This is a genomic window from Microbacterium sp. EB106-03-03-XG65, from assembly GCF_058791955.1.
On record NZ_JBYTEB010000001.1, the window covers coordinates 2,633,596 to 2,729,546 of the forward strand.

At 67.2% G+C, this 95,951-nt stretch carries 88 protein-coding genes and 2 tRNA genes (1 of these 90 running past the window's edge); 20 read left to right on the plus strand and 70 right to left on the minus strand.

From position 1 onward, the window contains the following. Positions 1-905, minus strand: partial view of an ABC transporter substrate-binding protein gene (locus tag AC3WS6_RS12455; protein ID WP_492501307.1) — the 5' portion only. It extends 706 nt beyond the left edge of the window; 905 of the gene's 1,611 nt are visible here — the first part of the coding sequence; it begins with the start codon at positions 903-905; its stop codon lies off the left edge, out of view. A 213-nt stretch (positions 906-1,118) separates the two neighbouring features. Here AC3WS6_RS12455 and AC3WS6_RS12460 point away from each other — a divergent pair, with 213 nt between their 5' ends. From AC3WS6_RS12460 to AC3WS6_RS12475, 4 genes are all read left to right on the plus strand, one after another. Continuing rightward, positions 1,119-1,568: a hypothetical protein gene (locus AC3WS6_RS12460; RefSeq protein ID WP_492501308.1), complete on the plus strand. Its 450-nt coding sequence runs from the start codon at positions 1,119-1,121 to the stop codon at positions 1,566-1,568. A 67-nt stretch (positions 1,569-1,635) separates the two neighbouring features. Continuing rightward, entirely contained in the window at positions 1,636-4,230 is a 2,595-nt protein-coding gene (gene valS / locus AC3WS6_RS12465) for a valine--tRNA ligase (RefSeq protein ID WP_492501309.1), read from the plus strand. Then, positions 4,230-4,445: a hypothetical protein gene (locus AC3WS6_RS12470; protein WP_492501310.1), complete on the plus strand. Its 216-nt coding sequence runs from the start codon at positions 4,230-4,232 to the stop codon at positions 4,443-4,445. Before valS ends, AC3WS6_RS12470 begins: the two co-directional genes overlap by 1 nt. Positions 4,446-4,539: 94 nt before the next feature. Beyond that, positions 4,540-6,591: a M3 family metallopeptidase gene (locus tag AC3WS6_RS12475; protein WP_492501311.1), complete on the plus strand. Its 2,052-nt coding sequence runs from the start codon at positions 4,540-4,542 to the stop codon at positions 6,589-6,591. A 17-nt stretch (positions 6,592-6,608) separates the two neighbouring features. On the opposite strand, the gene clpX is transcribed toward AC3WS6_RS12475, so the two are convergent. The 10 genes from clpX to AC3WS6_RS12525 form a co-directional block, all read right to left on the minus strand. After that, positions 6,609-7,877 (minus strand): ATP-dependent Clp protease ATP-binding subunit ClpX, encoded by a 1,269-nt coding sequence (clpX, locus tag AC3WS6_RS12480; protein WP_492501312.1) that lies wholly within the window; start codon positions 7,875-7,877, stop codon positions 6,609-6,611. Positions 7,878-8,034: 157 nt separating this feature from the next. Continuing rightward, positions 8,035-8,886 carry an aldehyde dehydrogenase family protein gene (locus tag AC3WS6_RS12485; RefSeq protein ID WP_492501313.1) on the minus strand — a complete coding sequence of 284 codons (852 nt, stop codon included), beginning with the start codon at positions 8,884-8,886 and terminating at the stop codon, positions 8,035-8,037. Continuing rightward, the gene (locus AC3WS6_RS12490; RefSeq protein ID WP_492501314.1) at positions 8,883-10,325 is read right to left on the minus strand and encodes an aldehyde dehydrogenase family protein; all 1,443 of its coding nucleotides are present in this window, start codon (positions 10,323-10,325) and stop codon (positions 8,883-8,885) included. The genes AC3WS6_RS12485 and AC3WS6_RS12490 overlap by 4 nt, the downstream gene beginning before the upstream one ends. Before the next feature lie 10 nt (positions 10,326-10,335). Further along, positions 10,336-11,337, minus strand: a complete 1,002-nt coding sequence (gene deoC, locus AC3WS6_RS12495; RefSeq protein WP_492501315.1) for a deoxyribose-phosphate aldolase — start codon at positions 11,335-11,337, stop codon at positions 10,336-10,338. Beyond that, a complete protein-coding gene (locus AC3WS6_RS12500) occupies positions 11,334-12,269 on the minus strand; it encodes a sugar-binding transcriptional regulator (RefSeq protein WP_492501316.1) in 936 nt (311 codons plus the stop codon). The genes deoC and AC3WS6_RS12500 overlap by 4 nt, the downstream gene beginning before the upstream one ends. A 150-nt stretch (positions 12,270-12,419) precedes the next feature. Beyond that, entirely contained in the window at positions 12,420-13,061 is a 642-nt protein-coding gene (locus AC3WS6_RS12505; protein ID WP_492501317.1) for an ATP-dependent Clp protease proteolytic subunit, read from the minus strand. A gap of 20 nt (positions 13,062-13,081) precedes the next feature. Then, on the minus strand, positions 13,082-13,678 hold the full coding sequence (locus tag AC3WS6_RS12510; protein WP_053096644.1) for an ATP-dependent Clp protease proteolytic subunit: 597 nt from the start codon (positions 13,676-13,678) through the stop codon (positions 13,082-13,084). An 81-nt stretch (positions 13,679-13,759) separates the two neighbouring features. Then, on the minus strand, positions 13,760-14,269 hold the full coding sequence (locus AC3WS6_RS12515; protein WP_328823964.1) for a tetratricopeptide repeat protein: 510 nt from the start codon (positions 14,267-14,269) through the stop codon (positions 13,760-13,762). A gap of 70 nt (positions 14,270-14,339) precedes the next feature. Further along, complete coding sequence (tig, locus tag AC3WS6_RS12520) at positions 14,340-15,794, minus strand: trigger factor (protein ID WP_492501318.1); 1,455 nt, start codon at positions 15,792-15,794, stop codon at positions 14,340-14,342. Between the two features lie 62 nt (positions 15,795-15,856). Further along, a tRNA-Pro gene (locus AC3WS6_RS12525) sits at positions 15,857-15,930 on the minus strand. Positions 15,931-16,040: 110 nt separating this feature from the next. Between AC3WS6_RS12525 and AC3WS6_RS12530 the strand changes: the two genes are divergently transcribed. Further along, positions 16,041-16,114, plus strand: a tRNA-Gly gene (locus tag AC3WS6_RS12530). Between the two features lie 141 nt (positions 16,115-16,255). After that, positions 16,256-17,461, plus strand: a complete 1,206-nt coding sequence (locus tag AC3WS6_RS12535; protein WP_492501319.1) for a hypothetical protein — start codon at positions 16,256-16,258, stop codon at positions 17,459-17,461. A gap of 68 nt (positions 17,462-17,529) precedes the next feature. Here the strand turns inward: AC3WS6_RS12535 and AC3WS6_RS12540 are convergent, their stop codons facing one another. The 11 genes from AC3WS6_RS12540 to AC3WS6_RS12590 form a co-directional block, all read right to left on the minus strand. After that, a complete protein-coding gene (locus tag AC3WS6_RS12540) occupies positions 17,530-17,883 on the minus strand; it encodes an RNA polymerase-binding protein RbpA (protein WP_194763385.1) in 354 nt (117 codons plus the stop codon). Then, positions 17,883-18,131, minus strand: coding sequence for a preprotein translocase subunit SecG (gene secG / locus AC3WS6_RS12545; protein WP_053096652.1), 249 nt, complete (start codon positions 18,129-18,131; stop codon positions 17,883-17,885). Before secG ends, AC3WS6_RS12540 begins: the two co-directional genes overlap by 1 nt. A gap of 83 nt (positions 18,132-18,214) precedes the next feature. After that, positions 18,215-19,006, minus strand: coding sequence for a triose-phosphate isomerase (gene tpiA, locus AC3WS6_RS12550; RefSeq protein ID WP_492501320.1), 792 nt, complete (start codon positions 19,004-19,006; stop codon positions 18,215-18,217). Beyond that, on the minus strand, positions 18,997-20,211 hold the full coding sequence (locus AC3WS6_RS12555) for a phosphoglycerate kinase (RefSeq protein WP_492501321.1): 1,215 nt from the start codon (positions 20,209-20,211) through the stop codon (positions 18,997-18,999). Before AC3WS6_RS12555 ends, tpiA begins: the two co-directional genes overlap by 10 nt. A 10-nt stretch (positions 20,212-20,221) precedes the next feature. Next, entirely contained in the window at positions 20,222-21,232 is a 1,011-nt protein-coding gene (gene gap / locus AC3WS6_RS12560; RefSeq protein WP_201470075.1) for a type I glyceraldehyde-3-phosphate dehydrogenase, read from the minus strand. A gap of 115 nt (positions 21,233-21,347) precedes the next feature. Next, positions 21,348-21,974, minus strand: a complete 627-nt coding sequence (locus AC3WS6_RS12565; protein ID WP_042540783.1) for a superoxide dismutase — start codon at positions 21,972-21,974, stop codon at positions 21,348-21,350. A 185-nt stretch (positions 21,975-22,159) separates the two neighbouring features. Further along, on the minus strand, positions 22,160-23,137 hold the full coding sequence (gene whiA / locus AC3WS6_RS12570) for a DNA-binding protein WhiA (RefSeq protein ID WP_492501322.1): 978 nt from the start codon (positions 23,135-23,137) through the stop codon (positions 22,160-22,162). Between the two features lie 68 nt (positions 23,138-23,205). Continuing rightward, a complete protein-coding gene (rapZ, locus tag AC3WS6_RS12575) occupies positions 23,206-24,078 on the minus strand; it encodes an RNase adapter RapZ (protein ID WP_492501323.1) in 873 nt (290 codons plus the stop codon). Positions 24,079-24,123: 45 nt separating this feature from the next. Continuing rightward, positions 24,124-26,025 (minus strand): excinuclease ABC subunit UvrC, encoded by a 1,902-nt coding sequence (uvrC, locus tag AC3WS6_RS12580; RefSeq protein WP_492501324.1) that lies wholly within the window; start codon positions 26,023-26,025, stop codon positions 24,124-24,126. Further along, entirely contained in the window at positions 26,025-28,913 is a 2,889-nt protein-coding gene (gene uvrA, locus AC3WS6_RS12585) for an excinuclease ABC subunit UvrA (protein ID WP_492501325.1), read from the minus strand. The genes uvrC and uvrA overlap by 1 nt, the downstream gene beginning before the upstream one ends. A 77-nt stretch (positions 28,914-28,990) precedes the next feature. Continuing rightward, positions 28,991-29,434, minus strand: a complete 444-nt coding sequence (locus AC3WS6_RS12590) for a MarR family winged helix-turn-helix transcriptional regulator (protein WP_492501326.1) — start codon at positions 29,432-29,434, stop codon at positions 28,991-28,993. A gap of 45 nt (positions 29,435-29,479) precedes the next feature. On the opposite strand from AC3WS6_RS12590, the gene AC3WS6_RS12595 reads away from it, so the two are divergent. Then, positions 29,480-29,722 (plus strand): hypothetical protein, encoded by a 243-nt coding sequence (locus tag AC3WS6_RS12595; protein WP_201470081.1) that lies wholly within the window; start codon positions 29,480-29,482, stop codon positions 29,720-29,722. 11 nt (positions 29,723-29,733) lie between these two features. Here AC3WS6_RS12595 and AC3WS6_RS12600 read toward each other — a convergent pair whose 3' ends face one another. From AC3WS6_RS12600 to rpsA, 12 genes are all read right to left on the minus strand, one after another. Next, entirely contained in the window at positions 29,734-30,114 is a 381-nt protein-coding gene (locus AC3WS6_RS12600; protein WP_492501327.1) for a TfoX/Sxy family protein, read from the minus strand. After that, the gene (uvrB, locus tag AC3WS6_RS12605) at positions 30,086-32,158 is read right to left on the minus strand and encodes an excinuclease ABC subunit UvrB (protein WP_492501328.1); all 2,073 of its coding nucleotides are present in this window, start codon (positions 32,156-32,158) and stop codon (positions 30,086-30,088) included. Before uvrB ends, AC3WS6_RS12600 begins: the two co-directional genes overlap by 29 nt. Before the next feature lie 66 nt (positions 32,159-32,224). Continuing rightward, positions 32,225-33,016 carry a GNAT family N-acetyltransferase gene (locus AC3WS6_RS12610; protein WP_492501329.1) on the minus strand — a complete coding sequence of 264 codons (792 nt, stop codon included), beginning with the start codon at positions 33,014-33,016 and terminating at the stop codon, positions 32,225-32,227. Between the two features lie 46 nt (positions 33,017-33,062). Next, positions 33,063-34,277 (minus strand): MFS transporter, encoded by a 1,215-nt coding sequence (locus AC3WS6_RS12615; protein WP_492501330.1) that lies wholly within the window; start codon positions 34,275-34,277, stop codon positions 33,063-33,065. Continuing rightward, positions 34,274-34,873: a dephospho-CoA kinase gene (coaE, locus tag AC3WS6_RS12620; RefSeq protein WP_492501331.1), complete on the minus strand. Its 600-nt coding sequence runs from the start codon at positions 34,871-34,873 to the stop codon at positions 34,274-34,276. Before coaE ends, AC3WS6_RS12615 begins: the two co-directional genes overlap by 4 nt. A 31-nt stretch (positions 34,874-34,904) precedes the next feature. After that, positions 34,905-35,489, minus strand: coding sequence for a CoA-binding protein (locus tag AC3WS6_RS12625; RefSeq protein ID WP_492501332.1), 585 nt, complete (start codon positions 35,487-35,489; stop codon positions 34,905-34,907). Beyond that, positions 35,486-36,790: an O-acetylhomoserine aminocarboxypropyltransferase/cysteine synthase family protein gene (locus AC3WS6_RS12630; RefSeq protein WP_492501498.1), complete on the minus strand. Its 1,305-nt coding sequence runs from the start codon at positions 36,788-36,790 to the stop codon at positions 35,486-35,488. The genes AC3WS6_RS12625 and AC3WS6_RS12630 overlap by 4 nt, the downstream gene beginning before the upstream one ends. After that, positions 36,790-38,799: an acetate--CoA ligase gene (acs, locus tag AC3WS6_RS12635; RefSeq protein WP_492501333.1), complete on the minus strand. Its 2,010-nt coding sequence runs from the start codon at positions 38,797-38,799 to the stop codon at positions 36,790-36,792. Before acs ends, AC3WS6_RS12630 begins: the two co-directional genes overlap by 1 nt. After that, positions 38,790-39,650, minus strand: coding sequence for an ABC transporter permease (locus AC3WS6_RS12640; RefSeq protein ID WP_492501334.1), 861 nt, complete (start codon positions 39,648-39,650; stop codon positions 38,790-38,792). The genes acs and AC3WS6_RS12640 overlap by 10 nt, the downstream gene beginning before the upstream one ends. Then, entirely contained in the window at positions 39,647-40,693 is a 1,047-nt protein-coding gene (locus tag AC3WS6_RS12645; RefSeq protein ID WP_492501335.1) for an aliphatic sulfonate ABC transporter substrate-binding protein, read from the minus strand. The genes AC3WS6_RS12640 and AC3WS6_RS12645 overlap by 4 nt, the downstream gene beginning before the upstream one ends. Next, positions 40,690-41,544 (minus strand): ABC transporter ATP-binding protein, encoded by an 855-nt coding sequence (locus tag AC3WS6_RS12650; protein WP_492501336.1) that lies wholly within the window; start codon positions 41,542-41,544, stop codon positions 40,690-40,692. The genes AC3WS6_RS12645 and AC3WS6_RS12650 overlap by 4 nt, the downstream gene beginning before the upstream one ends. Positions 41,545-41,692: 148 nt before the next feature. After that, entirely contained in the window at positions 41,693-43,147 is a 1,455-nt protein-coding gene (gene rpsA, locus AC3WS6_RS12655; protein ID WP_053096692.1) for a 30S ribosomal protein S1, read from the minus strand. 202 nt (positions 43,148-43,349) lie between these two features. Here rpsA and AC3WS6_RS12660 point away from each other — a divergent pair, with 202 nt between their 5' ends. Further along, entirely contained in the window at positions 43,350-44,285 is a 936-nt protein-coding gene (locus AC3WS6_RS12660; RefSeq protein WP_492501337.1) for a 5'-3' exonuclease, read from the plus strand. Position 44,286: 1 nt separating this feature from the next. On the opposite strand, the gene AC3WS6_RS12665 is transcribed toward AC3WS6_RS12660, so the two are convergent. Together AC3WS6_RS12665 and trpD are read right to left on the minus strand one after the other, a co-directional pair. Then, positions 44,287-45,273 carry a PHP domain-containing protein gene (locus AC3WS6_RS12665; protein ID WP_492501338.1) on the minus strand — a complete coding sequence of 329 codons (987 nt, stop codon included), beginning with the start codon at positions 45,271-45,273 and terminating at the stop codon, positions 44,287-44,289. An 8-nt stretch (positions 45,274-45,281) separates the two neighbouring features. Further along, positions 45,282-46,346 (minus strand): anthranilate phosphoribosyltransferase, encoded by a 1,065-nt coding sequence (gene trpD, locus AC3WS6_RS12670; RefSeq protein WP_492501339.1) that lies wholly within the window; start codon positions 46,344-46,346, stop codon positions 45,282-45,284. A 192-nt stretch (positions 46,347-46,538) separates the two neighbouring features. On the opposite strand from trpD, the gene ctaE reads away from it, so the two are divergent. The 7 genes from ctaE to AC3WS6_RS12705 all read left to right on the plus strand — a co-directional run bounded on the left by ctaE (position 46,539) and on the right by AC3WS6_RS12705 (position 52,453). Beyond that, positions 46,539-47,192, plus strand: coding sequence for an aa3-type cytochrome oxidase subunit III (gene ctaE / locus AC3WS6_RS12675; protein ID WP_492501340.1), 654 nt, complete (start codon positions 46,539-46,541; stop codon positions 47,190-47,192). 20 nt (positions 47,193-47,212) lie between these two features. Then, the gene (qcrC, locus tag AC3WS6_RS12680) at positions 47,213-48,016 is read left to right on the plus strand and encodes a cytochrome bc1 complex diheme cytochrome c subunit (RefSeq protein WP_492501341.1); all 804 of its coding nucleotides are present in this window, start codon (positions 47,213-47,215) and stop codon (positions 48,014-48,016) included. 36 nt (positions 48,017-48,052) lie between these two features. Further along, positions 48,053-49,129: a cytochrome bc1 complex Rieske iron-sulfur subunit gene (qcrA, locus tag AC3WS6_RS12685; protein WP_492501342.1), complete on the plus strand. Its 1,077-nt coding sequence runs from the start codon at positions 48,053-48,055 to the stop codon at positions 49,127-49,129. Beyond that, on the plus strand, positions 49,126-50,940 hold the full coding sequence (gene qcrB, locus AC3WS6_RS12690; protein ID WP_492501343.1) for a cytochrome bc1 complex cytochrome b subunit: 1,815 nt from the start codon (positions 49,126-49,128) through the stop codon (positions 50,938-50,940). The genes qcrA and qcrB overlap by 4 nt, the downstream gene beginning before the upstream one ends. Positions 50,941-51,033: 93 nt before the next feature. After that, the gene (locus AC3WS6_RS12695; RefSeq protein ID WP_492501344.1) at positions 51,034-51,447 is read left to right on the plus strand and encodes a RidA family protein; all 414 of its coding nucleotides are present in this window, start codon (positions 51,034-51,036) and stop codon (positions 51,445-51,447) included. Beyond that, entirely contained in the window at positions 51,444-51,947 is a 504-nt protein-coding gene (locus tag AC3WS6_RS12700; protein ID WP_492501345.1) for a GNAT family N-acetyltransferase, read from the plus strand. The genes AC3WS6_RS12695 and AC3WS6_RS12700 overlap by 4 nt, the downstream gene beginning before the upstream one ends. An 86-nt stretch (positions 51,948-52,033) precedes the next feature. Further along, positions 52,034-52,453 carry a rhodanese-like domain-containing protein gene (locus tag AC3WS6_RS12705; RefSeq protein ID WP_492501346.1) on the plus strand — a complete coding sequence of 140 codons (420 nt, stop codon included), beginning with the start codon at positions 52,034-52,036 and terminating at the stop codon, positions 52,451-52,453. A gap of 80 nt (positions 52,454-52,533) precedes the next feature. Here AC3WS6_RS12705 and AC3WS6_RS12710 read toward each other — a convergent pair whose 3' ends face one another. The 5 genes from AC3WS6_RS12710 to AC3WS6_RS12730 form a co-directional block, all read right to left on the minus strand. Further along, positions 52,534-52,968, minus strand: a complete 435-nt coding sequence (locus AC3WS6_RS12710; protein WP_492501347.1) for a cytochrome c oxidase subunit 4 — start codon at positions 52,966-52,968, stop codon at positions 52,534-52,536. Between the two features lie 3 nt (positions 52,969-52,971). Continuing rightward, a complete protein-coding gene (ctaD, locus tag AC3WS6_RS12715; RefSeq protein WP_492501348.1) occupies positions 52,972-54,705 on the minus strand; it encodes an aa3-type cytochrome oxidase subunit I in 1,734 nt (577 codons plus the stop codon). Between the two features lie 3 nt (positions 54,706-54,708). Continuing rightward, entirely contained in the window at positions 54,709-55,611 is a 903-nt protein-coding gene (ctaC, locus tag AC3WS6_RS12720) for an aa3-type cytochrome oxidase subunit II (protein WP_492501349.1), read from the minus strand. Between the two features lie 96 nt (positions 55,612-55,707). After that, positions 55,708-56,073, minus strand: coding sequence for an iron-sulfur cluster insertion protein ErpA (erpA, locus tag AC3WS6_RS12725; protein ID WP_194763425.1), 366 nt, complete (start codon positions 56,071-56,073; stop codon positions 55,708-55,710). 71 nt (positions 56,074-56,144) lie between these two features. Continuing rightward, positions 56,145-57,566 carry a dipeptidase gene (locus tag AC3WS6_RS12730; protein ID WP_492501350.1) on the minus strand — a complete coding sequence of 474 codons (1,422 nt, stop codon included), beginning with the start codon at positions 57,564-57,566 and terminating at the stop codon, positions 56,145-56,147. A gap of 47 nt (positions 57,567-57,613) precedes the next feature. Here AC3WS6_RS12730 and AC3WS6_RS12735 point away from each other — a divergent pair, with 47 nt between their 5' ends. After that, entirely contained in the window at positions 57,614-58,201 is a 588-nt protein-coding gene (locus AC3WS6_RS12735; RefSeq protein WP_492501351.1) for a DUF3043 domain-containing protein, read from the plus strand. A gap of 76 nt (positions 58,202-58,277) precedes the next feature. Here AC3WS6_RS12735 and AC3WS6_RS12740 read toward each other — a convergent pair whose 3' ends face one another. The 24 genes from AC3WS6_RS12740 to AC3WS6_RS12855 all read right to left on the minus strand — a co-directional run bounded on the left by AC3WS6_RS12740 (position 58,278) and on the right by AC3WS6_RS12855 (position 84,717). Beyond that, on the minus strand, positions 58,278-59,300 hold the full coding sequence (locus tag AC3WS6_RS12740) for a quinone-dependent dihydroorotate dehydrogenase (protein ID WP_492501352.1): 1,023 nt from the start codon (positions 59,298-59,300) through the stop codon (positions 58,278-58,280). A gap of 10 nt (positions 59,301-59,310) precedes the next feature. Further along, positions 59,311-59,781: a transcriptional regulator NrdR gene (gene nrdR, locus AC3WS6_RS12745; RefSeq protein WP_201470108.1), complete on the minus strand. Its 471-nt coding sequence runs from the start codon at positions 59,779-59,781 to the stop codon at positions 59,311-59,313. 10 nt (positions 59,782-59,791) lie between these two features. Then, entirely contained in the window at positions 59,792-61,096 is a 1,305-nt protein-coding gene (gene hisD / locus AC3WS6_RS12750) for a histidinol dehydrogenase (protein WP_492501353.1), read from the minus strand. A 2-nt stretch (positions 61,097-61,098) separates the two neighbouring features. Then, positions 61,099-62,514 carry a hypothetical protein gene (locus AC3WS6_RS12755; RefSeq protein ID WP_492501354.1) on the minus strand — a complete coding sequence of 472 codons (1,416 nt, stop codon included), beginning with the start codon at positions 62,512-62,514 and terminating at the stop codon, positions 61,099-61,101. A gap of 113 nt (positions 62,515-62,627) precedes the next feature. Continuing rightward, positions 62,628-66,146, minus strand: coding sequence for a DNA polymerase III subunit alpha (dnaE, locus tag AC3WS6_RS12760; protein ID WP_492501355.1), 3,519 nt, complete (start codon positions 66,144-66,146; stop codon positions 62,628-62,630). A gap of 74 nt (positions 66,147-66,220) precedes the next feature. Further along, entirely contained in the window at positions 66,221-67,141 is a 921-nt protein-coding gene (locus tag AC3WS6_RS12765; protein ID WP_492501356.1) for an RluA family pseudouridine synthase, read from the minus strand. 2 nt (positions 67,142-67,143) lie between these two features. Beyond that, positions 67,144-67,782: a signal peptidase II gene (gene lspA / locus AC3WS6_RS12770; protein WP_492501357.1), complete on the minus strand. Its 639-nt coding sequence runs from the start codon at positions 67,780-67,782 to the stop codon at positions 67,144-67,146. Between the two features lie 10 nt (positions 67,783-67,792). Continuing rightward, complete coding sequence (locus AC3WS6_RS12775) at positions 67,793-68,386, minus strand: DivIVA domain-containing protein (protein ID WP_492501358.1); 594 nt, start codon at positions 68,384-68,386, stop codon at positions 67,793-67,795. A 154-nt stretch (positions 68,387-68,540) separates the two neighbouring features. After that, a complete protein-coding gene (locus AC3WS6_RS12780; RefSeq protein ID WP_492501359.1) occupies positions 68,541-68,837 on the minus strand; it encodes a YggT family protein in 297 nt (98 codons plus the stop codon). Between the two features lie 3 nt (positions 68,838-68,840). Then, complete coding sequence (locus AC3WS6_RS12785; RefSeq protein WP_312171322.1) at positions 68,841-69,317, minus strand: cell division protein SepF; 477 nt, start codon at positions 69,315-69,317, stop codon at positions 68,841-68,843. 43 nt (positions 69,318-69,360) lie between these two features. Beyond that, complete coding sequence (locus tag AC3WS6_RS12790; protein WP_492501360.1) at positions 69,361-70,044, minus strand: YggS family pyridoxal phosphate-dependent enzyme; 684 nt, start codon at positions 70,042-70,044, stop codon at positions 69,361-69,363. Beyond that, positions 70,041-71,186, minus strand: coding sequence for a cell division protein FtsZ (gene ftsZ, locus AC3WS6_RS12795; protein ID WP_492501361.1), 1,146 nt, complete (start codon positions 71,184-71,186; stop codon positions 70,041-70,043). The genes AC3WS6_RS12790 and ftsZ overlap by 4 nt, the downstream gene beginning before the upstream one ends. A 181-nt stretch (positions 71,187-71,367) precedes the next feature. Further along, a complete protein-coding gene (locus AC3WS6_RS12800; protein WP_492501362.1) occupies positions 71,368-72,306 on the minus strand; it encodes a cell division protein FtsQ/DivIB in 939 nt (312 codons plus the stop codon). Between the two features lie 3 nt (positions 72,307-72,309). After that, positions 72,310-73,707: a UDP-N-acetylmuramate--L-alanine ligase gene (gene murC, locus AC3WS6_RS12805; RefSeq protein WP_492501363.1), complete on the minus strand. Its 1,398-nt coding sequence runs from the start codon at positions 73,705-73,707 to the stop codon at positions 72,310-72,312. A 61-nt stretch (positions 73,708-73,768) separates the two neighbouring features. Further along, entirely contained in the window at positions 73,769-74,845 is a 1,077-nt protein-coding gene (locus AC3WS6_RS12810; RefSeq protein ID WP_492501364.1) for a UDP-N-acetylglucosamine--N-acetylmuramyl-(pentapeptide) pyrophosphoryl-undecaprenol N-acetylglucosamine transferase, read from the minus strand. Further along, a complete protein-coding gene (gene ftsW / locus AC3WS6_RS12815; protein WP_492501365.1) occupies positions 74,842-76,077 on the minus strand; it encodes a putative lipid II flippase FtsW in 1,236 nt (411 codons plus the stop codon). Before ftsW ends, AC3WS6_RS12810 begins: the two co-directional genes overlap by 4 nt. Further along, positions 76,046-77,602, minus strand: coding sequence for a UDP-N-acetylmuramoyl-L-alanine--D-glutamate ligase (murD, locus tag AC3WS6_RS12820; protein WP_492501366.1), 1,557 nt, complete (start codon positions 77,600-77,602; stop codon positions 76,046-76,048). Before murD ends, ftsW begins: the two co-directional genes overlap by 32 nt. Then, entirely contained in the window at positions 77,592-78,704 is a 1,113-nt protein-coding gene (gene mraY, locus AC3WS6_RS12825; RefSeq protein WP_492501367.1) for a phospho-N-acetylmuramoyl-pentapeptide-transferase, read from the minus strand. The genes murD and mraY overlap by 11 nt, the downstream gene beginning before the upstream one ends. Continuing rightward, positions 78,701-80,113 carry a UDP-N-acetylmuramoyl-tripeptide--D-alanyl-D-alanine ligase gene (locus tag AC3WS6_RS12830; RefSeq protein ID WP_492501368.1) on the minus strand — a complete coding sequence of 471 codons (1,413 nt, stop codon included), beginning with the start codon at positions 80,111-80,113 and terminating at the stop codon, positions 78,701-78,703. The genes mraY and AC3WS6_RS12830 overlap by 4 nt, the downstream gene beginning before the upstream one ends. A 26-nt stretch (positions 80,114-80,139) precedes the next feature. Beyond that, entirely contained in the window at positions 80,140-81,927 is a 1,788-nt protein-coding gene (locus AC3WS6_RS12835) for a peptidoglycan D,D-transpeptidase FtsI family protein (RefSeq protein WP_492501369.1), read from the minus strand. Positions 81,928-81,964: 37 nt separating this feature from the next. Then, a complete protein-coding gene (ftsL, locus tag AC3WS6_RS12840) occupies positions 81,965-82,570 on the minus strand; it encodes a cell division protein FtsL (RefSeq protein WP_492501370.1) in 606 nt (201 codons plus the stop codon). Continuing rightward, positions 82,567-83,505 carry a 16S rRNA (cytosine(1402)-N(4))-methyltransferase RsmH gene (rsmH, locus tag AC3WS6_RS12845; RefSeq protein ID WP_492501371.1) on the minus strand — a complete coding sequence of 313 codons (939 nt, stop codon included), beginning with the start codon at positions 83,503-83,505 and terminating at the stop codon, positions 82,567-82,569. The genes ftsL and rsmH overlap by 4 nt, the downstream gene beginning before the upstream one ends. A gap of 117 nt (positions 83,506-83,622) precedes the next feature. After that, a complete protein-coding gene (gene mraZ, locus AC3WS6_RS12850) occupies positions 83,623-84,054 on the minus strand; it encodes a division/cell wall cluster transcriptional repressor MraZ (protein ID WP_201470129.1) in 432 nt (143 codons plus the stop codon). Positions 84,055-84,345: 291 nt separating this feature from the next. Beyond that, on the minus strand, positions 84,346-84,717 hold the full coding sequence (locus AC3WS6_RS12855) for an SCO2097 family morphological protein (RefSeq protein ID WP_492501372.1): 372 nt from the start codon (positions 84,715-84,717) through the stop codon (positions 84,346-84,348). Between the two features lie 85 nt (positions 84,718-84,802). Between AC3WS6_RS12855 and AC3WS6_RS12860 the strand changes: the two genes are divergently transcribed. Further along, positions 84,803-85,903, plus strand: a complete 1,101-nt coding sequence (locus AC3WS6_RS12860) for a polyprenyl synthetase family protein (protein ID WP_492501373.1) — start codon at positions 84,803-84,805, stop codon at positions 85,901-85,903. A 69-nt stretch (positions 85,904-85,972) separates the two neighbouring features. Here the strand turns inward: AC3WS6_RS12860 and AC3WS6_RS12865 are convergent, their stop codons facing one another. Beyond that, a complete protein-coding gene (locus AC3WS6_RS12865; RefSeq protein WP_492501499.1) occupies positions 85,973-86,278 on the minus strand; it encodes an Rv2175c family DNA-binding protein in 306 nt (101 codons plus the stop codon). A 224-nt stretch (positions 86,279-86,502) separates the two neighbouring features. Here AC3WS6_RS12865 and AC3WS6_RS12870 point away from each other — a divergent pair, with 224 nt between their 5' ends. Together AC3WS6_RS12870 and pknB are read left to right on the plus strand one after the other, a co-directional pair. Continuing rightward, the gene (locus AC3WS6_RS12870) at positions 86,503-87,708 is read left to right on the plus strand and encodes a LysM peptidoglycan-binding domain-containing protein (protein ID WP_492501374.1); all 1,206 of its coding nucleotides are present in this window, start codon (positions 86,503-86,505) and stop codon (positions 87,706-87,708) included. Between the two features lie 79 nt (positions 87,709-87,787). Continuing rightward, on the plus strand, positions 87,788-89,734 hold the full coding sequence (pknB, locus tag AC3WS6_RS12875; RefSeq protein WP_492501375.1) for a Stk1 family PASTA domain-containing Ser/Thr kinase: 1,947 nt from the start codon (positions 87,788-87,790) through the stop codon (positions 89,732-89,734). 192 nt (positions 89,735-89,926) lie between these two features. Here pknB and AC3WS6_RS12880 read toward each other — a convergent pair whose 3' ends face one another. Next, positions 89,927-91,267 carry a class II 3-deoxy-7-phosphoheptulonate synthase gene (locus AC3WS6_RS12880; RefSeq protein ID WP_492501376.1) on the minus strand — a complete coding sequence of 447 codons (1,341 nt, stop codon included), beginning with the start codon at positions 91,265-91,267 and terminating at the stop codon, positions 89,927-89,929. A 37-nt stretch (positions 91,268-91,304) separates the two neighbouring features. After that, positions 91,305-92,003 carry a lysophospholipid acyltransferase family protein gene (locus AC3WS6_RS12885; protein WP_492501377.1) on the minus strand — a complete coding sequence of 233 codons (699 nt, stop codon included), beginning with the start codon at positions 92,001-92,003 and terminating at the stop codon, positions 91,305-91,307. 151 nt (positions 92,004-92,154) lie between these two features. Here AC3WS6_RS12885 and AC3WS6_RS12890 point away from each other — a divergent pair, with 151 nt between their 5' ends. After that, entirely contained in the window at positions 92,155-93,987 is a 1,833-nt protein-coding gene (locus tag AC3WS6_RS12890; protein ID WP_492501378.1) for an AMP-dependent synthetase/ligase, read from the plus strand. Positions 93,988-94,033: 46 nt separating this feature from the next. Here the strand turns inward: AC3WS6_RS12890 and def are convergent, their stop codons facing one another. Together def and AC3WS6_RS12900 are read right to left on the minus strand one after the other, a co-directional pair. After that, complete coding sequence (def, locus tag AC3WS6_RS12895; RefSeq protein WP_492501379.1) at positions 94,034-94,525, minus strand: peptide deformylase; 492 nt, start codon at positions 94,523-94,525, stop codon at positions 94,034-94,036. Continuing rightward, the coding region (locus AC3WS6_RS12900; protein ID WP_492501380.1) for a MinD/ParA family ATP-binding protein at positions 94,525-95,951 on the minus strand (1,427 nt) is incomplete at its 5' end. The genes AC3WS6_RS12900 and def, both read right to left, overlap by 1 nt.

Here is a 95,951-nt window from a genome sequence, read left to right on the forward strand (position 1 = left end):
GCGAACACACCGTACTTCTCGTTGAGGTAGAGCGAGTAGGGCAGCCCCGGATACTCGATCGAGTCGACCGTGATGCCGTCGCCGAGGTCACCGGCGAGGTTCGGCGGGATGTTGCTCGCGAGATCGGCTTCACCGCTCTGCATGACCCCCGTGCGCACCGAGGCTTCCGGCTGGATCTCGACGCGCAGCGTCTCGACGTCCGGCGCCTTCTCACCGTGCGGCCCCCACGCGTAGTCGTCATTGCGCGTGTAGACGATCTCCTGATCGGGGGTGTACTCCGTCAGCTCGTAGGGCCCCGTGCCCACCGTGATGCCGGGACCGCCCGCCTTGAGCTCACCAGCCGACGCTGCCAGGACCGCCGGTGAGTAGAACCCGAGCTGAGGGGTGCTGGCCGCCTGCAGGAACGGCGCGTACGGCTGGCTGAAGCGCACCGTGACGGTGTGCTCGTCCACGACATCCGTTCCCTCGTAGAAGTCCGCCCCGAGCATCGACGCCGCCTGAGCGGACTCGGTCTCGGGATCGACGATGCGGTCGAAGTTCACCTTGACGGCCTCGGCATCGAAAGGCTCGCCGTCCGTGAAGGTGACGTCGTCTCGGAGCTCGAACGTGTACTCGGTGCTGTCCGGAGAGACGCTCCACTTCTTCGCCAGCCAGGGGGTGAACGAGCCGTCGTCCTCTTGGAAGACGAGCGAGTCGAGCACGGCGCGCTGAACCATGCCGGAGACGTCGAGCTGGCTCACCTGCGGGTCCATGTGCCCGGCCGAGAGGTTCGCGCCCTCGATCGACCATACGAGCTCTCCGCCGTCCGATTCTGACGCCGGGTCGGCGCAGGAACTGAGCAGCAGCGCGGAGGCGGCCGCGACGACCCCGATCGACAGGGCGCGGCGACGAACGAAGACAGGCATGGTGATCCTCAGAGGGTACGGAGACGGGGCGCGGGCACGCCAGTTCTTGGACTCGATCCAATTGTACGGGCTCTGCGCGTTCAGGGCGCCGAGCGGGGCGCGCCCGGGAACCGCCCGCTCCTATACTTCGAGGACACCTGAGCGGGGAAGCCCGCACGTGCACGGCGACGCGGAGGGCCGACTGTGATGAGGCGATGGTTCACACGATCGACGATGCGTGGCGCGGCCGTCACCGCGGCCGCTGTCGCGCTCGCCGCATCGCTCACCGGGTGCGGAGTGTTCGCGAAGGAGCTCTCGCAGGGGGACTTCGCCGAAACCATCCCGGCCGCGCTCGCGGCATCCGACATCGGCGTCACCGACTCGTTCGCGGCGAAGGGGCTGTCCGGCTTCACGTTCAGCCTCGTCGTCGGCGTCGATCTCGCCGATCAGGAGCTGTCGCCGGACGACCTCGCAGGGATCCTCCGGATCGTCCTCCAGAACAACGATGTCCGGAGCGACCAGATCCAGCTCTCCGTCACGGCATCCGATGGAGAGTTCGTGGACATCCCCGCTGTCGTGCAGCAGATCGACCCCGACCTCACGACGCAGGCCGCGACCTACGGAGACCTCGCGGTCACGAACGAGCAGGCCATCGCGATCGTCGAGGCGGTCTGGGGCGAATAGACTGTGGGCACAACCCACACTCAGGCACGCTCACACAGTGCCGCACACATCGCTCGAGGAGACCTCCATGTCCACGATTCCTGACAAGCCCGTACTCGAAGGTCTCGAAGCGAAGTGGGGTGAGGCCTGGTCCGAGCAGGGGACGTATCTGTTCGACCGCATCCGCGCCGCAGAGTCCGGCCGCGACGGCGTCTACTCGATCGACACTCCCCCGCCGACCGCATCCGGCAGCCTGCACATCGGTCACGTGTTCTCGTACACGCACACCGACGTCAAGGCGCGGTTCGAGCGCATGCGCGGCAAGGACGTGTTCTACCCGATGGGCTGGGACGACAACGGTCTGCCCACCGAGCGCCGCGTGCAGAACTACTACGGCGTGCGGTGCGACCCGACGCTGCCCTACCAGAGCGACTTCACCCCGCCGTTCGAAGGCGGCGACAACAAGTCCAGCCGCGCCGCCGACCAGGTGCCGATCAGTCGTCGAAACTTCATCGAGCTCTGCGAACGCCTGACGATCGAGGACGAGAAGCAGTTCGAAGCCCTGTTCCGCCAGCTCGGCCTCTCGGTCGACTGGACGCAGACCTACCGCACCATCTCCGACGACACGATCCGTCAGAGCCAGCTCGCGTTCCTGCGCAACCTCGAGCGCGGAGAGGCCTACCAGTCGCTCGCGCCGACGCTGTGGGACATCGACTTCCGATCGGCGATCGCGCAGGCCGAGCTCGAGGATCGCGACCAGCAGGCCGCGTACCACACCATCGACTTCCCGTTCGTCGACGGCTCCGGTTCGATCACGATCGAGACCACCCGTCCCGAGCTGCTTCCCGCGTGCATCGCGATCGTGACCCACCCCGAAGGCCCGCACAAGCACCTGATCGGCACGAAGGTGCGTACGCCGTTCTTCGGCGCCGAGATCGAGATCCACGGTCACCACCTCGCACAGCCCGACAAGGGCACCGGCGCGGCGATGGTCTGCACCTTCGGCGATGTGACCGACATCATCTGGTGGCGCGAGCTGCGCACGGCGGTGGGCGACCACCTCCCCAACATGACGACGATCGGTCTCGACGGCCGCTTCCTCCCCACCGCGCCGTCGATCGTCGCAGACGCCGAGGCGATCGAGTGGTACGCGGCAGAGCTCGCGGGCAAGACGGTGTTCTCCGCCCGCAAGGCCATCGTCGAGAAGCTGCAGGAGACCGGCGACATGACGGCGGTCGGCAAGCCGTTCAACCACGCGGTGAAGTTCTTCGAGAAGGGCGACCGTCCTCTCGAGATCGTCTCGACCCGCCAGTGGTACATCCGCAACGGCGCACGCGACGCGAAGCTGCGCGACGAGCTGCTCGAGCGCGGAACGCAGCTGGCGTGGCACCCCGACTTCATGCGCGTGCGCTACGAGAACTGGGTCAATGGCTTGACCGGAGACTGGCTCGTGTCGCGTCAGCGGTTCTTCGGCGTGCCGATCCCGCTGTGGTACGGACTCGACGAGAACGGCGAGCGCGACTACGACCGGGTGATCGCTCCGGATCACGCGAGTCTCCCCATCGACCCGACGACCGACGTACCCGAGGGGTACACCGAGGATCAGCGTGGGGTGGCGGGTGGTTTCGAGGCCGAGGCCGACATCCTCGACACCTGGGCCACCTCGTCGCTCACTCCGCAGCTCGCCGGTGGTTGGCAGCGCGACGAGGAGCTGTGGCAGCTCACGGCTCCGTTCGATCTGCGTCCGCAGGGTCAGGACATCATCCGCACGTGGCTCTTCTCGACCATGCTGCGCTCCACTCTCGAAGACGGTCGCGCGCCGTGGCGCAACGCCGCGATCTCGGGCTTCATCGTCGATCCTGACCGCAAGAAGATGTCGAAGTCGAAGGGCAACGTCGTCACCCCGGCGGACATCCTCGAGACCCACGGGTCGGACGCGGTGCGCTACTGGGCAGCGTCCAGCCGCCTGGGTATGGATGCCGCCTTCGACCCGCAGAACCCGACGCAGGTCAAGATCGGCCGCCGCCTGGCGATCAAGGTGCTGAACGCTGCGAAGTTCGTGCTGTCGTTCCCCGTGCCCGAGGGCGCGCAGGTGACGCACGCGCTCGATGCCTCGATGCTGACCGGGCTCGACACCGTGATCGCCGAGGCGACAAAGGCGTTCGAGAACTACGACCAGGCCAAGGCGCTCGAGGTCACCGAGGCGTTCTTCTGGACCTTCTGCGACGACTATCTCGAGCTGGTCAAGGAGCGCGCTTACAACCAGAACGACGTGGGCCAGGCCTCCGCGGCACTCGCATTGCGCCTGGCGTTGTCGACGCTGCTGCGTCTTCTCGCGCCGATCCTCTCGTTCGCGACCGAAGAGGTGTGGTCCTGGTTCGAAGAGGGCTCGGTCCACACCGCGGCGTGGCCGGAGCCTCTCGGCATCGACGGCGACACGGCCGTGCTGTCGGCCGCGAGTGAGGCGCTGATCGGCATCCGCCGCGCGAAGACCGAGGCGAAGGCATCGCAGAAGACTCCCGTCGCTCGTGCGGCGATCGCGGCGCCCGAGGCGAAGCTCGACGCACTGCGGGCCGCAGCCGAGGATCTGAAGGCCGTAGGGCGCATCGCGGAGCTCGAGTTCAGCGAAGCCGACGACTTCGCGGTCACCGCGATCGAACTCGCGCCGATCGAGGGCGCGTGATGCAGCTCGGCACCCGATGGGCCACCGGAACACAGCCCCCGGCCTCCGTCCCCGAGTCCCTGCGACCGGTGATCGCCGAGGTGGAATCCCGGGGCCTTGCCGGGCACTGGACGCTGACATGGCTCGAGGGCCGAGCGATCGCCGAGCTCGACTCCGGATGGGAGGTCGTGCAGACCTCGACCGGTGACGTGATCGCCCGCCCGTTCGAAGACTGATCCGGCTCAGCCCCCGCCCCCTCCGAGACCCTCCGTCGCCTCCGGGCACGGAGGGTCTCGGTCATCGTGCACGCGCGGTGGTTAGGCTCGACCCATGACCGACGCCTCGAATCCGCTGCTCCAGCCGTCAGACCTGCCCTACGGGCTCCCCGACTACCGCGCGATCAGGCCGGAACATTATCTCCCCGCATTCGAGGCGGCCTTCGACGAGCACCTCCGCGAGGTCGCCCGCATCACGATGGTGCGCTCCATGCCCACGTTCGAGAACACCATCGAGGCTCTCGAGCGCTCGGGAGAACTGCTCGATCGAGTGGCGCACGCGTTCTACACCGTGAGCTCCGCTGACGCGACACCCGAGATCCAGGCCGTCGATGAGCAGCTCGCGCCCCTGATGGCGGCTCACAACGACGCGATCACCCTCGACAGTGCACTGTACTGGCGAGTGCAGCAGGTGCATGATCGTCTCGACGATCTCGACCTCGACGACGAGCAGCGATACCTCGTCGAACGGCACCATCGGGAGATGACGCACGCGGGCGCGGCCCTCGACGATGAGGCGAAGAGCAGACTGACCGCTCTGAATCAGCAGCTGTCGACGCTGAGCAACACCTTCGAGCGCAACCTCTTGAACGACACCAATGACCTCGCAGTGGTGTTCGACTCAGCCGACGAGCTTGCGGGTCTGAGCACGGGAGAGCGCTCCGCCGCGGCGCGTGCGGCTGCCGACCGGGGCCTCGACGGCCGCCTCGTCATCTCTCTTCCGCTGTTCACCGGGCACCCATACCTCGCACAGCTCCGCGACCGCGAGTCGCGCCGCCGCATCATGGCGGCCTCCCGTGCTCGCGCGTCCCGCGGCAACGCGAACGACAATCGCCCCGTGCTCGCAGAGATCGTGCGCCTCCGCGCCGAACGCGCAGCTCTGCTCGGCTACGACTCCCATGCCGCCTACGTCACTGCAGACGAGACGGCGGGCACCCCGGATGCGGTCGAGCGGATGCTCCGCGAGCTGGCGTCGCCGTCTGCCCGCAATGCCGTGGCCGAGCGCGAAGCCCTGCAGAAGATCGTCGACGACACCGAAGCTGCAGCTTTTCCGATCGACGCGCACGACTGGGCGTTCTACACCGAGAAGGTGCGGACCGCGCGGTATGCGATCGACACGAGCGCGCTGCGCCCCTGGTTCGAGGCAGAGAGGGTTCTGCAGGACGGCGTGTTCTTCGCGGCCACGAAACTGTACGGCGTCACCTTCGCGGAACGGAAGGATCTCGTCGCCTACCACGAGGGTGCGCGCGTGTTCGAGGTGCACAACGCCGACGGCACCGCACTGGGGCTCTATGTTCTGGATCTCTACACGCGCGACTCGAAGCGCGGAGGCGCGTGGATGAACCCGATCGTGAGCCAGTCGCGGCTGCGCGGAACCTCGCCCGTCGTCGTCAACAACCTCAACGTCGCCCAGCCCGGAGACGGCGAGCCGACGCTGCTCACTCTCGACGAGGTCACCACGCTCTTTCACGAGTTCGGTCATGCCCTGCATGGGCTGTTCGCCGTCGTCACCTACCCCCACTTCGCCGGAACGAACGTGTTCCGCGACTTCGTGGAGTTCCCGAGTCAGGTCAACGAGATGTGGATCCTGTGGCCCGAGGTCCTCGACAACTATGCGCGACACCATGAGACGGGAGAGCCGCTCGACCCGGCGATCGTCGATCGACTGCGCGCGACGGAGGCGTTCAACCAGGGTCACGACACGAGCGAATATCTCGCCGCGGCCTGGCTCGACCAGGCGTGGCACGCGATTGCTGCAGACGCGGAGATCGGCGACGTGGCGGAGTTCGAGGCGGCTGCCCTCGCCGACATCGGATTGGACGATCCAGTCGTACCGACCCGCTACTCGTCGACGTACTTCGCACACGTGTTCTCAGGCGGGTACAGCGCCGGCTACTACTCCTACATCTGGAGCGAGGTCCTCGACGCCGACACGGTCGAATGGTTCCGCGAGAACGGAGGCCTCAGCCGCGAGAACGGAGACCGTTTCCGTGCTCTCCTCCTGGGCGTCGGAGGGTCGAAAGACCCGCTCGAGGCGTACAGAGACTTCCGCGGCCGGGATGCCGATATCGCTCCGCTGCTGAAGCGACGCGGCCTCGAGGGCTGAGCCGGACGGGGTGGAGCTCAGGCGCTCTTGCGCTTGCGCTCCATCACGATCGTCGGAGGGGCACCTTCGTCGACGGCCGCCTGAGTGACGATGACCTTTGCCACGTCTTCTGCGGAGGGGATCTCGAACATGATCGGTCCGAGAACGTCTTCGAGGATGGCGCGCAGCCCTCGAGCGCCCGTCTTCCGTTCGACCGCGAGGTCGGCGATGGAGCGCAGGGCGTTCTCTTCGAACTCCAGCTGCACGCCATCGAGTTCGAACATGCGCTGGTACTGCTTCACGAGGGCGTTGCGCGGGCCGGTGAGGATGTCGATGAGGGCATCCTGATCGAGCGGCGAGACCGACGTCACCACGGGCAGACGCCCGATGAACTCGGGGATGAGGCCGAATTTGTGGAGGTCCTCGGGCAGGACCTCGCTGAACAGGTCGAGATCCTTGCCCTTGTCGTGCAGCGGAGCGCCGAAGCCGATGCCGTGCTTGCCGACGCGCGCCGACACGATGTCTTCCAGTCCCGCGAATGCACCGGCGACGATGAACAGCACGTTCGAGGTGTCGATCTGCAGGAACTCCTGGTGCGGGTGCTTGCGTCCGCCCTGCGGCGGTACCGATGCGACCGTGCCCTCGATGATCTTGAGCAGCGCCTGCTGCACGCCCTCGCCCGAGACGTCACGGGTGATCGACGGGTTCTCGGCCTTGCGGGCGATCTTGTCGACCTCGTCGATGTAGATGATGCCCTGCTCAGCGCGCTTGACGTCGTAATCCGCGGCCTGGATGAGCTTGAGGAGGATGTTCTCGACGTCTTCGCCGACGTACCCGGCCTCGGTGAGAGCCGTGGCGTCTGCGACCGCGAAGGGCACGTTGAGGCGCTTCGCGAGCGTCTGAGCCAGGTAGGTCTTGCCGCAGCCGGTCGGTCCGATGAGCAGGATGTTGCTCTTCGCGATCTCGACGCTCTCGGCCTTCTGCTCGGCCGTCTGCAGCGTGCCGTGTGCACGGATGCGCTTGTAGTGGTTGTAGACGGCGACGGCCAACGCCTTCTTTGCCGGCTCCTGCCCGACGACGTACTCCTCGAGGAACGAGAAGATCTCGCGGGGCTTGGGCAGCTCGAAGTCGGCGCTCCCCTCGGCGGAGGACTCGGCCATCCGCTCCTCGATGATCTCGTTGCACAGCTCGACGCATTCGTCGCAGATGTACACACCGGGGCCAGCGATGAGCTGCTGCACCTGCTTCTGGCTCTTTCCGCAGAACGAGCACTTGAACAGGTCAGCGCTTTCACCGATACGGGCCATGCGCGTCCTCCTAGGGGGGATCCAGAGATCGTCTACTGAGCCTAACCGGTGCATCCGACACCGGGACGCATTGGCGCGTCGCAGACATCTCGAGTCCGTATCGACTCGCGCAGAGGGCCCGCCCCGAACGACGCGGGCGGGCCCTCAGAGCGGCGAATCAGACCATGCTCTTGGTGTGCCAGACCGTCTTCAACTCTGTGAACGCGGTGATGCGCTCCGGCGATGCCGTGACCTCGCCGGGCGCGAGCACGCGCTTCAGCGTCTCGGCCGCAGAGATCTGCAGGTCGACCCATTCGAGGTCGCCGGCTCCGGCGAGGTCGAGCGCGTTGACGTCCTGGTGCGAAGCGAGCCACGGGGCCATCTCGGCCGGCGATCCCGTGAGCACGTTGACGACGCCGCCAGGCACGTCGCTCGTCGCCAGCACTTCGGCGAGACTGATCGCCGACAGCGGGAACCTCTCACTCGCGATCACGACCACCGCGTTGCCGGCCACCAACGCCGGTGCCACGACCGACACGAGTCCGACGAGCGCGGAATCCTGAGGCGCGACGATCGCGACGACTCCGGTGGGCTCCGGAACGGAGATGTTGAAGTACGGCCCTGACACCGGGTTGGCGTTTCCTGCGACCTGCGCGTACTTGTCGCACCAGCCCGCGTACCAGACCCAGAGATCGATGGCCTCGTCCACCTGCGAGGCGGCGGCCCCCGCCGACACGCCCTCCTGTGCGGCGATCTCGTCGATGAACTGCGCACGGCGGCCCTCGAGCACCTCTGCCACACGGTAGAGCACCTGCCCGCGGTTGTACGCAGTGGCTCCTGACCAGCCCTTCACTGCGGCGCGGGCGGCGACGACCGCGTCCCGCGCATCCTTGCGAGATGCCTGGGCCGCATTCGCGAGGAACGATCCCTTCGCCGAGAGCACCTCGTACGTGCGGCCGGATTCGCTGCGCGGGAAGGCGCCGCCGATCGCCAGCTTGTACGTCTTCGGCACACTGAGTCGCTTGCTCATGCGGAGGCCCCCTTGAGGTACGCAGTGAGTCCCTGACGTCCGCCTTCGCGGCCGTATCCGGACTCCTTGTAGCCGCCGAACGGGCTCGACGGGTCGAATCGATTGAAGGTGTTGGCCCAGATCACGCCGGCTCGGAGCCGATCGGCGACAGCGAGAATGCGCGATCCCTTATCTGACCAGATGCCGGCGGAGAGGCCGTACGGTGTGTTGTTCGCCTTCGCAACCGCCTCGGCGGGCGTTCGGAACGTGAGCACCGACAGGACAGGACCGAAGACCTCATCGCGAGCGATGCGATGAGATGCCTCGACGCCCGTGAAGATCGTCGGGGCGAACCAGAAACCCTTGTCAGGGATCGCGCAGTCCGCAGTCCAGCGCTCTGCTCCCTCGGCCTCGCCGATGTCGCTGAGCTCGCGGATCCGGGCCAGCTGCGCCGCCGAGTTGATCGCGCCGATGTCGGTGTTCTTGTCGAGCGGATCCCCGAGACGCAGGGTCGACAGGCGGCTCTTCAGACGATCGATGACCTCGTCATGGATCGACTCCTGCACGAGCAGCCGGCTGCCTGCGCAGCACACGTGTCCCTGGTTGAAGAAGATGCCGTTGACGATCCCCTCGATGGCCTGGTCGATGGGAGCGTCGTCGAACACGATGTTCGCCGCCTTGCCGCCCAGTTCGAGTGTGAGCTTCTTGTCGGTGCCGGCCACGGCACGGGCGATGTCGCGCCCCACGCCGGTCGAGCCCGTGAAGGCCACCTTGTCGACGTCGGGATGGCGCACGAGCGTGGCGCCGGTGGCACCGGCCCCCGTGACGATGTTGACGACTCCGGGCGGCAGATCGGCCTGCTGCAGGATCTCGGCGAAGATCAGCGCCGTCAGAGGCGTGGTCTCGGCGGGCTTGAGAACGACGGTGTTGCCTGCCGCGAGCGCAGGAGCGAGCTTCCACGCGAGCATGAGCAGCGGGAAGTTCCACGGGATGATCTGCCCCGCGACACCGAGCGCGCGCGGGTCTGCGCCGAGTCCCGCGTAGTCGAGCTTGTCGGCCCATCCCGCGTAATAGAAGAACCAGGAGGCGACCAGGGGCACGTCGACATCGCGACTCTCCTTGATCGGTTTGCCGTTGTCGAGGCTCTCGGCGACGGCGAGCTCGCGAGCCCGCTCCTGCACGAGGCGCGCGATGCGGAAGAGGTACTTGCCCCGATCGCGACCGCTCATCTTCGACCAGGTCTTCTCGTAGGCCCGACGTGCGGCGGCGACCGCGCGGTCGATGTCGCCGTCATCGGCCGTCGCGATCTCAGCGATGCGGGTCTCATCGGCCGGGGAGATCGTGGTGAAGCCGGGGCCGGAGCCGTCGACGAATTCGCCGTCGATGAAGAGGCCGTAGCTGTCCTTGAGGTTGAGAACGGCCTTCGACTCCGGTGCCGGAGCGTATTCCAGGAATGACATATGCGGGCTCCTAGTCGATCGTGACGTAGTCAGGGCCGGAGTAGTGGCCGGTGGTGAGCTTCTGGCGCTGCAGCAGCACATCGTTGAGCAGGCTCGAGGCGCCGAAGCGGAAGAGGTGTGGCTGGAGCCATTCCTCGCCCACGGTCTCGGCGACCGTGACGAGGTACTTCACGGCGTCCTTCGAAGAACGGATGCCGCCGGCGGGCTTCACGCCGATGCGCTCCCCCGTGCCGCGGTACCAGTCGCGAACCGTCTCGAGCATGAGCAGCGTGGTGGGCAGCGTCGCCGCCGGCTGCACCTTTCCGGTGGACGTCTTGATGAAGTCGCCTCCGGCGAGGATGCCGAGCCACGATGCACGCTTGATGTTGTCGTAGGTGTTCAGTTCGCCGGTCTCGAGAATCACCTTGAGAGAGGCAGACGACCCATCCGCACGGCGGCACGCCTCCTTCACCTGTGCGATCTGGTCGTACACGAGTCCATAGCGGCCCGAGAGGAAGGCTCCTCGATCGATGACCATGTCGATCTCATCTGCGCCCGCGGCGACCGCTTCGGCGGTGTCGGCCAGCTTGATGGCCAGAGATGACCGCCCGCTCGGGAACGCGGTGGCGACCGCTGCGACCGAGATGAGTCCGTCGTCCGGGTCGCCGTGCAGAGCGCCGAGGGCGTCGACGGCGTCGCCGACCATGTCGCCGTACACGCAGACGGCAGCGACCTTCGGGGTCGACGGGTCCGCGGCGTCCGGGTTCTTGGCCTTGGCGACGAGCGAGCGCACCTTGCCGGGTGTGTCGGAACCCTCGAGCGTGGTGAGGTCGATCAGTCTGATGATCGTGTCGAGTGCCCAGGCCTTCGACGTGGTCTTGATCGAACGCGTGCCGAGGCCGGCAGCGCGCTGCTCGAGACCCGTGGCATCGACGCCGGGGAGTCCGTGCAGGAACCGGCGGAGAGTGGCGTCATCCGGCTCACCGCCGAGAACGTCCACCGCCGATCTGCGGCTGAGTTCTTGAGTCGTCATCGTTCCTCCAACAATGCTCGTGCTGTGTTCTCATCTGTCACCAACACGCTGCACAGGCCGCTGGTCACGACCGTGCGCGCGATGTCATGCTTCGCGTCGCCGGCTGTCACGAAGACAGCTCGACTCGCACCTCGAAGGCGTCCGAGGTCCACCCCGACGGTCCGCGCATCGAGCTGCGGGTCGACGATGTTGCCGTCGGCATCGATATAGCGTCCGAGGACATCGCCCACGGCACCGCGGCGGGCGAGTTCCTCGACGTCCGACGCCGACAGATAGCCGTTCTCGACGTGCGCGGAGCTGGCATCGCACGGCCCCGCCGTGAAGAGGAAGGCCTGCGCTTCGGCTGCCTCTTCGAGCACAGCCGCGACGGTGCGGTCCGACTCGATCGCCTGCTTGGTCTCGACACGTTCGAGGATCGCGGGACTCGGAAGCAGCGATACCTGACCCGAGGCACGCTGAGCGATCGTGACCGCGAGTCCCGCGGCGCCGCCGGACCGCCGGTTCAGGCTCACTCCCCCGTTCAGCTGCACCACCGTGACCCCGGTGGCCCACCCGTCGGGCAGCGCCTCGGCCACAGCCCGCAACGTTCGCCCCCAGCTCACTCCGAGCGTTCGAGGCACGGGGCGCATCGCGGTGAGGTAGTCGGCTGCCGCCTGGGCGACGCGCTCGAGCGTGCCGTCGTCGCCGTCGGGCGCGGGCACGACGACCGCGGCGGCGAGGCCGTGCAGATCGACGAGCTGGCGCTCGAGTCCGAGCCGACGTGCACGGGGATGGATGATCTCGATCCGCACGATTCCACGCTCACGCGCCTGGATCAGCAGTCGACCGACCTTCCACCGGGAGAGCCCCAGAAGCGCTCCGATCTCGTCCTGCGTCTTCTCCTCGTCGTAGTACAACTCGGCGACGCGGACCATCGTCAGCTCTTCGTCCACAGCATCCTCCTCTGTCCCCAGGATACGCGCCTCCCGGCTTTCGCGCACGCATCCGCTCATATGAGCAGCGCAGCGAGACCATCCGCACATCTGCCGGAAACGCAGAAAGGACGCCGACCCGAGGGTCGACGTCCTTTCTGAACCGAGCGCCTAGGCGCGCTTGCGCGAGGTCAGCACCTGGTCGACGATGCCGTACTCCAGCGCCTCGGCAGCCGAGAGGATCTTGTCGCGATCGATGTCGCGGTTCACCTGCTCGACGGGCTTGCCGGTGTGGCGCGCCATCGTCTCTTCGAGCCACGTGCGCATGCGGAGGATCTCCGCCGCCTGGATCTCGATGTCGGATGCCTGGCCGTGACCGGCCTCGCCCATGGCCGGCTGGTGCATGAGCACACGGGCGTTGGGCAGGGCCAGGCGCTTGCCCGGGTGGCCGCCGGCGAGCAGGACAGATGCAGCCGAAGCCGCCTGGCCGAGCACCACGGTCTGGATCTGCGGGGCGACGTACTGCATCGTGTCGTAGATCGCCGTCATCGCGGTGAACGAGCCACCGGGCGAGTTGATGTACATCGTGATGTCGCGCTCGGAGTCCTGGCTCTCGAGAACGAGGAGCTGCGCCATCACGTCGTCAGCCGACGCGTCGTCGACCTGGACGCCGAGGAAGATCACGCGATCTTCGAACAGCTTGTTGTAGGGGTCCTGGCGCTTGAAGCCGTATGCCGTGCGCTCCTCGAACTGAGGCAGCACGTAGCGGCTGGAGGGAAGGTCGCCGGCAGAGCGGAAGGTGGGTGCGTACATGAGAGTCCTTTCGCTTTCCGTTACTTGATGTCCTGGTCGGTTCCGCCGCCACCGATGACGTCGGTGGCCGAGTCGCGGATGTGATCGACGAAGCCGTACTCGAGCGCCTCGTCGGCGGTGAACCAGCGGTCGCGGTCGCCGTCTTCGTTGATCTGCTCGACCGACTTGCCGGTCTGAGCGGCCGTGATCTCGGCGAGGCGGTTCTTCATCGACGTGATCAGCTGCGCCTGCGTCTGGATGTCGCTCGACGTTCCGCCGAAGCCACCGTGCGGCTGGTGCAGCAGCACCCGGGCGTTGGGCGTGATGTAGCGCTTGCCCTTGGTGCCCGCGGTCAGCAGCAGCTGACCCATCGACGCGGCCATGCCGATCCCGACCGTGACGATGTCGTTCGGAACGAACTGCATCGTGTCATAGATCGCCATGCCCGCGGTGATCGATCCACCGGGCGAGTTGATGTAGAGGTAGATGTCCTTCTCGGAGTCCTCTGCGGCGAGAAGGAGGATCTTCGCGCAGATCTCGTTCGCATTGTCGTCGCGCACCTCCGATCCCAGCCAGATGATGCGGTCCTTCAACAGTCGGTCGAAGACGCTCGTAGCGAGGAGGGGTTCTGCAGCCATGTCAGCTCCTGATTCCGTGTTTCAGTGATTCGAATCTACCGGCGACAACGCAGCGCTCAGGCCGTGTTCGCCGTCGGCATATCAGCCGTCGAGTTCGGCGATCTCGTGGGCGTAGGCAGTCATCGAGCGGTGGTACCGGGGCAGGTGCGGCACGAGTGCGAGCAGCGCGACCGAGAGGCCCTGCGCCGGGCGCCCCGCGCTCGCGAGGATCAGCGCGTGCACCGTCGCGACGGCGTCCCGGTAGGGGCCGTCGCCCGACACCTCCTCCTCCGCGCGGATCACGGCGAGGGCATCGTCGTACTCTCCGAGGTTGCGCAGCGAGCTCGCCAGCTGGATGACGCACTGGGGACGATGCTCGTCGTCGAGACCCAGTGCGAGAGCGCGTCTGTACAGCTCCACCGCCTCGGCGGGCCGCCCCGCGGAGTCCCGCGCACCGGCGCGTTCGAACTCGGCGCGCGCATCGTCACTCCCCCGCTCGGCGGCGAGAGCGTCGATCCTCGCGATCGTGTCGTCCCCGACCTCTTCACCGGTCGCGTCGTCCCACACCTCGTCGACGCGCTCTTCCCAGGTCTTCATGGTCTCCTCGGTCATCTGCTCACTCCATTCACGAGAAAGGGGCGGATGCCGCAGCATCCGCCCCTCTCATCGAGATCGTGTTCGATCACTCAGCCTTGTCGGCTGCCTTCTTGGCCGGAGCCTTCTTGGCAGCCGGCTTCTTCGCGGCGGGCTTCTCAGCCGCCTCGGCGTCGTCGGCCTTCTTCGCAGCGGCCTTCTTCGCAGCCGGCTTCTTCGCGGGCTTCTCGTCAGCAGCAGCCTCGGACTCAGCCTCGACCTCGTCATCCGTCACGACGAAGTCCGACAGATCGACGGTCTTGCCGTTCGTGTCGACGACCTTGACCTTGCCGAGCGCGATCGCGAGAGCCTTGTTACGGGCGACCTCGCCGACGAGCGCCGGCAGCTGGTTCGAGGACTGCAGCGCCTCGACGAACTCCTGCGGCGCCATGCCGTACTGCGACGCCGACTGGATGAGGTACTGCGAGAGCTCCTCCTGCGAGACCTGCACGTCAGCCTGCTCCGCGATCGTGTCGAGCAGAACCTGCGTGCGGAACTGCTTCTCGCTCGCTTCGGTCACCTCTGCGCGGTGCACGTCGTCTTCGAGACGGTTCTCGCCCTCGAGGTGGTTGTGCACCTCGTCTTCGATGAGCTGCGGCGGGACCGGGATCTCGATCTGCTCGAGCAGCGTCTCGACGAGCTTGTCGCGCGCGGCCGACCCCTGCGTGAAGACGCCCTGCTGGGCGACGCGCTCGGCGAGGCTCGCGCGAAGCTCGGCGATCGTGTCGAACTCGCTGGCGATCTGCGCGAAGTCATCGTCGGCCTCGGGGAGCTCGCGCTCCTTGACTGCCTTGACGCTGACCGAGACCTCGGCCTCGGAGCCGGCGTGGTCGCCGCCCACGAGAGCGGAACGGAACGTCGTGTCCTCCCCTGCGGTGAGCGACTCGATCGCGTCGTCGATGCCCTCGAGCAGCTCGCCCGAGCCGACCTCGTACGAAACGCCCTCGGCACGGTCGATCTCGGCGCCGTCGATCGTGGCGACGAGGTCGAGCTCGACGAAGTCGCCCTTGGCCGCGGGACGGTCGACGGGAACGAGCGTGCCGAACCGGGCACGGAGCTTCTCGATCTCCTCATCGAGTGCGGCCTCGTCGGCCTCGACGGCGTCGACCGTCAGGGTGATGCCGTCGTATGCCGGGACCTCGATCTCGGGACGGACGTCCACCTCGATGTCGACGAGCAGATCGCCCGAGAAGTCCTTCTCGTTCGGCCACTGCGTGATCTCTGCGGCCGGACGGCCGACGATGCGCAGCTTGTGCTCGGCAGATGCCTCGCGGAAGAACTTGTCGAGGCCCTCGTTGACCGCGTGCTCGATGACGGCGCCGCGTCCGATGCGCTGATCGATGATCGGGGCCGGGACCTTGCCCTTGCGGAAGCCGGGGATCTGGACGTCCTGAGCGATGTGCTCGTAGGCGTGCGAGATGCTGGGCTTGAGGTCGTCAGGGGTGACCGTGATGCTGAGCTTGACCCGGGTCGGGGTGAGCTTCTCGACGGTGCTGTTCGCCATGCTGGTGTGTTCTCCTTGTGGTTTCCGCGCTGAATCGCGGCTGTCAGGCCGTTCGAGCCGTGTCGGGGCGACAGGAGTTGAACCTGCGACCTCCCGCTCCCAAAGCGGGCGCTCTACCAAACTGAGCTACGCCCCGGGGAATCTGCACGCAGATTCAGCCCCACCGAGTCTAACGGACATGAGCACCTCCGAGAGTCCGCTATGATCGTTGAGTCGGCACAGTTCCTCACGGAACGTCGCCGCAGTGGGGCTGTAGCTTAGTGGTAAAGCCTCTGTCTTCCAAACAGATGATGCGAGTTCGATTCTCGTCAGCCCCTCCACAGGAAAGGCCCCCGCGATGCGGGGGCCTTTCGTTTTCCCGAGGATTTGGCCGATCGGTGACTAGTGTGGTGACGACGTAGCGTCGACTGAACAGCCGCGCAGTATTCCACGTACGCAGGCGCCCGCGGAGGTCCCCTCGCATGACCACTTCTGGAGACGTGACGAGTTCCGCTCGCGGTGAGCACGCGCTCCCTGCGCACTTCTCCAGCACGCGGATCGGCGCAGAGACTGCCCGCAGACCGCGGACGCCGCTCTTACTGGGTGCGGTTGCCACGCTCGTCGCAGTGGTGGCCGTCGGAGCGCTGCAGCTCACGGCGAGTCTCGGCTACGACGAGGCACGTGGGGAGTTCGACACCGCCCTGGCCGAGACCTCCCGCACGAGTGACTCCGTGCGACAGGAGCTCGCTGCGCTCGCTTCGACGGCCGCGATCGCGGCTCAGCTCGCACAGGCCGACACCGGCGTTCTGGCGGACCCCGCCACCAGGGAAGCCGTGTCGCTTGCAGTGACGGATGCCGAGGACACCGCCGGCCCGGCACAGGATCTCGTCGATCAGCGGCTCCCGATCGCCGGATCGAAGCCCGCTGCGTTCTGGGAGCTGTTCGCAGTGCGCAGCCAGCTCATCGATCACACCCGCGGTCTCGAGGGCCTCGCCGATGCGCTCGACGATGCGGCGCCGTCGGTGGGAGCCGCCCAGACCGGTGTGAGCGACGCGGGACTCTCGCTTCTCGCCTCCGCGGCCGAGGCCGTGCCCGCTTTCGAGGCCGCGCATCTGTCCGCGAAGAACGACGCCGTGATCGCGCTGCGAGATGCGGCTGCAGCAGCATCCGCCGCGACCCTTCTCGACGACTCCACGCCCGCCGCGCTGACCACCTTGCAGGATGCTGCTGCCCAGGTGGTGGCGACCGAACAGGTCGAGCTCGCCGAGAAGGCAGGTCCGCTGCAGGGGGCGAGGCTCGAGATCGAGGCCTTCGCGCGCTCCCTGGCTCCCGGCGTGCTGCTCGAGTTCGACTGGAATCAGATCGTCAACAACGCCGGGTACAACGGCAGCATGGGGGGCCTCACGCGCTGGTGGTGGGACGATCCCGACCGAGCGTCGATAGAGCTGTCGAATTCTGTGGCCGAGCAGTGGCCGGACGAACGCAGCAAGGCCCTGGTCGCGCACGAGGTCGGCCATGCGATCAGTGTGAAGTGCGAAGACATGTACGACTCGTCGACTCAGGACAGCATCGAGAAGTGGGCGACCGCATGGGCGATCAGCATGGGCTTCACCGACGACGCCAACGGGGTCTGGGCCTATGGATACCCGCCGCAGTCCTACATCGACGCCGCATACGGGTGCCGCTGAGTCGACGCCTGACACAGAAGAGGCCGCTGCGATCCAATCGCAGCGGCCTCTTCTCCGTCACATCGAGGTCACTGCCCTCGACGCTCGCGCAGCTGGGTCAGAGCGTCTTCGAGGAGCTGTACGGCTTCCTCGTCGGTACGACGTTCTTTCACATAGGCGAGGTGGGTCTTGTACGGCTCGGTCTTCGCGAGCGCAGGAGGATTCTCCTTGTCGCGACCGGCCGGGAGTCCCGACTGCGGGTGGTCGATCGTCTCGGGGATCTCCTCCTCGGGGAGCCCCGCGGCGAAGTAGCGGACCGTCTCGTTGCCGAGGCCGTCCCAGTACGAGACCGCGATGCGGTCTGCGTGGTAGCCGTGGTCCTGCTCGCCCATGGGGCCGGAACCCACTCGGGTTCCTCGGATCGCGTTGCCGCCGGTAGCCATCAGATCACCTCGAACTTCGTGATGAGACCGAGCGCCACGATCGACACGAACCACGCGAGAGCGAGGATCACCGTGAAGCGATTGAGATTGCGCTCAGCGAGGCCCGACGAGCCGACAGCCGACGTCATTCCCCCACCGAACATGTCGGACAGGCCGCCGCCGCGACCCTTGTGGAGGAGGATGAGGAGAGTCAGCAGGACGCTGGTTATACCCAGCACCACCTGCAGGACGAACTCGAGAATTTCCACGAGGAAGAGCCTTTCGCTGGGGCAGGATTGCCCCGGTAACGGTCAAGTATACGGTGCGGCGGGGCCTCAGCCCCGCCGCACACTCATACGCCGACGTGCTTCTCGAAGCGGATGATCGCGGCGAACTCGTCGACCACGAGGCTTGCGCCTCCGACGAGTGCACCATCGACATCAGGCTCACGCATGAAGCTGGCGATGTTGGCCGCCTTGACCGATCCGCCGTACAGGATCCGGGTGCGCGCCGCAGCGTCGTCACCGAGGACCTTGGCGATCACCGCGCGCAACGCGGCGCAGACATCCTGCGCCTGCTGGGGCGTCGCCGCCTGGCCCGAGCCGATGGCCCAGACCGGCTCGTACGCCACCACGATGTCGGCATCCTTTGACAGCCCCTGCAGGGCAGTCTCGAGCTGGCCCGAGGGCACCGCGCTGGCGCCGAACTTCTCGAGGTCCTCGGCCGTCTCACCGACGCAGATGACCGGCGAGAGGCCGTGCTTCAGAGCCGCCTTCGTCTTGGCCGCCACGACCTCGTCCGATTCCGCGTGGTACTCGCGACGCTCGGAGTGACCGATGATCACGTACTTCGCGTCGAGCTTCGCGAGGAATGCGCCCGAGATCTCACCGGTGTAGGCACCCGAATCGTGAGCCGAGAGGTCCTGCGCGCCGAGGGCGAACGGGATCTTGTCGGCGTCGATCAGCGTCTGCACGCTGCGGATGTCGGTGAAGGGCGGGAAGACCGCGACCTCGACCGAGCCGTCCTCGTGCTTGGCGTCCTTGAGCGTCCAGTGCAGCTTCTGCACGAAGGCGACCGCCTGCAGGTGGTCGAGATTCATCTTCCAGTTTCCCGCGATCAGCGGGGTACGGGTGTTCACACCCATCCGAGCACCTCCAGGCCGGGTAGTTTCTTGCCCTCGAGGAACTCGAGGCTGGCGCCGCCACCGGTCGAGATATGACCGAACTGATCGTCGGTGAAGCCGAGCTGGCGCACCGCAGCAGCCGAGTCACCGCCGCCGACGACGCTGAGTCCGTCGACCTCGGTGAGCGCCTGAGCGACGGCCTTGGTTCCGCCGGCGAAGGCGGGGAACTCGAACACGCCCATCGGACCATTCCAGAACACCGTCTTCGATCCGCGGATGACGTCCGCGAACCGAGCAGCCGTCTCCGGGCCGATGTCCAGACCGATGCCGGAGGAGCCGAATGCAGTGCTCTCGATGGCATCGGCGGCGGTGACCTCGTGCTCCGCATCAGCGGAGAACGAGGATGCGACGACGACATCGGTCGGGAGCACGAGCTCCACACCGCGCTTCTCGGCCTCGGCGATGTAGCCGCGAACCGTCTCGAGCTGGTCTTCTTCGAGGAGGCTGGATGCCACCGCGTGGCCCTGCGCCTTCAGGAACGTGAACAGCATGCCGCCGCCGACGAGGATGCGATCCACGCGCGGCAGCAGATGCGAGATGACCCCGAGCTTGTCGCTGACCTTCGAACCGCCGAGCACGACCGCGTAGGGGCGCTCGGGGTTCTCGGTGAGACGGTCGAGCACGTCGAGCTCGGCTGCGATGAGCAGACCGGCAGCCGACGGCAGCAGCTCGGCGAGGTCGTAGACACTCGCCTGCTTGCGGTGCACGACACCGAAGCCGTCGGAGACGAGGACGTCTCCGAGCTCTGCGAGCTGAGCCGCGAAGGCGCCGCGCTCGGCGTCGTCCTTCGAGGTCTCCCCCGGGTTGAACCGCAGGTTCTCGATGACGACGATGCCGCCGTCCTCCAGCGAGGCCACGGCTTCCTGCGCCGACTCGCCCACGGTGTCGCGAGCGAACGCGACCGGCGTGCCGAGCAGCTCGGACAGACGCTGGGCGACCGGCGCGAGGCTGTACTGCGGGTCGGGCGCACCGTCAGGGCGGCCGAGGTGCGAGCACACGACCACGCGGGCGCCCGCGTTGATCAGTGCGTTGAGGGTCGGCAACGAGGCGCGGACACGGCCATCGTCCGTGATGATCCCATCCCGCAAGGGGACGTTGAGATCACAACGGACGATGACGCGCTTGCCCTCGAGCGAACCCAGTGATTCCAGGGTGCGCAGAGTCATGGGAGGTGTCTCAGAGACGCTCTGCCACGTACTCGGTCAGGTCGACGAGGCGGTTGGAGTAACCCCACTCGTTGTCGTACCAGCTGGAGACCTTGACCAGGTTGCCGCTGACGTTGGTCAGCGTGGCGTCGAAGATCGACGAGTGCGGGTTGTGCACGATGTCGCTCGAGACGATCTGGTCTTCGTTGTACTGCAGGAAGCCGGCGAGGCGACCGTCGGCAGCAGCCTTCTTGTAGGCCTCGTTGACCTCGTCGACCGTGAGGTTCTCGCGGTCGGTGATCAGCGTGAGGTCGACGATCGAGCCGGTGGGAACCGGGACGCGGTACGACGAGCCGCTCAGCTTGCCCTGGAGCTCGGGCAGAACCTCGCCGATCGCCTTGGCTGCGCCGGTCGACGCCGGGGTGATGTTGATCGCGGCAGCGCGTGCACGACGGAGGTCGCTGTGCGGGCCGTCCTGCAGGTTCTGGTCCGCCGTGTAGGCGTGTGCAGTCATCATGAAGCCGCGGTCGATGCCGAACGCGTCGTTGAAGACCTGCGCCAGCGGGGCCAGGCAGTTGGTCGTGCAGGAGGCGTTGGAGATGATGTGATCCGTCTCCGGGTTGTACGTGTCCTCGTTCACGCCCATGACGAACGTGCCGTCGACGCCCGTGCCCGGAGCCGAGATGAGGACCTTCTTGGCCCCTGCCTCGATGTGCTTCTTGGCAAGCTCTGCCTTGGTGAAGAACCCGGTCGACTCGATGACGATGTCGACACCCAGCTCGCCCCACGGCAGGCCGGCGGGGTCGCGCTCCGCGAACGCCTTGATGGCCTTGCCGTTGACCGTGATGCTCTCGTCGTCGTAGCTGATGTCAGCGTCGAGAACGCCGCCCACCGAGTCGTACTTCAGAAGGTGGGCAAGGGTCTTGTTGTCGGTGAGGTCGTTGACAGCGACGATCTCGATGTCAGCTCCCTGCGCGAGAGCCGCGCGGAAGTAGTTGCGTCCGATACGGCCGAAGCCGTTGATACCGATCTTGACAGACACTCAGGTCTCCCTGTTTCTCGTGCGCTGTGCGCAGCAATCGTGCGTGCGCGGTGCGCGGGGGTTTTTGGCTGAGATGGCGTCCCGACGAGACCCTGCCCGTCGGGACGCGACCCGATTACGACAGTACCAGCAGGCCGTTCGTCTTCTCGCGGGCGACCTCGAAGCGCTGGGCGACGTTCTCCCAGTTGGCGATGTTCCATGCGGCCTTCACATAGTCGGCCTTGACGTTGAGGTAGTCGAGGTAGAAGGCGTGCTCCCACATGTCGAGCTGGAACAGCGGGACGGTGCCCTGCGCCGTGTTCGACTGCTGGTCGAAGAGCTGCTGGATGATCAGGCGCTGGCCGATCGAGTCCCAGCTGAGGACAGACCATCCGGAGCCCTGGATTCCGAGGGCGTTCGCGGTGAAGTGCGCCTGGAACTTCTCGAACGAGCCGAAGAACTCGTCGATGGCTGCCTTGAGCTCGCCCTCGGGCTGTCCGCCGCCGGTCGGCGAGAGGTTCGTCCAGAAGATGGAGTGGTTGACGTGACCGCCGAGGTTGAACGCGAGGTCCTTCTCGAGCTTGTTCACGTTCGCCAGGTTGCCGCTGTCGCGCGCCTCGGCGAGCTGCTCGAGGGCGGTGTTGGCGCCGGCGACGTAGGTCGCGTGGTGCTTGTCATGGTGCAGCTCCATGATCTTGCCGCTGATGTGCGGCTCGAGGGCTGCGAAGTCGTAGGGAAGGTCGGGGAGCGTATAGGTCGCCATGTCGCTTTCATCCAATCCGCGCCGCGCCGCGGCGCCTGCCGATCCTCCGCGCCACCGAAGTGCGGTGCGGAGCGGACGTAACTCATCCTAGTGACGACAACGCATCGTCACCCCTGATCCTTCCCCCAGATGACGAAGCGAGGCGACCCCTTGACAGGGGCCGCCTCGCTCCGTTCTCCGATGTGTCAGACGTCGAGCCCGGCCGGGACCGCGGCCTCGGTCCCGGGGATCCCGTCCTGCTGCGCGCGCTTGTCGGCCATCGCCAGGAGGCGGCGGATGCGACCAGCGACCGCGTCTTTCGTCATGGGCGGATCCGCATGGTGTCCGAGCTCGTCGAGGCTTGCATCTCGGTGTGCGAGGCGCAGCTCACCGGCCACCTTGAGGTGGTCGGGTACGTCATCCGCAAGGATCTCGAGGGCGCGCTCGACGCGCGCGCACGCGGCGACAGCGGCCTGCGCGGACCGACGGAGGTTCGCGTCATCGAAGTTCACGAGACGGTTGACGCCGGCGCGCACCTCGCGGCGCTGCCGCATCTCCTCCCAGGCGACCGCGGTCTTCTGCGCGCCCATCTCGCTCAGCACCGTGCGGATCGCCTCACCTTCGCGCACGACGACTCGCGGCATGCCACGCACCTCGCGAGCCTTGGCCGCGACGCCCAGACGATGTGCGGCGCCGACGAGCGCCATCGCCGCCTCGGATGTCGGGCAGGAGACCTCGAGCATCGCGGAGCGACCCGGCTCACTGAGGGTGCCGGCGGCGAGGAACGCCCCCCGCCACAGACCCGCGATCTCGGCTCGGGATCCCGTTGTGAGACGGTTGGGGAGGCCGCGCACGGGCCGTCGGCGCTGATCGAGCAGCCCTGTCTGACGAGCGAGAGTCTCGCCTGCTGCGATCACCCTGACCGCCCATCGCGCACCGTCGTTCGCACTGCTCGACTGCACCTGAGCGATCTCCGGACGGACGCCGTAGATCTCGGCCAGGTCGCGGGCAACCCGCTGGGCGAGCACTTCGGCATCCACCTCGGCCTCGACGGCGACCCGGCCGGCGATCGAGTGCAGCCCACCGGCGAACCGGAGGATCGATGTGACCTCCGCGACGCGCACCGTGGGGGGTGCATTGCGGATGCTGACAAGCTCAGCCTTGACGTCGGTGGTTAGTGCCACGACACTCCTTCACGCTCACGCGCCGGATCGCGACGCAAACCTCCAGCTTACTCGGACGGACGCCGGTCTCACTCCCGGCCGAGGTCCCGGTGCCGCACGTTGACGGCCACACCGGGCACGGCGGCCAGGCGGCGCGCCAGCTCCTCGGCCATCGCGACGGAACGGTGTTTGCCGCCCGTGCATCCGATCGCGACAGTGGAATGGCTCTTGTTCTCGCGCTGGTATCCCTCGAGCACCGGCGTCAGCGCCGCCGCGTACGCGTCGAGGAACTCGGCGGCACCCTGACGGGACAGCACGTACTCGCGCACCCGCTCGTCCTTCCCGGTGAGTCCGCGCAGCTCTTCGTTCCAGAACGGGTTCGGGAGGAACCGCATGTCTGCGACGAGGTCGACATCGGTGGGCAGACCGTACTTGAAACCGAAGCTCATCAGGGTCACCCGGTGTCGGGCCGCGCCCTCCTCGGCGAACAGCTCGGACACCTGAGTGGCGAGCTGGTGGATGTTGAGTGACGAGGTGTCGATCACGAGATCGGCGGCCTCGCGAATGGGGGCGAGCTTCGACCGCTCGACGCGGATGCCGTCGAGCAGCGTACCGTCGTCCTGCAGGGGGTGCGGCCGGCGAACCGCTTCGAAGCGTCGGACGAGCACGTCATCGGACGCGTCGAGGAAGAGGACGCGGATGGCGCCGCGAGAGCGCAGTGCGCGAGTCACACCGGGAAAGTCGTCGAACAGGTTGCGTCCGCGAACATCGACCACCGCAGCGATCTTCGGCAGCGACGTGCCGCCCATGTCGGTGAGGTCGAGCAGCGGGCGAAGAATCTGCGGAGGCAGATTGTCGACGACGTACCAGCCGAGATCCTCGAGTGCGTTGGCGACCGTCGTGCGTCCTGCGCCCGACATGCCCGTGACGATGAGGAACTCGCCTTTGTCCCCGTCAGCCATGGTTGCTCCTTCTCCCCCGCCGACCTCAAGCCTAGCGACTGCGCGCTATCGCGTGGACAGGTGCCCGTGGATGTTCCGTGCGAGCACGGGACCGATGCCGGGCACCTGCTCGATCTCGCCGGGATCGGCGGCCTTGAGGGCAGTGACCGAACCGAAGTGCTTGAGCAGCACCTTGATTCGCGAGGCTCCCAGCCCGGGGACCTCGGCGAGGACCGTCGTGATGCCTCCCTTGCGACGCTTGCGCTGGTGTGTGATGGCGAACCTGTGCGCCTCGTCGCGAAGCCGCTGCAGCAGGTACAGCGATTCGCTCGTGCGAGGGAGGATCACCGGGAAGTCTTCGCCTGGCAGCCAGATCTCCTCCAACCGCTTCGCGATGCCGCAGACGGCGATCTCGGTGTGACCCGCATCGCGGAGTGCGCGAGCGGCGGCCTCGACCTGGGGTTGGCCACCGTCGACCAGCAGCAGCTGCGGCGGGTACGCGAATCGCGGCTTGCGCTTGACCTCGCCGACGACCTCCTCGGAGAGGGCTCCTTCTGCGAGCTGCTCCTCGGGCGTCGTCTCTTCGGGGCGGTCGAGGTAGGCGAGCCGTCGACGCAGCACCTGATACATCGAATCGGTGTCGTCGGTGGTCTCGGGGATGTTGAAGGAGCGGTACTGGTCTTTTCGCGGGAGTCCGTCTTCGAACACCACCATCGAGGCCACGACATTGGTGCCACCGAGGTGCGAGATGTCGAAGCACTCGATCCGCAGCGGCGCTTCGCTCATCCCCAGCGCATCCTGAAGGTCGGTCAGCGCCTGAGTTCGCGCGACGTAGTCGCTCGTGCGACGTGTCTTGTAGCGGATCAGGGCCTGTTGTGCGTTGAGTGTCGCGGTGCGCATGAGGTCGGCGCGCTGGCCGCGCTGCGCGACGGCGATCTCGACCTTCTTGCCCCTCCGCTCCCTCAGCCAGAGCTCGAGCTCGGCGGCGTCGTCGGGAAGCGACGGCACGAGGATGCGTCTCGGCACATCCTGCGCGTCGCCGTAGGCACGCTGGAGCACCTGGTCGACGAGGTCGGCGGTCGAGATGTCGATCTCCTTCTCGATCGTCATCGCACGGACACCGCGCACGCGTCCGCCGCGGATCACGAAGTGCTGCACGGCGGCGGCGAGTTCGTCCTCCGCGATGCCGAACAGATCCGCGTCTTCGTCGGGCGCCAGCACCAGCGCGCTCTTTCCCAGCACGGCTTCGATCGCGCCGAGCTTGTCGCGATACTTCGCGGCGGCCTCGTAGTCCATCGCCGCAGAGGCCGCGAGCATGCGCTTGGTCAACTCACGTGTGAAGCGTTCGTCTCCGCCCGCCATGAATGCGACGAAGTCGTCGGCCATCGCCCGGTGCTCTTCGATCGACACCGTCATCGAGCAGGGACCGCCGCACTTGCCGATCTGACCGGGGAAGCATGGCCTGCCGGTCGCCATCGCACGCTTGTAGCTGGAGTCGCTGCACGTGCGGATGGGGAACGCCTTGACCATCAGGTCGATCGTCTCGTGCACGGCCCAGACCTTGGGGTATGGGCCGAAGTACCGTGCACCGGGGATCTTGCGGTTTCGCGTGACGATCACCCGTGGCGCTTCGTCGCCGAGCGTGACCGCCATGAAGGGGTACGACTTGTCGTCCTTATAGCGGACGTTGAACGGCGGATCGAATTCCTTGATCCACATGTACTCGAGCTGCAGGGAGTCGACGTCGGTCGGCACGACCGTCCACTCCACCGACGACGCGGTCGTGACCATGCGCCGGGTGCGCTCGTGCAGGGTGCGCAGTGGAGCGAAGTAGTTCGACAGCCGCTGCCGAAGGTTCTTGGCCTTGCCCACGTAGAGCACGCGCCCGTCGGCGTCCCTGAATCTGTACACACCGGGATTGGTCGGTATCTCACCTGCCCTCGGCTTATACGGGAGAACGTCGGCCATCAGCTGGCCTTCCGCGCAGAGCGCCCCTCATCCAGGATCTCGGCGAGGAACTGACCGGTGTGGCTCTCCTCGACTCGGGCGATCTGCTCAGGAGTTCCGATGGCGAGGATCTCACCACCACCCGAGCCGCCCTCGGGGCCGAGGTCGATCACCCAGTCTGCCGACTTGATCACGTCGAGGTTGTGCTCGATGACGATGACCGTGTTGCCCTTGTCGACGAGTCCGTTCAGCACCTCGAGGAGCTTGCGCACATCTTCGAAGTGCAGACCGGTGGTCGGTTCGTCGAGCACGTAGATGCTCCGGCCGTTGCTGCGGCGCTGGAGCTCGGTGGCGAGCTTGACCCGCTGGGCCTCGCCGCCCGACAGGGTCGTCGCAGACTGGCCCAGGCGGACGTATCCGAGGCCGACGTCGACCAGTGTCTTCATGTAGCGGTGGATGGCCTGGATCGGCTCGAAGAACTCCGCGGCCTCGGCGATCGGCATCTCGAGCACTTCGGCGATGTTCTTGCCCTTGTAGTGCACCGCGAGGGTATCGCGGTTGTAGCGCTTGCCGTGACAGACCTCACAGTCGACGTACACGTCCGGCAGGAAGTTCATCTCGATCTTGATCGTGCCGTCACCCGAGCATGCGTCGCAGCGCCCGCCCTTGACGTTGAAGCTGAACCGACCCGGCTGGTAGCCGCGCACCTTCGCCTCGGGAGTCTCGCTGAACAGCGAGCGGATCCTGTCGAAGACGCCGGTGTATGTCGCCGGGTTGGACCGCGGGGTGCGGCCGATCGGAGCCTGGTCGACGTGCACCACCTTGTCGAGGTTGTCGAGACCAGAGACGCGAGTGTGCTTTCCGGGCACCGTGCGTGCACCGTTGAGACGGGAGGCGAGCACCTGATACAGGATGTCGTTGACGAGAGAGGACTTGCCCGAGCCGCTGACCCCTGTCACGGCCGTCAGCACACCGAGCGGGAAGTCGACGCTCACATTCTTGAGGTTGTTCTCGCGGGCCCCGACGACGCTGATCTTGCGCTTCTTGTCGAGCTTGCGGCGCTTCGCGGGAGTCGGGATCTCGCGGGCGCCGGAGAGGTACTCGCCCGTCATGGAATCGGGCTCGTTCAGCAGGGCCGAATAAGGCCCCGAGTGCACGACCTCGCCCCCGTTGACGCCGGCTCCGGGTCCGATGTCGACGACCCAGTCAGCCGCCTCGATCGTCTCTTCGTCGTGCTCGACGACGATGAGCGTGTTGCCGAGGTCACGCAGCTTCAACAGCGTGTCGATGAGACGCCTGTTGTCGCGCTGGTGGAGTCCGATCGAGGGCTCGTCAAGCACGTAGAGCACGCCGGTGAGGCCTGAACCGATCTGCGTGGCGAGGCGGATTCGCTGCGCTTCGCCGCCGGAGAGCGAACCGGCCGAGCGGCTGAGGTTGAGGTAGGAGAGGCCGACCTGCAGCAGGAAGTCAAGCCGCAGACGGATCTCGCGCAACACCTGGGCCGCGATCTTCGCCTCGCGATCGGTGAGAGTGAGCGTCTCCATGAACGAGCGCGCGTCGGCGAGGCTCAGGTGCGACACCTCGGCGATCGAATGCCCGTGCACCTGCACCGCGAGCACCTCGGGCTTGAGCCGGTTGCCATCGCACACCGGGCACGGCACCTCGCGGAGGTACTCGCCCCAGCGCGCACGCTGCGTGTCGGACTCGGCCTGCGCGTACTGCCGCTCGATGTACGGGACGACGCCCTCGAAGCCGGAGGCGTAGCGCATCTCACGCCCGTACCGGTTCTTGAACTTCACGGTGACCTTGTAGTTGTCGCCGCGGAGGATCGCGTCCTGCACGTCGACCCTGAGGTCCTGCCACGGGGTGTCGAGCGAGAACTTCAGATCGGCGGCCAGTCCCTCGAGCAGACGCTCGTAGTACTGGAAGAGTCCCTTGCCCTGGGTCGTCCAGGGGATGATCGCTCCCTCTCGGATCGAGAGCTCTTCGTCGCCGAGCATCAGATCGACGTCGACCGACATGCGTGTGCCGAGTCCCGAGCATGCAGGGCAGGCACCGAACGGCGCGTTGAACGAGAACGTGCGCGGCTCGATCTCGGTGAGCGAGAGTGCGTGACCGTTCGGGCAGGCGAGCTTCTCGGAGAACGACTGCCAGGCGTCGTCGCCTTCTTCATCGACGAAGTTCACCTGCACGACGCCACCGGCCAGCCCCAGCGCGGTCTCGACCGAATCGGTGACGCGACCGAGGATGTCGTCAGCCGCCACGAGACGGTCGACGACGACCGCGATGTCGTGCTTGTAGCTCTTCTTGAGCGTGGGCGGCTCGGCGAGCTGGATCAGGTCACCGTCGACGATCGCCCGCGAGTACCCCTTGGCCCCGAGCTCGCGGAAGAGGTCGACGAACTCGCCCTTCTTCTGCGACACGATGGGCGCGACGATCTGGTAGCGGGTGCGCTCCGGCAGCTCCATGAGCTGGTCGGCGATCTGCTGCACGGTCTGACGCTGGATGCGCTCACCGCACTCGGGGCAGTGCGGGATGCCGATGCGAGCCCAGAGCAGGCGCATGTAGTCGTAGATCTCGGTGATCGTGCCGACCGTCGACCGCGGGTTGCGGTTGGTCGACTTCTGGTCGATCGACACGGCAGGGCTCAGCCCCTCGATGAAGTCGACGTCCGGCCGGTCGACCTGGCCGAGGAACTGGCGCGCATAGGCGCTCAGCGACTCGACGTAGCGACGCTGCCCTTCAGCGAAGATCGTGTCGAACGCGAGGCTGGACTTTCCCGATCCGGACAGGCCGGTGAACACGACGAGCGAGTCGCGGGGGATGTCGATGTCGACGTTCTTGAGATTGTGGACGCGGGCACCGCGAACACTGAGTTTTCCTGGGGTTGCAACCGGGACGATAGGCACTGATCAAGTCTACGAGGGGCCACGGACATTGGCTCCGTGAGGGCTCCCAGGGAAGGGATCCCGTGCCGTCGCAGGACTCACTCCGCGACTGAGCGCCGCCCGGAGAACGCCGACAGTCCGTCTCGAAGCGCCGCGATCTGCTGGAGGTCCATCCCCACCGTCTCCATGACCTGACGCGGAACCGCGAGTGCGCGTTCGCGGAGTGCCCGCCCGGCGTCCGTGAGTGTGATGTCCAGGCGCCTTTCGTCCTCGACGCTCCGCTGCCTGGCGACCAACCCCTCGGCTTCGAGGCGTTTCACCAACGGCGATGCCGTGGCCGGATCGAGCGCGAGATCGGCCGCGAGGTCGTTCAGCGGCCTGGGTGCCCTCTCCCACAGCGCCAGCATCACCAGGTACTGCGGATGGGTGAGCCCCAGCGGCTCCAGAATCGGCCGATAGATCGCCACGACGTTTCGGGCGGCGGTCACCAGCGCGAAGCAGAGTTGATTGTCGAGTTTGAGCAGATCATCGGAAACCGTCACGGAGTCGACTATACAACTGCCCTAATGATTAGTACACTAATGAACATGGCACATTCCGGTGACCGTCCCCCTCTTCGCACCCGCATCCGAGAGGCCGGCGGCCTCTACTCCTGGATCAACACGAATCTGATCCGCTTCGCCGGGCCCGCGTCGGTCGGCCCCTACGAGAAGACGCCCGCGCCGAGTCCCGCCGAGCGCGCGGAGCGTGCATGCCCGCTCTGCGGAGCGCCGATGAGCGAGCACGAGATCGACCGATCGGGACCGAAGACCCTCGTCCACTGCCCCTGAGGCTCGAACGGTCAGCTCTCGCGGGCTGCATCCTCGCGCGCGGCATCGAGCCAGAAGGCCAGGTCGTCATCGTCGGCGAGAGAGCTCGGTGAGACGTCGAGCCATCCGGTGCCCATCGTGCGTGGCCCCATCACGGCGGTCTCGACTCCGGGTCGGGCGAGGAGCATCGCACCGTGCTCCTCGTCGACCCGAACGAGGAGCACGCCACCACTGCGCGCTCCGACGAGGATGTGGCCGTCGAGGAGGAAGGCGCGGGTGCCGAACATCCGCTTCTCCTCGACGTCACCGTCGAGTGTCAGCAGCGCGCGCACGCGGTCGGCGAGCTTTTCTCCTGACGCGTCCATCGTCGTCGCCGCCTGGGACTCAGGCGTGCCCAGCCTTCTCCATGGCACGCAGCTCCTTCTTCATGTCCTGCACTTCGTCGCGCAACCGCCCGGCGAGCTCGAACTTGAGTTCGGCTGCCGCGGCGAGCATCTGGTCGGAGAGATCCTGAATCACAGCTTCGAGCTGCTGGGCGCCCTCTGCCGCGATTCCGGTGCGGCGGAGGTTCGGTGTCGGGGACTTGCCCTTGCCGGTCGCCCGACCGCGTCCGGACATCATCTCGGCCGTGTCGGCACCCTCTCGCGCGAGCACCTCGGTGATGTCGGCGATCCGCTTGCGCAGCGGCTGCGGGTCGATGCCGTTCTCGAGGTTGTACGCCACCTGCTTCTCACGGCGACGGTCGGTCTCCTCGATGGCCTTGGCCATCGAATCGGTGATCTTGTCGGCATACATGTGCACCTCGCCGGACACGTTTCGCGCCGCGCGACCGATGGTCTGGATCAGCGAGGTGCCGGAGCGGAGGAAGCCCTCCTTGTCGGCGTCGAGGATCGCGACCAGCGACACCTCGGGCAGGTCGAGCCCCTCACGCAGGAGGTTGATGCCGACGAGCACGTCGTACACGCCCGAGCGCAGCTCGCTGAGGAGTTCGACGCGGCGGAGCGTGTCGACGTCGGAGTGGAGGTAGCGCACTCGCACACCGTGCTCGCCGAGGAAGTCTGTCAGCTCCTCGGACATCTTCTTCGTGAGGGTGGTGACGAGCACGCGCTCGTCGCGCTCCACGCGCTTTCTGATCTCTTCGAGCAGATCGTCGATCTGCCCCTTGGAGGGCTTCACGATGATGTGCGGGTCGACGAGACCTGTGGGACGGATGATCTGTTCGACCACGCCGTCTGCGATTCCCATCTCGTACTTGCCCGGCGTGGCGGACAGGTAGACGGTCTGCCCGATCCGGTTCTTGAACTCGTCCCACCGCAGCGGCCGGTTGTCCATCGCGCTCGGCAGGCGGAATCCGTGATCGACCAGGGTTCGCTTGCGTGACGCGTCGCCCTCGTACATCGCACCGATCTGCGGCACGGTGACATGGGATTCGTCGATCACGAGCAGGAAGTCGTCAGGGAAGAAGTCGAGCAGCGTGTGCGGCGGCTCACCGGGCTGACGGCCGTCCATATGCCGTGAGTAGTTCTCGATCCCGGAGCAGAAGCCGAGCTGCTGAAGCATCTCGAGGTCGAAGGTGGTGCGCATCCGCAGGCGTTGCGCCTCGAGCAGCTTGCCCTGCCTCTCGAACTCCTTCAATCGCTCTTCGAGCTCGTGCTCGATCGTGCCGATCGAGCGCTGGATCACATCCGTTCCCGCCACGTAGTGCGAGGCCGGGAAGATCGGCACGGCATCGAGCTTCTCGATGACCTCTCCGGTGAGCGGGTGCAGGGAGTAGAGCGCCTCGATCTCGTCGCCGAACAGCTCGATGCGGATCGCATGCTCTTCGTACACCGGAATGATCTCGATCGTGTCGCCGCGCACCCGGAAGTTGCCTCGCGAGAAGTCGACGTCGTTGCGGTTGTACTGCATCGCGATGAACTGTCTGATGAGAGCATCCCGGTCGTACCGCTCCCCCACCTGCAGCGCCACCATGGCGCGAAGGTACTCCTCCGGAGCACCGAGGCCGTAGATGCAGGACACGGTGGAGACGACGATCACGTCTCGGCGGCTGAGCAGCGAGTTCGTGGTCGAGTGACGAAGACGCTCGACCTCGGCGTTGATCGACGAGTCCTTCTCGATGAAGGTGTCGGTCTGCGGGACGTACGCCTCAGGCTGGTAGTAGTCGTAGTACGACACGAAGTATTCGACCGCATTGTTGGGCATGAGCTCGCGGAACTCGTTCGCGAGCTGCGCGGCCAAGGTCTTGTTGTGCGCAAGGACGAGGGTGGGGCGCTGCACCTGCTCGACGAGCCAGGCGGTCGTCGCAGACTTTCCGGTACCCGTCGCCCCGAGCAGCACGACGTCGGTCTCGCCGGCATTGATGCGCGACGCGAGCTCGGCGATGGCCTTCGGCTGGTCGCCGGCCGGCGCGTACTCGCTGATGACCTCGAACGGACGGACACTGCGGGTGGGTTGCATACGTCCAGCGTATGCCGGGCCACCGACACCGGGGCGCGCGTCCGTCAGCAGCGAACGGAGAGCTGCTCAGTCCGTCTCCCGTGTCCAGACGTAAGGAGTGGTGGTCGACACCTTCTTCAGTCCTGCACGTTCGAGGATGGGTCGGGAGAACTCCGTCGAGTCGGACTGGAGATAGCGCTTGCCTCGGGCGAGCGCCGACCGCGCACGCTGGGCGGTGAGTGCACGGTAGATCCCGCGCCCGCGCCACGATGGCAGCGTCGCACCACCCCACAATCCCGCGAAGTCGGTCCCGGCCACCGGCTCGAGACGTCCGGCGCTGATCACTTCGCCACCCGCCACGGCGATCCACAGCTCGACGGTGTCATCCGAGCGGACGCGCTGCAGCGTCATCTCGGCTCGCGCACGCCAATGCGGGTCCTCGAAGACGGCGCCCTGCATCTCCTCCATCGCCAGCACCTCCGCCTCGGTGCGGGCACGGCGCAGCTCCACGCCGTCGGGAACCGCGACCGCGTCGGCGAGAAGCGCGGCGTCGCCGATCATGATCGACTCGGCGTCCTCGGGAACGAACCCTCGGTCGACGAGCGCATCGTGCAGCCCAGGCGCATGGTCATGGCCACGGGTCTTCCACTCCACGCTCTCGATGCCCGCGATGCCACGGAAATGCTCCAGGGCGGCGTCGACGAGCTCGGCCAGCCGTTCGGCATCCGCTCCTCCCAGGGTCGCGTACGACACGAACCCGCGGCCGCCGGGGAAGACCGCGAGACGGATGGGCCCCATCGATGAGACGGCCAGCGCGTGAGCGGTCTCCGCATCGGTTCGAAGCTGTGCGTCATAGGCGGCGAGGAGATTCGGGCGCATACGCCCATCCTCCCAGTGACGCAGGTCCTGAGCGGTCGATCGTCGCTCAGGCGAAGGCATCGCCGGGCGATCCGCGCAGCTTCACGACGGCCGAGGCCGCCGCGAGGCCGCACATGGCGAGGACCGCGACGATGAACCACACCCAGTCCGCCTGGCCGAACACGATGCCGAGCGCCCAGCCGAACAGGCTCGATCCCGCGTAGTAGCCGAAGTAGTAGAGCGAGGAGGCCTGCGCTCTGCTGTCGGGGCCCGCAGCCACCGGTGCCCACCCGGATGCCACCGCGTGCGCCCCGAAGAAGCCTCCGGTGAACAGAAGCAGCCCGAGCAGCACGATGGGAGTGGAGTGAGCCAGCATCGCGGCAGCACCCGCTGCCATCACGGCGATCGCGGCCAGCAGCACCGGGTATCGCCCGAGACGCGAGGCCAGCGAGCCTGCCCAGGGCGAGGAGACGGTGCCGGCGAGGTAAGCGAGGAAGAGCAGCGTCACCACCCAGGTCGGCAGCGCGAAGGGCGGCTCGGCGACGTGGAATCCGAGGTAGTTGTAGACGGCCACGAACGCCCCCATGAGCAGGAAGCCCTGGGCGTACAGTGCGAGCTGACGCCCCGAGCGCAGCGGCGCCAGCAGACGCGTGAGCATTCCCGGCCCTGCGTCGGCGCGGAATCGCCCGGGAACGAATCCCTGCGCCTTCGGCGTCAGCCAGAGGAACAGCACGGCCGCCAGCGCGCACACCCCCGCGACCGTCCACATGCCCGCCCGCCATCCCGCCTGCTCGCCGACGATGCCGGACACGATCCGGCCGAGCAGCCCACCCACCGTCGTTCCCGCGATGTAGCTCCCCGCTGCGGCAGCCGCATTTCGCGGGCTGACCTCTTCGCTCAGATACGCGAGCGCGACGGCGGGCACGGCCCCGAGCGCGACTCCTTCGAGCAGGCGCAGCGTCAGCAGCATCTCCATCCCTGTGCTGAGCGGTGCCAGGAGTCCCAGCACGGTCGCCGTGAGCACCCCGATGGCCATCGCCTGCACCCGCCCGATGCGGTCGGCCACCATCGACCAGGGGATGACGGCAGCGGCCAGTCCGAGCGTCGCCGCCGACACGCTGAGCGCGGCGCTCGCGGGCGATATCCCGAGAGCTGTCGACAGTTGCGGCAGAACGGCCTGGGGCGAGTAGAGCTGCGCGAAGGTCGCGATACCCGCGAAGAACAGACCGACGATCAGGCGTCGGTATGCGGGTGATCCAGGGGCGTGACCCGAGAAGGTCACGACGTGCTGATCCGCTCCCAGAGTTCATCCGTCTGCGCGAGGGTCTGCTCCAGCGGTCCGGACGTGTCGATGACCACGTCCGCGATGGCCAGGCGGCGCTCATCGGAGACCTGCGCGTCGATGCGTTCCTGCGCCGCCTGCTCCGCCATCCCGCGGATCTCCACGAGCCGGCGCCGGCGCTCCTGCACAGGCGCGTGTGCGACGACGATCAGGTCCCACGGGTCGTCGACACGTGCTTCGACCAGGAGCGGCACGTCGTACACGACGACCGTCTCGGGGTCGGCTGACATGGCCTCGTCGAACCGGCGCTGCGACTCGGCACGGACCGCAGGGTGCACGATCGCGTTCAGCTGCGCCAGCTGCTCGGCATCTCCGAAGACCTTCGCGCCCAGGGCGGCACGGTCGAGGGAGCCGTCCCCCGTGATGACCTCCGCGCCGAACGTCTTGGCGATGGCTGCGAGCACCGGGGTCCCTGGAGCCTGCACATCGCGGACGATCTGATCGGCGTCGACGACGACTGCTCCCCTCTCGGCCAGCCGTCGTGCGATGGTCGACTTCCCGGAGGCGATGCCGCCGGTGAGCGCGATGAGAGCCATGCGGCCAGTCTAGGCTTCGACCCGGCCGGGCTCAGCGCCCGAGCAGCTGCCGACGCGAGCTGATCACGCCCGTGTCGAACCCTGCCAGGTGCAGTCCGCCGTGGAACCGAGCGTGCTCGATCTTGATGCAGCGATCCATCACCACGGAGAGTCCCGCGTCCTCGGCGAGGGCGGCGGCCTCCTCGTTCCATGATCCCAGCTGCAGCCACAGCGTCTGCGCGCCGATGTCGATCGCCTCCTGCGCGACGCCGGGAAGATCCTCGTGCCGCCGGAACACGTCGACGATGTCCGGCACGACGGGCAGGTCGGCGAGCGACGCGTAGACGGGCTGCCCGAGGATGGACGATTCACGCGGGTTGACGAGGTACACGTCGTACGCGGTGCTCGAGAGCAGATAGGTCGCGACGAAGTACGACGCGCGGGCGGGGTTGTTCGATGCGCCGACGATCGCGACGGACTTCGCGCGTCGGAGGATGCTGAAGCGCTGCTGCTGGCTCGGGCCCTCCCACGTGCGATCCGGATGCAGCGGTGCCGCTCCGGGAAGCGCGCACGCTGCCGCATCCTGAGGCGCGGGGAGAGCGCAGGCGTCCGTTCCCGCGATGTTCGCGTCGGTCATCGGTTCGCTCCCGTCGCCGTGCTGAGTGCCTGGTCGAGGTCCCAGATGATGTCGTCCGCGTCCTCGAGGCCCACCGAGATGCGGATGAGGTCCGGGCGGACACCCGCCGCTACGAGCTGCGTCTCTGTGAGCTGTCGATGAGTGGTGGATGCGGGGTGGATGACGAGCGTGCGCGCGTCACCGATGTTCGCGAGGTGCGAGGCCAGCTGGAGGTTCTCGATCAGCGTCTCCCCCGCCGCGCGGCCGTCGTCGGCCTTGACCCCGAAGGCGAACACCGACCCGGGTCCGAGCGGCAGGTACTTCGCGGCGCGCTCATGATGCGGATGTCCCTCCAGCCCTGCCCAGGTCACGTATTCCACGCGCGGGTCAGAGGCCAGCCAGTCCGCCACGATGCGCGCGTTCGCGAGATGTGCGTCGATGCGCTGCGGAAGCGTCTCGATCCCCTGCAGGAGGTTGAACGCGGACTGCGGACTCAGCGCGGGCCCGATGTCGCGCAGCTGCTCCGTGCGGAGCTTGGTGAGGAACCCGTACTCGCCGAAGTTGTCCCACCACTTGATCCCGCCGTACGACTCGACCGGCTCCGTCATCTGGGGGAACCTCCCGTTGCCCCAGTCGAAAGTGCCCTTCTCGATCACGACGCCTCCGAGCGTCGTCCCGTGACCGCCGAGGAACTTGGTCACCGAGTGGATCACGATGTCGGCGCCGTGCTCGAGCGGACGCGCGAGGTACGGAGTGGCGAGTGTCGCGTCGACGACGAGCGGCACGCCTGCGGCATGAGCGACCTCGGAGAGGCCTTCGATATCGGCGATCTCGCCCGAAGGATTTCCGATCATCTCGACGTAGACGACCTTGGTCTCCGGACGGATCGCCGCCGCGTAGTCGGCCGGATCGGTCGAGGCGACGAACGTGGTCTCGACGCCGAATCGACGCAAAGTCACGTCCAGCTGGGTCACGGTACCGCCGTACAGCTGCGCCGAGGCGACGACGTGGTCGCCGGCTCCGACGAGCGCGGCGAACGTGATGAACTCGGCGCTCATGCCCGAGGCGGTCGCGACGGCGCCGATCCCGCCCTCGAGCGAGGCCAGACGTTCCTCGAGCGCAGCCACGGTGGGGTTGCCGATACGCGAGTAGATGTTGCCGTACTTCTGCAGCGCGAACAGGTTGCCGGCATCCGTCGCATCCTCGAACACGAACGACGTCGTCTGGTAGATCGGCACGGCGCGGGCGCCCGTCGCGGCATCCGGAGTGCCTCCGGCATGGAGCGCCCTCGTCCGAAATCCGAAGCGGTGTTCTTCCGTCATCATGTCCTCAGTTCAGCGTTCTCGAGCACGGCGGCGATGTCGTCGACGGCCCACGGGTTCTGCAGAGATGTCGTGTCCCCGAGTGCGGCGGGTGCGCGTCCTGCTCGTCGGTCCTGCTCGGCTTCCCAGAGCTGAGCGAGCAGTCGCCGCATGATCTTGCCGGAGCGGGTCTTCGGCAGATCGGGGACCACGACGATGTGTTTCGGCTTGGCCACGGGTCCGATCGCCGTGGCGACCTGGCCCCGCAGCTCCGAGGTCGAGACGTCTGAGCGTCCGGAGGCTGTGACGAAGGCGACGACGGCCTGACCGGTGACTGGGTCGGCGACACCTGCCGTGCCTGCCTCCCCCACTGTGTCGTGCGCCACGAGCGCCGATTCGATCTCGATCGTCGAGAGCCTGTGGCCCGACACGTTCACCACGTCGTCGAGGCGTCCGAGGATCCAGATGTAGCCGTCGGCATCGCGCGTCGCGCCGTCGCCGGCGACGTAGTAGCCGCCGTGTTCGCCGTGCCCGGCGTACGCCGACCAGTACGCGTCGCGGTACCGCTGCGGGTTCCCCCACACGGTGCGCGCCATCCCCGGCCACGGACGCCGCACCACGAGGGTTCCCGATCTTCCGGGCGCGACCTCATCGCCGTTCGCATCGACCACGGTCGCGTCGATCCCGGGCAGCGGTACCGACGCAGATCCGGGCTTGAGCGTCGTCACGCCGGGCAGAGGCGCGATCATCGCCGCGCCTGTCTCGGACTGCCACCAGGTGTCGACCACCGGAAGTTCGTCCCGCCCGAAGTTGCGGCGGAACCAGATCCAGGCCTCGGGGTTGATCGCCTCTCCGACGGTGCCGAGCAGGCGCAGTGTCGACAGATCGTGATCGCGGGGCAGGTCTGCGCCGAACCACGTCATGAAGGTACGGATGAGAGTCGGCGCGGTGTAGTACACCGTCACGCCGTAGCGCTCGATGATCTCGAGGTGCCGCTCGCGGTTCGGCGTATCCGGGGTCCCCTCGTAGATGACCTGGGTCAGGCCGTTCGACAGCGGACCGTAGATCTCGTACGTGTGAGCCGTCACCCACGCGAGGTCGGCCGTGCACCAGTGCACGTCGTCGGGTTTCGCGTCGAAATGCGCCCAGTGCGCCCAGCTCGCATGCGTGAGGTACCCGCCGGAGGTGTGGACGAGTCCCTTCGGCTTCCCCGTGGTGCCGGACGTGTAGATGATGAAGAGCGGATGCTCGGCATCGAACGCCTGGGGCTCATGCCGGGAGGAGGCGGTGTCGACGACGTCGTGCCACCAGACATCTCGTCCCTCGGTCCAGGGAACATCCTGCCCGGTGCGCCGGAGCACGAGGACGTGCTCGAGGTCAGGAAGGTCCGCTCCCGCGATGTCAGCCGTGGACTTCACCTCGGTGGCAGTGCCGCGGCGGAACTGGCCGTCGCTCGTCACGAGCAGCTTCGCCCCGGTGTCGGCGAGCCGGAAGCGCACCGCCTCGGCGGAGAACCCGCCGAACACCAGTGAGTGCACGGCTCCGATCCGTGCGCAGGCGAGGGTGATCACGACCGTCTCGATCAGCACCGGGAGGTAGACGACGACCCGGTCGCCGGGTCGGATGCCGAGGGCGACGAGCGCGTTGGCGGCGCGTGACACCCTCTCCTGGAGGTCGGAGTACGTCACGGCGATGCGGTCGCCCGGCTCGCCCTCGAAGTGCAGAGCGACCTTGTCACCGCGGCCGGCCTCGACGTGACGGTCGACGCAGTTGTACGCGACGTTGAGCCGTCCCCCGACGAACCATCGTGCGGCAGGCACTGCATCGCCCACGGGCGGATCCCATTCGTGAGCCGTGTGCCAGGTCTCGGCCCAGTCGAGCCGCTCGGCCGCCTGCTCCCAGAAGAGGGTCGGATCCGATGCCGCGCGCGCGTATGCTTCGGCGGTCACGTTCGCCGTCGCGGCGAAGCCCGCGGGCGCCGGGTACGTGCGGGTCTCGTGCAGACGTGCTTCCGTCACGGTCACACCCACCGTCGGAGCAGGTACTTCTCGACCAGCACGAGGAGAGCGTTGGTGATCGTGCCGAGAAGAGCCAGCAGGACGATCGAGAGGATGATCCTGTCGACGCGTCCGCTGTTCTGCGAGTCCGTGAGCAGGAAGCCCAGTCCCATCGATGACGCGATGAGCTCGGCGGCGACCAGGAACAGCCAGGCCTGCGCCAGCGCGAGTCTCAGGCCTGCGACCACCGACGGCACGACGGCGGGCAGTTGGACCGTGCGGAACAGCGACCAACCTCGGAGGCTGAACGAGCGCCCTGCTTCGACGAGCTGGGGGTCGACGTGTCGGAGCGCCGAGGCGACGGTCGTGTAGACCGGGAAGAACGCACCGATGGCGATCAGTGTCACCTTGGACTCCTCGCCGATCTGCATCCAGAGGATCAGGAGCGGCACCCAGGCCAGAGACGGCACGGCACGGACAGCCGAGAGCGTGGGGCTGAGCAGTACATCGCCGATCTTCGAGAGCCCGACGATCCCCGCGATCGCGAGTCCGATCACGGATCCGATCGCGAAGCCGAGCAGCACGCGCTGCACCGAGATCGCGATGTGTGTCCAGAGGAGCCCCCGCTCGGCCAGTTCCACGCCGGCGGCGACGACGGATTGCGGAGACGGCAGCAGGTAGGGCGCCACGATCCCCGTGGTCGTCACCACCTGCCAGGCGATGACGATGAGAGCCGGCAGCACGAACCCGCCGACGACGCGAACCGCCGGACGATCCCACGCGTGCCGTGCGCCCACCGCCGAATGCCGACGGACGCCACGAGCCGCGTCGAGCGCCTCCTGTGCGTCCGCCGGCACCACCACGCGCTGGTCGGGAAGGATCACTCGCCCCCGACCGCCTTCTTCGCGAAGGTGTCGTTCACGATCGAGTCGAGCGCCTTGTCGACCGAGTCCTCGCCGCCCTGCACGTCACCGGAGTCGACGAGCACGGGAGCGATCTTCTCGAGCACCGCGACCTGGTCGTCTCCGGGGATGCCGCTCACATCGAGGTTCGAGCGCTCGGTGATGACGGTCTTCGCGACCTCGTTGTCGATGCCTGCGACCTCGGCCAGAAGCGCAACGGTCTCGTCGGGGTTCTCGAGCGCCCACTCGCGAGCCTGCTCGTAGGCGTCGACGACCGCCTGTGCGAGGTCCGCATGGTTCTCGACGAAGTCCTCGGTGGCGTTCAAGAACCCATAGGTGTTGAAGTCGACGTTGCGGTAGATCAGCTGGTCGCCCGACTCCACCTCGGCCGCGGCCATGATCGGGTCGAGGCCCGCCCACGCGTCGACCGAGCCCCCGTCGAGCGCTGCGCGCCCGTCCGCGTGCTGGAGGTTCTGCACCTCGACGTCGTCGACCGAGAGACCGGCCTCCTCGAGAGACTGCAGCAGGAAGAAGTACGGGTCAGTGCCCTTCGTCGCGGCGACCGACTTGCCCGCGAGATCCTCGACCGAGGTGATGTCGCTGTCAGGGCCGACGACGATCGCCGACCACTCGGGCTGGGAGAAGATGTCGATGACCTGAATCGGAGAGCCGTTCGCGCGAGCGAGGAGCGCGGCGGAACCCGCAGTGGATCCGACGTCGATCGACCCGGAGCGCAGCAACTCGTTCGCCTTGTTGGATCCGGCGGACTGCACCCACTCGACCGCGACGTCGTCGCCCAGGATCTCCTCGAGGATCCCCTGATCGCGGATCACCAGGCTCAGCGGGTTGTAGGTCGCGAAGTCGATCGACAGCGTGTCGGAAGACCACTCGCCGGCGGCGGCGGCATCGTCCTTCGGCGCGTCTGAGGGGGTGGCGTTCTCGCCGGCGACGCAGCCGGATGCGACGAGCATCATCGTCCCGGCGATCGCGATCGCGGGGATGATTCGGCGGGTGATGGTGCTCATCGGGTCTCCTCGGTGGCGGTGCTGTGGTGGGTGTCGACGCCGAGTCCTTCGAGGAGCTCGGCACGGAGGTCGGCGAGACCGCGATCGGCGCGGTCTCGGGGGCGGATGCCGGGAACGGTGATCGTGCGGGCCACAGAGGGCGTGTTCGTGTCGACGTCGCCGCCGAGCGTACGCAGCAGCAGCACGCGATCGGCCAGGTAGAGGGCCTCTTCGACGTCGTGTGTGACGAGGAGGACGGTCGTGGGCTCGGCGGCGTGGATCTTCAGGAGCAGATCATGCATCCGCAGGCGTGTCAGTGCGTCGAGGGCGCCGAAGGGCTCATCCAGGAGCAGGACGCCGGGGTTGCGGGCGAGCGCGCGAGCGAGAGACGCGCGCTGCGCCATCCCGCCGGACACCTCACGAGGACGCTGGTCTGCGGCCTGAGGAAGTCCGACCAGCTCGAGAAGCTCGCGCACGCGTTCACGCCCTGCGCGCCGCGCGGTGCCCCGCGGAAGCCCGAGCTCGACGTTCTGTGCGATCGTGCGCCACGGAAGGAGCCGCGGCTCCTGGAACGCGATCGCGGTGCGCTCGTCGACGTCGGCGACGTCGGAGGCATCGAGCAGGATGCTGCCGCCCGTCGGTGCATCCAGTCCGCCGACCAGGCGCAGGAGCGTGGACTTTCCGCACCCGGAGGGTCCGACGATGGCGACGATCTCGCCGGCGGCGACGTCGAGGTCGACCCCGCGGAGCACATCGCGCCGCCCGCGAGCGACCGGGAAGCTCCGCTCCACCGCGTCGAGGCGCACGGGGTGCGCGGTGCCGGCGATCGCCGGGCCGCGCGCCGTGGAGGGCTCGGAGAGCAGAGAGGTCATATCCCCATGCTGTCCAACCCGCCGACATGTGACGAATGCGGACGTAATGTTCGGTCACGGAGACCTGTGGCGCTCCGCGATGGACGGCGGACACGCAGAACGGGCCGCCATCCCGAAGGATGACGGCCCGTTCCAGAAAGCGTGACGCTTACGCGTTGCCGCCCGAGAGCTTCTCGCGGAGTGCCGCGAGTGCCTCGTCGTCAGCGAGCGTGCCCGCGCCTGCGGCCTCGCTCGAGAAGACCTGGCCACCGAAGTCGTCGCCAGCGGCCGCCTCGGCCTCGGCTGCCTTGGCAACCTGAGCCTTGTGGGCCTCCCAGCGAGCCTGGGCTGCAGCGTACTCCTGCTCCCATGCCTCGCGCTGGGTGTCGAAGCCTTCCTTCCACGCACCGGTCTCGGGGTCGAAGCCCTCCGGGTACTTGTACTCGCCGGCCTCGTCGTACTCGGCGAGCATGCCGTAGAGCGCCGGGTCGAACTCGGTGCCGTTGACGTCGACGGCCTCGTTCGCCTGCTTCAGCGAGAGCGAGATGCGGCGACGCTCGAGGTCGATGTCGATGACCTTGACGAAGACCTCTTCGCCGACCGACACGACCTGCTCGGCCAGCTCGACGTGCTTGCTGGAGAGCTCGGAGATGTGGACGAGGCCCTCGATGCCGTCTGCGACGCGGACGAACGCACCGAACGGAACGAGCTTCGTGACCTTACCCGGCGTGACCTGCCCGATCGCGTGGGTGCGGGCGAAGACCTGCCACGGGTCCTCCTGCGTCGCCTTCAGCGACAGGGAGACGCGCTCGCGGTCGAGGTCGACCTCGAGGATCTCGACGGTGACCTCCTGGCCCACCTCGACGACCTCGGAGGCGTGCTCGATGTGCTTCCAGGACAGCTCGGAGACGTGCACGAGGCCGTCCACGCCGCCCAGGTCGACGAACGCACCGAAGTTGACGATCGACGACACGACACCCTTGCGGACCTGACCCTTGTGCAGGTTGTTCAGGAACGTGGTGCGCGACTCCGACTGCGTCTGCTCGAGCAGCGCACGGCGGCTGAGCACGACGTTGTTGCGGTTCTTGTCGAGCTCGAGGATCTTGGCCTCGATCTCCTGGCCGAGGTACGGCGTGAGGTCGCGGACGCGGCGCAGCTCGATGAGCGAAGCCGGCAGGAAGCCACGGAGGCCGATGTCGACGATGAGTCCACCCTTGACGACCTCGATGACCGTACCGGTGACGACTCCGTCGTTCTCCTTGATCTTCTCGACGTCTCCCCAGGCACGCTCGTACTGAGCACGCTTCTTGGAGAGGATCAGACGGCCTTCCTTGTCCTCCTTCTGGAGAACCAGGGCCTCGACCTCGTCGCCGACCTTGACGACCTCGTTGGGGTCGACGTCGTGCTTGATCGAGAGCTCGCGCGAGGGGATGACACCCTCGGTCTTGTATCCGACATCGAGCAGGACCTCGTCGCGGTCGATCTTGACGATCGTGCCTTCGATGATGTCGCCGTCGTTGAAGAACTTCAGGGTCTTCTCGACCGCGGCCAGGAAGTCCTCAGCAGATCCGATGTCGTTGATGGCGACCTGCTTGGTGGCCGGGGCGGTCGTTGCGGTAGTCATGTAGTGGGTTGTCCTTGTGAATGGAGACTCGGGCTGAGGGCTCCGGCCGCGCACGACCGATCACGAGCTCTACAGCGATTGATTTTGGTTTCGTCGCCCGGGCATGCATAGGCACGCCACGAGTGACAGTTCAGGCTATCAGATATCGCGCCCGTCGACAGATCGAATATCGCACGGAGCCGCGCGCTGTCAGACTGTCGCCATGACTCGCGCCGACAAGCTCCTCCTGCTCGACACCGCCAGCCTGTACTTCCGCGCCTTCTACGGAGTGCCGGACAAGGTGACGGCACCCGACGGGTCGCCCATCAACGCGGCGCGCGGCCTCCTCGACATCATCGCGAAGCTCGTCACGCTGTACGAGCCGACGCATGTGGTCGCGTGCTGGGACGACGACTGGCGCCCGCAGTGGCGGGTCGACCTGATCCCGAGCTACAAGTCGCATCGGGTGGTCGAGGTCGTCTCCGCGGGGCCGGATGTCGAAGAGGTGCCCGATCCGCTCGAGGCGCAGATCCCGTTGATCCGCCAGACCCTCGACGCGCTGCGCATCCCGATCATCGGCGTCGCCGAGCACGAGGCCGACGACGTGATCGGAACCCTGGCGACGCACGCGGCGATGCCGGTCGACATCGTCACGGGCGACCGCGACCTCTTCCAGCTCGTCGACGACGCGAGGAATGTGCGGGTCGTCTACACGGCGCGCGGAATGAGCAACCTCGAGATCGTCACCGATGCGGTCGTCGTCGCCAAGTACGGGGTGCTGCCGAGCCAGTATGCCGATTTCGCGACGATGCGCGGTGATGCCTCGGACGGATTGCCCGGCGTGGCCGGCGTCGGAGAGAAGACCGCGGCCACCCTTCTCCAGGCACACGGGGACCTGGTCGGCATCCGCGAGGCGGCGGAAGCGGGCGAGGGCATGAGCGCGGGCGTCCGAGCCAAGGTGCTCGCCGCGTCGCCGTACCTCGACGTCGCGCCGACGGTCGTGGCTGTGGCGACCGATCTCGACATCACTGCGCCGACCGAGGCGCTGCGCCCGTTGGACCCGACCGAGGTGGATGCCGCGATCGCACTCGCGGAGAGGTGGAACCTCGGCGGCTCGATGACCCGGGCCATCGCCGCGATCGCAACGATCGACGACTGACTCAGCTCGCCCAGGCGAGCAGCCGGTCGAGCCCCCAGGTGGTGACGATCCTCGAGGTCGGAACACCCGCGCGCTCGGCCCGCTCCGCTCCGTGATCCAGCAGCGAGAGCTGGCCGGGTGCATGCGCGTCGGAGTCGATGGAGAACAGACATCCCGCCTGCAAGGCGATCGCGATCAGCTCGTCCGGAGGGTCCTGGCGTTCAGGACGGGAGTTGATCTCGACCGCGACGCCGTTCTCCGCGCACGCCGCGAAGACCCTCGCGGCATCGAATTGCGACTCCGGCCGAGTTCCTCGCTCCCCCTGCACGAGTCGGCCCGTGCAGTGACCGAGCACATTGACCCGCGGATTCGATACCGCGACGAGCATCCGCGCGGTCATCGCACGCGACTCCATGCGCAGCTTCGAGTGGACCGAGGCGACCACGATGTCGAGCTCGTCGAGCAGCGCGTCCTCCTGGTCGAGGGCGCCGTCTTCGAGGATGTCGACCTCGATGCCGGCCAGGAGGGTGAACCCCTCGCCCGACTCGGCGCGCACGAGGGGCATCTGCTCGCGCAGCCGCTCCGCCGACAGACCGCGCGCGACCCGCAGGCGGGGCGAGTGGTCCGTGATCGCCTGATACTCATGGCCGAGTGTGCGAGCGGCAGCGGCCATCACGGAGATGGGCGTCGTTCCATCAGACCATTCCGTGTGGGCATGCAGATCACCGCGCAGCTTCGCCCTGAGCACTGAGGTCCGCTCCGGCTCCACGTCGCCTCGCAGCTCGACCAGGTAGTCGGGGACCTCACCGTTCTGAGCCTGACGGATGACTCCGAAGGTCGACTCCCCGATCCCCTTCGCCGCACGCAGCCTCGTCGGGTCGGCACGCACATCCTCCGGCAGCTGCTGCAGCGTCGCCGCTGCCTGTCGAAAGGCCTTCGCCCGATAGCGCGAGGCACGCTCGCGCTCCAGCAGCGAGGCGATCTCGAGGAGGGCGGCGACGGGATCCATCACATCTCCTATACGGCTGCCAGTTCGCGGCTCACACCGATCCACTCGTCGAGCTTCGCGAGGGCCCGACCGTCGTCCACCGCCGCGGCGGCCCGCTCGTATCCCTCGCGCAGTCGCTCGAGGATCGGACGCTGCACCTGGGTCGCGTCCTGCGACAGCTCGAAGGCGACGATCCCCGCGGCGGCGTTCAGGAGCACGATGTCGCGCACGGCCCCGCTCTCGCCGGCGAGCGTCCGCCTGAGAACAGCGGCGTTGTGGTCGGGCGTCCCGCCGATGAGGTCCGCCAGGTCCGCGACCGGGATGCCGAGGTCGCGGGGGTCGAGATCATGCTCATGGATGTCACCGCGCGTGACCTCCCAGATCCGACTGTGCCCCGTGGTCGTGAGTTCGTCGAGACCGTCATCACCGCGGAAGACCAGCGCAGTGGCCCCGCGGGTGCGGAACACACCTGTGATCAGGGGCACACGCTCGAGCTGCGCGACGCCGACGGCGTTGGCCTCAGCACGGGCGGGGTTGCACAGCGGGCCGAGCATGTTGAAGACCGTCGGCACCCCGAGCTCCGCCCGCACAGCGCCGGCATGCTTGAAACCGGGGTGGAAGGCTCCTGCCCAGGCGAACGTGATGCCGGTCCGGTCGAGGATCGATGCGACGGATGCCGGGTCGAGAGTGAGCTCGAGACCCAGCGCGCTCAGCACATCGGACGAGCCCGACGACGAGCTCGCCGCTCGGTTCCCGTGCTTGACCACCGGCACTCCGGTCGCGCCGATGATCACCGCAGCGGTCGTGGAGACGTTGACCGTTCCGACCCGATCCCCTCCGGTGCCGACGATGTCGAGCACGTCCGGCGATACGGGAAGCGGGACGGCCGCTTCGAGGATCGCGTCACGGAAGCCGACGATCTCGTCGATGGTCTCGCCCTTCGCGCGGAGGGCGACCAGGAATCCCGCGAGCTGCGCTTCGGTGACCTCGCCTCGCATGATGCGACGCATCGCCCACGTCGACTCCCAGACGCTGAGGTCGCGACGCTCCAGAAGAGTGGTGAGCACGTCGGACCAGGTCAGGGAATCAGCCATGTGTGCGATCCTATCGGCGCAGGGAAAACGTGCAGACTCTTCCGCTCAGTTGGCCACGCCCGCCGCATCGCCCATTTCCCGCGGATTCACCGAGGATTCGCAGCGTTTTCTTAGGGTTACCTAAGTCAAAACGGGGGCACTCGGGGACCGTCGGTGCGAGAATCACGCCCCAGGATCGGCCATAATGGAAGGGTGACGACCTCAGCGACGTATGCCCCGGCGGCAAGAACGATCAAGCGCCCCAACCCGGTAGCTGTCGGCACCATTGTGTGGCTCGGCAGCGAGGTGATGTTCTTCGCGGGACTCTTCGCGATCTACTTCACGCTCCGAAGCACTTCTCCCGAGCTCTGGGCCGACCGCACCGAACTGCTGAACGTCCCGTTCGCGTTCGTGAACACGGCGATCCTCGTGCTCTCCTCGTTCACCTGCCAGATGGGCGTGTTCGCGGCTGAGGACCTGCAGCCGTACCGCATCGCCAAGGGACAGAAGAACGGTGCCGGGCGTCGTCGCCTGTTCGGCTGGGGAATGGTCGAGTGGTTCTTCCTCACCTTCGCCCTCGGCTCGATCTTCGTCGCGGGCCAGGTCTGGGAGTACGCGACGCTCGTCGCTGAAGGCATGCCGATCAGCGCAGACTCCTACGCATCGGCGTTCTACATCACCACCGGCTTCCACGCCCTGCACGTGACCGGCGGTCTCATCGCGTTCCTGCTCGTCATCGGACGCGCGTACGCCGTCAAGAATTTCCGGCACAAGGAGGCGACCTCCTCGATCGTGGTGTCCTACTACTGGCACTTCGTCGACGTCGTCTGGATCGTGCTGTTCGTCGTTATCTACTTCCTGAAATAAGAGCGGAGCTGATCCCCGAGATGGCACGAGAGAAGAAGCGCCGTTCCCACGGTCGTCGCAGCCCCCTGGCTGCGGTGGCCCTCATCGGAGCAGGACTCATGATCACCGGCGCCGTGTACGCCGGTGCGTCGGCCGCGTTCGCCGCGACCGACACCCCGACAGCTGCGGAGAGCACGCTCACGGTCGAAGACGGCGAGAAGCTGTTCCAGGCCAACTGCGCGACCTGCCACGGTCTCGATCTGCAGGGCACGGCGAACGGACCCAGCCTTTACGGCGTGGGCGAGCTCGCCACCGAGTTCCAGCTCTCGACGGGGCGCATGCCTCTGCAGATGCAGGGACCGCAGGCGCCGCAGAAGGAGCCGCAGTTCACCGAGGAGCAGATCCTCGCGATCTCCTCGTTCGTGCAGCAGTCTGCCCCCGGCCCGACCTTCCCCGACGCGCACATCCTCGACGGAGAAGGCGACGTGGCGAACGGCGCCGAGCTGTTCCGCGTCAACTGCGCGATGTGCCACAACGTCGCGGCGGCGGGCGGCGCGCTCACCGAGGGCAAGTACGCACCTGCCCTGACCGAGACCAGCGCACTGCACATGTATGCAGCAATGGTCACCGGCCCCCAGAACATGCCGGTCTTCGGCGACATGAACCTGTCGGATGAAGACAAGCGCGACATCATCTCGGCCCTGCTCTACCAGCAGCAGTCCGTGCAGATCGGCGGATTCTCGCTCGGTTCGCTCGGACCTGTGTCCGAGGGCCTGTTCGTCTGGATCTTCGGAATCGGCGCGCTCGTCGCCATCACCGTGTGGATCACGGCGAAGTCCAACTGACGCTTAATCATCGAAGAGGAACGTACGAGGAGCACCATGGCACACGACGACGACTCGCAGGCTCTTGACAGGGCCTACCAGCCCTCTCCGGGGCTGGGTGTCGCAGTCAGCGATCCCGTGCAGAACCCAGGGCTGCCGCCGCACCGCGCGCGGATGACCGACAAGGACCCGCGCGCCGAGAAGGCTGCGGAGCGCACGGTCTACACCCTGTTCTACCTCTCGCTGGCAGGAAGCATCTGGGCGGTCGCCGCCTACATGCTGTTCCCCATCGAGAGCGGCGCGCTCATCGACATCCGTCAGAACAACCTCTTCATCGGTCTGGGTATCTCGCTCGCACTGCTGGCGATCGGAATCGGCGCGATCCACTGGTCCAAGGCGCTGATGAGCGACAAGGAGCACATCGAGCACCGTCACCCCACTCGGGGCAAGGAATCGACGCGCGAGGCCGTGATCGAGGCATTCGCCACGGCCAACGAGGAGTCGGGCTTCGGGCGGCGCACGATGATCCGCAACTCGCTGTTCGCAGCGATCGTGGCATCGATCATCCCCGGTGTGACGCTGTTCCGCGGACTCGCTCCGCACAGCACCCCGGACGACCCGACGGCGGGTGAGCCGGTGACGCTCCTCAAGCACACCATGTGGGAGAAGGGCGCGCGCCTGGTGCGCGACCCCGACGGCACGCCGATCCGGGCTGCAGATGTCACCCTCGGATCCGCGTTCCACGTGATCCCCGAGGACCTCGCCGACCTGAGCCACCACGACGGTTACCTCGAGGAGAAGGCCAAGGCGATCGTGCTGATGATGCGCCTGCGTCCCGAGCAGCTGATCGAGGCCGAAGACCGCAAGGACTGGTCGTACGACGGAATCGTCGCGTACTCCAAGGTCTGCACGCACGTCGGATGCCCCGTGGCACTGTACGAGCAGCAGACGCACCACCTCCTCTGCCCCTGCCACCAGTCGCAGTTCGACGTCACGGATCACGCCAAGGTCATCTTCGGACCGGCCGCGCGTCCGCTGCCGCAGCTGCCCATCACCGTCGACGACGAGGGCTACCTCGTCGCACGCAGTGACTTCACCGAGCCCGTCGGCCCGAGCTTCTGGGAGCGCCATTGAGCACCGCAACGCTGTCCAAAGAGGACAAGGACACCAAGGCGCCTCTCGGCGGCCGCTTCGTCGGCGCCGCGTCGAACTACATCGATGAGCGCACCAGCATCTCCGGTTTCGTCAAGGAGCTCGGTCGCAAGATCTTCCCCGACCACTGGTCGTTCATGCTGGGCGAGATCGCGCTGTGGAGCTTCGTCGTCGTGTTCCTGTCCGGAACCTTCCTGACGTTCTTCTTCCAGGCCTCGATGGTCGAGACGCACTACACGGGCGCCTACGCCCCGATGCGCGGCATCGAGATGTCGGCGGCACTCGAGTCGTCGCTGCACATCTCGTTCGACCTGCGTGGTGGCCTGCTGGTTCGCCAGATCCACCACTGGGCCGCTCTGGTCTTCGTGGCGGGCATCGGCGTGCACATGCTCCGCGTCTTCTTCACCGGAGCATTCCGCAAGCCGCGCGAGCTCAACTGGGTGATCGGATTCGTGCTGTTCGTGCTCGCGATGGCCGAAGGATTCACCGGCTACTCGCTCCCCGACGACCTGCTCTCGGGCAACGGTCTCCGCATCATCGACGGCATGATCAAGGGCATCCCGCTGATCGGCACCTGGACCTCGTTCCTCCTCTTCGGCGGCGAGTTCCCGGGCACCGACATCGTCGGCCGTCTCTACACGCTGCACATCCTGCTGCTGCCACTGCTCGTCATCGGCCTGATCGTCGTGCACCTCATGCTGATGATCGTCAACAAGCACACGCAGTTCGCCGGCCCGGGCCGCACGAACGACAACGTCGTGGGCTACCCGATGATGCCGGTCTACATGTCGAAGATGGGCGGCTATCTGTTCATCGTGTTCGGCACGATCGTCCTCATCGCGACGTTCTTCCAGATCAACCCGATCTGGAACTACGGCCCGTACGACCCCTCCCCCGTCTCCGCGGGAACGCAGCCTGACTGGTACATCGGATTCGCGGACGGCGCTCTGCGTCTCGCTCCGTCCAACCTCGACGTGGTCTTCCTCGATCGCACCTGGTCGTTCGGGATCCTGCTGCCGCTGGTCGTGCTCGGTCTGTTCATCGTGCTGGTCGCGATCTACCCCTTCATCGAGGCCTGGGTCACGGGCGACAAGCGCGAGCACCACATCGCACAGCGCCCGCGCAACGCGGCGACCCGCACCGCAATCGGCGTCGCCGGAGTCATCTTCTACGCCGTGCTGTGGGCAGCTGCATCGTCCGACCTCATCGCGACGCACTTCATGCTGACCATGGAGGGCGTGATCCACACGCTGCAGGCGCTGCTGTTCGTCGGACCGGTTCTCGGGTACTTCGTGACGAAGCGCATCGCCATCGCGCTGCAGAAGAAGGACCGCGAGATCGTGCTGCACGGGTTCGAGTCCGGCCGGATCGTGCGACTTCCCGGTGGTGAATTCATCGAGGTCCACCAGCCCGTCGACAAGTACGACCGCTGGAAGCTCATCGACGTCGACGGATACGAGCCGCTCGTCGTTCGCCCGAACGCGAAGGGTCGCATCTCGTGGACCGAGAACCTCCGGTCCTCCATCTCGCGCTGGTTCTTCGAGGACCGTCTCGCTCCGCTCACGCAGGCAGAGGTCGAGGCAGCAGATGCCCACCAGCACCACGTCACGGCTCAGAACGATGAGACCGAAGCTGCGGAGATCCAGGGCGCTCACGAGCGCGCTGGTGCACCGGACGCTCCCCTCACCGTCAGCGAGACCCATGTCGACGAGACGGCGAACACCCCCAGCACGGTCATCTCGACCGAGCCGGTGAAGAAGCCCGGCAAGAAGAAGTCGGAGGAGGGCGAGTAACACCGCCGCTCCTCCTGAGAGGGCCCTGTCCGATTCGGACAGGGCCCTCGTCGTACCCGGGAGGCTCTCACGTCGACGTGAAAGGATCGTGCCATGAGCTCCGCAGTCCAACTCATCCGTTCGACCGACCTCGCTGCTGCGCCCTACGCACATGCGGCAACAGCACCATCCGGATCCCGGCTGATCTTCCTCGCCGGCGCGTGCCCTCTCAATGACGACGGCACGACGACAGCACCCGGTGACTATGCGGCACAGGCTGCGCGCTGCATCGAGACGCTGCGGTCCGCGCTGCACGCCAGCGACGCGACGCTCACCGATGTCATCAGCACACGGGTTCTCGTGGCCTCGTCGTCACAGCAGGATCTCGTGGCAGCCTGGGATGTCGTCCACGCCGCCTTCGGCGCCCATGACGTACCGAGCACGCTGATGGGAGTCACGGCGCTCGGATACGATCGCCAGCTCGTCGAGATCGAAGCGATCGCCGCTGTCGCGGAGGCGACACGATGAACGGCATCATCCGCCCGGCCGTCGCCGAGGATGCGGTGGTTCTGCACCACATCGAGGCGCACGCGGATGCCCTTCTGATCGACAGCCTGGGGGCGCCTGAGTGGCCGCCGGCCGGCGATGGAGCGGAGCGGCTGGAAGCGCCCGGCTTCGTCCTGGTGGTCGAGGGCCCGGAAGGCTCCTCCCCCGTCGGGTTCGTCCATGTGCTCGATGTCGACGGCCACGCCCATCTCGAGCAGCTCTCCGTCCTTCCCTCCTCCGGCCGACAGGGGCATGGGCGCCGCCTCGTCGGCGCTGCACTGGACGAGGCACGGGAACGCGGCTACACGCGAATGACGCTGCGGACCTATGCGGAGATCCCGTGGAACGCGCGGTTCTACGCCTCGTGCGGATTCCTCGAGAGCCTCCCCGAGACGCCGTTCCAGCGAGGGCTCGTCGAGACAGAAGCAGGGCTGGGTCTGGACCGCTACGGGCGCCGCCTGCAGATGACTGTGGAGCTCTGACACGTCGCTCCGACTCTGGCGGAATCCGGTGCGCCCTCGTCCGGATGACGAGGGCGCACCGACGACCGTCTCCCTATTCTGGGATCATGATCGATCGCACTGAGTACTACGCCGCCAAACTCGCCTATGAGACCGACGCCAGCGATGTGTACGCGGCGTTGAAAGCCGGCGAAGAGATCGTCGTCATCGATGTCCGCTCCGACGAAGCCTGGGCCCAGGGAAGGGTCTCGGGAGCCGTCCACATGCACTACAGCGAGATCGCGGACCGTGCCCCCATCGAGGTCCCTGCCGATGCCGCGGTCGTCGTGTACTGCTGGAGCCCCGGGTGCAACGCCGGCGCGAAGGGTGCCCGGGAGTTCGCCACGCTCGGCTACGAGGTGCGGGAGATGATCGGAGGGTTCGAATATTGGGTGCGCGAGGGGTATCCGGTCGAGGACGCGGACGGCGTGCACCACCGCCCCGTCGACCCGCTCACCGGCGTGGCACGCGTGCGCAGCACACCGTAGAGGCGGTCCTGTCGCCGCACTCCTGCAGGACGAGACGACGAAGGCCCCCGGGAACGTCCCGGGGGCATTCATCGTGAACCTCAGCGTGCGAAGTTGCCGCGGTAATACTCGTATACCCACCCGACGATCGCGATGACGAAGATCGCGAGACCGATCGGGAGCAGGAAGTGGCCGACGGCCAGCCCCACTACGAAGACAGCCGCCGAACCGGCGAGGACCATCGGCCACCACGACCACGGGCTGAACTCTCCCAGCTCGGGATCGCCGTCGTCGATGTCACTGGTGAGGATGTCCTCAGGCAGCTCGCCGTTCTGGGCCTTATGGGTGCGGTCGAGGTAGAACGCGATCATCGCACCCATGAACGCTGCGAAGAACAGCGCCACGGTGCCGACCCACTCGATACGCTCGGCGAAGAAGTCCGACGGCGTCGCGAGGATGTGCCAACCGGTGTACACGACACCGACCAGGGCGAAGAAGGCGGTCAGGACCCACCAGAGAATGACGTTGTCGCGCATGGCTCAGTGGCCCTCTCGCTCGCCGGGTGCGGTGGTGGTGAACTCAGCCGCCTCGGGGTGGTTCAGGTCGAAAGCAGGACGCTCGCTGCGGATCCGCGGAATCGACGTGAAGTTGTGGCGCGGCGGCGGGCAGGACGTCGCCCACTCGAGCGACGAACCGTAGCCCCACGGGTCGTTGACCGTGACCTTCGGCGCCTTGCGCGACGTGATCCACACGTTCAGGAAGAACGGCAGCATCGAGGCACCGAGGATGATCGCGCCGATCGTCGAGACCTGGTTGCCCCACGTCCAGCCGTCAGCCGCGGAGTAGTCCGCGTAACGACGCACCATGCCGTCGACACCCAGCCAGTGCTGGATGAGGAACGTCATGTGGAAGCCGATGAACAGCATCCAGAAGTGCACGTAGCCGAGACGCTCGTTGAGCATGCGGCCGGTCCACTTGGGCCACCAGAAGTAGAAGCCCGCGAACATCGCGAACACGACGGTTCCGAAGACGACGTAATGGAAGTGCGCCACGACGAAGTACGAGTCCGACAGGGCGAAGTCGAGCGGCGGTGCCGCGAGGATGACTCCGGTCAGTCCACCGAAGACGAACGACACGAGGAAGCCGAGGGCGAACACCATCGGGGTCTCGAAGGTCACAGACCCTCGCCACAGGGTGCCGATCCAGTTGAAGATCTTCACGCCCGTCGGCACCGCGATCAGCATGGTCATCAGCGCGAAGAACGGCAGCAGCACGGATCCGGTCACATACATGTGGTGAGCCCACACGGCGACGGAGAGCGCGGCGATGGCGATGGTCGCGTAGACCAGGGTCTTGTATCCGAAGATCGGCTTGCGGCTGAAGACCGGGAAGATCTCGGAGACGATGCCGAAGAACGGCAGCGCGATGATGTAGACCTCAGGGTGCCCGAAGAACCAGAACAGGTGCTGCCAGAGCAGCACTCCGCCGTTGGCCGGGTCGTAGATGTGCGCCCCGAGGACACGGTCTGCCCCGGCGGCGAAGATCGCAGCCGCGAGCACCGGGAACGCCATGAGGATCAGGAGGCTCGTGATGAGCGTGTTCCAGGTGAAGATCGGCATGCGCCACATCGTCATACCGGGTGCGCGCATCGTGATGATGGTCGTGATGAAGTTCACCGCACCGAGGATGGTTCCGAATCCCGAGATGCCGAGGCCCAGCATCCAGAGGTTTCCTCCGGCACCAGGCGAGAACGACGCGCTGGCCAGCGGCTGATATGCGAACCAGCCGAACGAGGCCGCACCCTGCGGGGTGAGGAATCCCGCGACGGCGATGGTCGAGCCGAAGAGGAAGAGCCAGAAGGCGAAGGCGTTCAGACGCGGGAAGGCGACATCGGGCGCGCCGATCTGCAGGGGAAGGATCGCGTTGGCGAAACCGGCGAACAGCGGCGTCGCGAACATCAGCAGCATGATCGTGCCGTGCATCGTGAACAGCTGGTTGTACTGCTCCTTCGTGGGGATGATCTGCATCCCGGGAGCGAAGAGCTCCGCACGGATGACCAGAGCCATCACTCCGCCGAGGAGGAAGAACAGCACCGAGGCGATCAGGTACATGTACCCGATCGTCTTGTGGTCGGTGGAAGTGATCCACTTGACGACGATGTTGCCCTTCTGCTCCACACGCGACGAGCTCATGAGAGCCGCCTGGCGTGCGGGAAGTGCGGACGGACGGGAGCGGGGCGCCTCGTCGGTGCGGGGTGCTTCAGTCGTCGACATGGCTTACTCCTCTCCTTCTTCGGAGTCGTTCTGCGCGGTGGTGCCCGGGTAGTTGCCCAGACGGTCGTACGCGTCGGTGATGTCGCCGGTGTTCCCGGCCTGCTCGAGCGACTCGAGATAGGCGTCGTACTCGTCCTGTTCGACGACCTTCACGTTGAAGAGCATCATCGAGTGGTACTCACCGCAGAGCTCGGCGCACTTTCCGGCATACTCGCCGACCCGGGTGGGGATGAACGACCAGGAGTTGTCCTTCCCGATGTACATGTCCTTCTTGTAGAGGAAGTCGATGATCCAGAAGGAGTGGATGACGTCTCGCGACTGCAGGTCGATCGTGACCTTCTGGTCGACGGGCAGCACCAGCGTGGGCAGCTGATCCTGGTCGATGTTGCCATCGGCATCAGGCTGCGCCTGGATGCCCATCGTCCACACGGCGTCGGAGTTGTCGTCCTCTTCGCCGTCGTACTGGAAGTCCCATGCCCACTGCTTCGCGATGGCCGTGATCTCGACGTCGGGGTCGTCCCACTTCGCCTCGATCGCGCTCTGGTCACGCGCCGTGAAGAAGAACATTCCGAGCACGAGGATCAGCGGCACGATCGTGTAGAAGATCTCGATCGGCATGTTGTAGCGCATCTGCACCGGCAGGCCGGTCTGGCCCTTGCGGCGTCGGTACGCGATCGCGGCCCATGCCATCAGGCCCCAGGTGATGACGCCCACCGCGAGGAGGACGATCCAGGAGTTCACCCAGAGCGACGCGACGCGGTCGGTCTGGTTTGTGGCGGCGGTACCGTCCTCTACGAAACCCGGGAGGTAGCCGTGGAGCTCAGTGGGAGTACATCCCGCCAGGGCCACGGCTGCCGCTACTCCCACAGGGAGTGCGGCCCAACGAAGGCGGCGTTTCGAGGGCACGATGCACCTTTCAGATTGCGGACAGGGCACACCCAAGTCTAGGGCAACCTCACACCTGATTCATGCCAACCACGCAGGTTGGCGGGGTCGATCGGATCAGTGGAAGCTGTCTCCGCAGGCGCAGCTGCCCGCGGCATTGGGGTTGTCGATCGTGAAGCCCTGCTCCGAGATCGTGTCCTTGAAGTCGATGGACGCGCCGTCGAGGTACGGCACGCTCATGTTGTCGATGATGACCTCGACACCGTCGAAGTCGACGGTCTCGTCACCCTCGAGGAAACGCTCGTCGAAGTAGAGCTGGTAGATCAGGCCGGAGCATCCGCCGGGCTGGACGGCGACACGCAGACGGAGGTCGTCGCGGCCCTCCTGCTCGAGGAGATTCTTGACCTTCACGGCTGCGGCGTCGGTCAGCTTCACGCCGTGCGCCTGAGTGGTCTCTGCGGAAGTCAGTGTGGTGTCGCTCATGTCGCTCCTTGTGACGGGCCGCGCTTGCACGGCTGGTATCTCGATTTTACCCTCAGGCTTGCCGATACGGCTCAGATCGTGATGTCGTTCATGCGCGACAGCAGCAGAGCCTCGGTGGCGACGGCATGACGGAACGTGTCGAGGTGCAGTGACTCGTTGGGGCTGTGGGCTCGCGAATGCGGGTCCTCGACTCCCGTCACCAGGATCTGCGCCTCGGGGAACTCCCGCACGAGGTCGGCGATGAACGGGATCGATCCGCCCACCCCGAGGTCGACCGGCGCCACCCCGTAGCCGTCCCGCATCGCGTCGCGCGTGAGTCCCACGGCCCAGCCGCTGGTGTCGACGAGGAACCCGTTGCCGAGGTCGACGTCGGAGAACGTGAGCTCTGCGCCGAACGGTGCGTTCGCGCGCAAGTGCGCTTCGAGTGCCGCGTAGGCCTCTTCGCCGGTCTGTCCGGGCGCGACACGCGCGCTGACGACGACCGTGACCTCGGGCAGCAGCGTGTTCGAGGCTGCCGCGACACTCGTCGCATCGATCCCGATGACGGTCACCGACGGCTTGTTCCAGATCCGACTGAGGATGCTGCCGCCACCGATCGGCGAGGTGCCGGCCAGAAGGCCCGCCTCATCGCGCAGCGTCTCTTCGCTGTACTCGGGAGTCGGCGCGTCGCGCTCCGTCATCCCGTCGACCGCGACCGAACCGTCGTCGTTCCAGAGCGTGGCGAGCATCCTGACGGCGGCCATCATCGCGTCGGGCACCGCTCCCCCGAACATGCCCGAGTGCGACGCGTGATCCAGGGTGCGCACGCGCACGGTGAAACGCGCGTTGCCGCGCAGCGAGACCGTCAGCCCCGGGGTGACCGAATCCCAGTTGCCCGAGTCGGCGACCACGATCGCATCCGCCCTCAACGCTTCTTTGTTGTCGGCGAGGAACTGCGCGAACGACCGCGAGCCATACTCCTCCTCACCCTCGATGAACATCGCGATGCCGAGTTCGAGGTCGTCGCCGAGCACTTCGGCCACGGACCGGATCGAGGCGATATGCGCCATGATGCCCGCCTTGTCGTCGGCTGCGCCGCGGCCGTACAGACGCCCGTCGCGGACGGTCGGCTCGAACGGCGGCGTCTCCCAGAGCGCGTCGTCTCCCGGAGGCTGCACGTCGTGGTGCGCGTACAGGAGGATGGTCGGCTTTCCGTTGCGTGCGGCGCGGGTGGCGAGCACAGCGGGCTGTCCGAGCTCGTCGGTTCCCGGAATGGCGGCGCGCAGGATCCGCACCTCGTCGAACACGCCGGTGTCCTGGGCGAGCGCGGCGACGGCCTCGGAGCTGCGCTCGAGCTGGGTCTGATCGAACGCGGGCCATGCCATGCCGGGGATGCGCACGAGATGCCCCAGATCGCTCAGTGCAGCAGGCAGGCCTGTGGCCGCCGCTTCGAGCACGGCGGCCTCACGCTCACGGGAGGGATTCTGGGCACCGGGCTGAGCAGGAGAGGTCATGCGAGTAATCTTAAGGTGATCCGCCTTCACCCGAACCGAGGAACCTCGTGGCCACTATCCCCTCCACTCCTTCGACGAACGACGACGCCCCTGAAACGCCCGCCGCGGGCAAGGGGCGCGCGACGCCGTCCCGCGCGGAGCAGGAGGCAGCGCGCCGCCGCCCTCTGGTGGCGAACACCAAGGAGGCCAAGGCGGCCGCTCGCGCCGAGCTCAACGAGCGCCGCAACCGCGCCCAGGCCGGACTCGCCGCGGGCGAGGAGAAGTACCTCCCGCCCCGCGACAAGGGTCCGCAGCGCCGGTGGGTGCGTGACTATGTGGACGCGTCGTGGCAGCCCGCCGAGTTCGTGATGGGCGTCATGGTTCTCGTGATCATCGTGTCGCTGCTGCCTCCGAGCCTCGCGATCGCCGGGTTCGCGATCGCCGGATGGGCCTACCTGGTGATGATGGCCTACCTGATCCTCGCGATCGGCGGAATGGTCCTTCTCGGCATGCGGGTCAAGCGCAAGGTCGCTGACAGGTTCGGCAAGGAACGCATGGAGCGCGGCCTCGGCTGGTACGCCGCGATGCGCTCACTCCAGATGCGTTTCATGCGCCTCCCCAAGCCGCAGGTCAAGCGCGGGCAGTACCCGGCCTGATTCGCCGCTCGACGGGAGAAGGCGTCCGATGCTCCACGGAGGATCGGACGCCTTTTCTCGTGCAGTCGGTTCCTGCTCAGCGACGGGCAAGTCCCCGGTTGATCTCCCGCCCCCAGAAAGGGCCGCGGTACAGGAACGCGGTGTAGCCCTGGACGAGCGTGGCTCCTGCATCCAATCGCTCCTGGACATCGGCGGGCGTCTCCACTCCCCCGACGGCGATCACGCAGAAGTCCGCGGGCACCGCACCGCGGACGACGCGGAGGACCTCGAGGGAACGTCGCTTCAGCGGAGCACCCGAGAGCCCGCCCGCCCCGGCGGCCTCGACGACCGCAGGCTCGGTGAGGAGCCCGTCACGGCTCAGGGTCGTGTTGTGCGCGATGATCCCCGCGAGTCCTTCCGCCACGGCGAGCTCCGCGATGGCGACGATCTCGTCATCGGACAGATCGGGCGCGATCTTGACCAGCAGCGGAGTGTCGCCGGAAGCCGCCTTCACGGCTCGCAGGAGCGGCGCGAGCGTCTCGACAGCTTGCAGGCCACGGAGGCCGGGCGTGTTCGGCGACGAGACGTTGACCGCCAGATAGTCCGCCAGCGGCGCGAGGGCAGTGGCGGAAGCGACGTAGTCCGCCGTCGCATCCTCGACGTCGACGACGCGGCTCTTGCCGATGTTCACGCCGATGACCGCATCGGGAGCGCCGCGCCGCAGCCTCGCAAGCCGGCGGGCGGCGGCATGTGCGCCACGATTGTTGAAGCCCATGCGGTTGATCACCGCGCGATCTGCCACCAGGCGGAAGAGGCGTGGTCGGGGGTTGCCCTCCTGCGGGATGGCGGTGAGGGTCCCGACTTCGACGTGGCCGAAGCCGAGCGCCGCAAGGCCTCGAACGCCGACAGCGTTCTTGTCGAAGCCGGCGGCCACACCGAAGGGCGAGGGGAACGTGAGACCGAGCGCCTCGACCTGCAGCGACGGGTCGGGCTTCGTGAGAGCACGCGTCGCCCATGAGAGCGGAGGCACCCCGAGGACACGTATCACCGCCATGCCGGCGTGATGGGCGAACTCAGGGTCGAAGCGCGAGAGGACAGCGCGGAAGAGCAGCGGATACATCCCTGCCAGATTACCGCTCGACGGACTCCCGCTTCGCGTGATCGGCACGCAGATCCGTGATCGCGCTCTCGAAGTCGTCCAGAGAGTCGAACGCCTGATACACGCTCGCGAAACGCAGGTAGGCGACCTCATCGAGGTCACGCAGCGGGCCGAGGATCGCGAGGCCGATCTCATTCGTGTCGAGCTGTGACACGCCGGTCTGACGAACGGCTTCCTCGACGCGCTGGGCGAGGACGGCGAGGTCGGCCTCGGTGACGGGCCGCCCCTGGCATGCCTTCCGAACTCCCGAGATCACCTTCTCGCGACTGAACGGCTCCATGACGCCCGAACGCTTGATCACACTGAGGCTGGCCGTCTCCGTCGTCGTGAATCGACCGCCGCACTCGGGGCACTGGCGCCGCCGACGGATCGACAGACCGTCGTCGCTGGTGCGGGAATCGATGACCCGGGAATCAGAATGACGGCAGAAGGGGCAGTGCATCTGACCGATCCTACGCGGTGAAGCGAGCCTCGATCGCCTCACCGTGTGCAGGGAGCACCTCGGTGTTCGCGAGGGCGACCACACCGTCGCGAACCGCGGCAAGCGCTGCCCTGTCGTAGCGGATCACCTGTTGCGGCCGCAGGAACGTGTATGCACCCAGCCCGGGCGCATAACGAGCCTGACCGCCGGTGGGCAGCACGTGGTTGCTCCCGGCCATGTAGTCGCCGAGGCTGACCGGCGTGTGCTCTCCGACGAAGACCGCTCCGGCACTGGTGAATGAGGCCGCAGCCTGTTCGGCGTCGGCGAGATGGAGCTCGAGGTGCTCTGGCGCGTACGCGTTGCTGAACGCGGCAGCCGACGCGCGGTCGTCGACGAGGACGATCGCCGACTGCGGCCCGTCGAGGGCTGCGGCCACACGGGTCGCATGCGTGGTCGCCGATGCCTGTTCGGCGACCTCACCGGCCACCTGCTCCGCGAGCTCCACGGAATCGGTCACGAGCACTGCCGAGGCCTGCTCGTCGTGTTCCGCCTGGCTCACCAGATCCGCTGCGATCAGACGCGCATCGGCGGTCGCATCCGCGACCACCAGTATCTCGGTGGCACCCGCTTCGGAGTCGGTACCGACGACGCCGGCGACGGCGCGCTTCGCCGAGGCGACGTAGTTGTTGCCGGGCCCGGAGACGACATCGACGGGGTCGAGGCCGATGCTCGCCACGCCGTGCGCGAATGCTCCGATCGCGCCCGCACCGCCCATCGCGTACACCTCGGTGACCCCCAGCAGCGCGGCCGCGGCGAGGATCGTCGGGTGGACCCGACCGTCCTGGTCGGCTTGCGGCGGCGAGGCCAGGGCGATCTGTCGCACTCCCGCGACCTGCGCCGGCACGACGTTCATCACGACACTCGACGGATACACGGCCTTGCCGCCGGGGATGTACACGCCCACTCGGTGCACCGGCTGCCAGCGCTGCGTGATGATCGCGCCTTCGCCGATCTCCGTCGTCCGAGGATCGGGCACCTGTGCGGCCGAGGCGAGCCGTACGCGACGGATCGCCTCTTCGAGCGCAGCCCTGATCTCGGGCTGCAGAGCATCGAGAGCGTCGGCGATGTGCTCTTCGGGGACGCGGAGCTCATGGTCGGTGACGCGATCGAAACGTTCGGCCTGCTCACGCAGAGCCGTCGCCCCGCGCTGCTGCACGTCGTCGACGATGCGAGCGGCGGTGTCGAGGGCTTCGGCACGGGCCTGCGACGCCCGCGGCACGGCCGCGAGCATGTCAGCCGGCGAGAGCTCGCGCCCCCGCAGATCGATGGTTCGCACAGTCAGCCTCTCGTGATGTCCGCGATGTCGTGCAGGTATCCGATGCGCCCGTCGTCGTGGCGGACGACGTATGCCCCGCCGCGGTCCTCGATCACGAGAACCCACGCGCTCGGACCGATGCGGAAGATCGCATCGCCGCGGTCGTCGTGCACGTCGCGCTCGGTCTGCGCGAGGATCCAGAAGGGCTGCGGCGCGGCGGCTTCGTTCCACGCGCGTCGATCGTCGTCGTCGATCGTGGGCATGACGGTGGTCTCCGCGGCCGCCGCGTCGTCGTGCGCCCGCGTGTCGTGCCGGTCGCCCCACTCGTCCTCTCGCTCCGCGCTCTGCGGCGAGCCGACCTCCTGGGCCGTCGCGCCCATCAGCGACTCGATGCTGCCCGTGTCCGACACGATCTCTGGCTCTTGATGCCAGGTGCGACGCGAGTACGTCGGGACGTAGTCCTCGCGCGACGCCGACTCCTCGGTGCCGGTGTCACCGCCCGAAGCGTGGGATGCCAGGGGCACCTGCTCGGCGAGATCCAGACGGGCGACCTCGTCGGTCGCCTGCTCCCCCGGCTGATCCGTGTCGAAACGGTCGGAACGCAGTGCCGGCGCCGGCTCCTGCGGGAATGTCTGATCGGGCGTCCGCGTGTGCGCGTCGCGCGCGGGGCTCGTCTCGTCGACGGCAGCATCCGCATCGATCCGAGCACTGTCGTCGGCGGACGCGGCTGCAGCGCTGTGGGCTCCGGGGCCTTCGACCAGCGGGATCGACGCGGCGTCGGCATCATCGGAACCGACGCCCGAAGGCTCAGACTCCGGCCGGGGGCGGGCGATGACCGGACGCACGGGATTCGCATTGCGGTGAGCGAGAGTCACCAGGCGACCGTGGAAATCTTCCTTGAGCCCTGGGATCAGCGGTGCGAACACCGTGAAGACCACCAGCGCGAGCGCCGCGATCAGCTGCACGATCCCGTTCCAACTGAGCAGGACCGCGCCGATGTCGATGCTGATCGCCACGGAGTTCCACAGTTCTGCCAGCCAGAACACGGCCGACACCGAGAAAGCCACCGAGGCGAACTGATCGATGCCCAGTGAGCCGACCCGTCGGATGCCGTCGGGCGAGAATCGACGGAGGACCACGAGGAAGACCGCGACCGTGGGCAGACCGATCGGGAGGATCCAGTGGAGCCCCGAAGCCCAGATCGACGCTGCTCCGAAGTACGGGAAGAAAGAGGCGACGAACCCGACGACCCACGCGCCGACGATGAGCAACTCGCGGAGCGTGAAACCGAGGATGCCGTACTCGGGTGTCACTTCGTCGTCGTACAGCACACCGTCATCATCCGAGAAAGGCTCGTCGACGTCGGCCGTGTCATCGGCGAGAAGGTGATCGTCCACGCCCGAGGTCTCGTCGTTCTGAAACGGGGAATCCGTGCTCATGAGGGGGTCCTTTCGTCATGGTGCGTCACCTGGAGGGGTGCGCACCCAACGCGTCCTGATACTACCCGGGGAGTCCGAACGACCACTCTGAAAGCGTCGTGCGGAGACGGTGGTCACCCCAGGCAGTTCGGTCCGAGAAGCGACTTCAGGTCACCGAAGAGGTCGGCTGAGACCTTGACCGGCATCGGCACCTCGAAGACCTTCGCCGTGCCTCCGCGATGCACGCGCAGCATCACCTCGGTCTCTCCGGCGTGACGACGGAGCACCTCGGCGAGCTCGTGCATCACGCGCTCCGTCGCCCTCTGCTCGGCCAGCACGAGCGCGAGCGGCCCCGCGGCGTCGAACGAACCGACATCCGGCGCGAAGGCCGACTGCGCGTGCAGGTTGAGTCCGTCATCGCGTTTGGACACGCGTCCGCGCACCGCGAGGATCGAGTCCTGCTGCAGGATGTGCTGGAACTCGGTATAGGTCTTGCCCATGAACATGACCGTCACCTCGCCGTTGAAGTCCTCGACGGTGATCATTCCGTACGGGTTCCCACTCGCCTTCGCGACGCGATGCTGCACGCTCGTGACGAGACCGGCGACGGTGACCTGCTCGCCGTCCTGCATGTCTTCGGAGTTGATGAGGTTGTGGATGGAGATCGATGCGTGCTTCGCGAGCGGCACCTCGAGGCCCGCGAGCGGGTGATCGGAGACGTACAGTCCGAGCATCTCGCGCTCGAAGGCGAGCTTGTCCTTCTTGATCCACTCGGGACGCGCGGGGACCTTGGCGGGCGCCGCCTCCTCCATGCCGTCGTACAGGCTGTCGAAGTCGAAGCCGATGGCTCCCTGCGCCTCGTTCCGCTTGCGATCGACGGCAGCCTCGACCGCGTCCTCGTGCACTTCGATGAGTGCCCGACGGGAGTCCCCCATCGAGTCGAACGCACCCGCCTTGATCAGCGACTCGACGGTTCGCTTGTTCGAGACGTGCAGCGGGACCTTGTCGAGGAAGTGGTGGAACGACGTGAACCGCTCGTCCTTGCGCGCCGTGACGATGCCGTCGACCACGTTGCTTCCCACGTTGCGCACGGCCCCGAGTCCGAATCGGATGTCGTCGCCGACGGCCGCGAAGTAGTTGATCGACTCGGACACGTCGGGCGGAAGCACCCTGATGCCCATGCGTCGGCATTCGTTGAGATACAGGGCCATCTTGTCTTTGGAATCACCGACGCTCGTGAGGAGCGCAGCCATGTACTCCGCGGGGTAGTGCGACTTCAGATAGGCGGTCCAGTACGAGACGAGGCCGTAGGCGGCGGAATGCGCCTTGTTGAAGGCGTAGTCGGAGAACGGGAGCAGGATCTCCCAGATGGCGTTCACGGCGCCGTCCGAATAGCCGTTGGCACGCATTCCGGCTTGGAAGCCTTCGAACTGCTTGTCCAGCTCGGACTTCTTCTTCTTGCCCATCGCGCGCCTGAGGATGTCTGCCTGACCCAGCGAGAATCCGGCGACCCGCTGAGCGATCGCCATGACCTGCTCCTGGTAGATGATGAGGCCGTAGGACTCGTCGAGGATGTCGGCGAGCGATTCGGTGAACTCCGGGTGGATCGGCGTGATCGGCTGCAGGCCGTTCTTGCGCAGAGCGTAGTTCGTGTGCGAGTTCGCTCCCATCGGACCCGGACGATACAGCGCGATGAGCGCCGAGATGTCGCCGAAGTTGTCCGGTTTCATCAGACGCATCAGGGACCGCATCGGCCCGCCGTCGAGCTGGAAGACGCCGAGCGACTCTCCCTTGCCCAGCAGTTCGTACGCCCCTCGATCGTCGAGCTCCAGGTGCTCGAGGTCGAGTTCCTCGCCACGGTTCGTGCGGATGTTGTCGAGGGCGTCGGAGATGATCGTGAGGTTGCGGAGCCCCAGGAAGTCCATCTTGATGAGCCCGAGAGTCTCGCACGACGGGTAGTCGAACTGCGTGACGATCTGCCCGTCCTGCTCGCGACGCATGATCGGGATGATGTCGATCAGCGGCTCCGACGACATGATCACACCGGCTGCGTGGACGCCCCACTGACGCTTGAGCCCCTCGAGCCCGAGCGCACGGTCGAAGACGGTCTTCGCCTCGGGATCGGTCTCGATCAGCGCGCGGAACTCGCTCGCCTCCTTGAAGCGCGGGTGCGCGGAGTCGAACATTCCGTCGAGCGGCATGTCCTTGCCCATCACGGGCGGCGGCATCGCCTTGGTGAGACGTTCGCCCATGCTGAACGGGAACCCGAGTACGCGGCCCGCATCCTTGAGCGCCTGCTTGGACTTGATGGTTCCGTAGGTGACGATCTGCGCGACGCGCTCAGACCCGTATTTCGCGGTGACGTAGTCGATGACCTCGCCACGGCGACGGTCATCGAAATCGACGTCGAAGTCGGGCATCGAGACGCGATCCGGGTTGAGGAATCGCTCGAAGATCAGGCCGTGCTCGAGCGGATCGAGGTCGGTGATCTTCATGGCGTAGGCGACCATCGAGCCTGCTCCCGAACCGCGGCCGGGCCCGACGCGGATCCCGTTGTCCTTCGCCCAGTTGATGAAATCGGCGACGACGAGGAAGTAGCCCGGGAAGCCCATCTGCAGGATGATGCCGGTCTCGTACTCCGCCTGCTTGCGCACCTTGTCGGGGATGCCCGCGGGATACCGGTAGTGGAGTCCCGCCTCGACCTCTTTGATGAGCCAGCTGTCTTCGGTCTCACCGTCGGGAACCGGGAACCGCGGCATGAAGTTCGCAGCGGTGTTGAACTCCACCTCGCAGCGCTCGGCGATGAGCAGAGTGTTGTCGCACGCCTCGGGATGGTCACGAAACATCTGCCGCATCTCGGCGGCCGTCTTGATGTAGTACCCGTCGCCGTCGAACTTGAAGCGATTCGGATCGTCGAGGGTCGAACCCGACTGCACGCACAGCAGCGCCGCGTGCGCGTCGGCCTCGTGCTGATGCGTGTAGTGCGAGTCGTTCGTCGCGACGAGCGGGATCCCCAGATCCTTCGAGAGCCGCAGCAGGTCGGTCATCACCCGGCGCTCGATCGAGAGCCCGTGGTCCATGATCTCGGCGAAGTAGTTCTCCTTGCCGAAGATGTCCTGGAACTCCGCCGCGGCCGCGCGGGCGGCGTCGTACTGCCCCAGGCGCAACCGCGTCTGGACCTCGCCCGACGGGCAGCCGGTCGTCGCGATCAGCCCCTTGCCGTATGTCTGAAGGAGCTCCCGGTCCATGCGCGGCTTGAAGTAGTAGCCCTCCATGCTCGACAGCGAGCTGAGGCGGAAGAGATTGTGCATCCCCTCCGTGCTCTGGCTCCACATCGTCATATGGGTATAGGCACCGGAACCCGAGACATCATCGCTCTTCTGATCCGGCGACCCCCACTGCACGCGAGACTTGTCGCTGCGATGCGTTCCGGGAGTGACGTACGCCTCGAGCCCGATGATGGGCTTGACCCCGGCGGAATTGGCCGCCTTGTAGAACTCGAAGGCCGCGAACGTGTTGCCGTGGTCGGTGACCGCGATGGCCGGCATGCCGTAATCGGCGGCGGCCTGCGTCATCGCGCCGATCTTCGCCGCGCCGTCCAGCATCGAGTACTCGCTGTGGACATGCAGGTGAACGAAGGAGTCAGATGCCATGTCTCGATTCTACTTTCGGCGTCCGACACCGAAGGCCCGGCGCGGTCGCCCGACGAGGACGAGACACCGCGGATTCAGTCGCCGCGGAGAACGTCGAGAGCGTGTCGGAAGTCTGCGGGGTACGCAGATTCGAACTGCACCCAGTCGCCCGATGTCGGATGCGCGAAGCCGAGCCGGTGGGCGTGCAGCCACTGACGTGTGAGCCCGAGACGGGCGGAGAGCGTGGGGTCCGCTCCGTAAAGCGGGTCGCCCACGCACGGATGCCGATGCGCGGCCATGTGCACGCGGATCTGATGCGTGCGCCCGGTCTCGAGGTGTATCTCGAGGAGCGACGCGCCGGGGAAAGCCTCGAGAGTCTCGTAGTGGGTCACCGACGGCTTGCCGTCGGGCGTCACCGCGAACTTCCACGAGTGGCTCGGATGGCGTCCGATCGGGGCGTCGATCGTCCCCGCCAGCGGGTCAGGGTGTCCTTGCACGACCGCATGATAGATCTTCTCGACCGTGCGCTCCTTGAAGGCGTGCTTGAGAGCGGTGTACGCCGTCTCGCTCTTCGCCACGACCATGAGACCGCTGGTGCCCACATCGAGCCTGTGCACGATCCCCTTGCGCTCGGGAGCTCCGCTCGTCGAGACCCGGAACCCCGCGGCCGCGAGGGCGCCGACGACGGTCGGACCCTCCCAGCCCAGCGAGGGGTGAGCGGCCACCCCCGTCGGCTTGTCGACCACGACGATGTCGTCATCGTCGTACACGATGCCGAGTTCGGGCACAGCGATCGGCACGATCCGAGGCCCCTCCTTCGGCGTCCACTCGACGTCGAGCCACCCGCCACCGCGGAGTCGGTCGGACTTGTCGAGGATCACACCGTCGAGGCGTACGCCGCCGGCGGCGGCGACGTCTGCCGCGAACGTGCGCGAGAAGCCCATCATCTTGGCGAGCGCCGCGTCGACACGCGTTCCGTCGAGGCCGTCGGGAACCGGGAGAGAGCGCGATTCCACCATCATCGTCCGTCGGACGCGGCTGCTCCCGCAGCGGCACCCGAATCGCCGTGGTCCTCGCCCACCGGACGGTTCTCGTCGGCGACAGCGGCGGCCTCGGCCTGCTCGTCGTTCTCGACGGGCGCGTGGTCGCGCTCGCGCGTGCCGTCGAACCGAAGGCCGACCACCACCAGCAGTGCGACCGAGATCATCCCGGTGACGATGAAGATGTCGGCCACGTTGAAGATCGCGGGCATCATCCACGGCATCGAGATCATGTCGACGACGTGGCCCATCGGAAAGCCCGGCTCCCGCAGCAGGCGATCGGTGAGGTTGCCCAGCACTCCGCCCAGCAGGCATCCGAGAACCACGGCCCAGAGACGCGATCTCAGGCCGAAGGCCTTCCACACGATCACTCCGGCGACGACCGCCAGCGCGATCGTGAAGATCCATGTGACATCGGCGCCGAGCGAGAAGGCGGCACCGGGATTGCGCACGTAGTACAGCTGAAGGAACTCACCGAGAACGGGCACCGGCTCGTGCAGCGGCAGATTCTCGACCGTGAGGTACTTCACGAACTGATCGGCGGCCAGCACGATCGCTGCGAGGATCGCAACGATCGCGCCGGCCGCCGACCGACGAAGGGGAGGTCGTCCTGGCAAAAGGGGCGACCTACAGTCCGATCGCGGAGACCGGGGTCGAGTCCGTCGACGTCGACTTCTCGTCGAGATCGCGGAGCTGGCCCTCGATGTATCCGCGGAGCTGCGAGCGGTAGTCGCGCTCGAAGTTGCGGAGTTCGGTGATGCGTGCCTCGAGCGTGTTGCGCTCGCGCTCGAGTCGAGCCGACTCTTCGCGCTGCTTGGCCTCGGCCTCGGTGCGGATGCGGTTGACCTCGCCCTCCGCCTCGGCGATGAGCTGGGCGCGCTTGGCCTCACCCTCGGCGACGTGCTCATCGTGCAGGCGCTGTGCCAGCTCGATGATCCCCGCGGTCGCGGTGGCGGAGCCGGACGGAGCGGGCTCAGCCTGCGCTGCGGGCGCAGGAGCCGGGGCGGCCTCTGCGACAGGAGCCTCTGCGGCGGCGACAGGCGTCGCGCCGGACTCGAACGCTGCCAGCTTGGCCTTCAGCTCAGCGTTCTCCTCGAGGGCCTTGCGCCACTCGATGACGATCTCGTCGAGGAAGTCGTCGACCTCGTCGGGGTCGAAGCCGTCCTTGAAGCGGACGTGCTGGAACTGCTTGGTGACGACGTCATCCGGGGTAAGTGCCATGGTGGCTCCTTCGATGAGTTCGGTTGCCAGTTTCGAGAATGGCGTGGTCGAGATGTGGCGCGAACCCGGGGGGCGCGCCTGGGAGCCAAGCATAGCCCCCGAGCCTGAGCGATGCGACGCCGCGACACTCGCGCGGCGCCGAGTCGCAGGCGCGTCAGAAGAAGATACCCACGATGTTCATGAGGATCAGCACGATGAGGATCGTGATCGAGAAACCGAAATCGAGAGAGATCGATCCGATGCGCAGCGGTGGGATGATCCGCCGGAAGAACCGGATGGGCGGATCGGTGACCGTGTAGACGGCCTCCGCGGCGACGAGCCCTGCGCCTTTGGGGCGCCACTCCCGATTGAACAGCGGGATGTAATCGAGGATCAGGCGCGCGAAGAGCACGAGGAGATACAGCAGGAGCATCAAGTGGATGATGCTCGCGAAGACGGCGACGACCCCCACGGGTTACGAGTGGTCGAAGCCCGCAGACTCAGCGTCTGCGTGCGCGATGCCCCCGTGACCCGAGACCGCGATGTTCTCCGGAGACAGCAGGAAGACCTTCGAGGTGACCCGTTCGATGCGGCCGTACAGGCCGAGCGACAGGCCGCTCGCGAAGTCGATCAGACGGCGTGCGTCCGCATCGCTCATCTGAGACAGGTTGATGATGACCGGCACGCCCTCGCGGAAGCTCTCTGCGATGAGCTGAGCATCGCGGTACTGCTTCGGGTGCACGGTGAGAATCTCGTTCACTGCCCCTCCTGCGGGCTGACGCACGGCGACGGGGCGACGCAGCGGGGTAACGGGAGCCGGAGCCGGCTCTTCGCGGTCTCTGTCACGGTCACGCTGCTGAGCGCGGGCCGGAGCCTGCGTCTCTTCTTCGTAGACCTCTTCCTCGTCTGCGAGTCCGAGATACACCATGGTCTTCTTCAGTGGGTTACCCATCGTGTCCTCCGGTTCGAACGTTGCGGGCGGGTCTGTTCACAGGTTAACCCCGGTCGGGGCGGGGGCCCGTGATTGCGGAGCCGATCCGCAGGTGTGTCGCACCTGCGGCGATCGCCTCGGTGAAGTCGCCGGTCATCCCGGCGGAGATCCACTCCGCGTGCGCCTCGAGTCGCCGGACCTCGTCAGCGACCGCGCGGAGGCGGGCGAAGGCGGATGCGGGTTCCTCATCGAGCGGCGCGACTGCCATGACGCCGCGCAGGCGCAGTGAGGGCAGACCGAGGATGTGCTCGGCGAGCCGCGGGGCCGCATCGGGCGCGACGCCGCCCCGACCGGAGTCGTCGGTCAGATTGACCTGCACGAGCACATCGAGACGATCGTCGTCGGTCGCTGCTCGGTGGAGGGCGTCTGCGAGCCGGTCGCGGTCGACGGAGTGCACGGCGTCTGCGCTGCGACGTATCGCGGACGCCTTGTTGGTCTGCGCCTGACCGATGAAGTGCCATCGCACATCGGGAAGGGAGGCGAGTTCTTCGCGCTTCGCCGAGAGCTCCTGCTGGCGGTTCTCCCCCACCTCGCGAACACCGAGAGCGTGCAGCTCTGTCACCAGCGATGCGGGGTGGAACTTGGTCACGACGATCCTGGTGAGTTCCCCGGGATCGCGCCCCGCCGCTCGCGCGGCGTCGGCGATACGCTCATCGATTGCCGACAGCCGCGCGGGCAGCTCACTCACTTGAGGAATTCGGGGATGTCGATGTCATCGTCGGCGAAGGCGGGCTCGATGCTCGTCTGCGTCGCGCGCTGCTGCGCAGGCTCGGGCTCGCGGGCCTCGGCCGCCGGGGCCACCTCTTCACTGGGAAGGGTCACCTCGGGCAGCGGCGCGGCCGCGGGCCGGCTGACGACCATGGGGTCGAGACGCAGAGTGGGCTCGCCGCTGTCGAAGCCCGCCGCGATCACCGTCACGCGCACCTCGTCGCCGAGGGTGTCGTCGATGACGGTACCGAAGATGATGTTCGCCTCGGGATGTGCCGCTTCCTTGACGAGATCAGCCGCGTCGTGGATCTCGAAGATTCCGAGGTTGGAGCCGCCCTGGATCGAGAGCAGCACACCGTGCGCGCCCTCGATGCTCGCCTCGAGCAGCGGCGACTCGACCGCGAGCTCCGCGGCCTTGATCGCGCGATCGGCGCCCCGGGCCGAGCCAATGCCCATCAGGGCGGAGCCGGCTCCCTGCATGACCGACTTGACGTCGGCGAAGTCGAGGTTGATGAGACCGGGCGTCGTGATGAGGTCGGTGATGCCCTGCACACCGGCGAGCAGCACCTGGTCGGCGGTCGCGAAGGCCTCGATCATCGAGATCCCGCGGTCGCTGATCTCGAGCAGGCGGTCGTTCGGCACGACGATGAGGGTGTCGACTTCTTCCTTGAGCTTCGAGACGCCGGCCTCGGCCTGGCTCTGCCTGCGACGACCCTCGAACGAGAACGGCTTGGTGACGACACCGATGGTCAGTGCGCCGATCGACTTCGCGATCCGTGCGACCACCGGAGCACCGCCGGTTCCGGTGCCACCGCCCTCACCCGCGGTGACGAAGACCATATCGGCTCCGGTGAGAGCCTGCTCGATCTCCTCGGCGTGATCTTCGGCGGCACGGCGCCCGACCTCGGGGTCGGCGCCGGCGCCGAGGCCGCGAGTGAGCTCACGACCGACATCGAGCTTGACGTCGGCGTCGCTCATCAGGAGCGCCTGGGCATCCGTGTTGACAGCGATGAACTCGACTCCGCGGAGCCCGAGCTCGATCATGCGGTTGACGGCGTTGACGCCGCCACCGCCGACGCCGACGACCTTGATCACGGCGAGGTAGTTCTGGTTCTGGCTCATGGCCGGCCTCCGAATAATCGAGCCTGTTATATGTGTGCGAGGAAACTGTGAGGGTGAACCTTAAACCTCAACTAGAGGTGTAAAGTATTTCCCGGTATTGGTTTCTCTTGTTCGAAGGTAAGCGCCGCGTCAGCGCGCGAATGCAGCGACACGGGCGTGTCGCCCGTTTGCCGTCGAAAGATCAGCCGATGACGACCGCGTGCGGTGACGTCACGTCGATCGACGACGCATCCGGCTTCGCGATCAGGGCCTTGGCGAGGGCCTCGCTCTTGAGCGGCGAGTTGTCGGCGCTGCCCCAGACCACGGTCAGGCCGGAGTTCACGGTGAGCGTGACGTCGTCAGGCGTCGACGCCCGTACGCCGGTGAGTCCCGCTCTGACGTCGGCGGGGAGCGACCTGATGACCAGGCCCGCGCTCTCGAACGCGTCCGAGTCGGCACCGCCCTCGATCTCGAGCACGGGCTGCCCCGGCGGCTGATCCGATGTCGTGGAGAGCGCGACTCCTGCGGCATCGACGAGGGTGTACCCCGCGTCGGACCGAATCACTCCCACGGGGGTGCGCTCGATGATCCGCACTGTCAGGTCGTGCGGCGGCTTCGCCTCGAGCGAGTAGCTCTCGATCAGAGGGAAGGCGAGCAGCGCGGCCTTCACGGCGCTCGCGTCGACCAGGGCCAACGGCGTACCGACCTGGCCTGCGAGCGCGTTCTCGACGGTCGAGGGATCCAACGTGGTCGCACCGACGACGGTGACCCGGTCGACGGCGAACAGCGGACTGTATGCGGCTGCCGCGCTGCCGCCCACGAGGAGCGCGATCGCTCCGACGGCACTCAGCCAGACGATCCGGCGGCGGCGGGATCGCTGAGTGAAACGACGGATCTCGGCGCGCAGCGCCTTGCGCCGGGCTCGCGCGGCGCGCCACACGTCGATGTTCGACGTGACGACCGCGCTGTCATCGTCCGGGACGGCCTCGGCGCGCGAACGATCGTCGATGTCGCTGACCCGGGCCCCCGCAGAGCCTTCTGCCGCGCGACCGCGAGCGTCGCCGCGCTTTCGCGAGCGCTCTCGCTCTTCTCCCCCGGCCGGGCCCTCGGGCGCGGCGGGCAGCGGAGGTGGGCGACGCATCGACTACGCCTCGGCGGTCCGCAGAGACTCGAGCACCTGCGGGATGATCTGGTAGACGTTTCCACAGCCGAGAGTGACGATGAAGTCGCCATCGCGAGCAACGGTCGCCGTGTAGTCGGCGGCCTGCTGCCAGTCGGCGACGAAGTGCACCTTGTCGGGATCGTGGAACGCCCCGCTCACGAGCTCTCCGGTGACTCCGGGCACCGGATCCTCCCGCGCGCCATAGACGTCGAGCATGACCGTGTGGTCGGCGAACGTCTCGAGAACGTCGGCGAACTCCTGGAACATGTGCTGCGTGCGCGAGTACGTGTGCGGCTGCTGGATGGCGATGATGCGTCCCTGTCCTGCGATCGAGCGCATCGCCTCGAGCGCAGCGCGCACCTCGGTCGGGTGATGCGAGTAATCGTCGTAGACGGTGACGCCTCGCTCCCTTCCGTGCAGCTCGAGCCTGCGGACGGTTCCCGCGAATCCCTCGACCGCGCGAGTCGACTCCTCCAGACCGTAGCCGAGCGAGAGCAGCACGGTGATGGCCCCGGCGGCGTTGATCGCGTTGTGGACTCCCGGCACAGCGAGCTGCAGGCGAACGCTCTCGGCCCCGCGGGTGATGGTCGCGGACACCGGGCCCGCCGCCACGATGCTCGACACGCGCACGTCGGCATCCTCAGCCTGGCCGAAGGTGATGACGTTCGGGTGCGACAGGCCGGCGCCGACGCGGAGCGCACCGGAGTCATCGCTCGAGATGACGACCGCCTCGGTCGCCGCGTCGGCGAACCGCACGAAGGCGTCGTGGAACGCGTCGTCGGATCCGTAGTGATCGAGGTGGTCCGGGTCGACGTTGGTGATCAGCGCGACGGCCGTGTCGTAGAGCAGGAAGGTGCCATCGGACTCGTCGGCCTCGATCACGAACAGGTCGCCGCTGCCCGTGGCGCTCGACACGCCGAGCTGCTCGATCACGCCGCCGTTCACGAAGTTCGGATCGGCTCCCAGCGCCTGGAGCGCGGTGACGATCATGCCGGTCGATGTCGTCTTGCCATGGGCACCCGCGACCGACACCAGGCGACGAGAGCCGATCAGCCAGTGCAGAGCCTGCGAGCGATGGATCACATGCAGACCCCTCTGCTTCGCGAGCACGAACTCGGGGTTCTCGGGCCAGATGGCGCCCGTGTGCACCACGGTGTCGGCGTCGCCGAGATGAGCGGCCTCGTGGCCGACGTGCACGGTCGCACCCGCCGCAGCGAGAGCACGGAGGTTGTCGCTGTCGGCACGATCACTGCCCGACACGCGGATGCCGGCGTCGAGGAACATCTTCGCGAGCCCGCTCATGCCGGATCCGCCGATGCCGATGAAGTGCGCAGCGGTGATCGACTCGGGAATCGGAAGGGAGAGGTCTGGTCTGATCATGTCGGGTTCAGTCTACTTTTCGCTGGGGACGTTTCGTCGTCGGACGGGAGCGACGGCGGTGTCAGGAAGAGGCGAGGGCACGGTCGACGAGCGCGATGACGTTCTCGGTGCCGCTGCGCGTGCCGACCTTCTCGGCGGCCTGCGCCATGGTCGCGATGCGCTGCGGATCGTTGAGGAGCGGAATCACGGTCCGACGCACCGCATCACCGTCGAACGTCGCATCATCGAGCAGTCTCGCCGCGCCCGCGGCGACCGCCGATGCCGCATTCAGTCGCTGCTCGCCGTTGCCCACCGAGTAGGGCACATACAGCGCGGGGAGGCCGAGCGCGCTGATCTCGCTCACCGTCGCGGCACCCGAGCGCGACACGATGAGATCCGCGACCGCGAACGCGAGGTCCATCCGGTCGACGTATCGCCGCAGGACATACCCCGGCACCTCGGGGTCCTGCAGCTCGCTCCGCTCGCCCGTGATGTGCAGGAGCTGCCATCCGGTGGCGAGCACGTCGCCCCAGGAGTCAGCGAGCGCCTCGTTCAGCCGTCGAGCGCCCAGCGAACCGCCGAAGACGAGCAGCACGGGGCGTGCGGCGTCGAGACCGAAGTACGCCGCCGCCTCGTCACGCGCGGCCGCGCGATCGAGGTCGATGACCTCGCGCCGCAACGGCATGCCGACGACCTCGCCGCCTCTGAGCCTCGTGCCCGCGAAGGCGACGCCGGTGGCGGCCGCTCGTCGGGCGCCGAGCACGTTCGCGAGTCCCGGCTTGGCATTCGCCTCGTGCACGACGAACGGCACGCCTTCACGGCGGGCGGCGATGTACGCGGGAGCCGAGGCATATCCCCCGAACCCGACCACGACCTCCACCGCATGAGCGCGGATGTGGTCACGCACCTGGGCGACGGCTCGGCGGAACCGACCGGGGAAGGACGCGGCCTGCGCGTTCGGGCGCCGAGGGAAGGGGACCTTGTCGACGATCAGCAGCTCGTAGCCGCGCTCGGGGACGAGTCGGGATTCGAGGCCCTCAGCGGTGCCGAGCACCAGAACCTCGTCGTCGGACGCTCGCGCACGCAGGCCGTCGGCGACGGCGAGCAGGGGATTCACATGGCCGGCGGTTCCCCCGCCGGCGAGAAGGTACGTGGTCACCGTGTGACCTTACCCCGCCCTGCCGAGGAGGTCCGCGCCGCAGCGCGAGCCTCAGCGACCGGAAGAGTGCGCGCGAACGACAGAAGTACCCCGCACGCGATGAGCACGGCGAGAAGGGCGGTGCCTCCCTGCGACATGAAGGGAAGCGGCACTCCCATGACCGGGAACACCCCGATCACGACGCCGATGTTGAGCACGGCCTGGCCGGTGATCCAGACCGTGATGCCGCCGGCGGCGACCCGGATGAACGGATCGGCGGTCTTTCGGATGACGTGGAACGCCCCGACCGTGAAGAGTGTGAACAGCGCGAGGACGACGATGCAGCCGATCAGGCCGAGCTCCTCGCCCACGATGGCGAAGATGAAGTCGTTTCCTGCAGCAGGAAGCCATCCGTACTTCTCCTGCGAGTTGCCGAGGCCGACCCCGAAGATCCCTCCCGACGCCATCCCCCACACGCCGTGGATCGACTGATAGCAGTCCCCCGTGTAGGCGGACATGTCGGAGCAGGTCGCCGTGATGCGCCGCATCCGGTCGGGGCTCGTCACGGCGAGTGCGATGACGGCGACGACGCCGAGCAGCACAGGGAGGATGAAGAGGCGGAGCTTGACCCCCGAGAAGAACAGGCACCCGAGAAGCACGAGCACCAGCACCATGGCCGTACCGAGGTCCTTGCCAGCGAGTACGGTGCCGATCGCCAGCGCACCGACGGGCACGACCGGGATGAACACCTGGTGCCAGGTACCGAGCATCGTGCGCTTGCGCATGAGCACGTAACCGATCCACACTGCCAATGCCAGCTTCAGGAACTCCGAGGGCTGCAGGGTGAAACCTGCGATCTTGATCCAGTTGCGGTTGCCGCCGTCCTCGACTCCGAGCGGTGTGAAGACGAGCAGCTGCAGAGCGATCGCCCCGAAGAGCGCCGGCCAGGCCAGCCTTTTGAGGAACGCGATCGGTGCCCGCGAGATCAGGAACATCAGCGGGATGCCGAGAACCGCGAAGATCCCCTGACGAAGCGCCCCGTCCATCGGATTCTCGCCGCGAGACACGGCGGTCGCGCTGGTCGCGGACAACACCATGACGAGACCGAAGATCGTGAGCATGAGCGCTGCCGAGGCGATCATCAGGAACTCGGTGGACACCGGGGTGAAGCGACGTCCCAACGAGATCCGTGCGGCGAGTCCGCGAGTCGATCCCTCGGGCTCAGAGCGCGGGGGGCGTGCGATCTGCGTCATCGGCGCTCCCCCGGTCTATCCAGTCCCGCACCGCTTCGGCGAAACGGCGTCCGCGATCCGCGTAGCTGGAGAACTGATCGAAGGATGCCGCCGCGGGGGCCAGCAACACAGTGCCCTCGCCATCGGCGATCCCCGCCGCGATCTCCACGACACGGTTCATGACATGTCCAGTCTCGCCAGCATCCACCTGGAATACCGGCACCATCGGCGCGTGTCGCTCGAATGCCGAGACGACCTCGCCTCGGGCGACCCCGATCACGACGGCGGCGCGTGCCGTCCTGCCGACGGTGGCGACGAGGTCGGACAGGTCGACGCCCTTCAGATCGCCGCCCACGACCCACACGGCGCCCGGGAAGGCGCGGAGCGATGAGGCTGCGGCATGCGGGTTGGTGGCCTTGGAATCGTCGATCCACGTGATGCCGTCATGACGCGCGACGACCTGGATGCGGTGCGCATCCAGACGGAAGTCGCGGAGCGCCGCGTGGATCACCTCGGGATCGACCCCGAGCGATCGCGCGAGCGCGGAGGCCGCGAGGATGTTCTGCACGATATGGGGCGCCGCGAGTCCGGCCTCCTGCAGATCTGCGACCGTGGTGAGCTCGAGCGCGCTGTGCGCGCGGTCGTCGTGGAACGCGCGGTCGACGAGCAGACCTTCGACGACGCCGAGGTCGCTCGGCCCGGGCATGCCCAGATCGAAGCCGATCGCACGAGCGCCCTCGACCACGTCGGCGTCCTCGACCATGACGCGGGTGGCCTCGTCGGCCTTGTTGTAGACGCAGGCGACTCGCGTGTTGCGATAGACCAGAGCCTTCGCATCGCGGTACGCAGCCGAGCTGCCGTGCCAGACGAGATGGTCGTCGGCGAGGTTCAGGCAGACGGAGGCATAGGGGTACGGCTGCCCCTCGGGGCGCGAGAGACCGAGATACCACAGCTGGTGGCTGGACAGCTCGACGACGAACACGTCGAATCCGGCAGGGTCGCGGACCGCATCCAGCACGGGGACCCCGATGTTGCCGCAGGGTGCCGCACGCATCCCGCCCGCGACGAGCAGCGAGGCAGTGAGCTGCGTCGTCGTGGTCTTCCCGTTCGTCCCGGTGATGAGCAGCCAGTCCGCAGGTGTCCCATCCGGGCGGACGATCTTGTCACGCACGCGCCACGCGAGCTCGACGTCGCCCCAGATCGCGATCCCTGCGTCCTGCGCCCATCGGATCACGGGATGCGACGGTGAGAACCCCGGAGAGGCGATGATCACCTCGGCGTCGAACTCGCTGAGTGCCCGCGGCACCTCCTGCAGGGATCCGAGCTCGAGGCGTGCGCCGATGACCGGCAGCAGCCGCGCGTACTCCTCTTCTGCGGATTCTGACAGCACCAGGACGTCGGCTCCGAGCTCGACGAGGGTGTCGGCCACCGAGAAGCCCGTCATCGACAGGCCGAGGACCGCCACGCGGAGGCCCGCCCAGTCGGCGTTCCAGCTCGTCAGGGTCGAGAGCCTCGACTCTGCGGACGATCGCGGCTCAACCGACACGGGTCAGCCACTCCACGTAGAACAGGCCCACCGCCGACACCGCCAGCAACCCGGCGATGATCCACATGCGCACGACGATCGTCACTTCGGACCACCCCCGCATCTCGAGATGGTGGTGGAAGGGGCTCATGAGGAAGAGGCGCTTGCCTCTCGTGATCTTGAAGTAGGCGCGCTGCAGGATCACGGATCCCGATGCGAGGACGAAGACGCCGGCGATGATCAGGAGAAGAAGCTCGGTGCGGGTGAGGATCGCCATCGCGGTGATCACGCCGCCGATCGCCATCGAACCCACGTCGCCCATGAAGACCTTCGCCTTCGGGGCATTCCACCAGAGGAAGCCGATCAGGCTCGCGCCGAAGGATGCGGCGATGATCGCGAGGCTGAACGGATCGCGCACTTCGTAGCATCCGGTGATCGCCGCCTTCTCGACGCCTTCTCCGACGCACGACTGCTTGAACTGCCAGAAGGCGATGAGGCTGTATGCACTGACCACCAGGACGCCGGCGCCTGCGGCAAGACCGTCGAGGCCGTCGGTGAGATTCACGCTGTTCGAGGTCGCCACACCGATCACCGAGATCCAGAGCAGGTACAGGGCCCAGCCGACCACCGCCGTGAAGGCGAAGAGATTCAGCCACGGGATGTCTCGGAAGAGCGAGATCGAGCCGGACGCCGGAGTCTGGTCGAACTGGTTCGGGAAGTTGAGGGCGACGATGCCGAACGGGATCATCACGAGCAGCTGGCCGATGATCTTGCGCCAGCCCGACAATCCGAGGCTGCGCTGGCTGCGCACCTTCATGTAGTCGTCGATGAACCCGACGACTCCGAAGCCCACCATGAGCCACATCACGAGCAGCGCGGACAGCGCGGGGGTACCGCCGCCGACGTACACGCCGGTGAAGTAGCCCACCATGGTGCCGACGATGAAGATCACACCGCCCATGGTCGGCGTCCCGCGCTTCGCCTCGTGGCTCGGGTTCTCGAGAGCCTCGGGCGTGCGGATGACCTGCCCCCAGCCCCACTTGCGGAAGAGCCGCAGGAAGACGGGAGTCAGGAAGAGAGTGAAGGCGAGCGATATCGCCGCCGCCATGATGAGTGACCTCACGAGAACAATTCTCCCAGACGATCGCCGAGATGCCGGAGGCCCACGGAGTTGGAGGACTTCACGAGCACACGGTCGCCGTCGCGGAGCTCGGTGCGCAGGTACTCGAATGCGGTGTCCTGGTCGGGGAAGAAGACGGCCTCGCTGTCCCAGGAGCCTTCTCCGATCGCGGAGATGAAGAGCCTGCGCGCTTCGGGGCCCACCACGACGATGCGCTGGATGTTGAGACGCACGGCCAGGAGTCCGATCCGGTCATGCTCCTCTCCCGCCGTCTCGCCGAGTTCGCTCATGGCGCCGAGCACCGCGACCGTGCGCTCGTCGGGCCCCGTGATCTGCGCGAGAGTGCGCAGAGCCGCGGCCATCGAGTCCGGGCTCGCGTTGTACGCGTCGTTGATGATGCGCACGCGGTCGTTGCCGAGGGGTTGCATGCGCCAGCGCTCGGCGATCTCGACGGTCTCGAGGCGCGAGATGGCTGCGGATGCGGGCACGCCCAGCACCCCGGCCGCGGCGATCGCGGCGAGAGCATTGTTGACGTGGTGAGCGCCGAGGACGCGAAGTCGCAGCGGGATCCGCTCGCCCGCGCTCTCGATCACGCAGGTCGTGCCAGAGGCGGTGACCTCGAGATCCTGCGCGCGCACGTCGGCGGCATCACTCTGGCCGAACCCGACGACCGCCATCCCCCGGCTCTCCGCCAGCGAGCGCATGGCGGACACGCGGGGATCGTCGACATTGAGCACGGCCGTCCCCGTGGGGGTCGCCGCAGAGACGAGCTCCGACTTGGCCTTGGCGGTCGCCTCGATACCGCCGAATCCGCCCGCGTGCGCCATGCCGACCATCAGCACCACCACGACGTCGGGCTCGACGAGCCCTGCGAGACGGGCGATGCTGCCAGGAGCGTCCGCGCCGAACTCGCTGACGAGGAAGCGGGTGTCGTGGGTGACACGGAGCATCGTGACAGGGGCGCCGACCTCGTTGTTGTACGAGGCGATCGGCGACACCGTCTCGCCCTCATCCGAGAGGATGCGGGCGAGGAAGTTCTTGGTCGTCGTCTTGCCGTTCGAACCGGTGATGCCGACGATCCTGAGCCCGCCGCCCGTGCGCACCCGAGCGACGACCTCACGAGCGAGGTCGGCCAGGGCCGCCACGGCATCCGCGACGACGATCTGTGTGATCTCGGCGTCGACGGGGTGCTCGACGATGGCGAGCGCGGCGCCCGCCTCGACAGCGGCGCCGACGAAGTGATGCCCGTCGGTCTCGGCACCGGGCTTCGCGACGAAGATCGACCCCGGCGACATCTTCCGGGAATCCGTGTCCACGACTCCGTCCACGACGGTCTGGGCGGTGGCGGTTCCCGAGAGCCTGAGTTCACCCCCGAGTACGGCGGCGATCTCAGCAAGCGACAGGGCGATCATGACGTCTCCAGGCGCGGAAGCGCCGACTATTCGAACTTGGGAAGAAGCGCGTCCATCGGAGTGGAGGATGGCATCACGCGATAGGTCTTCATGGTCTGGGTCATCGCCTTCTGGAAGGCCGGGGCGGTAGCAGCAGACGATGTAATTCTAGTCGGCTCGTCGAGAGTGACCACGACGACGTACTGGGGATCGTCGACCGGCGCGAAGCCGACCATGCTGGTGTAGTAGATGCCCTGCTTGTAGCCGCCGTTGCCGTCCGGCACCTGCGCGGTTCCGGTCTTGCTGGTCACTCGATACCCCGGCACCTCGATGCGCTCGGCGTTGCCGCCCTGCACGGCGACGTTCTCGAGCATCCGTGTGAGGTCGGCCGCAGTCTGCGGTGCGATGATCTGCTCGTGCTCCGGTGCTGCGGGGGCGGTGACCGTTCCGTCGGAGGCCGTGCACGATTCGACCAGCGAGAGATCGATCTTCTCTCCACCGTTCGCGATGGCCTGGTACGCGGCCGCCACCTGGGGAGCGGTGACGGTGAAGTACTGGCCGAACGTGGTGGTGTACAGCGACTGGTTGTCCCAGTCGGCGGTCGGGTGCAGTTCGCCGCCTTCTTCATTGGGGAACCCGACGGTGGGCTCACCCACGCCGAAACGCTGCAGGTAGTCGTAGCGCACGTCCGGACTCACCATGGTGCCGAACTTCGACAGCGCCACGTTCGACGAGTCGATCAGCGCACCGGCCAGCGTGTACTGGAACGCGGGGTGCACGAACGCGTCGTTGATGACGGCGCCGTTCTCGAACTTCTCGTGCGACGAGGCAGAGACGGTCGGCCCGGTCATCGTGACTCCGGCGTTCTCCATGACGGCGGCCGCCGTGACGGCCTTGAAGGTCGAACCGGGCTCGAACGTGCGGGAGAACAGCATGCTCCCCCAGGTGTCGGATCCCGACGCGTCGAGGTCGTTGGGGTCCATGGTCGGCCATTCGGCCGCCGCCCGGATCTTGCCGGTCTTCACCTCGACGACCGTGACGGTGCCGCCCTTCGCGCCCTGCGCCTGCGCCTCCTCAGCGATCATCTGCTGCATGTACCACTGCAGGTCGCTGTTGATCGTCAGCTGCACGGCCCCGCCGTCGACCGCGTCGACGCGCGTCTCGCTCCCGGGGATGATCACGCCGTCCTTGCCCGTGCGGTAGCTCTCTTCGCCGTCGGTCGGCGCGAGGCACTGGCTGTCCATCTTCTCGATGCCGGCCTGCGCCTCCCCCTCGCCGTCGAGGTAGCCGATGACGTTCCCGGCCACCGCACCGTTCGGATACACGCGGGTCTCGCGTGCGCTGAAGTGCAGATAGGGCAGGCCCTGCGCCTTGAGCTCCTTGAGCTCGATGTGCTGCTCGGTGCTCAGACCGTTCTTCACCTGATACCACCGCGAGTCGGGGTCTGCCGCATGCTGCGACTCGACCTCGGTGCGCAGCGTCTCGGGGTCGAGCCCGGTGATCTGTGCGATCTTCTGCGAAGCCTCGGCCCAGGGCATCTTCGGCGGATTCTTCTCGTCGTCCTCCAGCAGGAACACCACCTGAGGATCGAGGCTCCAGTCGTAGACCGAGACGCTCTCGGCGAGGACCGTGCCCTCCGCGTCGACGATCGCTCCGCGCTGGCCGGGAAGCGGCGTGCCCACCGAGATGTACTTGAGCGATTCGCTCACGTGCTCGTCTGCCCGGACGACCTGGATGTCGACGAGGCGCACGACGAAGGCCGCGAGGATCGCCAGAATCACCGCCAGCGCGACGACCGTGCGTCGCCGGGGGCTCCGGGTGGCTCGTGTCGTCATGGACTCTCTCCGTCAGTTCGCGATGGTCGTTGGTGTGTCAGCGGGTCGTGGGGCTCGGGAGGCCGTCGGTGATGGCGGGCGGCAGCTCCTGCGCAGGAGGCTGAGCGGCATCCGGCGCGCCGCCGGCGTTCGTCTCCGTGCTCTCGTCGCCTGCGACCGGCGCGACCGCCGGATTCTGCAGCAAGGCGTTGCTCACCGCACCGGCGCCGCTGGGGTTGATCGTGGAGACTCCCCCGGCGCCGCTCACAGCACCGAAGACGGCGCCGTCGCTGAGTCGGAGGTACGACGGAGAACCGGCGACGATCATGCCCAGCCCCGCAGCGCTCGTGGCGAGCGACTGCGGCGAGCTCATCCCCGTGAGGTCTTCCTGCAATGCGTCGGTGCGGAGATCGAGTTCGTGCTGCTGCGACGAGAGGCCGGCGAGCACGAACGAGTCCTGGGTGATCGCCAGCGAGAGTGCGATCTGCGCGGCTCCGATGGCCATCGCCCCGGCGAGAGCCACGAGCGCATAGGCGAGCTTCGGCTTGCGCCGGACGGGCGTGCCGGTGACCGGTTGCAGGCGGCGGCTCGGAGTGCGATCCGACGCGCGGTCGGGTGATCCGGGCAACGCACGGGGCTTGCGGACGGCGGCGTTGAGGCTCATGCGCTCTCCCTGATCTTCTCTGCGGCGCGGAGGCGCACCGGGATCGCGCGCGGGTTGCGCGCGCGCTCGTCGTCGTCGGCGAGCTCGGCACCGCGCGTGATGATCTTGAACCGCGGCGCGTGCTCGGGGAGCTCGACCGGAAGCCCCTTCGGCGCGGTGGATGCCGCCCCTGCGGCGAAGGCCTGCTTGACGAGTCGGTCTTCCAGCGACTGGTACGACATCACGACGATGCGTCCGCCGACCGAGAGCGCATCCATGGCCGCCGGGATCGCGTCGGCCAGCACATTGAGTTCGGTGTTCACCTCGATGCGGAGCGCCTGGAACACGCGCTTGGCGGGGTGTCCTGCCCGTTGCGCGGCCGCGGGCGTCGCGGCGATGAGGATCTCGACCAGCTGGCCCGAGCGGGTGATCGGCGTCTGCTCTCGAGCCGCGATGATGAAACGCGCATAGCGCCCCGCCAACTTCTCTTCGCCGTAGCGCTCGAAGATTCGGCGGAGGTTCCCTTCGCTGTAGGTCGCGATGACCTCAGCCGCGGTGACGCCTTTCGTCTGATCCATCCGCATGTCGAGCGGGGCATCCTTCGAATACGCGAAACCGCGCTCGGCCTCGTCGAGCTGCAGAGACGAGACCCCGAGGTCGAACAGGATGCCCGATGCTCCCTGCGCGTGCAGACCGATCTCGTCGTACACGGTGTGCACGAGAGTGATGCGGTCAGCGAAGCGGGCGAGCCGCTCGCCCGCGATTCGCAGCGCGTCGGTGTCTCTATCGAGACCGACGAGCCGGATGTTCGGGAAGCGCTCGAGCAGCGCCTCGGAATGCCCGCCCATGCCGAGAGTGGCATCGACGAGAACCGCTCCGTCGTGCTGCAGTGCGGGAGCGAGCAGCTCGATGCATCGCTCGAGCAGTACGGGGGTGTGGATGTCGCGGAGGCTCATGATCTCTCTCGGGTGATCTCTGTATCTCGGTGACCAGGGCCCTGATCCCCCTCCGCTTCACGACCCGGCACCGGGGAAGTGTGTCGGGGCGGGAGCGGCGGGGCATCACAGCCGTGGTCAGAACAGTCCCGGGATCACCTCCTGCTCGAGTTCGGAGTACGACTCCTCGCCGGCCGCGAGGTAGGTGTTCCAGCTCTCGGCATCCCAGATCTCGGCATGCGCGCCGACTCCGGTGACGATGAGCTCTTTCTGCAGCCCCGCGTACTGACGAAGGTGCACGGGGATGGTGATGCGGTTCTGGCTGTCGGGCATCTCCGCGCTCGCTCCGGAGAGGAACAGACGCATGAAGTCACGCGCCTGCTTGTTCGCGAGCGGCGCCTGACGGATCCGCTCGTGCATCGCCTCGAACTCGGCCGTGCTGAAGACATAGAGGCAGCGTTCCTGCCCTCGGGTGACGACGATGCCGCCACCGAGGTCTTCGCGGAACTTCGCGGGAAGGATGACCCGTCCCTTGTCGTCCAACTTCGGAGAATGCGTTCCCAGCAACATCAGCCATCACCCCCTCTCCGTCCGGCCAACTCGAGGTGAGCCCCACTTTACTCCACTTTCCTCCACAAACCTATGGCGAATAGAGCGAAAACTCCCACCGCACGACTCCCGGACAGATTCGAGCCCCGGAAACACGGGGGTGTAGAGGGTGGAGCGCCGGTGGAGGAAGAGTGGAGGACGCCCGAAAGCGCTCGGTCATCCCGAAGGGGCCAGAGTCGTTCCCGCATCGAGAACGACGAAGGCCCGGATGCTCAGAGCATCCGGGCCTTCGTGGAAGAAAGTGGAGGGAGGTCAGCGACCACCCTGGCGGCGATCCCACCGATCATTCATGCGGTCCATGAACGACGCGGAACTGTGCTGCTTGGCGGTTCGCTCGCGGGGAGCCGCCGAGACGGGCCTGCGCACGGGAGTGACAGCGAGCATGACACCGGCGAGCATGGCCGCGAATCCGATCACGCCGACCACGACACCCCAGACGTCGCCCAACACGACTCCGACGATCAGCCCACCGACACCGGCGAGGAGCAGAAGAGCTCCGTACACGAGGTTTCGGTAGCTGAGAGCTCGGTCGCCTGACGGCGCGCTCACGACATCGGCGTCGTTGTGGAGGAGATGGCGCTCCATCTCGTCGAGCAGACGCTGCTCCTGTTCGGAGAGTGGCATTTCGTCCCCCTCGGGTATCGTCCGTCCATTCTACGCGCGGTATGTCGCTCGGGGCTAGCTGTCGGCCCCCGGATTGGCTTTACGTATGCTGGGAGTCGTGCCGTCCCCCACCCTCGTCTCCGACGCCGTCGCCGACCGCCTGAGCTCCTTCATCACGAGGATGCGTGAGGAGTCCGCGGAGTACGGCCCGGACGCCGCAGCGCTGATCGACTCCGCCGCCGACACGCTGGTGGGAGGCAAACGACTGCGCGCCCGGTTCTGCCACGCCGGCTGGCAGAGCGTGGCGCGGTTCGACGAGCGCTCCGCGATCGAACCCTCTGCACTCTGGGATGTCTGCGCCGCCCTCGAGATCTTCCAGTCGGCGGCTCTGGTGCACGACGACCTCATCGACAACTCCGACACGCGGCGCGGCCGCCCGGCAGCCCACCGCGCGCTCGAGAGCTCGCACCGTCGATCCGGCTGGTGGGGTGACGCCGCGGCATTCGGCCGGTCGGCCGCGATCCTCCTCGGCGACCTGCTGGTCGCCTGGAGCGACGACCTCTTCGAGGATGCCGTCGCAGCACTCCCCCACGCAGCTTCCGTGCGGAGGGAGTATGCGCGCATGAGACGCGACGTCACCGTCGGGCAGTTCCTCGACATCGCCGAGGAATCGGCGTGGAGCGTGAACGCCACGGACTCGCACGTCGAGCGTGCCCTTCGAGTCGTCTCACTCAAGTCCGCCCGCTACAGCATCGAGCAGCCGCTCGTGCTCGGGGCGACGATCGCCGACGCCGTCGACGACCAGGTTCTCGCACTGCGCCGATTCGGACACCCCGTCGGCATGGCCTTCCAACTGCGTGACGACGTGCTCGGAGTCTTCGGCGACGCCTCGGTGACCGGAAAGCCCGCAGGCGACGACCTTCGCGAGGGCAAGAGGACGGTGCTGGTCGCGCTGACGCGGCAGACCCTCGAGACGTCGACGCGCAATCTGTTCGACGAGATGCTGGGCGATCCGGAACTCACCGCCGAGCAGATCGAGTTCCTGCAGGCCACGATCTCTGCCTCCGGTGCCCTCGATCGGGTGGAGACGATGATCGCGGACTACGCCCTCGAGGCGGACCGGGCGCTCACCGGCGCGCGTCTCGACAATGCGGCAGTCGGCGATCTGCGAGATCTCGCACGCGCGGCGACCGTGCGCGCCGCCTGATCACGGCACCGGCGGCTTCTCTCGAGCGCGTGGCGCACCTGACAGCGCACGCGAGTCTTGCGGCGCTGATCAGGCGAGCGTGCGGGCGAGGCGACGGACCTCGCTCTTGTGCCCGGCGAGCAGCGCCGCGATCGGCGAGCGTCCGAGCGTCTCTTCGTCCGTGAGCAGCCAGTCGACCACCTCGTCGTCGCTGAACCCCGCGTCCTGCAGGACGATGATGGTCCCGCGCAGCGAGGGGAGCGGATGGCCGTCGACGATGAACACGCCGGGAACCGCGAACACCCCGCTCCGACGCGAGCCGACGAGATAGTGCTCATCGATGAGACGGCGGACGCGCCCGAGAGGCACGTCGAGAGCCTCGACGAGATCGGGCATGGTGAGCCACTCGGTGGGGGTCACGCCCTCGCCGCCGATCTGCTCGGCGGAAGACGGGTTCTCGGTGGGGTGGTTCTCAGACTGCGCAGACACCCTGCCACTATCTCACCTCCCGGCGCGCGCCGCATTTCGTCACTCGTGCCCCAATCGCAACATGCGTCACTTCTGTTGACTTCCGTATACAGACGTGACAGCGTGGGCGGACGCCGACCAAGGGAGACACCTTGACAACGCCCACCGCCGCGCGTCGAACGCGCTATCTGCGACTCGGAGTCCCCGCCGCCGTTCTCGGAACGCTCTCGGGTGCATTGGCCGCCGCGCCGGCCCCCGCATCCGCGGACACTGCGCCCATGGTGCACAGACTCGCGTCGTCCGCGCCCCGCCTCCTTCCCGCAGAGGCCGCCCCCGCGTCATACACGGTGCAGCCGGGTGACACGATCTTCTCGATCGCGACCCGATTCGCGCTGCGCACGGCTGACGTCCTGGCCTGGAACGGGCTCGGCTGGAGATCGGTGATCCACCCGGGGCAGTCGCTCACGCTCACTGCGGGAACGTCGCCGGCGCCCGCCGCCGCCCCCGCGAGCGCACCGGCGCCCGCGTCCGCCTCGCACGCCGTTGCCCCTGGAGACACCGTGTTCGGCATCGCGCGTGAGCACGGCACCACGGTCGACGCCGTGCTCGCTGCCAACGGTCTCGACCGGTCGTCGGTGATCTATCCCGGCCAGACTCTCGCGATCCCCGGCGCCTCGGCGCCCGCCCCCGCCGCCGCACCGGCACCGGCACCGGCATCCGCCCCGGCCGCCGCGACGGCAGGGGGGACGACGCACCCGGTCGTCGCCGGTGACACGCTCTTCGGCATCGCCCGCACGTACGGGACGACCACCGCGACCCTGCTCGCGCTCAACGGCATGGGGGCCGACGCGATCATCTATCCGGGCCAGAGCATCCTGGTCTCCGCTCCTGCCCCCGCCCCTGCACCTGCCGCCGCCGCGCCGTCAGGGCCACCGGCGCAGCTGTTCGCCGGCCTCGACGCAGAGCAGGCCGGCAACGCCCGACTCATCATCGCGGTCGGGAGAGATCTCGGCGTCTCCGATTGCGCCATCGCAATCGGTCTCGCCACCGCGATGGTCGAATCCAGCCTGCGCAATGTGAGCTTCGGTGACCGCGACTCCCTCGGGCTCTTCCAACAGCGCCCCAGCACCGGGTGGGGCACGCCCGAGCAGATCACCGATCCTGACCGGAGCACCCGCGTGTTCTTCGGCGGCGCGGGCGATCCGAACGGACAGAGCACGCGCGGCCTGCTCGACATCGGCGGCTGGGAGGGTATGCCGTTCACCCAGGCCGCCCAGGCCGTGCAGATCTCGGCCTACCCCGAGCGCTACGGCCAGTGGGAGACACAGGCCTACCAGTGGCTCGCACAGCACGGGTGACGTCCGTCCCGGCAAACGCGCAGGGTCGAGGGGCGAGCCGCTCCCGGGGCTTTCAGGCAGTCATCAATAGAATCTTGACGTGACGACCAATCAGCAGGCCGACCCCCTCATCGGGCGGCTCGTCGACGGTCGATACCGAGTTCGTGCCCGGATCGCGCGCGGCGGGATGGCGACGGTCTACGTCGCCACCGACCTTCGCCTCGAACGACGCATCGCGCTCAAGGTCATGCACGCGCACCTCAGCGACGACTCCGCCTTCCAGAGCCGGTTCATCCAGGAGGCTCGAGCAGCCGCACGGCTTGCCGACCCGCACGTCGTCAACGTCTTCGACCAGGGCCAGGACGGCGAGCTCGCCTATCTGGTGATGGAGTACCTGCCCGGGATCACCCTCCGTGAACTCCTGCGCGAGCAGAAGCGACTCACTGTGCCCCAGACGATCACGATCATGGATGCCGTGCTCGCCGGGCTCTCGGCCGCGCACCGTGCAGGCATCGTGCATCGCGACGTCAAGCCGGAGAACGTGCTGCTCGCCGAAGACGGGCGCATCAAGATCGGCGACTTCGGCCTCGCCAGAGCCACCACGGCGAACACCGCCACCGGGCAGCAGCTTCTCGGAACCATCGCGTATCTCGCACCCGAGCTCGTCACGCGGGGAACGGCGGATGCCCGCAGCGACATCTACGCACTCGGGATCATGCTCTACGAGATGCTCGTGGGCGAGCAGCCGTACAAGGGCGAGCAGCCCATGCAGATCGCCTTCCAGCATGCGACGGAGTCGGTGCCGCGCCCGAGCGTGCGAAACCCCGGCGTGCCGGAGCAGCTCGATGAGCTCGTGCTGTGGGCGACGGAGAAATCGCCCGACGAGCGTCCCGACGACGCCCAGCAGATGCTCGAGCGGCTTCGGGAGATCGAACGCGGTCTCGGCATCGCCCCTGCCGTCGCCGCAGCGACGGCTCCGCAGCGCGCCCAGTCCGACTCCGCCGACCTCACGAAGGTCATGCCGAGCACCGTGGTGCTGCCCAGTGCCTCTGCGCCCGCGAACGAAGCGGTCGACAACGCGACGCTGCTGCGGCGCCGGTCATCGAAGCGGCGCGCACGCGGAGCTTTCCTCCTGACCCTGGTGCTGCTGCTCGCCACCCTGGCAGGCGGCGTGGGCTGGTGGTTCGGCTCCGGTCCTGGTTCGCTGATCGCGGTGCCCGGCGTCGTCGGCCAGTCCTACGACGAGGCCGCCGCTGCTCTCGAGGCCGAGGGATTCGTGCCGGTGCGGGGTGAGGAGAACTCCATCGACGTCGCGCGCGACGTGGTGATCCGCACGGACCCCGACGAAGGCGCGCGTCTCGACAAAGGCACCGAAGTCACCGTGTTCATCTCGGTGGGCCCCGCGTCGCACACCGTCGAGGCACTGAACGGCAAGACCGAGCAGGAAGCCCGGGACTACCTCGCGGGCATCGAGGTCAACGTGGCGGAGAACCCGCTGATCCTCTTCTCGGACGCCGAGGAGGGGCGAGTGATCAATGCGTTCGTGACCCCGCGCGACGGCGCCGAGGTCTACGGCTGTGGCGACGGCTGCGACCTCCGCGAAGACGACTCGGTCGAGCTCTACGTCTCTGCCGGGGCCTTCCCCGATGTCGCCGGCATGTCGGTCGACCAAGCGACGAGCACACTCGCCGACAAGCAGGTCGCGGTCGCCGGTGAGATCGACTACCGGTTCAGCAGCGACGTCGACAAGGACATCGTCATCGGCGTGCAGGATCGCGCCGAGGAGGGCAACCGCCGACCGGGCGACACCGTCACGCTCATCGTGTCGAAGGGCCCGGAGCTCTTCCCCGTCCCCGACGTGACCGATGAGACGCTGATCGAGGCGAAGCGGATCCTCGAGAACGCCGGCTTCACCGCGAGCTATGCCGCCTGGGGCGATCTGCCCGGGTTCGCGGAACTCGCTCGCGTCACAGGACAGGATCCCGGCGCCGACAAGCAGCTCCCACGCGGCGGCAACGTCAAACTGTCGATCCAGCTCACCGGCTGACCCGCGCCTCCCGGACCCGCGCCTCGCGGACTCGCTCCTCCGTATCCGCTCCTCCGTGTCCGCACCTCTGTGCCCGCTCCTCCGTGTCCGCACCTCTGTGCCCGCTCGCCGCAGAGGCCGCGGCCCCGCACGCGAAAGAGTCGCCCTCCCCCGGTCGGGAGAGGGCGACTCTTTCGTCAGTGGCGTCTGGGATCAGCGCTTCTCGAGCTCCTCGGCCACGAGGAACGCCAGCTCGAGCGACTGCATGTGGTTCAGACGCGGGTCGCACAGGCTCTCGTACCGGGTGGCGAGGGCCGCCTCGTCGATGTGCTCGGAGCCGCCGAGGCACTCCGTCACATCGTCACCGGTGAGCTCCACATGGATGCCGCCGGGGAAGGTGCCGGCCGCGCGATGCGCTTCGAAGAACCCGCGCACCTCGTCGACCACGTCATCGAAGCGTCGGGTCTTGTAGCCGGTCGGCGTCGTGATGCCGTTTCCGTGCATGGGGTCGGTGACCCACAGCGGCTGAGCACCCGAATCGCGCACGGCTTCGAGAAGCGGGGGAAGCGCATCACGGATCTTCCCGGCGCCCATGCGCGTGATGAAGGTCAGACGCCCCGGCTCGCGGTTCGGGTCGAGCTTGTCGATCAGCTGGAGCGCTGTCTCGGGCGTCGTCGACGGTCCGAGCTTGACACCGATCGGGTTGCGGATCTTCGAGAAGTAGTCGACGTGTGCACCGTCGAGCTCACGAGTGCGCTCGCCGATCCACAGGAAGTGCGCCGACGTGTTGAACGGCGTGTCCGTGCGGGAGTCGATGCGTGTCATCGGGCGCTCGTAGTCCATCAGCAGGCCCTCGTGGCCCGTGAAGAACTCGACGCGCTTCAGCTCGTCGAAGTCGGCTCCTGCGGCCTCCATGAACTTGATGGCACGGTCGATCTCGGCAGCCATGCGCTCGTAGCGCTGGTTGGCCGGGTTCTGCGCGAAGCCCTTGTTCCAGGAGTGCACCTCGCGCAGGTCGGCGAAGCCGCCCTGTGTGAAGGCACGGATGAGGTTCAGCGTCGAGGCCGCCGTGTGGTACCCCTGCAGCAGGCGGCCAGGGTCCGCACGGCGCGATCCCTCGGTGAAGTCGTAGCCATTGACGATGTCGCCACGGTAGGCCGGCAGCGTGACGTCACCACGGGTCTCGGTGTCGCTCGATCGCGGCTTGGCGAACTGCCCCGCCATGCGCCCCATCTTCACGATGGGCATCGACGCACCATAGGTGAGCACGACCGCCATCTGCAGGACGGTCTTGATCCGGTTGCGGATCTGATCGGCGGTGGCACCGGCGAACGTCTCGGCACAGTCGCCACCCTGCAGCAGGAACGCCTGCCCGGATGCCGCCCGAGCCAGGCGATCACGGAGGTTGTCGACCTCGCCGGCGAACACCAGGGGCGGGAGCGCTGCGATCTGAGCGGAGACCTCGGCGACGCGCTCGGCGTCGCCCCACCGAGGCTGCTGTTTGATCGGGAGCGAGCGCCACGCGTCAAGCGCGTCGATGTGGTGCTGGAGCATGACTCCAGCCTAGTGCGCGCGGGTGGGGCCGGATGCCCTACGAGCGCCGTGTGACGCGCGCCGGAAGCCGGTCCTTGACGGTCGACGCGTAGACGTCGTCGTACTCCTGCTCCCCCAGCCGCTGCAGTGCGACCATGATCTCGTCGGTGACGGATCGGAGGATGTATCGGTCGTTCTCCATCCCCGCGTACCGGGAGAAGTCCAGCGGCTCGCCGATGACGATCCCGACGCGCACCACGCGCGGCAGTCGCCGGCCGATCGGCATGGCCGTGTCCGTGTCGACCATGATGACGGGGATGACGGGGACCTTGGCCTCCAGCGCCATCCGAGCGAGCCCCGTGCGCCCTCGGTAGAGCTTGCCGTCGGGACTGCGCGTGCCCTCGGGGTAGATGCCGAGAAGATCACCGCTGCCGAGGACCTGCAGGCCGGTGTTGAGCGAGGCCTCGGATGCCTTGCCTCCCGATCGGTCGATCGGGATCTGCCCCGTCGCCTTCATGAAGAACTTCGTGGCCCGGCCCTTCAGGCCGCGCCCGGTGAAGTAGTCGCTCTTGGCGAGGAACGACATCGATCGGTCGATCATCAACGGGAGAAAGATCGAATCCGCGAAAGACAGATGGTTGCTGGCGAGGATCGCCGCGCCGCTCGTGGGCACGTTCGCGCGCCCCACGACCCAGGGGCGGAAGATCGCCTTGACCACGGGGCCGATCACGACGTACTTCATCAGCCAGTAGAACATCGAGGTGAAGTCTATCCCCGCGGCCGCCGCGCGCCAGCGCCAGGCGAGCGATCACCGCGCAACGCGACTCAGTATCAGCCCCCATGCGACCCAGTGTCATGCCCTAGACTCGAGTGCAACCCCGTGCCCGACCGGTACCGAAGGAGCTGCCGTGGTCCAGTTTGAAGTCCCCGCCGTCGTCCCAGCCGACCCGGAAGGCAACATCGCCGACCTGCTCGTGAAGCGTGTGGAGGCGACCCCTGACCGGGCATTGTTCTCGGTCCCGGACGGCGACGGATGGCGTGACATCTCGGCCGCCGACTTCCAGACTGCCGTGATCGCGCTCGCCAAGGGGTTCGTGGCCGCCGGCATCCAGCCGGGCGAGAAGGTCGGCTTCCTGGCCCGCACCACTTACGACTGGACGCTGGTCGACTTCGCGCTCTTCTACGCCGGTGCCGTGATGGTGCCGATCTACGAGACCAGCTCCCCCTCGCAGATCCAGTGGATCCTCGAGGACTCCGGAGCCACCGCGCTGATCGTGGAATCCCCCGAGCACTTCGCGCGGGTCGACGAGGTGCGTGGCGACCTCCCCCTGATCCGCGAGATCTGGCAGCTGCACCTCGGCGCCATCAGCGCGCTGACCGCACAGGGTGCACAGGTCCCGGATGCCGAGATCGAGCGGCTCCGCAGCATCGCCGTCGGGTCCGACATCGCGACCCTCATCTACACGTCGGGGTCCACGGGACGACCGAAGGGGTGCGTGCTCACGCACAGCAACTTCGTCGAACTGTCGCGCAACTCCGCGAAGGCTCTCGACGCAGTGGTGCAGACGCCGGGCTCCTCGACGCTGCTCTTCATCACCACGGCGCACGTGTTCGCGCGCTTCATCTCCATCCTCAACGTGCACGCGGGCGTGCGCACGGGGCATCAGCCCGACACCCGCCAGCTCCTGCCGGCGCTCGGGTCGTTCAAGCCGACGTTCCTGCTGGCAGTGCCGCGCGTCTTCGAGAAGGTCTACAACTCGGCGGAGCAGAAGGCGGAAGCCGGAGGCAAGGGCAAGATCTTCCGCGCAGCGGCTGACGTGGCCATCGAGCACTCGAAGCTGCTCGAGGCGGGCAAGAGCATCCCGTTCGGGATGAAGCTCAAGTTCGCGCTGTTCAACAAGCTCGTCTACGGCAAGCTGCGCGACGCGATGGGCGGGCGGATCGTCTACGCCGTTTCGGGATCCGCGCCGCTCGGCGCACGACTCGGACACTTCTTCCACAGCCTCGGCGTCGTGATCCTCGAGGGCTACGGCCTCACGGAGACGACGGCACCCGCAACGGTGAACCTCGCCGACAAGTCGAAGATCGGCACCGTCGGCCCGGCGCTGCCGGGCGTCGGCGTCAGGCTCGCCGAGGACGGCGAGGTCGAGGTGCGAGGCATCAACGTCTTCAAGGAGTACTGGAACAACCCGGACGCGACGGCGGAGGCATTCAGCGACGGAGGCTGGTTCCACACCGGTGACATCGGCAGCTTCGACTCCGAGGGGTTCCTCACGATCACCGGTCGCAAGAAGGAGATCATCGTGACGGCGGGTGGCAAGAACGTCGCCCCGGCCGCGCTCGAAGACCCGATCCGCGCCAATCCGATCATCGGACAGGTCGTCGTGGTCGGCGATCAGCGCCCGTTCATCTCGGCGCTGATCACACTCGATTCCGAGATGCTGCCGACGTGGCTGGCGAACAACGGACTCGACAAGGACATGTCCCTCTCCGAGGCGGCGAAGAACGATGCTGTGCGCGCCGAGATCCAGCGAGCGGTCGATGTCGCCAACTCGCACGTCTCGCGCGCGGAGTCCATCCGCAAGTTCACCGTGCTCGACACCGAGTGGACCGAGGCGTCTGGCCATCTGACTCCGAAGCTGTCGATCAAGCGCGCGGTGATCATGAACGACTTCGCCGACGAGGTCGCAGCGATCTACGACGAGCCGGTATCGACGACGAACGTCGCGATCGGCGGCTGAACGCAGACGAGAAGGGCCCCGCCTCGGCGGGGCCCTTCTTCTGTGTTCAGAACCAGGCGCTCTCGCGGACCTCGCGCATCGCCCTCTTGCGAGTCTCGGGCTCGAGCCTCGTCAAGTAGAGCTTGCCGTCGAGGTGATCGGTCTCGTGCTGCAGCGCCTGCGCGAGAAGTCCGTCCCCTTCGAGCACCACGGGCGCACCGTCGAGATCGATCCCTTCGACCCGAGCCCAGGGATGCCGAAGAGCGTCGTGCCACAGTCCCGGCACCGAGAGGCATCCTTCGCCGGTGGGCACAGCCTCACCGCGCACCTCGGTCAGGACCGGGTTGATGATGTAGCCGATCTCACCGTCGATGTTGTAGCTGAACGCCCGCAGCGCTACACCGATCTGGGGCGCGGCGACGCCCGCCCTGCCGGGCAGCTCGACGGTGTCGATCAGATCGGCGACCAGCGCACGCACGCCGTCATCGATCGTCTCGATCGGCGAGCACACCGTGCGCAGCACGGGATCGCCGAACACCCTGATCTCGCGAACCGCCATCAGGCCCCCTTCGCCCGAAGGCCCTCGACGAGGAGGGCGGCGAGCTCCCGCGCCGCCACTCGGGTCTCGGGCTGCAGGTTTGCGAACACGATCGTGCCGCCCCCCGCGATCTGGGAGTCGTACGGCATGCGCACCACGTGCGCTGCCCGCGTGCGGAAGTGCGCTTCGAGCTCGTTCAGCCGCACCAGCGGAGCGCCGGGCGTCGACTGGTTGAGCACGACGACGGCCTCGCGCGCCTGCTCCGCGTAGCCGTTCGTCTCGAGCCACGTGAGCGTCTCGGAGGCGAGCCGCGCCTCGTCGACGCTGAGTCCCGAGACGATGACGATCTGATCGGCGAGGTCGAGCGTCGCCGACATCACCGAGTGGACGATGCCGGTTCCCGTGTCTGTGAGCACGAGCGAGTAGTAGTGCGCCGCGACGCCGGCGACGTCCCGGTAGTCGCTGTCGCTGAACGCCTCCGCGATGCGCGGATCCGGGTCGGATGCGAGCACATCGAGTCGCGTCGCATCGCGAGCGACGATCGCTGAGATGTCGTGGTATCCGCGCACCTCGTCGTGGATACGCACCAGGTCACGCACCGAACGGGAGTGCTGAGGGCGTTCGACGCGATCCGCGAGGGTTCCGCGGTCAGGGTTCGCGTCCACCGCGATCACGCGGTCATCCCGCGCGTCCGCCAGCGCCATGCCCAGCAGCGCTGTGATGGTCGTCTTCCCCACGCCGCCCTTGCGCGACAGCACGGGCACGAACCGCGCACCGCCCACGAGCGGGGCCGAGATACGGGCCGAGAGCGCTTTGCGCGCCCGTGCCCGCTTACCGTCGCCGATGTTGATCCGACGTCCGGAGATCGTGTACAGGAAGTGGCTCCACGCGCCTTCCGGCTCGGGCTTCGTCACCCGATGCGGATCGAGCAGGCGATCGGCCGTGAGAAGATCGGCGGTCTCGCGCGAGGAGTCGCCTCCCAGCTGGTCGAGTCGCTTGGACGTCAGCTGTGCTTCCGCACGGGCGGCGCGTGTCTGCCGCGCCGGGACGGAAGCGGGCTTCGGCGTGTCCACGCGAGGGACCTCCGTCTTGTCGGTGGCGGTGGATGCAGCGGTCACCGTCGGGATGGCACCGGTGCGGATCGACGCCCGGGTGCGGACGTCGGCTTTCGCCTGAGCGACGAACGCGGCCGCGACGGCTGCTTCCTCTGCGACCGCGTCGGCCTCGATCAGAGCTGTCGGCGCCGGGGTGACCACCTCGACCTCCGGCTCGCGCTCGGGCTCCGGCTCCGGTTCGGGCTCCGGCTCCGGCTCCGGCTCCGGCTCAGGCTCCGGCTCAGGCTCCGGCTCCGGCTCCGGCTCCGGCTCAGGCTCAGGCTCAGGCTCAGGCTCAGGCTCAGGCTCAGGCTCAGGCTCAGGCTCAGGCTCAGGCTCAGGCTCAGGCTCAG

What these genes read in the sequence shown, in the direction of transcription:
- AC3WS6_RS12460 (WP_492501308.1), top strand. Translation starts at nt 1,119, where the DNA reads ATGCGTGGCGCGGCCGTCACCGCGGCCGCTGTCGCGCTCGCCGCATCG.
- valS (WP_492501309.1), top strand. Translation starts at nt 1,636, where the DNA reads ATGTCCACGATTCCTGACAAGCCCGTACTCGAAGGTCTCGAAGCGAAG.
- AC3WS6_RS12470 (WP_492501310.1), top strand. Translation starts at nt 4,230, where the DNA reads ATGCAGCTCGGCACCCGATGGGCCACCGGAACACAGCCCCCGGCCTCC.
- AC3WS6_RS12475 (WP_492501311.1), top strand. Translation starts at nt 4,540, where the DNA reads ATGACCGACGCCTCGAATCCGCTGCTCCAGCCGTCAGACCTGCCCTAC.
- clpX (WP_492501312.1), bottom strand. Translation starts at nt 7,877, where the DNA reads ATGGCCCGTATCGGTGAAAGCGCTGACCTGTTCAAGTGCTCGTTCTGC.
- AC3WS6_RS12485 (WP_492501313.1), bottom strand. Translation starts at nt 8,886, where the DNA reads ATGAGCAAGCGACTCAGTGTGCCGAAGACGTACAAGCTGGCGATCGGC.
- AC3WS6_RS12490 (WP_492501314.1), bottom strand. Translation starts at nt 10,325, where the DNA reads ATGTCATTCCTGGAATACGCTCCGGCACCGGAGTCGAAGGCCGTTCTC.
- deoC (WP_492501315.1), bottom strand. Translation starts at nt 11,337, where the DNA reads ATGACGACTCAAGAACTCAGCCGCAGATCGGCGGTGGACGTTCTCGGC.
- AC3WS6_RS12505 (WP_492501317.1), bottom strand. Translation starts at nt 13,061, where the DNA reads ATGTACGCACCCACCTTCCGCTCTGCCGGCGACCTTCCCTCCAGCCGC.
- AC3WS6_RS12510 (WP_053096644.1), bottom strand. Translation starts at nt 13,678, where the DNA reads ATGGCTGCAGAACCCCTCCTCGCTACGAGCGTCTTCGACCGACTGTTG.
- AC3WS6_RS12515 (WP_328823964.1), bottom strand. Translation starts at nt 14,269, where the DNA reads ATGACCGAGGAGACCATGAAGACCTGGGAAGAGCGCGTCGACGAGGTG.
- tig (WP_492501318.1), bottom strand. Translation starts at nt 15,794, where the DNA reads ATGGCGAACAGCACCGTCGAGAAGCTCACCCCGACCCGGGTCAAGCTC.
- AC3WS6_RS12535 (WP_492501319.1), top strand. Translation starts at nt 16,256, where the DNA reads ATGACCACTTCTGGAGACGTGACGAGTTCCGCTCGCGGTGAGCACGCG.
- AC3WS6_RS12540 (WP_194763385.1), bottom strand. Translation starts at nt 17,883, where the DNA reads ATGGCTACCGGCGGCAACGCGATCCGAGGAACCCGAGTGGGTTCCGGC.
- tpiA (WP_492501320.1), bottom strand. Translation starts at nt 19,006, where the DNA reads ATGGGTGTGAACACCCGTACCCCGCTGATCGCGGGAAACTGGAAGATG.
- AC3WS6_RS12555 (WP_492501321.1), bottom strand. Translation starts at nt 20,211, where the DNA reads ATGACTCTGCGCACCCTGGAATCACTGGGTTCGCTCGAGGGCAAGCGC.
- AC3WS6_RS12565 (WP_042540783.1), bottom strand. Translation starts at nt 21,974, where the DNA reads ATGGCGACCTATACGCTCCCCGACCTTCCCTACGACTTCGCAGCCCTC.
- rapZ (WP_492501323.1), bottom strand. Translation starts at nt 24,078, where the DNA reads ATGGCTGACGGGGACAAAGGCGAGTTCCTCATCGTCACGGGCATGTCG.
- uvrC (WP_492501324.1), bottom strand. Translation starts at nt 26,025, where the DNA reads ATGGCCGACGTTCTCCCGTATAAGCCGAGGGCAGGTGAGATACCGACC.
- AC3WS6_RS12595 (WP_201470081.1), top strand. Translation starts at nt 29,480, where the DNA reads ATGGCACATTCCGGTGACCGTCCCCCTCTTCGCACCCGCATCCGAGAG.
- uvrB (WP_492501328.1), bottom strand. Translation starts at nt 32,158, where the DNA reads ATGCAACCCACCCGCAGTGTCCGTCCGTTCGAGGTCATCAGCGAGTAC.
- AC3WS6_RS12610 (WP_492501329.1), bottom strand. Translation starts at nt 33,016, where the DNA reads ATGCGCCCGAATCTCCTCGCCGCCTATGACGCACAGCTTCGAACCGAT.
- coaE (WP_492501331.1), bottom strand. Translation starts at nt 34,873, where the DNA reads ATGGCTCTCATCGCGCTCACCGGCGGCATCGCCTCCGGGAAGTCGACC.
- AC3WS6_RS12625 (WP_492501332.1), bottom strand. Translation starts at nt 35,489, where the DNA reads ATGACCGACGCGAACATCGCGGGAACGGACGCCTGCGCTCTCCCCGCG.
- AC3WS6_RS12630 (WP_492501498.1), bottom strand. Translation starts at nt 36,790, where the DNA reads ATGACGGAAGAACACCGCTTCGGATTTCGGACGAGGGCGCTCCATGCC.
- AC3WS6_RS12645 (WP_492501335.1), bottom strand. Translation starts at nt 40,693, where the DNA reads ATGAGCACCATCACCCGCCGAATCATCCCCGCGATCGCGATCGCCGGG.
- AC3WS6_RS12650 (WP_492501336.1), bottom strand. Translation starts at nt 41,544, where the DNA reads ATGACCTCTCTGCTCTCCGAGCCCTCCACGGCGCGCGGCCCGGCGATC.
- rpsA (WP_053096692.1), bottom strand. Translation starts at nt 43,147, where the DNA reads ATGACTACCGCAACGACCGCCCCGGCCACCAAGCAGGTCGCCATCAAC.
- AC3WS6_RS12660 (WP_492501337.1), top strand. Translation starts at nt 43,350, where the DNA reads ATGACTCGCGCCGACAAGCTCCTCCTGCTCGACACCGCCAGCCTGTAC.
- AC3WS6_RS12665 (WP_492501338.1), bottom strand. Translation starts at nt 45,273, where the DNA reads ATGGATCCCGTCGCCGCCCTCCTCGAGATCGCCTCGCTGCTGGAGCGC.
- trpD (WP_492501339.1), bottom strand. Translation starts at nt 46,346, where the DNA reads ATGGCTGATTCCCTGACCTGGTCCGACGTGCTCACCACTCTTCTGGAG.
- qcrC (WP_492501341.1), top strand. Translation starts at nt 47,213, where the DNA reads ATGGCACGAGAGAAGAAGCGCCGTTCCCACGGTCGTCGCAGCCCCCTG.
- qcrA (WP_492501342.1), top strand. Translation starts at nt 48,053, where the DNA reads ATGGCACACGACGACGACTCGCAGGCTCTTGACAGGGCCTACCAGCCC.
- AC3WS6_RS12695 (WP_492501344.1), top strand. Translation starts at nt 51,034, where the DNA reads ATGAGCTCCGCAGTCCAACTCATCCGTTCGACCGACCTCGCTGCTGCG.
- AC3WS6_RS12700 (WP_492501345.1), top strand. Translation starts at nt 51,444, where the DNA reads ATGAACGGCATCATCCGCCCGGCCGTCGCCGAGGATGCGGTGGTTCTG.
- AC3WS6_RS12705 (WP_492501346.1), top strand. Translation starts at nt 52,034, where the DNA reads ATGATCGATCGCACTGAGTACTACGCCGCCAAACTCGCCTATGAGACC.
- AC3WS6_RS12710 (WP_492501347.1), bottom strand. Translation starts at nt 52,968, where the DNA reads ATGCGCGACAACGTCATTCTCTGGTGGGTCCTGACCGCCTTCTTCGCC.
- ctaD (WP_492501348.1), bottom strand. Translation starts at nt 54,705, where the DNA reads ATGTCGACGACTGAAGCACCCCGCACCGACGAGGCGCCCCGCTCCCGT.
- erpA (WP_194763425.1), bottom strand. Translation starts at nt 56,073, where the DNA reads ATGAGCGACACCACACTGACTTCCGCAGAGACCACTCAGGCGCACGGC.
- AC3WS6_RS12730 (WP_492501350.1), bottom strand. Translation starts at nt 57,566, where the DNA reads ATGACCTCTCCTGCTCAGCCCGGTGCCCAGAATCCCTCCCGTGAGCGT.
- AC3WS6_RS12740 (WP_492501352.1), bottom strand. Translation starts at nt 59,300, where the DNA reads ATGTATCCGCTGCTCTTCCGCGCTGTCCTCTCGCGCTTCGACCCTGAG.
- nrdR (WP_201470108.1), bottom strand. Translation starts at nt 59,781, where the DNA reads ATGCACTGCCCCTTCTGCCGTCATTCTGATTCCCGGGTCATCGATTCC.
- AC3WS6_RS12755 (WP_492501354.1), bottom strand. Translation starts at nt 62,514, where the DNA reads ATGAGCACGGATTCCCCGTTTCAGAACGACGAGACCTCGGGCGTGGAC.
- dnaE (WP_492501355.1), bottom strand. Translation starts at nt 66,146, where the DNA reads ATGGCATCTGACTCCTTCGTTCACCTGCATGTCCACAGCGAGTACTCG.
- AC3WS6_RS12775 (WP_492501358.1), bottom strand. Translation starts at nt 68,386, where the DNA reads ATGGCACTTACCCCGGATGACGTCGTCACCAAGCAGTTCCAGCACGTC.
- AC3WS6_RS12785 (WP_312171322.1), bottom strand. Translation starts at nt 69,317, where the DNA reads ATGGGTAACCCACTGAAGAAGACCATGGTGTATCTCGGACTCGCAGAC.
- ftsZ (WP_492501361.1), bottom strand. Translation starts at nt 71,186, where the DNA reads ATGAGCCAGAACCAGAACTACCTCGCCGTGATCAAGGTCGTCGGCGTC.
- AC3WS6_RS12800 (WP_492501362.1), bottom strand. Translation starts at nt 72,306, where the DNA reads ATGCGTCGCCCACCTCCGCTGCCCGCCGCGCCCGAGGGCCCGGCCGGG.
- murC (WP_492501363.1), bottom strand. Translation starts at nt 73,707, where the DNA reads ATGATCAGACCAGACCTCTCCCTTCCGATTCCCGAGTCGATCACCGCT.
- ftsW (WP_492501365.1), bottom strand. Translation starts at nt 76,077, where the DNA reads ATGACGCAGATCGCACGCCCCCCGCGCTCTGAGCCCGAGGGATCGACT.
- AC3WS6_RS12830 (WP_492501368.1), bottom strand. Translation starts at nt 80,113, where the DNA reads ATGATCGCCCTGTCGCTTGCTGAGATCGCCGCCGTACTCGGGGGTGAA.
- AC3WS6_RS12835 (WP_492501369.1), bottom strand. Translation starts at nt 81,927, where the DNA reads ATGACGACACGAGCCACCCGGAGCCCCCGGCGACGCACGGTCGTCGCG.
- ftsL (WP_492501370.1), bottom strand. Translation starts at nt 82,570, where the DNA reads ATGAGCCTCAACGCCGCCGTCCGCAAGCCCCGTGCGTTGCCCGGATCA.
- rsmH (WP_492501371.1), bottom strand. Translation starts at nt 83,505, where the DNA reads ATGAGCCTCCGCGACATCCACACCCCCGTACTGCTCGAGCGATGCATC.
- mraZ (WP_201470129.1), bottom strand. Translation starts at nt 84,054, where the DNA reads ATGTTGCTGGGAACGCATTCTCCGAAGTTGGACGACAAGGGACGGGTC.
- AC3WS6_RS12855 (WP_492501372.1), bottom strand. Translation starts at nt 84,717, where the DNA reads ATGCCACTCTCCGAACAGGAGCAGCGTCTGCTCGACGAGATGGAGCGC.
- AC3WS6_RS12860 (WP_492501373.1), top strand. Translation starts at nt 84,803, where the DNA reads ATGCTGGGAGTCGTGCCGTCCCCCACCCTCGTCTCCGACGCCGTCGCC.
- AC3WS6_RS12865 (WP_492501499.1), bottom strand. Translation starts at nt 86,278, where the DNA reads ATGCCCGATCTCGTCGAGGCTCTCGACGTGCCTCTCGGGCGCGTCCGC.
- AC3WS6_RS12880 (WP_492501376.1), bottom strand. Translation starts at nt 91,267, where the DNA reads ATGCTCCAGCACCACATCGACGCGCTTGACGCGTGGCGCTCGCTCCCG.
- AC3WS6_RS12885 (WP_492501377.1), bottom strand. Translation starts at nt 92,003, where the DNA reads ATGTTCTACTGGCTGATGAAGTACGTCGTGATCGGCCCCGTGGTCAAG.
- def (WP_492501379.1), bottom strand. Translation starts at nt 94,525, where the DNA reads ATGGCGGTTCGCGAGATCAGGGTGTTCGGCGATCCCGTGCTGCGCACG.